We start from the raw sequence: 115,343 nt of genomic DNA on the forward strand, positions 1-115,343 counted from the left end.
GTTTGGTTGCTATTTGCCGTGAGATTTCCAAAATCTTATTTTGCAACTCTTTTTCTACGTAAGTATCAATGGAGAAATCATCTATATTTAAGGCTAATTCAACAAGGTGATCTTCTATTGTACTTAATTTTAAGTGCCTTATTTTTGCAATCATATCAAGTGAATACCCTTGATTTAATAATTTCTGTGTTTTCCTAGCGGAAAGGGTTAAATCATCTTCTTCCATTAAATCGTGGATTAGTAATGGTAAGATTTTTAACTGATGACCATCTTCTTTGATTTTTTGAATTAAATAATGAAGTGTATTTGTAAACTCGATTTGGTAATCATGGAAATTTAAATTCAACTGTTTCCCTACTTGAAGAGGGGTCAATCCAATTTGTTGAAAACCTGTTAACTGAAATACGACAAGGGAGGGGTCAACTTCTTTTCCCGCATCCAAACAATCATTAAGCTCTGAATAAACGGTGGTCCCTACTTCCATCCTAGGCAAGGGGATATCTTTTAGTATCGATTTTAACCAACTATGTACCTCTTTGTTTTTTTGGATGGGTATATACCTTGTCTCTCCGAACATTAAATTGGATACTACCTGAACAAATAATGACAGCCTTTCCCAAAATAAGGATGCAATTTGATGATAGTTCCAGCCATCAATATACTTGGGGAGTTGTTTTTTTTCTAGGAGTTTCTGTCCAAGGGGCGTTAGATTAAATCGTTGTTCACCATTATTTTCTATCCACCTATTGTTGATCATCGATTGGATTATTTCTTCAAATGAGTTCCTTGATAATTGTTCGTATATTCCAAAAAAACTTTTCAAGGAAAATAAATGGGCATCTTGGATGGTTTGTGATGACTTCTTTCCATTTAAAAGGTGGTAGACCGAATAAATGGTCCGTTCCCTGTTTAATTGTTTGATACTATAAAGAATGATGGATTCAATCTGCAGCATAGGAACCTCCCACCACTAACTTCGCACGTATTCGACAAAATAATCATTTTTCCTCTATATTCTACCATGAAACAAAGAATCCTGTTGCCCATAAATGTGGAAAATTTAGAAAATCACCTATATAATCTAAAGTAGTAAGGGCATTTTTCTATTGAAAAGTTGTCGATACAGTTTTACAATAGATATGAGTTATCCGTTTTCATATTGATGATGGAAATGAGTATTATTTTTTCAATTTACTGGGAGGTTTTTTTCATGGCAAAGTATACAATTGTTGATAAGGAAACATGCATCGCATGTGGAGCTTGCGGCGCAGCAGCACCAGATATCTATGATTACGATGATGAAGGTATCGCATTCGTAACACTTGATGATAATGAAGGAATTGTTGAAATTCCTGATGTATTAATCGACGATATGATGGATGCTTTTGAGGGCTGTCCTACTGATTCCATTAAAGTAGCAGACGAAGCTTTTGATGGCAATCCAACGAAATTTGAATAATATTTAGGATAATATTTAAGCTACTGCCTCTCTCCTTTATCGGTGAGGGGTTTTTTATTTTAATAACAAAATAGCAGGAAGGATAATCTCCCCCCTGCTGCTCTACAATTATACGCTTTTAATAGTTGTAAATTTATTGATCCATGCCTGCATCCGAATAAATAGAAGCATAAAGATAACAGACATCATGACACCTTTTAAAATGTTAAATGGCAAGATAGCTGGCACGACCAAATTTCGCATATCTGGGAAACCCATAAGAACGGTATAAGCTGGTAAAATAAAGAAATAATTTAAGATACTCATCATAACCGCCATGATAGCCGTTCCGGAGATTAATGCTAGTGTCATACCCTTTCTAGTTTTGAGTCTATTATATACAAAATATGTCGGCAGGATAAACACAATTCCAGCAACAAAATTGGCTATATGGCCCACAGGAATTCCTGTTTGGCTACCTGTTGCAATATAATTAAGAACATTTTTAAAAAACTCAACTAAGATTCCTGCAACTGGTCCAAAAATCAAAGTGGCAATTAATGCAGGGATGTCGCTGAAATCGACAAACAAGAAATTTGGGAATAGCGGCAATGGAAAGTTTAGTAGCATTAGCAGATAAGCGATACTACTCAGCATCCCAATCGACACATAGGCCTTTACATTCATTTTCCTCTTTTTCTTCATCTTCTTCATCTTCCTCTCTCCTTTTTTGATCCATCGCGTTTAGGAAGAGAGGTTCAGCAAACAGTCGAGCCCCATTTAAATAAAAACTCCCTCAACAATGTTTGCTTGAGGGAGTTCACAAAGGCACGCTTAATAAACGTTCATTACATGTATAATTTTTGAACGTCTGCAGAACCTCCATCTTCTCCCATCCAGACTATACTGTCGGCTTTGGAATCGCACCAAATCCTGCCTAATACGGCTCGCGGGCTAATGAGTTTTACTCAAATACCGCCGATCGGGAATTTCACCCTGCCCCGAAGATAGATCGATATTTAGTTACAATTTTAATTATACTTTAGAAGCTATTTTTTGTTAAGTAAAAGGTTTCCACTTTAACGAGTTTGTCACTGTTTTTCCCATTTCAACAACAAAGCCTGCACACAAAAGTCTACAGGCTTTGTTATTGAAAACTAATTTACATTTAATATTTGCTTAGGTTTAATCAAATCCGTGGAAAGATGGTTTAGCTCTTTAATTCGTGTCACAGTGATGTTTCTTTTTTTCGAAATAGAATATAATGTATCACCTTGTTTGACTATATATTGTTTATTTTTCACTTTTATCTTATCCTCATTTTGGGGTTTAATATGTAAACTCGCCTCTAATACATCGTCATTACTAGCAGCGATACCTCCCGTTACGGTCTCCCCTGGGTCAGCTTTTCCTAATATTTTTTCTGGATCCATGGCAAATTTCTTATCATATCTCCATTCTTCCTGATGAGTTTCAAAATGAAGATGGGTCCCTGTAGCTTGTCCTGTTTTCCCCATTTTCCCTATTATTGCCCCTTGTTTAATCTTTTGACCTACAAATACGTTTCGCTTGTTTAAGTGTGCGTAGACCGTCACAAAATGACTTGGATGTTTTATAAACACCACATTTCCATATGTATTAGAGTAATAGGATTTCACCACCTGTCCTTCAGCAACGGCTAGGACAGGTGTATTTAATTTTCCAGCAATATCAATACCTTTATGTTTGCCCATCCTTGTCCCGTATGTATCAGAAATTATCCCATCCGCTGGCCATATCCATCCATCCCTTACCTCTTTGTCAACCTTCATACTTGCTTCGGAATGTTTTCCACCTAAAAATAACAAACTGACACATAGCGCCATAATTAGGGCAATAAAAACCCTTTTTATGTAATCTCGCATTTCCTTTTGTCAACCTCCTTAGTTCTTTCCTCCTCCACACCATATGTTTTTTCCTGCACATTTAGAACATATTCAGTAGCGGAGGAGTGATTAGGCATACTTGTTATAATTTGGAGACATTAGTTATTTTATTCATAATTAAAAAAATCAACCTTAATCGGTTGATTGAAAATAATTATTGCATCGTCCGTAAGTTGGGTGCCCTCGGGACTTTGTTCTCTTTTGATAAGTCAAATGGTCCAATGTTTTTTACTGGCGAATTCGTAATCATGACTTTTTCTAAACCAAACTCTTTAGCTGTCAATAACAGTGACTCATAAGCATTTATTGTTGTTTGGTCATCTTGAATGCTCGCATCCTCATTCATTGTAACAAGTAATGTTTTTTTATTAATAGATACTTCATTTATCGGCAATGCTGGTAAAAGCGAACTTTTTAACCCTAGTAACGGCTGATCCTTCTTCATAGACTCTAAGGCCGTCTTAATATCTTTATACTTTTCTATGGAGGGGACCAGGTATGGGATTTCATTACCTTCGGAATAGTAAAAAAAGAAGGCATGATTTTTTTGTTGCTGAATTTTTAATTCTTTCTGATGCCCATAATTTCCTAATTCAATTCCTGGTTTTCCATTTGTTGTGAACTTTATTCTTTTTAGATTGCTGTTTGAAGATATATCCTTTTGTAATACATTAATAAAATTTGTTTCTGTCGCTGATCCTTGTCCATACTGATGGTTTGCTGGTAAATCAACCAAAACAACTTTATTTTTCTTATCAAGTTTCAATGTAGCATTAAGAGGATAGAATTCACTTAATCCCCATTCCTGCTCCTTTAAATTCACCATATTTTCACCAAATAACCTAAGCCATGTTTTATTGTTTGTCTCTTTAACTACCGTTGAAACTGGTACAAGAATTTGTGCTTGCTGGTCAGGTATCCAATAGGTTATTACTTTTCCCTTACCCACTTCTTCATCATAGATAGCCGTTTTCAAAGTTTCAATTTTTTCCGTAGCAGCAAATGTTCTTGCTTTTGAACTTGCACTATCCTTTTGCATGGCAAGGGTTGAATTCTTATCTGTAGTCTGCATGTCTTGTTCGACTGAGGATTTTTCTTGTTTTTCATTATCTCCTGATAAATCGGTCCCGACCATTAATTTAGGAACTAAGATAAAGAATATAAATAATGCAGCTACCGTAGCGAGCCCAGGTACCAGCCATTGTTTTATTTTTGATTTTCGTAAAGTAAGATTTTGAAATATGTCACGAGGATTGCGATCATCTTGTATTTTAGGCATTTGCCTTAATAATTCTTCGAGCTGCTTATCGCTCCACTCTGACTTTCTCACTCGCTGATCCCTCCTTTTCATAAGACAATTCCATATATTTCTTCAAAACCTTTAAAGAACGGTGTTGTGTAGTTTTTACCTTACTTTCAGTCCATCCTAAAGCCTGGGCTGTTTCAGCAATTGATAAATCTTGGATATAACGTAGAATAATCACGGCACGTTGATCAAATGTGCAATATTCCAAGCAGTTATATACCCATCTGATTTCTTCCTTTTGCATTGCAATTTCTTCTGGAATTGGATATACGTCTCTCAATTGGTCAGTTGACCAATCGAATTTTTCGAGTAATCTTTCTTTCCATCCTTTTTGTTTTCGGAAAAAGTCAATGGCTACATTTCTTGCGATCGAAAATAACCATGTTTTCTCACTGCTCTTCCCTTCAAAACGACGATAGGATTTAAACACCCTTATATAGACCTCTTGGACAAGATCCTCGGCTTGTTCTTTGTTTCTAACCATATAAAATAGAAATTGAAAAACGTCATGATGATATTTTTGATAAAGTTCATCGAAAACGGAGTCCATCAATTCCCCTCCCCGTTCATAATATTAGTCGAATTATATGTATAAAAGTTTCACCTTATAAATATAGACTGTTTTGTGACAAAAAGAAAGGTATTATTTGGAATTCAATTCCCAAAAAATATGATAAAAAACTCATCCCGGTAATGGATGAGTTTTGAAATGTATCTAGCTCCAGCGCCTAGGGGCTCGAGGTCATAAGCCCCTAGACAAGTCGCTCTCGCTTTTAATTGTTTCTCATGAATCAAGAACAATCGGCAAAAAACTTGTTCATTTTACTATTTTCGAGGCAATAAGAAGGAAAATGTCGTCCCTTGATCGAGTTTACTCTGAACAGAAATATGTCCATGATGTGCATCAATAATATTTTTAGCTATGGCCAGTCCAAGACCTGTTCCAGCTCTGCCTCTTGTTCGCGCTTTATCTGCTTTATAAAACCGCTCAAAGACAAATGGTAAGTCTTCTTCAGGAATACCAGAGCCAGAGTCTCTCACTCGAATCATGATCCCCGTGTCTTCTGATGTCACACTTAATTTAACTGAGCCGCCTTTAGGCGTATGTCTAATAGCATTATCTATTAAATTCGTAAGTACCTGTTCAATACGATCAGGATCAAAGGAAATTGAAGTGATTCCATTTTCAATTTCTGCATATAATTGAATTTCATTATCTTTAGCTAATCCTTGAAACTTATGGATAATACGATTAATAAATGATGATATATTCATTTCCTCTTTTGTTAACTGGAGATGACCTGCTTCCATTCGGGCCAAATCCAGTAATTCATTAACAAGTCGGCCCATTCGCAAGGATTCATCATAGATGACCTTTGCCATTTCCTTTTTCTCTTCCTGGGATTCAGCAATATCGTCTACAATTGCTTCACTATAACCTTGTAACATGGAAATAGGCGTACGTAGCTCATGTGAAACATTGGCAATAAAGTCTTTTCTCATTTTATCTAACTGTCGTTCTTCCGTCATATCCCGCAAAACAGCAACCGCACCGCGAATAAACCGGTTACTATATAACGGACTAACTAAAATAACCCAGTGCCTGCCTTGAAATGAAATCTCGCCAATTTGTTCCGCTTCCGTATCAACAGCTTGCTGAAAAAGATCCATAACTTCTGGTGGTATAGCTTCGGAATCAGAACTAAATGCCCCCATTTCATAATACCAATACTGAAGAAAACGATCTGCTGGTGGATTGGTAATTAGAATCGTGCCATCCCGATTAAAAGTTATAACCCCATCAGCCATACTGCTTAAAATACTAGAAAGCTGCTCTTTTTCTTGGCTAAGTGCACTCATATTAAATTTCAATTGCCTTCCCATCTGATTAAACGCAGTTGCCAGTTCACCAATTTCATCGTGAGTAAGGATAGGAACTTTCGTATCGAATTTCCCCCTTGCCACCTCAAATGCCGCTTCTTTCATCTTTCTTAACGGAGCGGTAATTCTTGTGGATAAAAAGAAGGCAAATATAGTCGTAAGGATAATAGCGACACCCGCAACAAGGAGAATAAATTTAGTTGTTTCATGGGTAGTCTCTTGCATGACTTCCAATGATTGATAAATGAAAACTGCACTATGCTCTTCTCCAGGAAGGTGCAAAGGTACACCAATAATCGTATACTTAGCACCTTTTTCTTCATCATTAAACGCAAGAGTGGAGATCTTTTCCACTGTAATGTCTTGATTAAATACTTTTGATAAATTTGGATCATTTTTAATATCTGTCAATGATAGCCTTTTTGTATTTTCCGTGTTTGGAGAGTAATAGATTTCATCGTCATTTTTTATGACCACAACATTATTCACTTTATCGATAATTTCCCAGGATATCTCTAAGCCAAGTGGAAAATTATCATCTGGATGTTTTTGTATAACGTTTGCAATTTTTTTAGCTGTATTGGTTAAATCATTCTTCATCTCATCAGCATTGTAGTTTTGGAAAAATTCGAGAAGCATGATTGTCAAGATGAATAGTACAAATGATACTAATAAAAGAATCGTTAACCAAAGCTTTCCTACAACACTTCTTAAAAAGGTCATTCATTAATAACCTCAAATTTATATCCTACACCCCAAACTGTAACAATCATTCTTGCAGCTTGTTCGGAAACCTTGTTTAATTTTTCACGGAGACGCTTTACATGCGTATCAACTGTTCGTAAATCTCCAAAAAATTCATAATGCCAAACTTCTTTAAGTAACTGTTCGCGATCAAAAACTTTATCCGGTGCTTTCGACAAGAAATAAAGTAACTCATATTCTTTTGGAGTTAAACTAACTTCTTTACCATCAGCCATTACTCTGTGTGCATCATTATCAATTGTTAAATGTGGAAATACAATTACGTCTTTAGTTGTTGTTTCCGTTTGCAGGTAACTAGTTTGTGATGATCTCCTTAACAATGCTTTGACTCGTAAGACCACTTCCCGAGGGCTGAATGGTTTGACAATATAATCGTCTGTACCCACTTCAAAGCCTTGAACACGATTAATTTCTTCACCTTTAGCGGTAAGCATGATTACCGGTGTTGCCTTTTTTTCTCTTAATTCACGACAAACTTCAATTCCATCCTTGCCAGGCATCATTAGGTCAAGGAGAATGGCATCGTAATCATTAGCAAACGCTTTTTCTAATGCTTCATTTCCATCTTCAGCTTCATCAATTGTATAATCTTCACGCTCTAAATACATTTTTAATAAACGACGAATTCTTTCCTCATCATCTACAACTAAAATTTTCACGTCTTTATCCATTATTAATCCCCCCATGGAGTTTATTTTACAAAATGGTATTGTTTTATGCTATATATTCCTGCTAATTCCCCATTTAAATTGTGACAATATTTTGACAAACCCTAAAACATTTGAGTTTTAAAAAGGCCCTCACTTTTTTAAAAGTGAAGGCTATAAAATTTATTTATTTAAGAACCCGCATAGGAATGAAGTCCTGCAATGACAAGGTTAACTGCAACAAGGTTAAACATAATGATTACAAAGCCAATTACAGCTAGCCATGCGGATTTTTCGCCATGCCATCCTTTTGACAGTCGTAGATGTAAAAATGCTGCGTAGAACAAAAAAGTAATTAATGCCCAAACTTCTTTTGGATCCCAGCCCCAAAATCTTGACCAAGCCATTTGTGCCCATATCATGGCAAAAATGAGTGCTCCAAGAGTAAAAACCGGGAAACCAATTAATACAGACCGATAACTAATCTCATCAACAAAGTCTAGTTTAATGTTTTTAACAATCGGTTTAAGGGCTGCAGCAATACGCTTTCTTAAGATCAGCCTAATTAAGCCGTAAATAACGAGACCTGCCATCAATGACCAAATGACAGTATTTAATTTTTTGGCATTGATGAAGGCTGGTACCTCAAACAAAGGCTTGAATCGGTCTTTAGTTAGTAGTTCCCCTTCATGAGGTCCAGAAATGGCAGGCATTGTAAATTCAACAACTGCTGCATTATCGTGTTTATCAATCCAATTAAATTTTTCATGATAACCTAACCCTGAAAAAATCGAAGATACAGCAACAAAACCGAGAACGGCAACTAAAGCAAACATCACCGTTTCAAGCCAAAAAGTTCGTTTGCTGGATTTTGTTTGATCAATTGCCTTTACGAGATAAATAAGACCAGCCGCGAAGCTAATCGCTAGAATAGCTTCCCCTATCGCCGCTGTAGTTACATGAATATGGAGCCAATAACTTTGTAATGCGGGTATTAATGGGGTAATATCCTTTGGAAACATACTAGCGTAAGCAATTACTAATATGGCAACTGGCATTGTAAATAATCCTAGTAAGGTCGTCCTATAAATAAAATAAATAACAATAAATGCACCTACAAGAGCCATTCCAAAGAATGTCGTGAACTCAAACATGTTACTTACTGGAGCGTGTCCTGCTGCAATCCATCTAGTAATAAAGTAACCTAACTGCGATATAAAACCAACAATCGTTAATAAGACAGCGATTTTTCCCCAGCTATTGGTACCTTGCTTTTCATTACCTGCCTTTTTTGATTTAATTGACCCTCCAAAAAATAAGGTTGCAATTAAATATAGAACAAACGAAATAAATAATAAATTACTACTTATTGTTGCCAACTAGACTCCCCCCTTATCCATTTCTTCAATTTGCGCTTGATCGATTGGCATTGCAAGATTCGTTTCTGCCAATACGCCCTCAATTTCTCTTCTTAAACCATACCAATTTTTGTTTGTATGTGCCGCAATCCAAACTTGACCGTTTTTGTTTTGAATCCAAATACGGCGATGGTTCCAATAAGCACCTTGAATAACACCAATCATAAAGATGATTCCACCTAATATTATCGCCCATAATGTTGAATCCTTACGAACAATAAACCCTGAAACATTTGTCGTTTCAATTCCTTTAAAAGACATCTTATATTGATTATCACCAAATGGTTCAATCGTTTGCTTAATGGCTACAAAACTCGTTTCCCCTTTTGGCTTTTCAGGAGAGACCATCCGAAAAACAAAAGCTGGGTTATTTGGTACACGTGATTTGGTTGTTGGCTCGCCATTATCCGCAAATTCAAAATCAGGAAAATAGTTAAGAATTTCAACCGAATAACCGTTTCCAAGGTCATACTTCATCTTTGGTTCTCGGAGGTCTATTGTCAGTTCTCCAGTTGATTTATTTGTCTGTTTATTTGTCAGAGCAAATGACATCTTACTTAACTCATTCCTGAAAGAAGACTGAAATACCGAATAGCCTTCATATTGCAGCGGTAAATTGACTCGAACCTTATAATCTTTGATCTTCTTAAGCGTCGGTTTCTCACCAGGGAGGTTTTGTCCAACACGCTTATATAAAACAACGTTGGATTGATAATTTTTTACAACCTCACCCGCTTTTTCAATGGCCTTTTCAAAGGTTTTATCTTTGTTTTTGTCGTAATGCTCCAGAATGAACTTGTTATTTTGAAGATAGAACTGTCCATCCGTCTCTGGAACAACAGCTGTTTCGCCTTCCCGTACCCAAAGGTCCTCATTTACGTACATCCCAGGAATGAAACGCAGCATTCCACCAAATAAGAAAATAATTAAACCTACATGGTTTACGTATGGACCCCAGCGAGCAAAGCGGCCCTTTTCTGCTAAAATATCACCATTTTCTTCGCGAATATGGTATCGTCGTTTCTGCAGGTGTTTCTTAATAGTTGCAAAATCACTTTCACTTGCTATTTCGTTCACACCGAAAACACGCTGACGTTTTAAAAAGCCTTCGTGTCTAGTTACTCTTTGAGCCTTAAGGGCCTTATATAAAGGCACAACTCGATCAAGACTGCAAATTACAAGCGAGATACCAATCATCGCAATCAAGATTAAGTACCACCAGGAACCATATAAGTTATTAAATCCTAATTGGTAATATAATTTACCAAACCAGCCGTATTCTTGCTCGTAGTATACATCTGCAGGTAAGTTGATATACATTTCTTGCGGCAAAATGGTACCAAGTGATGATGCAATTAAGGTAATAATAATCAGCCAAACTCCAACTTTTACTGATGAAAAAAAGTTCCATATTTTATCAATAATCGTTTTATTGTATGTTTGTGAACGGCGTGCACTTCCTTCATAGCGCATATCAATAAGCTGTTCAGAGTTAGTTTGATTGATCAGCTCTTTACCACATGCTTCACATAAAACTGTTCCATGGGGATTTACATGTCCACATTCACATTTAACATCTTTCATTGAAAAAACTCCCTACAACCTTAAGGTTTAATTTTCTCCATAAACTCCCTTACTTTTTCTTCTGTAAGTTCACCCGTATAATATTCTACGACCTTGCCATTCTTATCAATTAAAAATGTAGCTGGAAGCGGATCAATTCCATAAGTATTCATGACTTCTTTATCTGTATCAATCATTATCGGAAAATCCAGTTTTAGACGTTCTGCAAATTGATTAACTGCGAGTTCAGATTCTTGAATATCTACTGTCAAGACTTGCACGCCTTTGTCCTTATACTGATGGTACTGATTATTAATATAAGGCATTTCCTTTTTACAAGGCGGACACCATGTTCCCCAGAAATTCAGGAATACCCCTTGTCCCTTGTAATCTGATAACTGATGTTTGTTTCCTTGCATATCGACCAATGCAAAATCAGGAGCCTGCGCTCCAACCGCTACTTTTTGTTTGGTATCTTTTGTAAAATTAGCATAAAGCGTATAAACAACGGCAGAACCTAGTAAAAGTAAGATGATTGATCTTATAACTAATCGCCGTTTTTTCATATATAACCCTCCAATAAATCACCTGACACAGTTTGTCTAAATTATAGCATTTTCCAACTTAATCACAGTGTTAATGCAGAACATAAATTGTGACGGTTTTATGAATTTTTTTTGGTCGACCCCATTCCGATTGCCCTAAGTTGCTTCACTTCATGTGGAGTCAGTTCTCTTGCATCACCTGTTCTTAAACCATTAAGTGTTAAGAATCCATATCGTTCACGCTTCAATTTCACCACTTCATGGCCAATTGCTTCAAACATCCTTCTAACCTGACGATTTCTACCTTCATGGATGGTTATTTCAACGATTGCGGTTTGCTTTTTATTATCTGCTGTTATTAATTTCACTCTTGCAGGGGCTGTTTTTCCATCTTCTAAACGGATTCCTCGTTCTAGTTTCCTCAGATTTTCTTTTAATGGAATTCCTTTTATTTTTGCAACATAAACTTTATCAATTTCATTTTTTGGATGCATGAGTAAATTGGCAAATTCTCCATCATTTGTTAACACTAATAAACCTGATGTATCGTAATCAAGTCGACCTACTGGATAAATCCTTTCCTTTAAATGTGGAAAGAAATCGGTAACTACTTTTCTGCCCTTTTCATCATTAACACTGGATATAACACCTCTTGGTTTATATAAAAGGAAATAAACTGGTTCTTCCTTCTCAATCTGTATTTCATTGACTTCTACCCTATCAGACGGTGACACCTTCAGACCAAGTTCAGTAACAACCTTTCCATTAACCTTTACTCGCCCTTCTTTTATTAATTCTTCAGATTTTCTTCTAGAAGCAATGCCCGCTCGAGCAATTACTTTTTGTAATCTTTCCATTATTCCACCTCGAATTTATCTATATAAAAAAGATAAGATACCAGCATATTGCTATTGTTTAATTTGAGCAATCGATCACATTGCATGCTCGTGAATCGAAAACAGGAACCTATCCTTATGAATTATGACACAATTCCTTTACTTTTCAAAGTAACGGATGTAAATAGCGGAAAAAATAAAAGAGCATGTTCAAAAGAACATGCTACAGTCAATTTTTTGTTATTTTGTTCCAAAAATAAAAGCAACTACTGCAATGGCGGCGATAATGCCGACAATGTCAGCAAGGAGACCTACTTTTAGAGCATCCCCCATCTTTTTAATGCCGACTGCCCCAAAATAGACAGTTAAAACATAAAAGGTCGTGTCTGTGCTCCCTTGCAAAACAGATGCTAATCGGCCAATAAACGAATCGGGGCCATAAACAGCAATTAAATCACTTGTCATCCCGAGTGCAGCGTTTCCAGAAATCGGTCGAATGATTAATAATGGAACAATTTCAGCAGGCACCCCTATTGTTTTCATGAATGGTCGAATCCAATTCATTAGAGCATCTAAGGCACCCGATGCCCGGAAGATGGATATAGCCACGAGCATACCGACTAGGAAAGGAATAATAGATACGGCGATTTTAATGCCTTCCTTTCCCCCTTCAACAAAACTTTCATAGGTTGGGACTCTTTTAATCGTACCATATAATAGAATAAACCCAATGAGTAAAGGAATAAAAGTTAACGATATTACTGAAACCAGCTCCATGTTTTCTTCATCCTTTTCTGTTTCTGCGATAATAGAAATAACGGTCAATTAAGATCGCACCTAATGCCGAGATTATGGTCGCGATGATTGTTGGAATAACAATCTCTGTAGGTGATGCAGAATGATAATTCATTCTTATCGCAATGACAGTTGTTGGAATAATCGTAATGCTTGCAGTATTAATGGCTAAAAAGGTGACCATGGATCTGCTAGCTGAATCCTTTCCTCCATTTAACTTTTTCAGTTCCTCCATCGCCTTAATACCAAGAGGAGTCGCCGCATTTCCTAAACCAAACATGTTAGAAATCATATTCGATAATATATACCCCATTGCAGGGTGGCTTACAGGCACATCAGGAAATAGTCGTTTAACCAGTGGGCGAAATAGTCTCGAAAGACGTTCTAGCAGGCCAGACTCCTCAGCAATTCGCATCATTCCAAGCCAAAAAACAAGGACACTAATAAGCCCAATACAAAGTGTCACCGCTTCTTTCGCCCCATCAAATATGGCTTTGTTGACTTCCGCCATTGTTCCATTGATTAGGGCAAAAACAAAACCGACGATTGTCATAAACACCCAGATATAATTAACCATTGTCCTTCACACCAATGAAGATAAGAAAAATTTTCTTTACGAAATCAAACAATCCTTCTTTCTTTTCAGGTACGTTTTGATAGTAAATGGGGGTTTCCTGGACAACTCGCCCGTCTAAATAAACTGCTGCCTTACCCACGATTTCCTCATTTTTTTTATCTTCATCGAATTTTCGAGTGGGTTTGTTCAACTTATATTTAATAGAAAACAAGTCCATTTCCTCACTTGTTACCGGATAAACAATAGTTTTTTTAACATATAAATGATTTTTATAATATTTATTTTTAATACCATCAATTTTTCCCTCATGTAATACCTCAGCCATATCAAACCCTTTAAAACCACTTTCATACATGGTAATATGGTCATTCCAATCGTCTGGGTCATTCAAGGTGACTGCAATTAAATTCATATCTCCCTTGGTTGCAGTAGTAACCAGTGTTCGCTTAGCAAGTTTGGTGTAACCTGTTTTTCCACCAGTGGTATATTTATATTTTGTAAGCAAGCGGTTTTTATTTTTCCAAACACGGTCCCAATCCTCTGTAGGATTTTGTGCTCTATAAACCTTGGTTCCAGAGATTTTTTTAAATGTCTTATCCTGCATGGCATAACGCATTAACACAGCCATATCGTAAGCTGTGGAATAGTGGTCTTTATGATCATCCAGGCCATGAGGATTAGAAAAATGGGTATTTAACATCCCAATTTCTTTTGCCTTTTGATTCATTAAGTAGGCAAATCCTTCTACACTTCCCCCAACATATTCAGCGATGGCTACAGCCGTGTCATTACCAGACCTGAGCATCAATCCATAAACTAAATCCTTAAGCTTAATTTTTTCACCAGGTTTTAAATAAACAGAGGATCCTTCCGCACGAGTTGCTTGTTCACTTACTTTTACATATTCATTCATTTTCCCTGATTCAATTGCTAGTTTCGCAGTCATTATTTTGGTAATACTTGCGATTCTTCTTTTTGTGTGGGCATCTTTCTCATAAAGAATACGCCCTGATTTCTGCTCTATCAAAACAGCACTTGCTGCATTTACGGTAACAGAAGCTTCCACCTTTTGAGGAATGTTAGCAATGAATATTGAGACTATGAGAGAAAAAATAACTAGTTTCCAAATCATTCTCATTAGATTAACCTCGTCCCCTTGTAAAGTTATCGACTATAGAGCGCCAAAGCGCATTTGCTTTTCGTTTTTCTTGTACAAGTTTATGCAGGACAAGACTCGTTATGACAGTTTACAGAAGAAAAACGAAAGCAGACGACAATTTGCCGTCTGCTTCCGCTAGGATAAGTAATCATTCTTATATTCCGAAAACTGTCTAGCTACAGCGACCAGCGACTAGTGTACTTCGCTCTCTTCCCTACGATAAGTCAACATCGAATCGCTCCGCTCTCCGTGTTTCCTTTATCTCAGTCAGAGCGCTCCAGTCCATACGTCGCTAAACGGTCGCTTCCGCTTTTCTTTTAAAACGCAGGCCATTTAATGTCCGATGCTTTTTCAAAGCGCATTTCTACATCATGCCAATTGACTATATTCCACCAATTGTCTACATATTCAGGCTTTTTGTTCTTGTACTGAAGATAATAAGCATGCTCCCAAACATCTAATACTAACAGTGGAATGGTATCCCATTGAGTCAATAGCATATGTCGTTCAGATTGTAGGACCTCCAAATGCCTTGCCCGTGGCGACCAAACCAATAGAGCCCAACCTACGCCCTCTACTTGTTTCGCCGCTTCAGAAAATTGTTTCTTAAAAGCCGATATACTTCCAAAGTATTTTTCTATTTCCCTTTTTAACAGACCTTGCGGATTTCCTCCTCCATTAGGGCTCATGTTTTTCCAAAAAATCGTATGAAGGTAATGCCCTGAGCCGTGAAAGGCAAGTTCTCTGGACCAATGTTTAATTAAGGAAAAATCATTCGTTTCTCTTGCTTTTTTTAGATTAAGTTCTGCTTTATTTAATCCATCTACATAGGACTGGTGGTGTTTATCGTGATGAAGCCTCATGATTTCCTCTGAAATATACGGTTCCAAAGCATTATAGGGATAAGGTAGATCAGGAAGTGTATGCCCCCCTGGAGGAAGCTCTTTTACTGCCACCGATGTGACACCGCTTGCTTGTTTTCTATTAAAATAATTTTCCATTTGCAAATGGATATATTCAGCCTTTGCTTGTAGTGTTAGTAGTTCCTCATTGGATAACTGCCTTTTTGTACTTTCAATTAACTCAGTAAAATTATCCAGTTGTTCCCACAATTCAGAGTTACCCCCCTCCTTTTCCGTTTGAAGAAACTGCTTCATTTGCTCATTCCATTCAAACAATTCGTTAACATATTGACTAAACTTATTATCCATACAATCCCTCATCCCCTACTTGTGTTGATAAGTAATCTATCTAAATGGTATGAGTGAGACGGTTTAATAAGAACAAAATAAAGGCCGCCCTTATTAGGACAGCCTTTAACAGAAATTCTTATTTGGATTGGATCATTTTTGTTCTGTAATCTGTTTCATAATACTCAAGTTCTTCCCTAATTCTTTGAAAGTCACCTTCTAAACTTTTAACCAACTGAATGATAGGGTCTGATACAGTGCGGTAAAACTTAATCGAATTCCTTCCAGTGTAAGCTGACCTGCTGTCTTCATACCAAGCATCATTCTTCGGGGAGAAAAACTCTTCAATACATTGGTGATATATTTTATAAAGTGTTTTTTCCGCGGCTGCTTTTTGAAAAGGGCTGCCCTGCAAAATAACGGAGCATGCATCTAACCCTTCTTCACTATAAACAATTATTTTCCGTAAATTTGCAAAGATCAATTTATTATAGGTTCGATCTTCTTCATTTTCTAAGTTTAGTTGTGAAATAGTTGCTTCATTTAAAAAATTCTCTAATGTTGAAATTGACTTTCCTAGAAAACTCTTTACTTCATTTAATTGTGTTTTTACCAATGTATTACCCATTGTTTACCCCCTAGTTTTTTACTTCGGTAAGAATACTTATTGTGGCTGCATAATGAATTCAAGCGGAGAACGAAGCTCATATTCTTTCTTTTGATTTAAAGAAAGAAAGATTTCAGGTAATTTATTATAATTGATATCTTGAAAATAAGAAGCAAATTCTTGCTTAGAATTAATATAAATACGTTTCCGACTCCTCAGACCTGGATTTTTCAAGAGACAGACAAGCGCTACAATATCTTTAAAGGCAACTTCCTGATCTTGCTTAACAAAAATTGGGTCTTGCTCGTATGGTGTGAATTCATGGCGAATTTCATCAAAGTATCTTACATATAGAACATGAAGGGTTTTTTCCTCTCCATCTTCATAAAAAGTAATGATACTTCGATTGAAAAAGTCCTCAGAAGTATTTGATTTTTCTTTTTCCAATTCAAACCCTTTACACTCTTTAATTAACAAATTAATTCCACTCCTTGGCCAATGAAAATATGGAAAATAAATCAGTCCAACTCATTGAGAAAGAATTTAATAAACTTAGCTATATTTTATCATAAATTCAAATAAGTATTTGAAAATTAAGAATTAATCGTCTCATTAAATTTCTCAAAAAATAGATCGGCTTCTTCCTGAATAAATTCCTCTTCTGCCTTTTCAGGAAGCTGAGGAAGTTCTTCAATACTTTTGAGCCCAAAGTAATCAAGAAACTCTTTTGTCGTCCCGTATAAAATAGCCCTTCCTGTCCCTTCCGCACGACCAACCTCTTTGATTAACACTTTTGCCATCAGGGTATGCAAAGGTCTTTCTGTTTTGACACCACGAATTTCCTCGATTTCAGCCCGAGTTATTGGCTGTTTATAGGCAATAATCGCTAATGTTTCTAATGCTGCTTGTGACAATGTAGAGGTATGAGGGGAATCCACTAGCTTTTTTAAATACACAGCATTTTCTTTCTTTGTAGCAAGCTGATATGTTCCGGCAAGTTGGACAATCATAATTCCCCTATTGGGATCACCATCATATTCTTTTTTTAGATCCGCAATGATGTCATTGGCTTTTAGTTCACTAACTTCAAGGACCTCTGCAAGTTGTTTCAGTGAAAGTCCTTCATCTCCAGCAGCAAACAAAAGGCTTTCTAGAATACTGTTCCAATTAATGATGTCCAATCATTTCTGCCCCTTTCTTTACAGCTTCAACATAAATATCTCCAAAGTTCTCTTGTTGCTGTGCATCTATCTCTTTTCTTTTAATTAGTTCCAGAACTGCCAAAAAAGTTACCACGATGTGGTCCTTCGTAGGATAAGGAAATAAATCATTAAAGTTTTTCCGTCCTTTAAGCTGTTTTAATTCAACCATAATTTCTGTCATTCTTTTATCAATCGATATTTCTTGTCGTGCAATCTTCGTTGCCATCGGGCGTTGAAGCTTCTTCCGCCTCATTAATTTTTGAAACGCTGCCAGCATATCATATAAAGAAACATTTAGCTCTGTTTTTTCAGGCTGGCTTTCCTTCGTAAACTCGGAGAGATCACTTGGTGGCTTTGTATACATGAGCCCACGTTCCACTTCCATGGATTTTAAGTCATGGGCCGCTTCTTTATACTTTCGATATTCTATCAGGCGCTCAACAAGTTCATCTCTCGGATCTTCTTCATATAACATGTCGGGATCCTCTTGACCCTGAACCTCCTCATGTTTGGGTAAAAGCATTTTACTCTTGATTACGAGTAATGTCGCAGCCATCACCAAAAACTCGCTTGCGACATCTAACTTAAGCTCATTCATGGTCTTTATATACATTAAGTATTGCTCAGTTATTTGGGCAACTGGAATATCATATATATCAATCTCCAGCCCATTAATTAAATGGAGCAACAAATCTAACGGTCCTTCAAATGCATCAATTTTCACTTGATATGGCATTGTACTTCACCAAAATTCTTTAAAAATAAGTTGTTGATTATTCCCTTCGACTATTAATAGTATAGAGGATTAAATAAGGTTATCCAATAGAAAAATCAACTTGGCGTGGGAATATTATCAAATCATGATGTTTGCCCATAACAATGGACAAATCTCCTACATATGATGACAAAGAAAAGAACAAAACATCTTTTAGGAGGTAATGAATATGTCTGATGGATTTGGATCCGGATTTGCGTTAATTGTAGTTCTATTTATCTTGTTAATTATCGTTGGTGCTTCCTGGATTTATTAATTAATCTTGGAAGGCTAAAGGAACTACCTCAAAACCGGTTTCCTAAGGCAGCCATTTTTAGTCAGAACTACTGGCCCCGTCATCCTTGACGGGTTTTTTTATTTACAGGTTACTTAGGTTATTAAGGAATCATTCAACTGTGATAAACTATACCTACATATTTAGTAAGGGGGGAATTGCTTGTACCCGAGCGAGTATATCCAATTTTTAGCCCATTTCCATGGCGACCGTGATTATTTTGAATGCCACGAACTTCTTGAAGACTATTGGAAAAAGACGGATCCAAGAAATAAAGATTCCATTTGGGTTGGTTTAATTTTATTATCCGTGTCTGCTTATCATCATCGTCGTAATAATTTTAGCGGTGCCTTACGAACCTTATTAAAGGCAAGTAAGATTTTTGAATTCCAACCAGATTCTTTGGCTAAACTTGGTATAAATAATATAGAGTTTTTCCAATTATTAAATGAGCAAGTATCCACCCTTCAAAAAGGGGAATCTTATCGAAGCTTTTCCCTGCCAATCTGTGACAAAGCCTTAGCTGAATTGGCAAAAAAGGCATGTGAACAAAAAGGGTTTATGTGGGGAAAAGAAAGTGATTTAACAGATAAACTGCTTATCGACCGTCATAAATTACGTGACAGAACCAGCATAATTGAAGAAAGAAAGCAGTCATTAAAGACGCGAAAAGGCAGCGAATAATTATTATTCACTGCCTTTTTGAATGTAAATCTAGCAAAAATCACATTTTTCGATAAAAGCGGCTGTATTTTCATTAGCAGTAATTTCTTTTTCAGCATACATTTCTTTTAGAGCTTTAACCATTTTTTTACCGATTCCCTGATGCCGATGGGAAGGGTTAACGGAGATATGCAAGATTTCTAAAGAATTGGTATCATTGTGTTTCAAGACACCCAACAGCCCAATGATATCTTCTTCTTTCCAAAGAAATAACTGCCATTGTTCTTCGGTTTCATATTCCTTCATCGTATGCTGCAGCTTTTTTAAATCTTTTTCGCTGGGCATAAAAGACAATAATCCCATGGCTATTTTTTCAAAAGCTTTCTTATAACGAATTAACATTTAGATCCCTCATTATATTAAATAAACCGACTAACTAGATGGTTTAACAATAGTATATTTTTACCAAGTAACTCAATATTAAAACATTATTCATTATATGTAGTGAAAGTTATTATGTTTCATTAATCCCCATGATACATAATTAATAGACATTCATCAATCAAAATTATTATTAGTGTTTCGGTCCGATAAAAATCCAGTAGATAACTCCCCATAAAACGGAGACAGCGATAAGAATACTAAATATAACCCAGTTGCTTCTCTTCATTAAACAGTTTCCTCCAAAAGTAATTTGAAGATGTCTTACTGTCCTACATTCTACACTAAATTACAAGAATAAGCTATTCTACCCACATATTTTGCATTTTTCCGAACAAGATTTATTTTCTATGAAACTTCAAGCTTAATATTTACGTTATAATTATTGAATTCGGTTATATTAATAACAGAATCACAAGTCACAACTTTTCTTGATTACCTGTAGAATTCCGAGGAGGAAACTATGAAAAAAATTCTTATTTACTTCATGTTAGCATTTTTAATTTTCATCCCAGTTCGCACCTTTGCTGATGTAGTTGAAGGTGACATGATTGTTACACTAGGAGAAAATTTAACTGAAGATCAGAAGACGTCACTATTGAGAGAAATGGGTGCCCCTGATGATGTTCAAATCGTTACAGTTTCAAACGCGGAGGAGCACCAATATTTAGGAAAATATGTATCAAAACAGCTAATCGGCACAAAAGCCATTTCATCTTCTGCGATAACCATCCAACCTAAAGGTGCTGGTATCACTGTTGAAACGAAGAATATTAATTGGGTTACGGACGAGATGTACGTCAATGCCTTGATTACGGCAGGGGTTAAAGATGCAAAAATTTATATTACAGCCCCGATTACTGTCTCAGGAACTGCTGCCTTAACAGGAATAATTAAAGCCTACGAGATATCTGCTGATAAAACCATTCCAGAAGAAGTGAAGCAGGCTGCAAACCAAGAAATGGTCGAAACAGCGAAACTAGGTGAATCCATAGGTGATCAGAATGCGGCCGCTTTAATTGCTAAAGTGAAAGAAGAAATTGCTAAAAACAAACCACAAAATGATCAAGAATTACGAAATATTATCGAACAAGCGGCAAATGATTTAAATGTAAAGCTTACTGATGAGGAAATGCAACGGTTAATGGACTTTTTTAACAAACTAAAGGATTTAAACATTGACTGGAACCAAGTTAGCGATCAACTTGACAAGGCAAAAGATCGTATTTCTAAATTTCTAGAATCGGAAGAAGGGCAAGGCTTTTTAGAAAAAGTAAAGCAATTTTTTGCCTGGCTAATTGATACGATTAAATCAATATTTTCATAAAAAAAGCTGCCGCAAAAATTCTGCGGCAGCTTTTTTATTTTAATGGTAAATCATGTTGAATTAAATCCTTATACGTCTCTCTTTTTACTACAAGAGTTGCACTTCCATTTTCTACAAAAACAACAGCTGGCCGTGGGATGCGGTTATAGTTATTTGACATGGAATAGCCATAAGCACCCGTGCAAAAAACGGCAAGAATATCTTCTTCCCCTGCCTCTGGTAACGGTAAATCCCAAATCAACATATCACCTGATTCACAGCATTTCCCAGCAATGGATACCGTTTCTTTCGGATTCGTTAATGGCTTATTCGCAAGAACAGCTTCATATTTCGCCTGATAAAGGGCAGGTCGAATATTATCACTCATACCACCATCTACTGCTAGATACTTTCTAACACCAGGAACTTCTTTGGATGAACCCACTTTATAAAGGGTAATTCCAGCATCGCCGACAAGCGAACGGCCTGGCTCGATCCAAATCTCTGGCATTTTTAAAGAGTAGCTATCCGTTAATTTTTTTACTTCACGAATAATTTCACTCACATATTGAGAAGGTAGGATTGGTTCGTCCTCTTTTGTATAACGGATTCCAAAGCCTCCGCCCAAATTTAATACTTTTGCTTCAAAGGAAAGCTCCTTTTTCCAAGCTTCCATCTTTTCAACTATCTTTTTGGCTGCTAATAAAAATCCAGTGGTTTCAAAAATTTGCGATCCAATATGACAATGGAGTCCAAGCACTTCAAAATTTTCGTTTTGCAAAGCCTGTTTTAATGCCTGTTCCGCTTGTCCATTTTGTAGATCAAACCCAAATTTTGAATCCTCTTGCCCAGTTAAAATGTAATCATGTGTATGTGCTTCGATACCTGGAGTAACTCGCAGCAGGATGTTAACATGGGCATTTTTCCCCTTTGAAATGGTTTTCAAAAGGTCCAATTCAAAAAAATTATCCACAACAATGCAGCCAATTTCATGCTCCAATGCCATTTCTAATTCTTCTCTGCTTTTATTGTTTCCATGAAAATGAATTCGGTCGACAGGGAACCCTGCAGCAATAGCAGTATATAATTCACCGCCCGAAACTACATCAAGTGACAACCCCTCTTCCTCAGCGAGCTGAATCATTGCAATGGTTGAAAAGGCTTTACTAGCATAGGCAACCTGCGCCTTGATTTCTTGTTCATCAAATGCCTGTTTAAAAGACCGTGCCCTATCGCGCATTAACGCTACATCATATACATAAAGGGGAGTTCCAAATTCCTTCGTCAACTCAACAGAATCGACTCCACCAATTTCTAAATGACCGTTCTTGTTTACACCTGTTGTCCCGTAAAAATACATACCCTTCCCTCTCCCCCAAACACTTACTATAGTTTATGCGGACAATCATAAAAGATAATAATAAATAGACAGAATCTCCAAAAGATACTGCCTATTTTTCATTCTTTATCCCTTTATTTAATTAAAAACACTTTAGCATATCTGCTAAAAAAGTGCAATTATTTCTCGTTAGCTTTCGGCGGCTGCCGGTATCGGTTCCTAGGATGGACAATACTTGGTCTGAGAATGGACCCAGGTATTGCTCTGCGCACAATGATTTGTAAAAATCCTTTTGGTTCAAAAGGAAGGAATGGCCAAAGGTATGGTGTATTAAGGGCCCGCATTTTAACAAGGAAAAGAAAGAATACTGTCGCCCCAATGACAAATCCAGGAAGATGAAATAACGATACCAGAATTAACAGTGTCAATCGACCAATTTTGTTTGCTACACTTAATTCATAACTAGGAGTTGTAAAAGAGCCTATCCCTGCAACAGCTACATATAAGATTACCTCCGGAACAAACAGGCCAACGCTAATTGCTATCTGTCCAATTAATACGGCTGCAATTAAACCCATTGCTGTCGAAAGCGGCGTAGGTGTATGAATGGCCGCCAATCGTAAAAACTCAATCCCAAAATCAGCCAAAAATATTTGAACAATAATTGGAATATTGGTCTGTTCATTTGGTCCAATAAATGAGAGTTTTTCAGGTAATAAGGAAGGTTCTAATACAAATAACATCCATAATGGAAGTAGCATAATTGATGTTATAACACCTAAAAACCGTGTCCAGCGTACGAACGTTCCCATCGCAGGAGATTCACGAAACTCTTCTGCATGCTGTAAATGATGAAAAAAAGTCGTAGGAGTGATTATAACACTTGGGGAGGTGTCAACATAAATAACAACATGTCCTTCGAGAAGATGAGTTGCAGCAATATCAGCACGCTCCGTATATCTTACCAGCGGAAATGGATTCCATCCCTGTTTCAGGATGAATTCTTCAATTGTTTTATCGGCCATCGGAATACCATCTGTTTTAATCCCTTGAATTTCTTTACGGATAACATTTACCATATCTGGATCTGCAACATCTTCTAAATAACCTAAAGCTACATCTGTCTTTGACCGTTCTCCTACCTTTAGCATTTCAAAGCGCAGACGTTCATCTCGAATTCTCCGTCTTGTTAATGCTGTATTCAAAATAATATTTTCAACAAATCCATCCCGGGAACCTCTAACTACCTTTTCTGTATCAGGTTCTTGAGGCTGCCTTCCTGGATAGCTTCTTACATCAATGATAAAAGCTGTGTTTTGCCCTTCCATGACAACAGCAATTAATCCGGACAAAACCTTATCGACAATGAGATCAAGTGTGGTAACTCGGTCAACCGATTGATTAACTAGTCTATTTTCAACAACCTTAAAGAGATCGGTTGATAATTTTTCATGGTCATTGATTTCAACTAATTCTTCGATTATTTCAATAATGAAGCGAGTATCACACAAACCATTTACATAGTAGATATGTACATCTTTTTTGAGGATTTTTAATTTCCTGATGCCAAAATCAAAGCTTTTCCCAAGACCAACCCGCTGTTTCATATAATTTTCTATTTCAGTTACAGATTCCGGGACAGGCCATTTTTGTTCATTACTTCTTGACATGGAAGCCACTCCTTTCAAGTATAAGCTCCACTGCTTTTTTCGTTATCGGGGAACCATTTTTGTAGGAATCATGTCTGGACATCTTGCCAATATCGCCAATTCCTACGATGATTGGTACCTCTAATTCATCAAGGCAGTATACTGTATCACCATTTATTCTCCCGACTTCAAGCTCAGCTATACCAAATTTATCTACTCCATATGGAGTTAAATTTCCATCTCGATCGATACTTACATCTACCCTTGACCATTCTTCATGCCTTGACTTTGCGGCAACGGCTATGATGCCTAAGACTTCAATTTCTTCATGTCGAGCGACATATTTCAAAGCGTTCTCACCAGCACCTTCACCAACTATGCCACTATCATCAAACATCACTAATACAGGATCGTGAGGGGTTTTTTTTATTAATTGGATGATTTTTTCACCAGTTAATGTCGACGGATTCCCTTGGGAACTCGAAATACATCTGCCGCCTATTTCTCTAGCAACATGCTCCACAGCTCTCTTTGCATATTCATCACCGTCAGTAATTAAAATAACACGCCTCCGAATGCTCATTGTGTGATGTCCTTTCTTTGCGCAAGTTCTAGACTTTTTTTCAAAAAGTTCTAATGGTGAACAAAATAAACCCATTGAAAGATAGAACCAAAAATTTTCCCTAATACGATTGCCATTATTAATATGACAATCTCACCATCCAATCGGACTCTTTTCGCAAGAATAGGCAGAACGTTTAATACCTCAGTGAGGGCTGCAGCTAACATGCCATAAAAAATTCCACCTGTCATTCCTAAAATAATTAATGGAAAGGACGGAATATGTAAAACAGGATCTCTAAGACTCGCTCCTACCCCGGTGAGTGCCCCTAGAACCACTGCCCATTCATAGTGCTGAATCATTTTCATTGTTTTGCTAAGTTGCGTCAACCTAGGGATGATCCCTAATACCGTTAGAAAGGCCACAAAACCAGAACCCACTGCTAGTCCACTTGCTAATCCTAAAAAAAGGATAGCTATTATTTTAATCATCACTGATTTTTTTCATACTTTCTTTATTTTCATGGATAATTACGTAATTATCTAAATCCATTTGATAATTAAACATTTCTACCTCTAGTGGACTGGGTTCATCATTTATACGTTTCTTAAAAAAATGATTAAAAAAAAGAATCATTCCCATGCCTAACCCAATTGAATAGGGAATTTGGAACAGTAATGGTTTTGTTTCTTTTTTTCCAGTAATGATCGTATATAATTTTTCTTGTACACTTTTCATACTTACATCATCATGAAAATTCATAATCGCCATGGCTGAACCAAAAAATAAGAGAAACCATATTAAAAGGAAAAAAGGAAGGGAAACTCCCTTTTTCTTATAAGTGACTTCAATAATGGTTTGGGCTGGGCCAATCGTTTGAACTTCCATTTCTCCAAATTCGCTTTTAATTAAGTGGATTACTTTCATAACATCTATGATGACTATATTCTGGTCTGTATCTGTTAATTGGTGTATCATCATAGTTTGTAACGGTGAAAGAACTTCATCTGGGGCAATGACTTGGGCAATATCTTTTAACAATACTTTTTCTTCAGGCGGAGCCTGGACACGATTCCGCATGCGGATGTATATTGTTTCTTCCAAAACATTCACTTCCCACACAATGATTTCCTGTATAAATAGTATGAGTAATAAGTACTTTTTTCATTAAAGCCAAAAAATACCATGAAATTCGAAACAAAAAACCGTATGGATCACAGATCCATACGGCCTTTCATTTGCTGCAATATTTTTTTCTCAAGTCTTGATACTTGGACTTGGGATATACCAAGCCTAAGAGCAACTTCGGATTGTGTTTGGTCCTTATAATACCTTAAATAGACTATGAGTCGTTCACGCTCATCTAATTCTCGGATGGCTTCCTTTAGTGCTATTTTATCAAACCATTTTCCCTCATTGCCATCGTCAATTTGGTCAAGTAATGTAATAGGATCTCCATCATTTTCATATACAGTTTCATGAATAGAAGAAGGTGTTCTGCTAGCTTCTTGAGCGAGTATGACATCCTCTGGTGTGAGTTCAAGATGTGCTGATATCTCGTTAACGGTTGGTATTCTGCCAAGCGTCTTCGATAATTCGTCTTTAGCTTTTCGAATTTTGTTTCCCATTTCTTTCAATGACCGGCTAACCTTAACGGTTCCATCATCACGGATAAATCGCTGGATTTCACCAATAATCATCGGGACTGCATACGTCGAAAACTTTACATCGTAGGAAAGGTCAAATTTATCCACCGATTTTAATAACCCAATACATCCAATTTGGAAAAGGTCATCAGGGTCATACCCTCGATTAAGAAACCGTTGGACAACAGACCAAACAAGACGCATATTTTTTTCAACGATTAAATCCCTTGATTCTTGGTCCCCATCTTGGCTCTTTTTGATGAGCTCTTTTACTTCATTGTCCTTTAAATATGTTTGACCTTTATCATTCTTAACCTCCACATCCATCGGCAAGTCTCCTTAATTGCAAAGCATTTTGCGATTTTGTAAATGCTTTCGTAATCTAACTTCGGTTCCTCGACCTGGCTGTGAATGAACCTCTACCTCATCCATGAAATTCTCCATGATAGTAAAACCCATACCGGAACGCTCTAAGTCCGGTTTTGTTGTAAATAATGGCTGACGAGCTTCTTCCACATCTACAATTCCCAATCCAACATCTTTAATTGATAGATCAATTAAACTATCTTCGATGATTACTTGAATATAAACAATTCCATTCGGATCATTTTCATAACCATGAATAATCGCATTGGTCACTGCTTCTGATACTACTGTTTTTATTTCTGTCAATTCATCCATATTAGGGTCTAACTGGGCAATAAATGCTGCCACGGTTACTCGAGCAAATGACTCATTTTGACTTAATGCACTGAATTGAAGATTCATTTCATTCTTCACTCAGGCCACCCCCAATCTTTGCAATGCAAATTCTTCTGTCGGTTCCATTTTTATAATCTTAAATAAACCTGACATATCGAATAATCTTTGTATCGCGGGGGAAATTGCACATACCACCATTTCACCGTGGACTTGTTTAATTTGTTTGTATCTGCCTAATATTACGCCTAAACCTGAACTGTCCATAAAAGCTAGATGTTCCAGATTTAAGACGATATGACGAATTTCATTTTTTTCAATAACGGTTATCGCTTTTTCGCGAAGCTCATCCGCGGTGTGATGGTCTAGTTCACCGCTTAAACGAATACATAGAACATCATGTTTTGTTTCCATATCAATATTAAGACTCACTATTCCGTCCTCCTTAATCTGGTATAGTGAGACAATTCTCTATCGGCGTATTAATATCCTTCTGCAAATACAAAACTAGTCGTATTTCGCTAAAAGAAGTGGTGTATCTAGAAGATTCGACACATTGAAAAGCGGAAGCGCCCGTTTAGTGAAGTCCACTAGTCAGTGGGCGCTGGAGCTAGACAAAAAGAGGAAACGTCCGTTATTTACCGGCCTTTGTAAACATTCCAAATGAACGTTTATAAAGGGTCCACCATCCTGCTTCTTTTACACTTTCACGTGCTAATAAAGGACTTTCTACAAAGACTTTTCCATCTTTGATTAATTTAATAGTTCCTATTTTGTCGCCTTTATTAATCGGCGCTTTCAAATTTTTATTAATAGTTATCTTTTGTTTGACATTCTCAGTTTTTTCACCTTTTTTCGTAAGCAAAGAAATCGGCTCGCTTGTAACCGCTTCGATAGACTTTACCTGTCCTTTACTTATTCTTGCTTTTGCTAGTGTCTGAGCGCGTTTATACATCGGATGTGTTTGGTATTGATTAAAAGCATAATTAAGCATTTTTGTTACTTGGGCATTTCTTTCCTTTGAAGTAGGTGCTCCGAACACAACAGCAATGACACGCATCCCATTCTTTTGGGCTGTTGCTGTTAAGCAGTACTTTGCTTCCGCTGTAAAGCCGGTTTTTAATCCATCCACACCAGGGTAAAATCTCACTAATTTATTGGTGTTAACAAGCCAGAATTTTTTGTCTGTATTTTCACGAAGATACGCTTCGTACATACCTGTAAATTTCGTAATGTCTTCATATTTTAATAGTTCTTTCGCCATAATAGCCATATCACTTGCAGTGCTGAAATGACCACTAACAGGAAGTCCCGTTGTATTTTTAAAGAAAGTATGTTTTAAACCTAGTTCTTTAACTTTATCATTCATCATGTCAACAAATGCTTCTTCTGAGCCGGCAATCCTTTCGGCCATAGCAACAGAAGCATCATTCCCTGATCCAATCGCAATTCCTCTTAACATTTCCTTGGTGGTCATTTCTTCTCCAGGTTCAAGAAAAATTTGTGAACCACCCATCGAGGCAGCATACTCACTTGCACGGATTTTTTCATTCCAAGTGAGTTTTCCTTGATCAATTGCTTCCATAATTAAAAGCATTGTCATAATCTTGGTCATACTTGCTGGTGGTAACTCTTCATTACTGTTTTTGTCATATAGGACTTTTCCAGTATCACGTTCAATTAAAATAGCGGATTTCACATTGTCGACGATATCAGAATTCTTCTTTTCTTCAGCAGCAAATGCTGATGAACTCCATAAACTTGTAAGTAAAAAAATTGTCACTATCAAAGAGACAAATCGTTTCATTCGCATAACCCTCCATTCTTTATAGCATCCATTTTTTCCAAAATTAATAACTTTATACAGGTATTTCCTCCTGAACAAAATAAAAATAGGGTGTCAGGCACCATGTGAATTTTTCACATGGTGCCTGACACCCTTTAGCATTACTTTATTCGGTTATTTCTCCATGAATGAGGATGGGTGCGTCTATTTTTGTTGCCGAAATTTTAATGTTGTTGTACAGTCTTGTTTTTACTTCTTCTACATTTTCGAAATTGCTGTAAATCGTTACTAAGGATTCACCTTTGCTGACTTGGTCACCGATTTTCTTTCTTAAGACAAGCCCCACTGCTAAATCAATGACTGATTCCTTTGTTGCTCTTCCTGCTCCAAGGATCATTGCCGCTGTACCAACTTCATCTGCAACAATTTCAGATACATAGCCATCCTCTTTAGCCTCAAGTTCAATGATATATTTTGCTTGCGGCATTTTCGAAGGATCATCGACAATTGACGCATCTCCACCTTGAGAACTTAAAAATACTTTTAATTTTTCAAGCGCTGAACCGTCTTTAATTACACCCTCAAGCTTGGTACGTGCTTCTGCTAATGAGTCAGCCTTTTCTGCTAAATAAACCATATGGCTGCCTAGAGTTAAACAAAGTTCCGTTAAATCTTCTGGACCTTCACCTTTTAATGTATCAATTGCTTCTTTTACTTCAAGGGCATTCCCAATCGCAAAACCAAGCGGTTGACTCATGTCAGAAATAACAGCCATTGTTCTTCTGCCCACATTATTTCCAATCCGTACCATTGCTTTTGCAAGTTCGCGGGAATCATCAAGTGTCTTCATAAATGCACCTGCACCGGTTTTCACATCAAGAACAATAGCATCAGCACCAGCTGCAATCTTTTTACTCATGATTGAACTTGCGATTAGTGGAATACTATCCACTGTTGCTGTCACATCTCTCAAGGCATAAAGCTTTTTATCTGCAGGAGTTAAATTTCCACTTTGTCCAATTACAGCGATCTTGTTTTTATTTACAAGGTCAATAAATTCTTCATTCTCAATCTCAACATGGAAGCCTTTTACCGCTTCTAATTTATCAATTGTACCTCCAGTATGACCTAAGCCTCGCCCTGACATCTTTGCAACAGGGACATCAAGTGCAGCAACAAGTGGCCCTAATACTAGAGTTGTTGTGTCACCTACACCGCCGGTAGAATGTTTGTCAACTTTAATTCCTTCAATTTGCGATAAATCAATTTGGTCACCTGATTCAACCATTGCCATGGTTAAATCGGCTCTTTCCTGCTCAGTCATGCCTTTAAAAAAGATAGCCATCGTTAAGGCGCTAACTTGATAATCTGGGATCGATCCATCGGTATAACCATTTATAATGAATGTAATTTCATCTTTTGTTAATTCCTGTCCATCTCTTTTTTTCTCTATTAAGTCTACCATTCTCATCATAATCACCACTTTACGAAAATTTCCTACATCAGAATTTATTTTTTTCCACTTTACTAACTGTCTAGCTTCCGCTTTTCTTATTTAGCGATTGTTTTTACTATTTCTTTTATATATTGAAGGAAGTCAGCTTTTACTCTTTCGGTTGTTTCAATAACTTCATCATGGGTAAGTGGTTGGTCAAGAATACCTGCTGCCATGTTCGAAATGCATGAAATACCAAGAACCTTCATTCCACTGTGACGGGCAACGATTACCTCGGGGACTGTAGACATTCCGACCGCATCTCCGCCCATTGCTCGAACCATCCGTATTTCAGCAGGTGTTTCATAAACTGGCCCAGGATTTCCGAAATAGACTCCTTCCTTAACATTGATGTTTAAGCGACTGGCAATTTCCCTTGCAGCAGCTCGTAATTCTTTCGTATACGCTTCTGACATATCAGGGAAACGTACACCAAGCTTGGAATCATTTGGTCCGATTAACGGATTTGTGCCCATATTATTAATATGATCTGAAATGATCATTAAATCGCCTGCAGAGAAGCTCTCATTAACTCCGCCTGCAGCATTGGTCACGATTAACATGTCAACGCCCAACTCTTTCATGACGCGTACAGGGAAGGTTACCTTTTCCATACTATATCCTTCATAGAAATGGAAACGTCCTTGCATGGCAACAACTTCTACACCACTTAATAATCCAAACACCAGTTGACCAGCATGGCCTTCAACAGTAGAAATAGGGAAGTCTGGAATCTCGTTGTAAGGAATTTTTACTGGGTTCGCAATTTCATCCGCTAGTACTCCTAGCCCAGAACCTAAAATTAGTCCTATTTTAGGTGTATTTGCATATTTCTGTTTTAAAAAACTTGAAGCATTTTGAATTTTTTCCGTGTTCATTCTTAATCCCCCTTGTTATTTCAATTCATTTAAAAAGCTTTTTCCATAGTTAGGTAATTTAACATTGAAGTTTTCTGCAACGGTTGCACCTAGGTCAGCAAAAGTCTCTCGTAGTGGGAGTTCTTTCCCTTCGCTCATGCTCTTTGAATAAACTAATAAAGGTACATATTCACGTGTATGATCCGTACCTGGTGCTACTGGGTCATTTCCGTGGTCGGCTGTAATCATTAGTAAATCGTCTTCTCTCAATTTAGCAAACACTTCAGGGAGTCGAGCATCGTACTCTTCCAATGCTTTTCCATAGCCTTCAGGATCACGGCGGTGTCCATATAATGCATCAAAATCAACCAGATTTACGAAACTAATTCCTGTGAAATCCATATCTAAGGTTTCCACTAGCTTATCCATTCCATCCATATTAGACACTGTTCTCAAGGATTGAGTTACGCCTTCTCCATCATAAATATCGGATATTTTCCCGATCGCAATGACATCGAAGCCACCATCTTTTAATTCACTCATAACCGTCCGGTCAAATGGTTTAAGTGCGTAATCGTGTCGGTTCGAAGTACGTTTAAAGTCCCCTGGTTCACCTAAGAATGGGCGGGCAATGACACGCCCAACCATATACTTTTCATCAAGCGTTAATTCACGGGCGATTTTACAAATTTTGTACAGCTCTTCAAGTGAAATGATTTCTTCATGCGCTGCAATTTGAAGAACCGAGTCAGCAGAAGTATAGACAATCAATGCCCCAGTCTTCATATGCTCTTCGCCCAACTCTACGAGAATTTCTGTTCCGCTTGCAGGCTTATTTCCAATAATTTTCCGACCTGTGCGCTTTTCTAATTCCGAAAGAAGCTCCTCAGGAAATCCGTCTGGGAATACCCGGAATGGGGTTTGAATATTTAAACCCATAATTTCCCAATGTCCTGTCATGGTATCTTTACCGTTTGAGGCCTCCATCATTTTAGTATAAAAAGCTAACGGTTTATCTGCTTTTTCTATCCCTTTTACTTCACGGATATTACTTAATCCCAACTTGCCCATATTTGGCATGTTTAGACCGTTCATTCTTTCCGCAATATGACCAAAAGTATCTGCACCTTTGTCACCAAACTTCTCTGCATCTGGTGCTTCCCCAATCCCGACCGAATCCATAACGATAATAAAAATACGCTTATATGTATTTGCAGCCATTCAATTCTTCCTCCTTCTTCACTAGAAAACGTTTGCAAATATGAAAATCATACAAATATGTTGCCCTCATTATATAGGTTTATGAAAACTAATATAAATCTATTCGTCAGAAGTCTGACATCTCTATTGTACTAAATGTTTCAGAAATTACAAGAAAAAAAGCCACCAAAATTCAGGCAGCTTTGTGACAATTATATGTTTTTTTATACTTTGATTCTATTAAGCTCGTGGATGAAATTTACTATATACATCTTTTAACTTTGTTTTTGTTACCTGAGTATATATCTGTGTTGTTGAGATATCTGCATGACCTAACATTTCTTGGACTGCTCGTAAATCAGCCCCGTTTTCTAACAAATGCGTTGCAAATGAATGTCGAAGGGTATGTGGTGTAAGCTCCTTATCTATACCGGCTTCTTTCGTAAGCTTTTTCAAAATTTTCCAAAATCCTTGGCGAGTCAACCGTTTCCCCTGATGGTTTAAAAACAAAGCCTGTTCCTGATGTTTTGTGGAAACAAAACGGGGTCTTCCTTCTTCTAGATACTGCTTTATCGCAACAGAGGCTGCACGTCCAATTGGAATGATTCTTTCTTTATTCCCGATGCAGCGAACAAATCCCATCGATAATTGCACATTATCAATCTCAAGACCTATTAGTTCACTAACACGGATACCGGTCGCATATAGCAGTTCAAGCATCGCCTTGTCCCTAATTCCAAAATGATCATGTGGCTTTGGTGCGTCCAATAGAACTTCTACTTCCTTCAAACTCAATACATTGGGAAGTGACCTTTCATGCCTTGGTGTTTCAATTTGAACGGAAGGATCTTGGTCAGTTTCCTTTGCCCTTAATAAAAATTGATGAAATGCCCGTACGGAAGCGATGTGTCTTGCCAAGGTTTTCTGTGATTTCCCTTGTTCTTTTAAAAATTTTAAAAAATGAACGATATGTACACGTTGTACATCATTTAAAGAATGGATAGATTCCACATTAATCAAATAATGAAGATAGCTTTTTAAATCCCGCTCATACGCCATAATTGTGTTATTGGATAAACCTTTTTCAACGATTAAGTATTGCATAAAATTCTTTAATTGCTCGTCCATCGCATTTACTCCCCATTTAAATAAAACAACATCAGCCGATCTAACAAGGAAGAATTATCCTCATTTACTGCGTTGGAAACCTTGAGCGCAGCCCCTTCCGGTTCATCATAGCGATGATAATTTTGGTATTCTTCATTTACCAACATGATACCATAATAAAAAAGAATCGTGCATCCTGTGAATATAATAAAAACTTTTAACGTTTTTAGTGCTGCTTTAATAAATAAGATCATCCTGCTTCCCCCAATTTCCAATCGTCTAGTAAAATGTATGCCAAAATGGACGATTTTTATACCTAGTCATTGGTAATAAAGGAGAAGCTCTAAATAAATGTAACTTAACTAAGGCTGTTTTTAAAGATGGTCGCTATTTAGCCCGCAGCCCGAATACACTTCGCTTTCCGCGGGTGAGCTGTGAGCCTCCTCGCTCGTACCTCGCTGTGGGGTCTCACCCTGCTCACTTTTCCCGCAGGAGTCTTCGTGTATTCGGGCTGCTCAGTACTTCTACCATGTTTTTCATCTTATTTCAAGAACAACAAACTTTTAGAAAACACCCAAGTAAAAGAAAAAAAGCCCATTTCACGGAGCTTCTTTTGGTTAGTCTTCTTTTTCTTTTTCTTTTTCTTCGTCTTTCTCTTTATCCTGGCATCGGTAACAGATCCCATGAAAAGTAAGGCGATGGTCTTTTATTTTAAAATTCCATTTATGTTCTACAACTGCTTCCACATCTTCAAGTAAATCCTCTTGAATTTCATCAACGGCACCGCATTCAATACAAACAAGATGGTGATGAAAATGTGCTGCACCTTCCTGCCTGAGGTCATAACGGGAAACCCCATCCCCAAAATTTATTTTATCAACAATTTTTAATTCCGTTAATAATTCCAACGTTCGATAAACGGTTGCTAAACCAATTTCAGGCGATTTTTCTTTTACGAGGAGGTATACATCTTCTGCACTTAAATGATCCTCTTCATTTTCTAATAAAACTCGAACGGTTGCCTCACGCTGAGGTGTTAGTTTATAACTTGCTGAATGCAACTGTTTTTTTATTCTCTCAATTCTAGTTTCCATCCTGAAGTCCCTCCCTCGCCACTGTTAATTCTCATTATAACAGATGGCAATTGAGAATCAAAATAAAATTATTATAAATAACAATAAACCAATAATAATAACTAATATTATATAGTAATTATTTTAAACTCGTTGAACTTATGATGGTTTTCATTAACCATGGTGAAAGATACGCTTCGATGCCGGATGCTGCCGATATAAATAACACGGCAATAATCAACGCGACAATGTATCTCTTAAAAAAAGGTAAGATTGGCTGGGCATATTTTTTCATAAACTGTTTTTTTATCATTCGGAGTGAGAAAATTACTGATAATGCTGCCATCAGTATGAAGACAGGAATGATAATCAAATTCTGGGGTAAAATTGATACAAAGGCAAGCATAAACCCCTGCCAGCCCATTTGGCTGACAAGAAAACCAACGGTAAACCCTACCACCATTCCTTTAATAAATAATAGAATGAGAATGACCGGGAGACCGATAATTGAAATACCAAGGATCCACATGAGCCCTATAAACTTACTATTATGGAATAAGCTTTGTAAGAATAAATTATTGTCCTCAGCATCTTTCCCACTCGAGACTTGTCCAAAAAATTGTGATAAATAGTAGAATAAATCTTCTTTCTGGATAATGCTCATACTGTTTACGACAATTGCCCCGAAGATTACTCCCATTAAAAATAAGACGACAATAAACAAAAAAATTGAGGAATGCTCACGGAAATAACTAGCGGCATCGGACTGGTACAATCGTTTTTTCATTTGCGTATCCTCCTACTATTCTCAGTTCAGTTAATACATTGTATGCCAGTCTAGTATTTCTATGCTCAAAATTTAATAGATTACATTTTTCTCGACCACAATTCTGTTAAAAAGGTCAGGTATGATGGATTTTTCAAACTGGAGTCGTTGGACATGGTTATTGACGACTGGTACTGTCAAAAAAGTGTGGGGATGGTCGCCAATAAGGGTTATTGACGACCGGTACTGTCAAAAATGTGTAGAGATGGTCGCCAATAGGGGCTATTGACGACCGGTACTGTCAAAAATGTGTAGGGATGGTCGTCAATAGGGGCTATTGACGACCGGTACTGTCAAAAATGTGTAGGGATGGTCGTCAATAGAGCGTATTGACGACCGGTACTGTTAAAAAAGTGTAGAGATGGTCGCCAATAGGGGCTATTGACGACCGGTACTGTCAAAAAAATTTAGATACGGTAGTCAATACGGGATATCTTTTTTAATCTGAAATTTTTCCGTATTTCCCACCGCCGCCGGCTGCTAGATTTACTTTACCCTCTCTAGCTTTCAGGATCAGGTCGGCGATTTTTGTTGGGACAACCTCTTTCAAACCTTCATATGGAACATCATGCAAAATCGCCATTTCACTGCCAAAGTGATCGACCAACTTCTCAAGTAAACGAGGCCCTAAGCCAGGGATAAACTCTAACGGAACTTGGTGGATATATGGCGGACGGTCTTTTGGGCTTTGCTCGGCTGTTTTCAGCTCAAGGATCCTGTCCGCTACACCTTTAATAATCTTTGTGTTTCCACATAGGGTGCATATTTGATCGTCGTTGGCTGCAGGATTAAGGCATTCTGCACAAACTGTTTTATGATATTTACCAAGTAATGGATCAAGACCATAATTTGCGATAATTCTCCGTCCCTCTTCCTTCTTTAGGGCCTTTTTCAACTCTAAAAATGTTGGTTCCTTCATCGTGATGACTTGGTATTCTCGGGCAATTTTTGCAAGCGAATGGGCATCAGAATTCGTCACAAAGGTATAATCATGTAATTCCTTGATTTGGTCCGCCATATAAGTATCTGAGCTTAATCCAAGTTCAATCGCATCAATCAATTCTGGGTCTAATACTTCAGTTAATGAACGATTGACACCTTTCCCATACAAGCTTTTAAAAGGCGTGAATACATGGGCAGGAATGAAGATTCCCCCAAACTCTTTAACCTTCTTTTGTAAAGTTAGGCCCGAGGCATAAATCCTTTGTGAGCTTAGTTGAATATTTTTTAAGTGGCCCGACAGCCACGAGGAGAACTCCCTCATGATGGAAAGATTAGGAAAATACGTAAGCAAATGGATTGGGCCATTACATTGCTGATCGTAAATCTCTAATTCTGAACCAGGAATAACGGTTAAATCACCAAATACCAAGCCCCCCTCTGGATGTTCCACAATATCTCCACTTTGAATAAGACTTTCCATTTCAAGGATGACTTCAGGTGAATGACTATCTATGATTCCCACCATATTAAGCCCCTTCTCATGTCGAGCATGTTCAATGATATTCGTAAACGTTAGTGACTTGGCCCCAGTGATTTTTACCGGCTTTCCTGTCCAGGTCCGGCCAATATGAATATGTAAATCTACATAGTAGCGATTCATTTATTTTTCAACGCCTCTTGTAACTGTAAATACTGCACTGCAAAAATCGTTTTAGCATCATAAATCTTTTGCTCTTTCACATATTGAACAGCTTCTTCAAGCGTTAATTCCTCAAGATTCACAAACTCGTCTTCATCGAGTGCGGCTGCATTTTCTTTTTTAGTTAACCCTGTTGCTACATAAACATGAACGATTTCATCGGCAAATCCCGGGGAAGTATAAAATGAGGTAAGCCATTCTAGGCTATCGCACTCATATCCCGTCTCTTCTTCAAGTTCACGGCGTGCACAAAGCGCAGGTTCTTCTCCTTTTTCCAGCTTTCCGGCGGGGATTTCAACAATTGTGCGTTCCAGTGCTTTCCTGTATTGCTCGACCATAACGACTTTCTTGTCGTCAGTAATCGCTAAAATAGCGACAGCCCCGGGATGCTTAATGATCTCCCGTTTGGATTGTTTCCCGTTTGGAAGTTCGACATCCTGTAAATGAAGACTGATTACTTTTCCTGTGAAAATTTCTTCGCTCTGGAGCGTTTTTTCTTCGAGATTGCTCATAAGGGTCACTCCTGTTCTATTCCTATAATCTGCTCATACATTTTAGCATACTTTAATTGGAGGGGTATGGGATGAAGGTGTATGTTCACGAAAAGGGAATCCTTCTTGTTGGAAAAGGATGGGAAATAGTTCAGAAACTAAAAGAATATAACAAAGATCATCTCACCGTTTCCGACTGGGTTGAAAAGGTCAATCAAAAATAAAGCCTTTCAATTGTAGTCTGTCCTTTTCTTTATTAAAATTATAGAAAAAGGACGGGTGATATTTTGAAAAAGAGAAGACTAGGAAATTCAGATTTATATGTAACGGAATTAGGGCTTGGTTGTATGTCAATTGGAACCGAGGAGAAAACAGCTAGAAAAATTATTGAAGCCTCACTTGAGGAAGGAATCAATTATTTTGATACGGCAGATTTATATGATTTTGGTGAAAACGAAAGAATTGTTGGCACAGCATTAAAGGATATACGTGAAAATGTGATTATTGCCACCAAAGTTGGGAACCGCTGGAGTCAAGATAAGAAAGGATGGTCATGGGACCCGTCGAAGTCATATATAAAGGAAGAGGTCAAACAAAGTCTTAAACGACTGGGTACAGACTATATCGATCTCTATCAGCTGCATGGCGGTACAACCAATGATCCAATTGAAGAAACCATTGAGGCGTTTGAAGAATTAAAAGCGGAAGGCTTTATTCGCTATTACGGTATTTCATCGATTCGCCCGAATGTCATTAGGGAATACGTTAAAAAGTCTAGTATTGTATCTGTAATGATGCAATATAGTATTTTAGACCGCCGCCCTGAAGAAGAAGCACTACCGCTTTTGCAAGAACATCGCGTTAGTGTTGTGACCCGCGGACCGCTCGCAAAAGGGCTTTTAAGTGATAAAATGCTGAAGAAGGTAACGGATAAGGGTTATCAAGACTACAGTTTAAATGAGTTGAATGAAGTCTTGCCAGTATTAAAGGAAAAGGTAGCAGCCTCACGCTCCTTTACCCAGATAGCCCTTCAGTATAATCTCGCAAACCCTGCTGTTGCCTCTGTTGTAGCCGGGGCAAGCAGTCCAGAGCAAATTAGGAATAATGCGAAAGCCGTCAGAAATCAGCCATTGTCTGATGCAGAAGTTTCAATCATTAAAGTATTAACGAAGGCCAACACCTATCAAGAGCACCGATAATAGTTACCAAAAAAGGAGAGCCCATTCTGCTCTCCTTTTGTTATTTTTACCCTTCGTACCGACATTATTTAAATTCCTTCCAGTTCATGCCGTTCTCATTTAATAGTTCTTCAAAAGATTTGTTTTTTTCTTTTAATCTTCTTTCTTCCCGCTTTCTTTGCTCTTCTTCCTCTTTTCTTCTTTCTTCTGCTGCTTTGAGCTGTTCCTTTTGTTCTTTTAATTGTTTAAATAAATGGGGATTAATCATATCGCCAAGCGTTACCGCTGAATCATCCTTTTTGGGTTTCGATTGAGTTTTTTGTCTGTTTTGCTTTTTCATTCAAAACGCCTCCGTAGTTAAAATTTCATTTTTATTATACCATGTCATCAATAATGCCCACAGAAAAAAGCAGGCTATCTGATTCTGTCAGCCTGCTCTTCATGCGATTTTAATAAGCTTCAATTTTTACGTTTTCATCCACAGATAGTATGGCTTCCGTAGAATTGACAACTTCCTCGATTGTAAATCCTTTTGCTAATTCCACAAGCTTTAGTCCATTGTCTGTTACATCCATGACAGCACGTTCGGTAATAATCCGATTGACTACCCCTTTACCTGTTAAAGGCAGCGTGCATTGTTTCAATATTTTTGATTCACCTTTTTTATTGACATGCTCCATGATCACAATTATTTTCTGAGCACCATGAACAAGATCCATCGCGCCACCCATGCCTTTAATCATCTTCCCTGGAATCATCCAATTCGCTAAATCGCCAGTTTCGGATACTTCCATCCCACCAAGGATTGCCAAATTTACATGTCCGCCCCGAATCATCGCAAACGATTCGGCGCTATCGAAATAGGCTGCACCACTAATCGCCGTAACGGTCTCTTTACCAGCATTGATTAAATCGGGGTCCACCTCATCCACACTAGGATAGGGCCCGATGCCAAGAAGACCATTTTCAGATTGCAAGACAACTTGTTTATTAGCTGACATATAATTCGCAACGAGGGTTGGCATACCTATTCCTAGGTTTACATAAAAACCGTTTTCTATTTCTTTCTCTGCCCTGATTGCAATTCTCTCTCTGACAGAGAGTATTTCATTCGTCATTTTTCTCTCTCCCTTCCCCCAAACTATTTTTTCACAGTTAATCTCTCAATTCGTTTTTCCTGCGTTCCTTCTATCATTGTTTGCACGTAGATACTTGGGGTATGAATAAAATTAGCATTCAATTCGCCGATTTCATAAAGTGTCTCCACTTCAGCAATTGTCACTTTTCCAGCCGCCGCAATCATTGGATTAAAGTTTCGTGCCGTCTTGTGGTAAACAAGATTTCCCATCTTATCACCCTTCCACGCCCTCACCAGACTAAAATCGGCAGTTAGTGCCTCTTCCAGCAGGTATTCTCTTCCGTTAAAAATCTTTGTTTCTTTCCCTTCAGCAATCGGTGTTCCTACTCCAGCAGGTGTATAAAATGCAGGAATCCCAGCTCCCCCAGCCCTGATTTTTTCAGCGAGTGTGCCTTGAGGCGTCAATTCCACTTCAAGTTCCCCAGTTAATACCTGTCTCTCAAACTCTTTATTCTCACCGACATAGGATCCAATCATCTTTTTGATTTGTTTATTATTTAATAAAAGTCCTAAACCCCATTCATCAATCCCGCAGTTATTTGAAATAACAGTTAAATCCTTCACGCCTTTTTCAGCTAAGGCAAGAATCAGATTCTCCGGTATTCCGCACAACCCAAATCCACCAACCATTAAGGTAGCCCCATCATGTATTCCGGAAACTGCTTCCTGGAAGGATGTACAAATTTTCTTCATATCGTTTACACCCCTTAAATTAATGATTCTTATGCTAGTTCAACGATTGTAGCGACCCCTTGCCCTCCGCCAATACAAAGAGTTGCCAAACCAGTCTTCGCATTTCTTCGTTTCATTTCATGAATTAGCGTAACCAAGATTCTCGCTCCACTTGCCCCGATTGGATGGCCAAGAGCAATGGCTCCTCCATTTACGTTTAAAATGTCTTTATTAAACTGAAGCTCCCGGCCTACTGCTAGTGATTGCGCCGCAAAAGCCTCATTTGCTTCTATCAAGTTAACATCTTCCATAGAAACGGATGCCTTTTCTAGTACTTTTCTTACTGCTGGGACGGGGCCGATCCCCATAATACTTGGATCAACACCTGCATTAGCATTCGCCTTTATCGTCACTAAAGGTGTAAGTCCTAGTTCCTCTGCCTTTTTCTTACTCATAACGACAACTGCGGCTGCGCCATCATTAATTCCAGAAGCATTTCCTGCTGTCACACTGCCATCTCTTTTAAAGGCAGGGCGCAGTCCAGCCAATTTTTCCACCGTGGTTCCTTTTTTCGGATACTCATCTGTAGCAAAGATTAACGGGTCACCTTTCCGTTGTGGAATAACCACTGGGACAATTTCATCTTTAAATCTTCCTGTTTCAATGGCATTGACTGCCTTCTCCTGACTCCAAGCGGAGAATTCATCCTGCTCTTCTCTTGTAATCGAGTATTTGCTTGCCAAGTTTTCTGCCGTAATCCCCATATGATAGTCGTTAAACACACAAGTGAGGCCGTCAAATGTTAACGTATCAACTAATTTCTGATCCCCCATTTTAAAACCATCGCGGGCATTCTTTAACAGGAAAGGTGCTTGGCTCATATTTTCCATTCCGCCAGCAACGACTATTTCTGCATCCCCAGCCAATATAGCCTGGGTCGCTAAGTGGACTGCCTTTAAACCGGAACCACAAACTTTATTAATCGTCATCGCGGAAACGCTTTCAGGAATTCCCGCATTAATGGCTGCCTGCCTTGCCGGATTTTGGCCCAGTCCTGCTTGGAGGACATTCCCCATAATAACCTCATCGATTTGATCCGGATTTACCCCTGCCCCTTCAAGGGCCCCTTTGATAACTGTCGCTCCTAATTCAGGTGCAGATACATTTTTTAAGGTCCCATTAAAATTTCCAAGGGCCGTACGAACTGCACTGACAATGACTACTTCCGTTTGACTCATTTTTGTTTCTCTCCTTCACCTTTTTTCCTTTACTATTTCTATTAAAATGCAGAAAATCCTCTTATTTTGTCAAAATTTCTATTATTCTTGCTTTTTTTAAATTAACGCTACTACAATGAAAGTATGATTATTGGAGGTGGAAAATGAATGCTAAATTTACCTAAAAAGGTCACCATTATCGAGGTCGGCCCTCGTGATGGACTGCAAAATGAAAAGTTATTTGTACCAACTGCTATTAAAAAACAATTTATCGGAGCATTAAGGAAAGCTGGTTTTCTGGAAATGGAACTCACATCGTTTGTGTCACCGAAATGGGTGCCTCAAATGAGCGATGCCGCTGAAATCGTAGCTGACTGCCTTGAGGCTGATGCCAGAAATATCGTTCTAGCTCCGAACCGTAAAGGGATTGACAGGGTATATTCCACCGATTGTCAAGCTGTTGCTGTGTTCGTTGGCGTAAGCAATAGCTTTAATCTTAAAAATATTAATAAAACAACAAAGGATAGTATGGCGGAACTTGCACCGATCATCTATGAATTAAAAGAGAAGAATTATTTTGTCCGGGCCTGCATTTCTACAGCTTTTTATTGTCCATATGAAGGAAAAATCGATGAGAGTGCTACGATAAATCTTTGCCGGGAATTTGTTGACGCCGGTGTCGATGAATTAAGCGTTGCCGATACGATCGGGATGGCAACCCCAGACGAAAGCTTTTCCTTATTTTCGAAGTTGAAAAATCTTTTTCCTAATACATTCTTAACCGCTCATTTTCATGACACCCGAAAGCTCGCCCTTGCAAACATTTTAGCTTCTCTCCAGGCAGGAATCGATCGGTTTGATACGTCAGCCGGCGGCTTGGGCGGCTGTCCCTTTGCACCTGGTGCTTCTGGAAATGTAGCCACAGAGGACGTGGTTTATATGCTTGAACGGATGGGAATTGATACTGGGGTTGATTTGGACAAACTAATCGATGCGATTGAAGTCGTTCGTCCTCATCTTTCCAGGAAAATTGAAAGCGGATACTATCGCCTTCATGCCCAAACTGTCTAAATTTACTTTCTGTGAATAATCAGTCTTCTACTAATGCATCTTATTAATTGAGACTAGCTTGAAGGGAGACTGATTATTTTGAGCCAAAAACGTGACAAAGGTTCTAGTCAAAAGGGAAAAAACTATGCAGACACAGCTGGTGGAGGACAGCGGATCATGGCCGCTGAAGAAATCGAAAAAGCAACCCACCCTACCAAAAGACAAAACGCACAGCAATGAATAAAATTGTAAACTCGGAAGCCGCTCATTGGTATCAGCGGCTTTTTCTATGCTAGAATAAAACTGTTAATTTATGGGCGCTGGGTGTAAATTTTTCATATGTTATATAAAATGCTACGGGAGGTGCCATAGTGAGGAAGGCATTTCGAACCTTGTTTGTCGTGTTGTTTTTCTGGTTATCTCTTGGTTTGTATTTTACAAACCGTCTCATGTATATGAAAAAGAAAGATGAAGAATTAATTTTAAGACGGGAAAAGGAGGCTGGCAGGTATAATCCCGAGGAGTTTGAGTCCTTGCCGAAGCGGGAGATTGATATTCCTTCCCCTTTTGGTTATATGATTAAAGCCCTTCTTGTTGAACCGCATCAGACCAATCGTTATATCATTATTTCTCATGGTGTAACCGAAACGAAAATTAATTCGATTAAATATGCGAATCTGTTTTTAACACGCGGGTTTAATACGTTAATTTATGACCATCGCCGCCACGGGGAATCTGGCGGAAAAACCACAAGTTTTGGTCATTATGAAAAATTTGATTTAAAAACAGTCGTCGATTGGCTCAAAAAAGAAAAAGGACCTCAGCTTGAACTTGGGATTCACGGTGAATCGATGGGGGCTGCTACCATGCTTCTTTATGCTGGTCTTCTTGAAGACGGTGCTGATTTTTATATTGCTGATTGTCCATTTTCGGATTTTAAGGAGCAGCTTGCTTATCTAATCAAAAGGGATTTTAAGCTTGTCCCAAGTCTTTTACTGCCACTTGGTGATGCCCTTTTACGCCTGCGGGATAAATATTCGATTCGAAATGTATCTCCGATTTCGGTTATTGAAAATATCAAACATCCGATTTTGTTTATTCACAGTCAAAAGGATGATTTTATTCTCCCGACAATGACAAAGGATTTATTTGAGCAAAAAAAGGGGCCTAAAATGCTTTTTTTGGCCGCTAATGGCCGCCATGCCCAGTCATTTAATGAAAACCGCGCGGATTATGAACGAGTGATTGATGAATTTTTACAAAAGTATGTTGACCATCCGTTGCCAAGCTAAAAACAGACTGTCCAAAATGGATCAGTCTGTTTTTTCTTTGATGATTAAACTCATATGGCCATTTAGGATTTGCTGTGGACTTTTTAGTTGAAAGCAATTTGCCGATGGGGAAAAATCAATTTTCATTTGCTCATCGAAAAAAACAGTTTTTGATTTTTCTACATAAATCGTTCTATCATTTGTCTCAATCGCGATATCATTAGTTTCTACTTCCGGTATAAACCACAAAACTACTACCCCGTTTACGGCACACCCACAGCCGTCTGTATCGTACTTTAGCTTTAAGTAGCCTTCTCGGCCATTAATTCTCTCATTTATTTTTTCAGCTGCCGCTGTAGTTATATTGATCTCCAAGTTTATCGCTCCCCTCTTTTTAGCATATGGTGATTGTACCATATGTTTGGTGAAGTTGTTTCTTCTTTGCTTATGGATTTAGTTGCTTTTTCCTCATCTTCCATTTAATCTCATTATTAGAAATTAAAAAAAGGGGTGCTTTTCATGTCAAAAATACAAATCAAAGTAAACGATAACGGGTCACTGAGAATTACAGGTGATGTGGAATTGTTAGATGGCGAAGGCAATGTCTATACAACAAAGCCGTCCTTTTCCCTCTGCCGCTGTGGTTTATCCAATAACAAACCATTTTGCGACGGCTCGCATAAAGGAAAATTCGAATCCCAGGTTCGGGCTCCAAAAGAAGAATAAGCATAGAAAGAGCGGCTTCGCAATATGAAGCCGCTCTTTCTTATGCTTCTGTCATCCGGATGTCAGCAATGGCATCAATCGGAATCCGGTGCACTTCTTCAAAGCGGTCTATCACATGAAGCCGTTGGGTCAGTTCGTCCCAGTAATGGATTTTGCCAATCACGATTTCATAGTTCTGATTTCGATAATGGGTGATCGTCACGTACTGATCATATTCAATTGCTTCGGACAAGATCTCGTTCATGCGTTCCAGCTGCTGTTCATCCATTTCTCGTTTCTGTTCATACCGATCTTCCTTCACCCAATCTCTGAGCAATTTCACATGCTCAGGAAGCATCATTGACGTCCATTTGATCCTTCCGCGATCGCGAATCATATGCTTCTCCTTCTTTCGGTCTTAACTCAGTTTCAGTATTAATATTTGACTACTGTCTAGCTCCAGCGCCCAGCGGCTAGTGTACTTCGCACTTCTCCCTACGATAAGTCAACATCGAATCGCTAACGCTCTCCGTGTTTCCTTTATCTCAGTCGAAGTGCTCCACAAGGAACGCTTCGGCAGCATAAGCATCGCACGAAGGAAAAAGCGTTAGCTTTTTCGAGGAGTCCATACGCCGCTAAACGGGCGCCTCCGCTTTTCTTATTACCTTTTATGTCCTCCAACTAACGTGGCCCGATGCTTTGCTGTTCCAGCAGCTGTATAAGAAACAGCACGCAGCAAGGAACCGGAACCAAAGCGTTTACGGACAGTATCCACCACATAGCCAAGCTCACGCCTCTTATAGGCACCCATGTCGAAAAGATCGAGCTGAAGCTCACGGTCATCAACAATGTTGCTAATGGCAATCGAAATCTGCCGTACCGTCTTTCCAGTGTAATGTTCATGAAATAATTCAAGACAAACACAATAAAGCTCCATCGTCACATTCGTTGGCTGCCCAATCGTTCTGGAGCGATGAAAACCGCCGCCAAATTCGTCCTGGCTGTAGCCAACTCCGAGACTAATGGTTCTCCCTGCCTTTCGATGCGTCCGTGCCCGCCTTGCTACCTCCTCACACATTTCTAAAATGACCGTCTTAATTTCCTTTTCCTCCTTATAGTCCCTTAAAAGAATTTGACTTTTTCCAAAGCTAATCTGCCCTTGGATAAGTGGTGCGCCCAATTCAGAAAGATCGACACCCCAGGCATGATAATAAAGCTGATTCCCCATGATGCCGAATTTCTTTTCTAACTTTTCTAAATCATAGCGAGCTAGTTGACCTACAGTAAAAATGCCCATCCCATTTAATGTTTTTTCAACACGCCTGCCGATCCCCCACATTTCCCTGAGCGGTGACACCTTCCAAAGTTTTGTCTGAACATCTTCATACGTCCACTCGGCCACTCCTCGTTTCTTGGCATCAAGGTCAAGGCAGAGCTTCGCCAGTAACATGTTCGGACCTATTCCAACAGCACATGGCAGCTGAAATTCCCGCTCAATATCATCCTTTATTTTTTGGGCAATCGTATGGGCATCCCCCCATAAACGAATGGCACCATCCACTTTAATAAAGCTTTCATCAACGCTATAGACATGAATCGCTTCTTTTGGAACATAGCGATTAAATACACGCGAAATTTCGGTGGCAATTCGCAAATACGTTGCCATTTTAGGCTCAACAATTTGAATCCTAGGGTCTTTGGGAATCTCAAACATCCGGGAACCCGTTTTGATACCAAATTCTTTTTTCATCCGCGGCGACGCAGCAAGAACAATACTTCCCTGCCGCTCTTTTTGACCGACCACAGCTAAATAACACTCCAAAGGGTCAAGACCATACATGACAGCCGAACAGCTGGCATAGAAGCTCTTCATGTCCACACATAAAATTTTATTTTGCGGCAGTGCGCTGTAATCCACCATGACGTATCCCCCACAATTTTAATATCGAACATAAGTTCCTTTTTATTATATTCACTATCATAAGCGAATATGCGTTCGCATTCAATGGAAACTTTTTGACAGGTTTCAATATGGAGATTGGACGGAAAAACGATATAATGAGGAAGAGAGGTGCGTTCGTATGGAGAAAAAACTGATAAAAAAAATGATTTTAAACTGTTTTAAACAGTATTACGAAGCAGAATCAATGCCTATTAGTGATAAAGACTTGGAGGAGTTGACAATACGGATTTTTCAACTAAAAGAGGAAGAACCTACAGCGAATTTATTCGAGGTTGTGAATGACGCGGTGTATGAATTTTTAACTGGGTAGATAAGTATCTGAAGTTTGCGATGATTTCCAATTAATATCCAGCAAATGTCGTAAGTTTCGTAAAATGTGTAGTAAATGTCCATAATTATGTAGTAAGTTCCAATAAATATGTAGTAATTCTCAGTAATTATGTAGTAAGTTCCAATAAATATAAGAATCTAAAAAAAGCCCCTGAAACAGAGGCCTCCTCATAACGTCTATTTCTGATTAAAAGCACGTCTGCCAATTCGCTCGAACAGCCGGGGGAAGAGTACGTACACAACACTGCCCATATTCATCCAACGCGGCAAATTAATCTCCCTTGTTTTCGTCAGCATGCTGTCGACGACCTTCTGGGCAACATACTCGGGCTTAAGCATAAATCTCTGCACATTTTTAACATACGTACCTTTTTCGTCGGCTATATTAAAAAAATTGGTAGCGATTGGTCCAGGATTCACTGAGGTTACAAGGACATTAAAATCTGCTAACTCCATTCGCAGTGAGTTCGTGTAACCAAGAACGGCATGCTTTGAGGCTGAATAGACACTTGATTTTGGAGTGGCAATTTTCCCAGCCTGTGAGGCAATATTAATAATATGGCCAAAACGTCTTTCACGCATTTTCGGGAGCACCATGCTTGTGCAGGCCATGAGCCCCACCACATTCACATCAAACATGCCCTTAATTTCATCCAATGTCGCCAAGTGGGCTTCACGAAAAACTCCAAAGCCGGCATTATTGACTAGAATATCAATAGCTCCTATTGTATCGAAAACCCGTTGGAAAACTGTCTGCACCTGATCTGTATCCGACACATCCAGTTGAAAAACATCCACTTTAACCTGATGCTTTTGCTGTAGTTCTGTTTGCAGCTGCTCGAGTTTACCAATATTTCGGGCTAATAGCACAAGATTGGCCCCGTTTGATGCACAAAGCTTGGCGATTTCCGCCCCGATTCCTCCCGATGCACCTGTAATCACGATATTTCTACCTTTTAATTGTTCCCTAACCATTATTACACCTCATCTGAGTTGATCAAACGCTAAAGCTTAGCTTGATAAAGCACGGGATTTGTACCCTTACTAATAATCTCTCCGATAGATGATAAATAGTCAAGTTGTGCGACAGTTTCTGAAATGGTCAACATCAGTTCACGCTGATAAACAGACGGAAACAGACGTTTACAAATTTCAAAGACGGTAAGCTCTTCTTCTTTTAACCAGCTATGAACCGTCATAGCCCGCTCATGTTGGCGCTTCAATCGTTTATCTACCAACTCTGCTAACTTGTAAACTTCCTCACCATGCCCTGTGTAGACACATTGAATTGGATAGGAAAGTAGTTTCTTCATAGAGTCATTGTGCTGAAGTTGAGGCTGCGGTCTTTCCGTTTCGCCAGGGGCTGGCGGTTCAAGCAAAGGATTCGGGGAAATATGAGCTAAAATTAAATCTCCCCCAATTAAAATTCCATCCTTTTCCCTGTAAAGGGCAATGTGGCTTTGGGCATGACCCGGTGTTTCAATTACGTCAAACTCATTTAAACCAAGAGGTCTCATCCCCTCAACAAGATGTCCGGTCAACGAGCGGTTACAAGAATACTTCATTGTTTTTCTTAACTTAGAAAGCAACGAAAAATATTCCTCAGGGAGGCCGAACTTTAAAAAATGGACACGAAAAAATTCTTCTTGTTCTTGAAAAAATTCTTCTGTTGGATGAATCCATCGTTCATTCAGATAATGACCATATACTTCTAAGGAATCAGGAAAAAAATCAAGCATCCCAACATGATCGGGGTGATGATGAGTTAGAATTACCTGCTCGATATCAGCAGGGCTTAAGCCTAAATCCCCCATTTGCTCCTTAAGTGACATCCATGACTGTTCCGTTTTTACGCCAGCATCAACAAGCGTTAATCGCTCGCCTTTGATCAAATAGACATTGACATCCCCGACCGGGAAAGGAGTCGGCACCGTAATTTTTGCTATTCCGTCTTTCCATTTTGTCATTATGAAATCCCCTTATCACTATTGTCGAATAAAGAATCCAATGATATAGATATGAACATTATGTGACATTTATTATTTAAATAAAGTGTAGCGACTTTTTAACCAATTGTCATTATTTCTGCATAATTTTTTAGAAAAAATAAAAAATTCACTTAATTTATCTATTGACAGATAGGTTGTTTATCTTGCATAATCTAGTAAAATTTGATTCGTTAAAGCGATGAATAAGGCCAGTAAATGAGAAATGGCGAAAGAGAGTGAAGTTCGAAGGCTGAAAGACTTCACCGCCCTCTTAATCATTGAACCTACCTTAGGAGCACTTAGGAAAACCTAACGCATATCCGGCGTTATCGGAGTCGAGTGAACCCTTCTTGATTTGAAAGCGAGGGTAAATGAAGGTGGTACCGCGGAAGCTAAACTTTCGTCCTTTATGGATGAAGGTTTTTTTGTTTTTTTCGGTAAAATGAAGGAGGAATATTCATGAATAAAATTGCAATTATTGGTGCAGGTTCAATGGCTGAAGCATTCATTTCAGGAATTCTTGAAAATGGTTTGATAGATAAAAAAAATATATGGATCACAAACCATTCGAATCAAGAAAGATTAACTAATTTAGAAACTCGTTATGGAATTCGAACCACTTATCATTTGCATGAGCTGTTTGATCAAGCAGACATAGTAATGTTAGCAATGAAACCAAAGGACGTCGCAACTGCCATTCAAGCAATCCGCGAACACTTAACTGAGCAAATGCTTGTCGTCTCTGTCTTAGCGGGTGTATCCATGGAAACGATTGAATCGTTGGCAAGAATACCACTTGCGATTGTACGGTCAATGCCAAATACCTCGGCTGCTGTTGGAAAATCAGCCACCGCTGTAGCCGCGAATCATCGTGTTACCCAGCAGCAATTAGAAACAACTAAGAACCTTTTTGGTACAGTTGGCTTGGCTTCTTTTGTAGAAGAAGATCAGTTAGATGCGGTTACGGGACTTTCTGGGAGCGGGCCCGCGTATATTTATTATCTAATTGAAGCAATGGAGAAAAGTGCAATGGAAGTAGGTCTTGAAAAAGAAATGGCCAGTGAATTAATTGTGCAAACACTTCTTGGTGCAGCAGAAATGGTGAAAAACTCAAGTAAGTCCTCTACCCAGCTTCGCAAAGAAGTAACAAGCCCTGGGGGAACAACAGAGGCTGGTATTAGGGTGCTTGAGGAACATGGGGTCCAAGAAGCATTCATTTCTTGTATCAAAGCAGCAACAGCCCAATCAAAAAGGATGGGGGCTGAATTAAGTTCCAAGCTACAAACTGCGGACCAACCTCTCTAAATTGGATTTTTGCCCTTATTGCATTAAACTAGTTAAAAAAGCTAGGGAAGTGTCGGGCATGCTAACGATCTTATTTTCTTTAGGTATTCTAGTCTGGATTACTTTTCTTTTAGACGGACTGATTGGTTTACGAAAAATAGATCCATTAGAAAAGGAAGACGACTTAGAGCTTGGATCGCTGTTATCTGTAGTGGTTGCTGCACGTAATGAAGAAAAGCAAATTGCTGCAAGTATCCTCAGCCAGTTGGACCAAACCTACAAAAATGTGGAATGGATTCTTGTCAATGATAGGTCAACTGACACAACCGGAAACATCATGGAAGAATTAACAAAAAAAGACCCGCGTATAAACGTCATCCATATTGACAAGTTACCTGAGGGCTGGCTTGGGAAGAATAATGCCTTATACATGGGTGCACTTCAGGCTTCAGGTAAATGGCTATTATTTACCGATGCTGACGTGAAATTTGAAAAACATGCCTTTGCAAAAGCGCTCCATTATTTTGAAAGGAACGACTTAGATCACCTTACTGCAGCGCCAAACTTAAGCGCTAACCGGTTTTGGTTAAAATCTTTTGTCGCCTTTTTCTTGTTTGGTTTTTCTTATTTTAAACGTCCGTGGTTAGCCAATCATCCAAAATCAAAAATTGGAACAGGGATTGGTGCATTTAACCTTGTGTTAAATGAGGCCTATAAAGCTTTTGGAACTCACGAAAAGGTTAAAATGCGCCCGGACGATGACTTGCAGCTTGGGATGAAAATGAAAAAAGCTGGCTTTAAGCAAAAAATTGTGACTGCATTACATCTAATCGAAGTGGAATGGTATGGAAGTTTAAAAGAGGCTTTAGTCGGCCTAGAGAAAAATACATTTGCCGGATTACACTATCGAATCAGTATGGTGATTTTTGCGATCCTCGGGGTTTTTATCACCAACGTCCTGCCCTTTGTGACGATTTTTTCTGGAAACAAGACGGTTGCCCTATTATCCTTCGGAAATATAGTGCTATGCGGTGTTCTTTATGTAATCGTCATAAAAAAACTAACCTTATTCTCCCCGCTCATGTTTTTAGTTTTTCCAATCACTGCCTTGCTGTTTATTTATTCGATTATTCGTGCGAGCCTACTAACCTTTAAGCGCGGAGGTATTGTTTGGCGGGGAACAACCTATCGGTTAAGCGAACTCCGAGAAAAAGATTAGAAGCTTGATTTTTTCATTAAAATGATCCATTTGCTATACTAAAAAGGGATCTTATATTGAATTTAGGAGGCTTCTGAAAATGGCGGTAAAACTGTTTTCCCCCTTCACAATAAAGGGAGTTACACTCAAAAATCGGATTGTGATGTCTCCGATGTGCATGTATTCGAGCCATAACCAGGATGGCCATGTACAAAACTGGCATCGCACCCACTATGCAAGCAGAGCAGTTGGCCAGGTTGGGTTGATTATTGTTGAAGCAACTGCCGTTTCACCACAAGGCAGGATTTCTCCACAAGATTTAGGTATCTGGAGCGATGAACATGTAGAGGGCTTTAATGAGCTTGTCGGTCTGATGAAAGAGCACGGTGCGAAAACAGGTATTCAACTCGCCCATGCCGGCAGAAAAGCCGTTTTAGAAGGTGAGATTCTTGCCCCATCTGCACTAGCTTTTAATGATAAAATGAAAACACCAAAGGAAATGTCAAAAACAGATATCAAAGAAACAGTTGCTGCATTTAAAAAAAGTGCGGAGCGTGCAGTAAAGGCTGGTTTTGATGTGATTGAAATCCATGGTGCTCATGGCTATCTAATAAATGAATTCCTTTCACCACTTTCCAATAAAAGAGCCGATGAATACGGTGGTTCAGCTGAAAACCGTTACAGATTCCTCCGAGAAGTGATTGATGCCGTGAAAACCGTTTGGAACGGTCCATTATTTGTAAGAGTTTCTGCTCATGATTACCACGAAGAAGGGTTAACACCAAAAGATTACATAACCTTTAGTCAATGGATGAAGGAACAAGGTGTCGATTTAATTGATGTTAGTTCAGGTGCGGTGATCCCGGCCCATATTCGCGTTTATCCCGGCTACCAGGTAAAATACTCCGAAACGATTAAAAATGGTGCTGACATGTCAACAGGTGCAGTAGGATTAATCACCTCAGGGATTCAAGCGGAGGAAATATTACAAAATGACCGAGCAGATTTAGTCTTCTTAGCTCGTGAATTGCTTCGCGATCCATATTGGCCTCGTACTGCAGCAAAGGAGCTTGACGTTACGATTGAGGGACCAAAACAATACGAGCGCGGTTGGGTTTAGAAAAGCGCAAGCGCCCGTTTAGCGGCGTATGGACTGGAGCACTTTGACTGAGATAAAGGAAACACGGAGAGCGTTAGCGTATTCGTGCTTGACTTATCGTAGGGAAAAGGGCGAAGTACACTAGCCGCTGGGCGCTGGAGCTAGACAGTTATCTAAGTTCAAAATTTTATACTTTATTATTTTATCAAAAAAGAGGGTGTCAATTAGACATCCTCTCTTTTTGTTTATCTATAATTATCAAATTCCCTGTTAGTTATGAAGCGGAATATTAATTTCTTTAAAATCCTCGGCAATATCCGTATTAGGAAATACTTCCTTTGCCTCTTCCACTAATTCTAGCCAGGCCTTTCGATCATAACGAGAACTGATGTGAGTTAGACACAACAGCTTACAACCAGCCTTCTTTGCAACATCTGCAGCTTGATGGGTGGTTGAATGAAAATAGTCGTGGGCAAGTCTTTCTTCATTTGCAGAAAAAGTCGCTTCATGGACCAAAAGATCTGCATTTTTAGCCAATGAAATCGCATTTTCACAGTAGCGAGTGTCACCCAAAATCGTGACAATTCTCCCCTTTTGTTCCGGACCAAGAAACTCATTTGGATCAATTGTCCTGCCATCATCAAGAGTTACTGCTTCCCCATTTTTAATTTTTTTAAAAATCGGACCCGGCTGTACGCCCGCTTCCTTCAACTTATCAGCAAGCAAAGTTCCAGGCCTATCCTTTTCGACAATTCGATAGCCATAGGCAGGTATACCGTGGTCGAGCCTAAGCGTTTCCACCGTAAACTGGTCATCTTCAAAAATAATCCCCTCTTCAATCTCGATTACAACCAGAGGGTATTTCAAATAGGTCTGGCTTAATGATAGGCTGACATGAATATAATCTTTAATCCCTTTGGGCCCAAAAACCGTTACCTCTGATTCCCCGCCTTGAAAAGAACGGCTTGATAACAATCCAGGCAAACCATAGATATGGTCACCGTGAAGGTGCGTAATAAAAATTTTTTCAATTCGCCGTGGCTTTATCGATGTATGTAAAATTTGATGTTGGGTAGCCTCACCGGCATCAAATAACCAAACAGCCCCCCGCTCCTCAAGCAATTTCAGTGCGATTGACGTCACATTGCGGAGTTTTGCCGGCATTCCTGCCCCTGTTCCTAGGAAAAATATGTCCACAAATAAAGCTCCTCTCAAATTCCGTTCCTTTTATTCAATATTGATAATAATAGCATAAACAAAAAGCAATTTCTTCTCAAAGGACAGCTATTTATTTAGTGAATATCAGGGATTATTATGTGAAAAATAAAAGAAATTACCGACTTGCATTGTATTATTTTTGCGAAGTTTAATGGAATGAGATAAAATCAAACAATATGAACATAAGATGATTAGGCATTTTTACATAAACAGAAAAGAGGTATTTACTTTGGAGCAAACTGGAAACATGACTTCATTAATTATGATTTTTGGTGCGACTGGTGATTTAGCAAAACGGAAGTTGTTTCCTTCCCTTTACCGGTTATTTGAAAAAGGTAAATTAACTAAATTTGCGGTGATTGGGGTTGCAAGAAGATCCCTTGCCAACGATGAATTTCAACATTCAGTCAAAGACTCGGTACTATCAGCACTAGGAAATAAAGACAAGATTGATGACTTTATCTCTCATTTTTACTATCAATCGCATGATGTTGCTGATTCCAATTCTTACGCTTTATTAAAAAATTTAGCGGATGAGATTGATCAAAACTATCAATTAGAAGGCAATCGTATCTTTTACCTTGCCATGGCACCTGAATTTTTTGGAACCATTGCTTTGCATTTAAAATCAGACAAACTTACAGACGTAAAAGGTTATAAACGCCTTGTAATTGAGAAGCCATTTGGACATGACTTAGCATCCGCAATCGAGCTGAATAAACAAATTAGAAGTGCCTTTAAAGAGAAAGAAGTTTATCGAATTGATCACTATTTAGGCAAAGAAATGGTGAGGAACATCGAGGTAATTCGATTCGCCAATGCTATTTTTGAGCCTCTATGGAATAACCGATATATTTCAAATATTCAAATCACCTCTAGTGAAGTACTCGGGGTTGAAGAACGCGGACGTTATTATGAAACAAGCGGCGCCCTTAGAGATATGCTGCAAAACCATATGATGCAAATGGTGGCATTACTTGCGATGGAACCACCGATCAACCTCTCTACCGATGAAATTCGTTCTGAAAAAGTCCGTGTGTTTCGTGCGCTTCGAACAGTTGAGGGTGAACAAGTCAATGATTATTTTGTTCGTGGTCAATACGGTGAAGGTACAGTTGAGGATGTCCAAGTTCCTGCTTATCGTGATGAACCGATGGTTGACAATGAATCGAACACAGAAACCTTTGTTGCGGGTAAAATTATGATTGATAATTTCCGCTGGGCTGGTGTTCCTTTCTACATCCGAACTGGAAAAAGAATGTCAACAAAATCAACAAAAATTGTGATTCAATTTAAAGATATTCCGATGAATTTATATTATCAAACGGAAAAAATGTTAAATCCAAACCTCCTAGTGATCCATATTCAACCAGAGGAAGGCATCACTCTGCACCTAAACGCTAAGAAAGCAGGCGGTCACTTAGATGCACAGGAAGTAAAACTAAGCTTTGCTAATACAGGAATCCATGCAATGAATACTCCTGAAGGCTATGAGAAACTTCTGTACGATTGCATGAGAGGCGATGCCACGAATTTTACACATTGGGATGAAGTTGCCTATTCATGGAGTTTTGTTGATAAAATTTCTGCGGTATGGGAAAGCACCAAGGCAGAAAAATTCCCTAATTATCAATCTGGAACAATGGGTCCCAAAGAGGCGGATGAGCTCTTAGAAAAAGATGGCTACTTCTGGTGGCCGGTTACTGATTTAGAAGTAGATATGTGTAAATAAGAAAGCATAAGCCCCCACATCAAAAAAACACCACTTTGTTATAACAGCAAAGTGGTGTTTTTTAGTCTGGGTCATTTTTTTTATTGGGAAATGATTGGAGAAAATCTTTATTAAAGCTCGTTCCAGTTCCAATATTATGGGAAGAGTCATTTTGATGCGATCCCGCATTTTCAATAATTTTTTTTCCGTATTTTTCACGAAGGCTAGATAGTGTATTAAGTAAGGGTTCTTTTTTTGCATCCTTTTCATAGGAAAATAAATCTAACTGTTTATAGGCATGGTCATGATCAACTAAATCATTTCCTGTGATTCCTAACAGTCGAACAGCGTCTCCATTCCAAGCTTTTAGAAAAATCTGCTGAGCAAAGGAAGAAATATTATCTTTATGATTAGTTGGGTTGGGAAGTTTTTTACTTCTGGTTATCGTTCTACGATCCTTATAACGGATTGTTATCCCAAGTGTTCCTGCAAGGACCTTCTTTCGCTTCAGCCTTACTGAAACCGTTTCTGCTAATGACGTTAGCACAAGAAAAAGTTCATGCTGATTACTAATGTCCCGAGGAAGGGTTGTAGAATTGCCGATACTCTTAAATTCCTCAATCGATTCCGGGTCAACAGGTCGATGATCAATTCCATTTGCTCTTTCTTTTAATCGAATTCCATTAATTCCAAGCAGTGTTTTCAGTTGAATCTCATTGCCTTTAGCTAAATCACCAATTGTATGAATCCCAATCGTCTGTAACTTTTCCGCTGTTTTATTTCCAACACCATGCATTTCGTTCGTATTCAAAGGCCAAAGAATGTTTGAGATATCACGTTTTCGAAGAATGGTAATCCCCATTGGCTTTTTCATATCAGAAGCGGTTTTCGCTAAAAATTTATTAGGAGCTATCCCAATACTGCAAGGGATATCTAGTTGTTCTAATATCCTTTTTTGAATACTTTCAGCGATTTCTATCGGACTGCCGTATTCGAAACTTTCCGTTATATCTAGGTATCCCTCGTCAATCGAAACGGGCTCTACCAGTTCTGTATAGTGCCTGAGAATTTCGAACATTCCAATGGAAACGGTACGATAACGCTCAAAATTCGGTTTCATAACGATTAACTGCGGACAAAGTTTTCTCGCTTCCCAAAGCGGCATCGTTGTTTTCACACCAAATTTTCTTGCTTCGTAATTGCAGGTAATAATGATGCCTCTACGCTCCTCCACATTTCCAGCAATCGCGAGCGGTTTCCCCTTAAGATTGGGATCATAGGCCATTTCAACAGATGCATAGAAGCTATTCATATCTACATGTAAAATGACTTTGCCATTTTTAGGGTACATTTCCTTCATGCCGGCACTTCCTTAACACATTTTCTTCCCTAAGTATATTAGAAAATTCGCTGACTGGCGAGCCCCTAAGGGCGAAGACAGAGGCGTAGTTGCACTTATGCGAAAGGAAAGTTATACTTTCCTTTCGGCGCAAAAAGGAGAACCCACGGTTAGGTCCTCCTTTCAAATAGATTATTGATTAGCTACTTCATCAATAATCGCAAGTGTCATTTCGGCAAGCTTATACAATTCTTCAACTGGCATGCGTTCATTGGTTGTATGAATTTCTTCATAGCCTACAGCAAGATTAACAGTTGGAATGTTAAACCCAGCAAATACGTTGGCATCACTGCCGCCGCCGCTATGCTGAAGTTCACAACTACGACCAATTTTTGCAGCTGCCTTACGTGCGACTTCCACAACATGATCGCCTTCACCAAATTTAAAGCCTGGATACATGATTTCCACATTTACTTCAGCCCTGCCGCCCATTTCTGCTGCAACTGTTTCAAAGGCTTCCTTCATTTTGCTTACCTGAGCTTGCATTTTTTCAGGGATAAGTGAACGTGCCTCAGCTAAAATATCAACACGGTCACAAACGATGTTGGTTGCCTGGCCTCCTTCAAAGCGGCCAATGTTAGCAGTGGTTTCGTGATCAATTCTTCCTAACGGCATTCTCGCAATCGACTTTGCTGCAATCGTAATTGCGGAAACCCCTTTTTCAGGTGCAACACCAGCATGAGCTGTTTTACCGTAAATAACAGTTTTTATCTTTGCTTGTGTTGGGGCAGCTACAATTACGTTACCAACTAAACCATCGCTGTCCAGCGCATAACCGAATTTTGCTTTCATCAGTGAAGAATCAAGGGCCTTTGCACCGACAAGACCGGATTCTTCCCCAACGGTAATGACAAATTGAATCAAGCCATGCAGTAGGTTTTGTTCTTTTAATTGACGAATGGTCTCAAGCATAACTGAAATACCCGTTTTATCATCGGCACCTAAAATAGTTGTGCCATCCGTAACAACATAACCGTCTTTAATCGACGGTTTTACACCTTTAGCTGGTGTAACAGTATCCATATGACAAGTAAAATAAATCGGGTCAACTCCCTCTTTAGTTGCCGCGAGTGTGCAAACGAGGTTGCCCGCACCATGTCCTGTTACAGCTGTTGTATCATCTTCAAAAACTTCGAGGCCCAGCTCCATAAATTTTTGTTTTAATACCTTTGCAATTTCTGTCTCAAATTTTGTTTCTGAGTCAATTTGCACCAGTTCTAAAAATTCCTTCAAAAGACGTTCCTGATTAACCATGTTATTGACCCCTCCAATTATGTACTCACTTTTGTTCAGCACCAGTGCCAAGGCGCTTTCACTTTTCCTATTTTAGTATACCTTTAAATAAAAGTATCATCAAATGATAGGGAGTACACCCAAACCACGTTAAAGAGGGATGTTCCCGTGCTTTTTAAATGGCCTTGATTCTTTTTTGTTTCTAAGCATTTCTAAACCTTGCACAATTTTCATTCTGGTTTCTCGTGGATCGATGACATCATCAACCATACCTCGGCTCGCCGCCACATAAGGATTGGCAAACTTTTCACGGTATTCATCGATTTTTTGCTGTCTTGTCAGTTCAGGATTCTCACTATTATTAATTTCTTTTGCAAAAATGATATTAGCCGCCCCTTGTGGCCCCATAACAGCGATTTCGGCATTCGGCCAGGCAAATACTAAATCAGCACCAATTGATTTACTATTTAACGCCACATAGGCACCACCATAGGCTTTTCTTAAAATAACCGTTAACTTCGGAACGGTCGCTTCGGAGTAGGCAAATAAGATCTTGGCCCCGTGGCGAATAATTCCACCGTGTTCCTGCTTGACTCCTGGGAAGAAGCCTGTCACATCCTCGAAGGTGATGATTGGGACATTAAAAGAATCACAGGTTCGGATAAATCGAGCAGCTTTATCCGAAGAATCAATATCCAAACCGCCAGCCATCACCTTGGGTTGATTACAGACAAGACCCACAGATTCACCTTTGATTCGAGCAAACCCAACGACAATATTTTTAGCAAAATCCTTTTGTACTTCCATGAAGCTGTTCTCGTCAACCACTTGCTCAATTACTTTTCGAACATCATACGGACGTACCGTATCAAAAGGAATCACATCCATTAAATCAGGACGATAATCTTCGTCCTCCTGTACCTCAAATCTCGGAGCTTTCTCTTCATTATTTTGAGGAAGGTAACTCAGAAGCCTGCGGACGTTTTCTAACACCTCTTCTTCCGAATCGGCATGAAAATGGGCGTTCCCACTAATGGAACTATGGACATTTGCACCGCCTAATTCCTCTGCTGAAATCTTCTCTCCTGTTACCGTTTCAATGACTTTAGGTCCCGTAATAAACATTTGACTCGTCTTTTCCACCATAAATACAAAATCAGTAATGGCTGGTGAATAAACGGCACCGCCCGCACACGGACCCATAATTACCGATATTTGCGGAATGACACCGGAATAAATAGCATTTCGATAGAAAATATGTCCGTAGCCATCTAAGGATACAACACCTTCTTGAATACGTGCCCCGCCAGAATCATTTAAACCGACAAAAGGGGCCCCATTTTTCGCCGCTAAATCCATCACATTCGCAATCTTCTTGGCATGCATTTCCCCTAATGCACCGCCAAAAACCGTAAAATCTTGTGAGAAAAGATAAATGGGGCGGCCGTTCACTTTCCCATAACCAGTTACCACCCCGTCTCCTGGACCCTTTTGTTCATCTAGACCAAAATCATTGGTACGGTGCTCAATGAAAGGATTTAATTCAAAAAACGTTCCTTTGTCTACTAAAAGATCAATTCTTTCTCTAGCAGTCAGCTTTCCTTTTGCATGTTGTTTCTCAATTCTCTCATCGCCGCCACCCATCTCGACTTCCCGGCGTTTATCATACAATTCATTTATTTTTTCATAGATATCTATCATTTTACCCCTTCATCCCCTTCTTCTCACAAAGCTCAAATAAAACCCCAGATGCCGATTTGGGATGCATAAAGGCAATGTTTGCTCCTCCAGCACCAGGTCTTGGCTGCTCGTCAATCATCTGTATCCCTTTTTCTCTCATTTCACTTATTCTAGCTTCTATCGATTCGACCCCCAGGGCAACATGGTGGATTCCTTCACCGCGTTTTTCGATAAATTTAGCAATTGCACTTTCTTCCGATGTCGGCTCAAGCAGTTCAAGCTTTGTACTACCTGCCTGTAAAAATGCAACTCTTACCCTTTGAGTATCAACCTCTTCGATTCCTAGCAAAGACAGATTTAACACATCCGTATAAAAAGGAAGCGTTTTCTCAAGAGACTTTACAGCAATTCCAATATGGTCGACCTTCTTAATCATAATTACCCCTCTGTTCTAAATATTAAAATTTATTCGACAATATTCTTATTCGATAAAAAATTCATAAATCCTTCCTAAATTACTTAGTTGTTCCGTTGTTCATTTTTCTATTTCCTTGTACAATATAAATAAAGCTGCAAAATGTTAAAGGAGGTACCCACTTTGAAAAGCAAGAAAACGAGAAAAATCATTGTTTATTTGATGTTATTTGCTATGCTGGCCTCAACTCTCCTAATAGGAATAGGTACATTTCTATCTTAAAAAATATATATGAAAAGGGACTGTTCAAACGAACAGTCCCTTTTCTATTTGATTGCGCCATAATCTCTAGCAAGTGTCTCATATGACTTTTTTGAAGAAATAACTAATACTTTTGTTCCTAATGGAATGAACGGAAAAAGTGAGGTAACCACTTCATTTTGAGTGCGGATACAGCCTTGCGAGACATATTTTCCGATTGATGCAGGCTGATTCGTTCCATGGATGCCATAGGTTCTGCCATCTGTTCCCTTTGCATCAAAGCCAATCCATCTCGCTCCTAGTGGATTCTTGGGATCTCCTCCAGCGATATCCCCTTTCCGAAAGTAAGGTTCCTTAGCCTTTACCGTAATCGTAAAAAGACCTTCTGGCGTTAACTCTTGTGTTTTTCCGGTCCCCACACTTACAACGGTTTGGACTTTGTTTTCATTAATAAATGCCATTTCATTTTTACTTTTATTCACTATAACAAATGGGTCACCCGGCATAGGGTTGGGCCCCAACGGCCAAAGGGGTGAAATGAAAAAAGCAATCAGGATTGGCGATAAGATTTTTATCAAAGCAGTCACCTGCCTTTTTTTTCCTAGTTTGCTTCAATCTTTTTCTGTTCATTCATTTTTGAAGAAGATTTTATTTCCCGATAAGAACTTTTAATGATGAGATATTCATTCATTTCATTTACTAGTTGAAGTAAAGCTGCCCTCGTTTCAAATTCTTCTCTTGTCTTTGGGAGCTCCATTTCCTCAAATTCCTTTTTCATTTCTCTTAATTTTTCAAGATAAATATAAGCTGTATTTCCAGGATGGACATTTTCAGAAAGTTCTTCCAGAAACTCAGCTACCATATGTCCTTGCTTTACAGTCCGGGTAATGGAGGTGACTATTGGTAAGACACGTTCGATAATTTCAAATTGCTTTTGTCTCATTTTAAAATAATGAAAAAATATATTCTCATCTCGTAAAAAATGATTTTCTACATCCTGAAGGGCTAGTGCGATCGCTTCATCAAGTAAACGAGCACCAACCGTAATCTCTTTTCCATCCCAATTACTATCCCCAGTCCGTAAATAACGTACCATTTCAACGAAGATGATTTTAAAATTCTCCTCAATTTCATTTTGATAATCCTTTAGTTTTTTATCGACGCTTGGCATATAAAGATTAATGAGTAGTGCTACCCCAATTCCAATAGTAATTACCCCAAGCTCATTTAAAAAAATGGCCATAGTTATTTTTTTGGCCATATAAATATGTAAAATAATAACACTGCTTGTTACAATGCCGTCAGGCGCCTTTAACATTACAATCGTCGGAATAAAGAAAAATAACATAATTCCAATTACAATCGGATGGTAAGAGATTCCCTCAAAAAATAACGCGGAAAAAGGCATCGCTAATACACAGGCTAAAAATCGATCCAAGGCTGTACGGAGCGATCTTCGCTTCGTAACCTGAATACATAAAATGGTTAAGATCCCCGCGGAGGCGAAATTTTCCAGTCCTACCTGCTGTGCAAGTAAAATCGAAATGGCGGTTCCTACTGCTGTTTTAATTGTTCTGTAGCCGATGCGAAATTTCATTATGATCTCCTCAAAATAAAAAAAATAAAAGATGATCGATTAGACCATCTTTAGCATATCCCTATTAGAGCATTTTTTGCAAGAAATCTTGTGCCCGCTGGCTCTTTGGATTAGTAAAAAATTCTTCAGGTGGGGCATCTTCAACTAGCACTCCCCCATCAAGGAATAGGACCCTGTCTGCTACTTCTCTAGCAAAACCCATTTCATGTGTTACGATCGCCATGGTCATTCCTGTATGGGCAAGAGATTTCATAACCTCTAACACTTCTTTTACCATTTCCGGGTCAAGTGCGGACGTTGGTTCATCGAAAAGCATGACTTCCGGCTGCATTGCTAATGCTCGTGCAATCGCGACCCGCTGCTTTTGACCTCCAGATAACCTTGTCGGATATTCACCAGCCTTTTCAGTTAGTCCTACTTGTTCTAACAAATCGAAGGCAACCTTTTCTGCTTGATCCTTTGATAATCCTTTTACTTTCATAGGAGCATAGGTGAGGTTTTGTAAAACGGTTTTATGTGGAAATAAATGAAAGTGTTGAAAGACCATTCCCACGTTTTGGCGGACCTTCATGATATTTGTTTTTTTATCAGTAACCTCATGATTTCCTACCCAAATTCTTCCGCTTGTTGCGCTTTCGAGTACGTTCATGCAACGCAGGAAGGTTGACTTCCCTGAGCCTGAAGGTCCAATAATGGCCACAACTTCTCCAGCCTGTATGTTGGTTGAGATCCCTTTTAAAACTTCAAGCTTTCCATAATTCTTATACAAACTTTCTACCTTAATCACTGCGTCTCATTCTCCTTTCAAGCGCTTTTCCAAAGAAGGTTAGGGTGATAACCATCAGGTAATAAATTAACCCGGCAATTAATAGAGGTTCGAAAAAGGAGTAATTTTCTGCCCCCACTTGGTAAGAACGGCGCATAATATCCATTACACCTATTGTTGTAACAATCGCAGATTCCTTCGTAAGTGTGATAAATTCATTCATTAAGGCAGGGAGGATATTCTTCAGTGCTTGTGGAAGAATGATGTCCCACATCATTTTTCCGTATGGAACTCCTAATGCCAATGCTGCTTCCTGCTGCCCCTTATCAACAGCAAGAATTCCTGCCCGGATAATCTCTGAAATATATGCCCCTGAATTAAGAGCAAACGATAAAATCGCGGCTGTATAAGGCTCAATTTGATAACCGATAACCTGCGGCGATCCAAAATAAATCAGCATTAACTGCAAAACGAGTGGTGTTCCCCGAAAAATCGAAGTATACGCGTCAGCAAGCCAGTTAAGAATTTTAATCGAACTAATTTTAAATAAAGATAATATAATTCCTAAAGCAAACCCCAATATGCCAGCTAAAATTACAATTTGAAGGGTAACTAAAATACCTTTTAAAATATATGGCATGGAGGGAATGAATTGTGTAAAATTCAAGTTCATTCATTATCCTTCCTCTCTATAAGAATAAAAATCTTAGAGACGTTCAAAAGTGAACGTCTCTAGGTAATGTAGAATTACTTTTCTCCACCGAACCATTTAACAATCAATTTTTGTAATTCACCGTTTTCTTTCATATTTTTTAATTCATTGTTGAATTTTTCCGTTAAATCACTGTTTTTAGGAAATGCGATAGCGGAACCTGCTTCTTCTGGATCGTCACTAAGAGTAAATCCTGTAAAGTCCTGTTCTTTCTCAAAATACCCCTTTGCTACTGTATCTTCAATAATAGCTGCGTCAAAACGTCCTGATTTAATTTCTTGAATAAGGTCTGGGATACGGTTACGGTTTTCAATTTTAATAGGAACCTGCTTATTAATCTCTTGTGCTTTTCCTTCTTGAATAGAACCAAGTTGTACTCCAACTGTTTTACCCTTTAAATCCTCAATTGTTTCAATTCCGCTGTCCTTCTTAGAAACAATCATGTGCTGAGCGGTATAATAAATATCACTAAAATCAACATTTTTCTTTCTTTTTTCAGTAGGTGTCATTCCTGCTAACACAAAGTCGGCCTGTCCTGATTTAAGCGATTGAACCAAACCTCCAAAATCCATATCCTTTACTTGAACTTTATAGCCAAGCTTAGCAGCGATTGCTTTTGCCAAATCAACGTCAAATCCGATAATTTCATCACTTTTCTTTGTTTCAACATATTCAAATGGCGGATAGTCAGCAGAGGTCGCCATTGTTAATACTTTCTTATCTGCCGTTTTGTCTTCATTTGCTCCGTCCTTATTATTCTGTCCGCAAGCAGCTAAAACTACTAATGTTAAAATCATGGTAAAAAATAAAACTGTTTTTTTCATGATGTATCCTCCTATGATAAATAATATCTGCTTATTCTGATTTGAATTTTTATTCAACAAAACGAATATTAACACATAGATTTTGATTTGAAAAGATACTTTTCTAATATAAAAATATTCGAAAGATTCTGGACTTTAATATATTAAGATAATATTTAAAGCACATTAAAAAGCACCTCTTTGAGAGAGATGCTTTTAGAAATCATGTTAGCTTCTAACGGAGTGTCTAAATTCATTTTTCATTTTTTCCAATACTTCTTTATTGGTAATTAAATCAAAACCAGTTAAGGCAAGAGCCAATGCTCCTCTAGATAGAATCTGATGGGAGTTATCAGTAATTGTTAAATCAGCAAATTCCCTTGTATGGGCAATTAATCCAGGCGAATCAAGACCAATATAAGGATGAATGGCTGGGACAACATGGCTCACATTCCCCATATCAATCGAACCATATGAATTTTTTGATTTGTGAACTTGCTTAACACCTGTTGATAAGAGATTTGCTGTAAATACCTGCGACAGTGTATGATTGGTTACCATATTATCATAGCTTAATTCATAATTTTCAATATGAACCTCTGCTCCTGTCATGGAGGATGCCCCTTTTGCAATGCTGATTACCTTTTGAACAACCTCGTTTAAATAGCTGCGATCCTTGGCTCGAACATAAAACTGAGCCACCGCTTTATCAGGAACGATATTTGCTGCAACTCCACCTTCTTTAATAATCCCGTGGATTCTAACATCAGAAGTCACATGCTGACGAAGGGCATTGATTCCATTAAATAATTGTATGACAGCATCCAGTGCATTAATTCCCATCTCTGGCGAAGCTGCTGCATGACTTGTCCTGCCTCGGAAGTCAAACTGAATCGCATCCATTGCTAAAGATTCACCACTTTCATAGGATTCGTCTCCTGGATGTAAAATCATTGCCGCATCTATATCATCAAAGATACCTTGTTCTGACATCGGCACTTTTGCACCGTTTGTTTCTTCAGCAGGCGTTCCTAAGACAACAACACGGCCGCCAATTTCATCTACCACTTTACTTAAAGTCACTCCAGCCCCTGCACTCATCGTCCCTATCATATTATGTCCGCACCCATGCCCAACCTCAGGTAACGCATCGAATTCGGATAAATAAGCAATCGTGGGGCCATCCTTCTTACTGTCATACACCGCTCTAAAGGCTGTAGGCCGTCCAACGATTCCCTTTTCAACAACAAAATTATGTTCTTCAAGGAACTCTATTAACCGTTTACTAGATTCATATTCTTGATCCCCTAATTCAGGGTGATGGTACAACGTATCACTAATTTCCCATAATCTATTTTGAATGGTTTCTAAATAATTTTTTAATAAATCCTTCATGATGATTACTCCCCTGCATTATGATTAAAGTTACGAAATAATTAATAAATATACATTAAAAATACCATTTCTACAAGAAAAAAGCCAAATCTATTTATGATTTGGCTTTTTTCTTATTCATTTATTATACTTCTTCGCAATATTCATCAAATTCTTTTTGAAGTTTTGAAACTACAGTTGCTGGATCATATCCTTCAATTTGATGTCTTTCGACCATTGATATAATCTTACCGTCCTTTAATAGGGCAAATGACGGTGAGGATGGCGGATAGCCAGTAAAATAACTTCTTGCCTTTTCAGTTGCTTCCTTATCCTGCCCAGCAAAAACAGTGACTAGGTGATCTGGGCGCTTATCATAATGAAGGGCATGTGCAGCTGCAGGGCGGGCAACGCCACCAGCACATCCGCAGACAGAATTAATCATGACTAAAGTAGTCCCTTTTTGTTCAAGGGCTTCTGAAACATCCTCAGGTGTTTTCAGTTCTTTATATCCAGCAGACACGATTTCTTGACGGGCCTGATTTACAACATCATTCATAAAGAAATTAAAATCCATACTCATTAAATTCACTCCTTTGATTTATGCCGATATCTACATATTAACAGTTAAAATATGTTTTTTTCAAATGTAGCAACTTATTTCTTTCGAAGAATTTAATGGCTGTTTCACTTTTCTATCTTAAATAGATCTGAAATAATGCATTAACTGCAGCAGCTACCGTCTTTTCACCTGCAATTACTTCATTTTCTAAATTAGGGAGGGCATCTTTCACACCATTATGATGAAAAAAATGAAATTGGAGCTGGTCGTTAATTAGCGAATAGAGCCATTCCTTCGCTTGGGCCTTCCTTCTTTCAATAAGCACACCTGATGTTTTTCCCAATTGTTCAAAGGATTGAATGACCTTCCAAATATCGCTTATCCCCTCTTTTGTCAAGGAAGAACATGTATAGGCTTTTGCAGCCCAGCCTTTTGTGGCCGGATTCAGAAAGTGAAGGATACGGTTATACTCTTTTCTAGTCTGCTCAGCGATCTGCTTGTTCGCTCCATCTGCTTTATGAACAAGTACGGCATCTGCCAATTCCATAATCCCTTTTTTCATCCCTTGTAATTCATCACCTGCACCGGTAAGAACGAGCAGCATGAAAAAGTCTACCATCTCTCTGATAATGACTTCACTTTGCCCAACACCTACTGTTTCGATTAAGATGACATCAAAACCTGCTGCCTCACAAATTATCATAGCTTCCCTTGTTTTCCGATGAACACCGCCTAGTTTTCCTGCGGTTGGGGAAGGGCGGATAAAGGCTCGAGGGTTCCTTGATAATTGCTCCATTCTGGTTTTGTCACCAAGAATACTGCCACCGCTGATGCTTGAGCTTGGATCAATGGCTAATACTGCCACACGGTAGCCTAAGCTGCAAAGGTACGTACCAAAAGTCTCTATAAATGTACTTTTTCCTGCACCGGGAACTCCTGTTATGCCAATACGGATGGAATTCCCACTTTTAGGAAGAAGTTGTTGCAGCAGCTGTTGTGCTTTTTGAAAATGCTGTTCGGCATTGCTTTCAACAAGGGTAATAGCCCGAGCTAAAAGACTCCTATCGCCTCTTATAACTCCTTCATAAAGCTCTTCTACCGTCGGTTCAGAGTTCCTTCGCTTTTGAAAGCGGATATTAGATTGGATAGATACCGTTTGGCCATCAAGCTCCTGACCTTTTCTTATCACGCTTGAACATTTATCTGGTTGGTTCGGATCGTTCCATTCCGGCTTTTGATCAGGAGTCATTATGGGGCCACTTCCTCATAACCTAGTTTGCTATAAATCTCCTTGACTACTTTCCCCGCCGCGACTGGAATAATCGTCCCCGGCCCAAAGATGGCTGAAGCACCGTGATCATATAAAAATTGATAATCCTGCGCTGGGATAACGCCGCCAATAACCACCAGAATATCATCTCTGCCAAGCTTTTTTAATTCCTCCACCAATTGCGGAAGAAGCGTTTTATGACCTGCAGCAAGCGAACTTATTCCAATAACATGAACATCATTTTCAACAGCTTGCAGCGCAGTTTCTTCAGGAGTTTGAAATAATGGTCCAATATCCACATCAAATCCAAGGTCAGCGAAGGCTGTAGCAATCACTTTGGCACCTCGGTCATGACCATCCTGACCCATTTTCGCAATCAGTATTCTTGGTCTTCTACCTTCATTTTCAAGGAATTCGTCGGTCATTTTTTTTACTTCGGAAATTTCTTCTTCATTGCTAAATGCAGTGCTATATACACCACTAATCGAGCGGATCACGGCCTTATGTCTGCTCGCCACATACTCAATTGCATCGGAAATTTCTCCAAGTGTGGCTCTTGCCCTTGCCGCTTGGACAGCCAATTCTAGTAAGTTATGTTCACCAGTTTCTGCTGCCTTCGTCAATGCAATTAACGACTCTTTGACTTGCTTTTCATCGCGGCTGGCTTTTATTTCATTTAATTTTTCGATTTGTTTTAAACGAACTGCTGTATTATCAATATCTAAGATGTCAATCGCTTCTTCCTTTTCTAATCGATAGCGATTTACACCGATAATCGTTTCCTTACCAGAATCAATTTGTGCTTGTCTTCTGGCAGCTGCTTCTTCAATTCTCATCTTTGGGAGGCCTGTTTCGATCGCACTTGCCATTCCACCGAGATTTTCAATTTCTTCGATATGTGTCCAAGCCCTTTTAACCAATTCATCTGTTAATTTCTCAACGTAGTAAGAGCCTGCCCACGGATCTATAACATTGGTAATCCCTGTTTCCTCTTGTAAAAACAATTGCGTGTTACGAGCAATCCGGGCAGAAAAATCTGTGGGCAACGCTATGGCTTCATCCAGAGCATTTGTGTGCAGGGATTGGGTATGTCCCATTGCCGCAGCATGCGCTTCTATCAGTGTACGTGTAACATTATTAAACGGATCTTGCTCCGTCAAACTCCAGCCAGAAGTTTGCGAATGGGTACGTAACGCTAATGATTTTTCGTTGTTTGGAGAGAAGGATTTCATCATTTTTGCCCAAATCAACCTAGCAGCACGCATTTTTGCTACTTCCATGAAATAATTCATCCCAATTGCCCAGAAAAAAGATAATCTTGGAGCAAAGGAGTCAATTTCAATTCCTGCCTTAAGTCCTGTCCGAACGTATTCCAAACCATCCGCTAGGGTGTATGCCAGTTCTAAATCGGCTGGTGCCCCCGCTTCTTGCATATGATAACCGGAAATACTAATACTATTAAACTTAGGCATGTGTTTGGACGTATATTCAAATATATCCGCGATTATTTTCATAGACATTTCGGGTGGATAAATATACGTATTACGGACCATATATTCTTTTAAAATATCATTTTGAATCGTACCAGCCAATTTCTCCTGACTTACCCCTTGCTCTTCGGCGGTCACGATGAAAAAAGCAAGAATCGGCAGAACAGCCCCGTTCATGGTCATTGATACGGACATTTGGTCTAATGGGATCCCGTCAAACAGCGTCTTCATATCAAGGATAGAATCTATCGCCACCCCTGCTTTACCGACGTCTCCGACCACTCGGGGATGATCGGAGTCATAGCCCCGGTGAGTGGCTAAATCAAAAGCAACCGATAATCCCTTTTGTCCCATCGCTAGATTTCGTCGATAAAAGGCATTGCTTTCCTCAGCAGTTGAAAAACCTGCATATTGTCTTACAGTCCATGGGCGATTAACATACATCGTTGGATACGGTCCTCTTGTATACGGAGGGAGCCCAGGAAGATCATCAAGATGCGGAAGGTCTTTACGATCATCTTTGGTATAGAGCGGTTTTAAACTGATTTGTTCATTCGTCTCAAACAAAAGATCATCAAATGCACTATTTATTTCTTCGTCAACCTTTTGCTCCCACTCTTCCTTTGTCACAAATTTTTGTTCGTCAAATAAGGATATATTTTGAAAATCAGGCTTTTGTTTCTTCAACCTTACTCACCTCCAACTCGCTAAGAATTAACAACAGCGTTTCATAGCAATTGCTTTTCATATGGATAAACTGCTTAATGCCTTCATCCATCCACAGGCCCTGTTTTTCTTTTTCTGGCAGTCCTGCTAAGTAAAAAGTCCGCTCAGGGAATTCAGTTTTTAAGACATTTAAGATGTCATGTCCAATTATTTCATATTGATCATTCGTTCCGCATAAGCAATAGTGCATTGCAGGATGTTCTAAAACGAATTGTCTGGCATTCTCTACAGATATAATAGGATTACTTTCAACCGCTTTTAAACCTCCGGCTGCAAGAAACCCCTTCATAAAGTCAAGCCTTGCTTTATGCTGCTTTAACCCACCGAGACAAATCATACCTACAAAGGGCTTAGCTCCTAATTTCCCTTCGAGATCTACTGCCTTTTTTCGTAATTCTTCGAATGGTTCTGCCAACCTATGGTCTGGAATAGCCTCTATTTTTATTAACAGGTTTTTCCCATTTGCAAAATATGAATTTTTCTCTGGCGCTTTTTTATATGTAACCTTTTCATCCAGATTTGCGTAGACATTTGTACCAACAATACTTTTCTTCCTTGTTTGAATATCATGAATCTTTTTTTCATAGACAGCAGCTATTTCCTGCTGAAGCCAATTGGATTTTAAAGTTTCAAGAATACCGCCATTTGCTTCAATTTGCTGAAAAAATCCCCATGCTTTTTCAGCAAGTTCATTCGTTAGATGTTCTACATACCAAGAACCGCCAGCAGGATCAATGACTTTTTTCAGATGTGCTTCTTCCTTTAAAAGCAATTGAGTATTTCTAGCAATTCTTTCCGAAAACGAAGTGACACCTGTGAGATCATCGAAAGGACTCACATGTAAGTACTGAATGCCCCCAACCACGGCCGCAAAAGCTTCATTTCCAGCCCGGAGGAGGTTAACATACGGGTCATGTAAAGTCTTTGTGATAGTAGAAGTTTCAACAGCAATATTCATCCTGGACTTATCTTCATTAGCTCCATAAACACTGCTCACACGGCTCCATAGGACTCGGGCAGCGCGAAGCTTTGCGATTTCCATGAAAAAATTGCTGCCAATCGAGAATTGAAAAATTATCTTTGCAAAAATTTCGTCTAGTTCCAATCCGGCTTCCTGAAGCTTTTCAAGATAAAATATCCCTTCTGCAATGGCGATACCAAGTTCTTGAACAGCGTTTGCCCCGCCATTATGATATGAAACAGTATCTATTAAAATCGTACGCAGGTTGGGAAACGTTTCGGTAGAGTTCCTAATGTTTTTAACCCAATCTTCTATAAATTCTTCAGAAATATCTCCTGCTTTAGCAAAAATAGCAACAGGGTCTGCACCAATGTATCCACTGATTTTGTCACAAGTCCCAACTTGTTCCAGCTCTTTTTCTAATAGAGCAAGAAAAGCAATTTGTGAATCCTTTGCATTGATGGAAAAAGGATATTGACTAGATGATTCTGCTAATCCTTTCACTAGATTTGCATCTAGCAAATCTTTTGAGACATGAAATGAAATGGCTGTTTGCCCTTTTTCAAAAGAATGATGGAGTTTCTCTTTCAATTCCTCAGCTGTTTGGTAGAATAATCGTTGAGCAATCTTCCAATCATTAGTGACATAACCTAATGGGAAAATGCCTCTTCTAAAATCTGAACCCCCTGGATAATCGGGTATGATCTGCTCATCATGTTGCGAATAAAGCGGTTTCAAAACTATGTTTTCATATGTAGTAGTTTGTAAGGATTCAACCGTTTTTCCTTTTAAGGATTGTTCCGCTTTTACTTTCCATTCTTCTGTGGATACAGAAGGAAAAGATTGCTTCTTTAAATTTTTCAAAACTCTCGTTCCCTCCCTGCTAAAATTGAAATAAAATTCAAAAAATTGTTCTCAGTACTATTTTATGGCACAAACACGATTCAAGCAATTAAAATCAAACAACCGCTGCCATGATTGGAAGCGGTTGTTTTGTTTTAATAAATCGAAGTCGTTGATTTTGAAGTATTTTCAAGAATTTCCTTCACACGTTGTAAGAACCGTCCGCAAACGAGTCCGTCTAATACTCTGTGATCGAGTGACATACATAAATTAACGATATCACGAACAGCAATCATTCCATTATTCATGACGACTGGACGTTTGACGATAGACTCAACTTGAAGGATGGCCGCTTGTGGATAATTAATAATACCCATAGATTGAATAGAACCAAAAGAACCCGTGTTGTTTACAGTAAAGGTTCCACCTTGCATATCTTCAGATCTTAGTTTACCTGTTCTCACTTTGACAGCAAGTTCAGATATTTCACGCGCAATCCCCTTAATTGTTTTTTCATCTGCCTGTTTAATGACAGGAACATAAAGGGCGTCATCCGTTGCCACCGCAATCGAAATATTGATATCTTTCTTTTGAATGATTTTATCTCCTGCCCACATAGAATTGATTTGTGGGAATTCTTTTAAAGCTTGTGCAACAGCTTTCACAAAGAATGCAAAGAAGGTTAAATTAAAGCCTTCTTTTTTCTTAAACTCATCTTTAATGGAGTTACGGTACTCCACCAAATTAGTTGCATCCACTTCAATCATTGTCCAAGCATGCGGTGCTTCGTGTTTACTTCGCAGCATGTTCGCCGCAATCGCTTTGCGGATGCCTGTGACTGGAATTTCAATATCGCCAACGGCAACTGGGATATTCACAGCTTGAACAGGTGGTGTTTGCGTAGAAACAGGCTGTATCGCTTCCTGCTTTGTTTCTTTGACAACAGCAGACTCATTTTTAGCTTCTACCTTTTGTCCTGCAACCGGAATATTACCTGATTCAATTAATTTTAAAAGATCTTTTCTTGTAATCCGTCCACCTGCACCAGTGCCTGACACCTTGGTTAAATCGATGCCATGTTCTTGAGAAATTTTTAGGACCGCAGGTGAGTAACGGGCTTTGTTGCCTTGGTCAACTGCTTCAACATTTTCTGCACTATTTGTTTCAGTGCTGGAGCTTGGCTCAATTGATGCTTCAGGAGCATCTTGAGTTGTTCCACCTTCCAACTCGATTGTACAAATTTTCTCCCCAACTGCTAAGGTATCTCCTTCTTCAGCAATTAGTTCCTTTATTACACCTGAAAAGGAGGATGGAATTTCTGCATTTACCTTATCTGTCATAACTTCTGCCAGGGGGTCGTATTTATTTACTTTATCTCCTACAGATACAAGCCATTTACTTATCGTACCCTCGGTTACACTTTCCCCTAACTGAGGCATTTTGATTTGTTCAATTACCACTTTTACACACTCCTATTGTCCAGCTCTGGCGTTACCCCTTTTAGTCGCCACGGCTTTTCATTTTAGTACTCAGCTAGTACGCGCATTGCTTTTTCAACCTTGTCAGGATTCACCATAAAGAATTTTTCCATAGTTGGAGAATACGGCATGGCAGGTACATCCGGTCCAGCTAGTCGCATAATTGGTGCATCTAATTCGAATAAGCAATTTTCTGCAATGATTGCAGCGACTTCACCAATAATACTGCCTTCTTTTGTATCCTCCGTAACAAGAAGGACCTTACCAGTTTTCGAAGCAGCCTCAATGATTGCTTCTTTATCAAGAGGATAAACAGTTCTTAAATCAAGAATATGAGCGGAGAAACCATCTTTCGCTAATTTTTCCGCTGCTTGAAGGGCAAAATGGACACATAGACCATAAGTAATTACAGTAATATCTTCTCCTTCGCGTTTTACATCAGCTTTACCGATCGGCAGGGTGTAATCATCTGTTGGGACCTCACCCTTAATTAAACGATATGCCCGCTTATGCTCGAAAAATAATACTGGATCATTATCACGGACGGCCGCCTTTAATAACCCCTTCGCATCATATGGTGTGGATGGCATAACAATTTTCAATCCAGGCTGATTTGCAAATACTGCTTCAACAGATTGGGAATGATAAAGTGCACCATGAACACCACCACCGTATGGAGCACGAATAACCATCGGGCAGCTCCAATCATTATTAGACCGATAGCGGATTTTAGCTGCTTCTGAAATAATTTGATTGACTGCCGGCATGATAAAATCGGCAAATTGCATTTCAGCAATTGGTCGCATGCCATACATCGCCGCTCCAATTCCTACCCCAGCAATGGCTGATTCAGCAAGTGGTGTATCAATAACTCGTTCTTCCCCAAATTGTTCATATAATCCTTGGGTTGCTTTGAATACGCCGCCCTTTAAACCAACATCTTCACCAAGGACAAATACCTTTGAATCTCTTTCCATTTCTTCTCGCATTGCCATTGTGATTGCATCAATATATGAAATTATCGCCATGTTTCATCCCCCTTACAAGTCCGCATAAACATATTTCAGCGCATCTTCAGGTGCAGAATACGGTGCATTTTCTGCATAGTCTGTCGCCTCATTGACAAGCTTCATTACACGGTCATTTATTTCTTTTTCTAACTCATCATTCATGACCCCTGTTTCCTTTAAATAAGCCCCAAAGGTAATGATTGGATCTTGCGTTTTTGCCTCAGCAACCTCATCTGGGGCACGGTAGGAACGGTCGTCATCATCAGAAGAGTGTGGAGTCAGACGGTAAGAAATGGTTTCAATCAAGGTTGGACCTTCACCAAGCCGGCCGCGGTCCGCTGCTTCTTTCACTGCTTTATAAACCTCTAATGGATCGTTTCCATCAACAGTGAAGCCTGGCATACCATAACCAATCGCACGGTCTGAAACCTTTTCACACGCTAATTGTTTTTCGATTGGAACCGAAATCGCATATTTGTTATTTTCACACATAAAAATAACAGGAAGTTTATGTACACCTGCAAAATTGGCACCTTCATGAAAATCACCTTGGTTAGAAGAACCCTCCCCAAAAGTTACAAAAGTCACGAGGTCTTGTCTCTCCATCTTACCCGCAAGAGCAATTCCAACTGCGTGGGGAACTTGAGTTGTTACTGGCGAAGAGCCTGTAACAATCCGATTTTTCTTTTGTCCAAAGTGCCCAGGCATTTGTCGACTACCTGAATTGGGATCTTCTGCTTTCGCAAAACCTGAAAGCATCAGTTCCTTTGGAGTCATACCAAACGTTAAGACTACACCCATATCGCGATAATAGGGAAGAACATAATCTTTTTCTCGATCAAGCGCAAATGCTGCACCTACTTGTGCTGCTTCCTGACCTTGACAAGAAATAACGAATGGAATTTTACCGGCACGGTTTAATAACCACATCCGTTCATCAATACGGCGGGCTAATAGCATAGTTTCGTACATTTCCAATACTTTTTCGTCGCTTAAACCTAAAGCATCATGACGCTTTTCTGTCATCTATTTCTTACCTCCTATTTTTCGTTTGAAAAATCACTTAAGAATGGATTGCTTTCCCATCTACTGCAAGCGCAGCTTCACCAATAGCTTCTGACAAAGTCGGGTGTGGATGAATCGTATGGGCAATTTCCCAAGGTGTAGCATCCAATACCATTGCGAGCCCAGCCTCCGTAATCATGTCAGTTACATGCGGACCAATCATATGTACCCCTAGAATATCATTTGTCTCTTCATCCGCAACAATTTTTACAAATCCATCAGATTCTCCAAAAACAAGTGCTTTCCCAATCGCACGAAAAGAAAACTTACCCGTTTTTACTTTATGACCTTTTTCTATAGCTTGGTCTTCTGTTATTCCTACACTAGAAACCTCTGGATTACTATAGATACATCTAGAAACCAAATGATACTGAAGTGGAGAAGGGTCCTTTCCTGCAATATGCTCGACAGCGATGATCCCTTCATGTGAAGCAACATGTGCAAGTTGTAATCCACCAATCACATCACCAATCGCATATATATGTGATTCTTTGGTTTGAAAGAATTCATTGGTTACAATAAAGCCCTTCTCTACATTTATTTCTGTATTCTCTATCCCAATTCCTTCTGTATTTGCTTGTCGTCCTACAGAAACAAGAATTTTTTCAGCTTTAAATTCTTTTAGCGTACCCTTTACTTCTGCAGAAATTGCTACTCCATTGTCCTTAACAAGCGTTTCTGGGAGGACTTTAGCACTTGTTACCAGTTTAATTCCTTTTTTCTTCATTAATCGCTGCATTTCTTTTGAGATTTCTTTATCTTCCGTCGGAATAATTCGATCAGCATACTCAATGACCGTTACATCCACCCCAAAATCTTTAAGCATTGAAGCCCATTCTATTCCAATTACGCCTCCACCAACAATAATAATTGAACTAGGAAGTGACTCTAATTGCAATGCTTCATCAGAAGACATTACATATTCCCGATCAATTTCAAGTCCCGGAAGTGTCCGTGGTCTGGAACCTGTTGCAATAATCACATTTTTGGGAAGCAGCATTTCGTTGTCTTCTCCGTTATTCATTTCAACAGAAATAGTTCCCGGCATCGGAGAAAAAATAGATGGTCCCAAGATTCTGCCTAATCCTTCATAGACATCAATTTTTCCTTGTTTCATTAAATGCTCAACACCTTTATGGAGCTGATCAATTATTTTATTTTTCCTGCCTTGCACTAAGCTAAAATCAACCGATACATCACTTGTAATAACACCAAAATCTTCACTATGTTTGGTTGTTGCATACACTTCTGCACTTCTAAGAAGTGCCTTGCTCGGAATACACCCTTTATGCAGACATGTCCCACCAAGTTTTCCTTTTTCTACAATCGCTGTTTTTAAACCAAGCTGAGAGGCCCTAATTGCTGCTACGTAGCCGCCGGTTCCTCCGCCTAGAACAACTAAATCATATTCTTGTGCCACTGTTTTTCCTCCCCATAACCTTAAATTTTTGCTGTTTTAAAATTCCCTGGATAAATTTTTTCCTCCTCTTCGCCTCTTAAGACTCGTAGGGCTCCTTCAACTAGTGCTTGAAGTTCATTTTCGCCAGGATGAACAATAACATCAGCAATCCAATTAATTCTATCTGTGATCGATTTAACAAATCCTTTCCCGTAGGCAAGGCCCCCAGTCAAAACGATCGCATCCACTTTTCCAAAGAGAACAGCACTAGCAGCCCCAATTTCTTTAGCCACTTGATAAGCCATTGCATCATAAATTAGCTTTGCTTCTTTATCACCTGCTGCAATTCTTTGCTCTACTTTTACTGCATCATTGGTACCTAGATACCCTACAAGGCCACCTTGACCAACAAGCATTTTCATAATTTCTTCTCGATAATATTCACCAGAATAACAGAGTGCTACTAAATCCCCTACAGGCACTGTTCCGGCCCGTTCTGGGCTAAATGGTCCATCACCATGAAGACCATTGTTGACGTCAATAACCTTACCTTGCTTATGGACACCCACCGTAATTCCACCACCCATATGGGTAACAATTAAATTTAAGTCAGTGTATTTTTTCCCTAATTCCTTTGCAATTCTTCGTGCAACGGCTTTCTGATTTAAGGCATGAAAGATACTTTTCCGCTCAATTAAGGAAAATCCAGAAATTCTTGCAAGTGGTTCAAGCTCATCAACAACAACGGGATCAACGATAAATGAAGGAATATTTAAACCAGCAGCAATTTCGTAGGCAATAATTCCTCCAAGATTTGATGCATGCTGTCCAGCATAACCTGACCGCAAATCCTTTAACATCACATCATTAACCGCATAGGTTCCCCCTTCAATCGGTCGCAGCAATCCCCCGCGTCCACATACAGCCGACAGTTTGGAAATATTTATTCCTTCATTATCCAGTGTTTCCAAAATTGTTGTTTTTCTAAATTCATATTGATCAATAATATTTGCAAAAGAGTTGATCATCTCTGATTCATGACGAATCGTTTTTTCAAAAATAGAAATATCATTATCGAAAACTCCGATCTTCGTGGATGTTGAGCCTGGGTTGATGACGAGAATCCGATATTCATTATCTTGCAACGTTTTGACCTCCAATTTGGTTTTCTTAATGATTGAAGTCGAGTGGTATTTAAATTACCATAATTGTCCGATGAAAGGCAAAGACGCTGAATTCCCATTCAGCGCTTTGCAGATATTAATCTGTAAATTCAAATTAGATAACTGTCTAGCTCCAGCGCCTAGGGGCTCGGGGGCATAAGCCCCTGTGCAAGGCGCTTCCGCTTTTCTAGATTACCTTGAAATTCTATGACTAAGAATATGATGGTCATTTTGGAGGAATTGACTTCTTGAGTTACGAATTCTTGCAATTCTTTCTTCTGCCATCCGGTCTGCTGCCACATAAGTTGGAATGCCATCACGTTTTGAAATTCCAATAATTTTTTCGATTGTTGTATATAGCTGTTCAACCTTTTTCATTGCTCGCTCTTGGTTGTAACCATATAATTCATCAGCTACATTAATTACGCCACCAGCATTAATTACATAATCCGGAGCATATACAATACCCATTTCGTGAATGATATCGCCGTGACGAGTATCCTTTAATTGGTTGTTAGCTGAACCAGCAATAACTTTTGCTTTTAACTGTGGAATGGTTTCATCATTAATGGTTGCACCAAGTGCACATGGAGCATAGATATCACATTCCACACCATAAATTTCATCTGGGTCTACTGCAAGGGCACCAAATTCTTCTACCGCACGGTTCACAGCCTCTTTATTAATGTCAGTAACAATGAGCTGCGCCCCTTCTTCATGCAAATATTGGCAAAGAGTATAAGCTACATTACCAACACCTTGAACAGCAACCACTTTTCCTTCTAGGGAATCTGAACCAAACGCCTCTTTTGCTGCAGCTTTCATGCCACGGTATACACCAAAAGCTGTGACTGGAGATGGGTTACCAGATGAACCAAACGCTGGTGAGATTCCAGTTACGAAATCTGTCTCTTCATGAATTAAATCCATGTCATCAACGGTTGTACCAACATCTTCTGCTGTAATATATCTACCGTTTAATCCTTGGATGTAACGGCCAAAGGCACGAAACATGGCTTCATTTTTATCTTTTCTTGGATCACCGATGATAACGGTTTTACCGCCGCCAAGATTTAACCCTGCTGCAGCATTCTTATAAGTCATTCCTTTTGCAAGGCGTAGAGCATCTTCAATGGCTGCTTCTTCAGAAGCATACGTCCACATACGTGTTCCACCCAAGGCTGGCCCTAAAGTTGTATCATGAATAGCAATAATCGCTTTTAATCCAGATTGTTTATCCTGACAGAATACCACTTGCTCATAATCGTATTGTTCTAAGTACTTGAAAATTTCCATGTGAAATTCCTCCTCTATGATTGAATATTTATTTTGATGTAGCACAGCATAACGCTAATGCAAGAGAATAAAGCTTACTTTCAGCAGAATCTGATCTAGATGTTAAGACAATTGGTACTTTCGCCCCAGCAATAACAGCACCAACTTTCGCATTTGCGAAATAAATTAATGATTTATATAATACATTGCCAACTTCGATCGTTGGTACTAATAAAATATCTGCATTCCCCGCTACTTCACTAGTAATCCCTTTATGTTCTGCAGCAAGTGTAGAAACCGCATTATCTAATCCTAACGGTCCATCTACAATACAACCCGATATTTGACCTCTTTTATTCATTACTGTCAATGCTGCTGCATCTAAAGTAGCCTGCATAGTTGGATTCACTACTTCTACAGCAGCAACTGGCGCTACTTTTGGGATTTCTATTCCAATAGACTTCGCAATGGAAACTGCATTTTTAATTATTTGTGCTTTCTGTTCCAAATCGGGAGCAATATTCATTGCAGCGTCTGTAATAATCATAAAACGATTAAAGCCAGGAATTTCAAATGCAGCAATATGGGATAAGACATTTCCTGTTCTAAGGCCATACTCCTTATTCAAGACTGCTTTTAAGAAAATATTTGTTGGGATATTGCCTTTCATCAGCACATTTGCTTCTTTATTAAAAACTGCCTTTACCGCTAATTCTGCCGCAGCAGCATTAGAATTAGCATGAACAACTTTTAAACAACCTTCGCTGATGTTTTGGCGTTTTTTTTCTTCAATTATGACTTTGATCTTTTCTTCGTCACCATATAGTATAAACTTTGCAAGTTTTTGGTCTAATGCTGCTATAACAGCTTCAATGACTTCTAAATCCTCCGCCGCAGCAACTGCAACGATATTTGTCCTTACTTGGGCTGCTTTGTCAATTAGTGAATCAAGCAACAAGTTGTCATCAACCCTTTCTCCTCTTACTGCAACTCCCATAATATAATATGCAATTTCCGTGCCAAATCTTTTTTCATGAAAACGCTTTATTCCCTACAACTAAGTGTGCATTTTTTTTCGTAGTATGAAATTTATTGCATGCTATTTTTTTCAATCCTATATTTTTCTACTTTATAATATAAATTCCTTACTGACAATCCGAGCGTTTTCGCAGTCAATGTCTTATTTCCATTTAAACGAAGGAGCGTCTGCTTAATAATTTTAGCCTCAAATTCATCCATCAAATCTGATAAAGTACGATCTATTACCACGGAATCATTACTATTGATATAAGAAGGTTCTTTTGTGTTTTTTTTATTTTTTAATTCTGGCAAGTGCTGTACATCAATAAACTGCTCATTATAGTTCATAAAAATTATCGCTCTGCCTAGAATATTTTCTAATTCTCTAACGTTTCCTGGCCAGTCATAGTCGATTAATTGCTGCAATGCTGCTGGAGTAATTCCTTCTACATTCCGTCCATAGTCCAGACTTATTTTTTGAATAAGCCTTTCATTTAAGAGTGGGATTTCTTCTTTTCGTTTCCTTAACGGAGGGATATGGATTGGCATCCGATTTAAACGATAATATAAGTCTTCCCGAAAGGAGCCTTTAGCAATACCCTTTTCTAAATTGACATTAGTTGCGGCAATAATCCTCACATTAATGGATATAGGTTTTGTCCCACCAACACGGATGATTTCTTTTTCTTGTAGTACCCTGAGCAACTTTGCCTGAGTATTCACTGGAAGTTCACCAATTTCATCAAGAAAAATACTGCCATTATTGGCTTCTTCGAAAAAACCTCTTTTTCCACCTCTTACCGCACCTGAAAAAGCCCCTTCTTCATAACCAAATAATTCACTTTCCAACAATGTTTCCGAAATAGCTGCGCAATTAACTCGAATAAATTTGTTATATTTTCGATCACTTGCATTATGTATAGCATGGGCAAACAATTCCTTACCTGTTCCTGATTCACCACGAAGGAGAACCGTTGCAGGAGTTTTTGCCCCTAATTTTGCTTGTTCAACCGCTAGCATCATTTCATCTGATTGACCAATTATATCCTCAAACGTATATTTCGCTTCAAGTTTCCGGATAAGTTGGCGTGCACGGTTCAATTCTCTATTAAGTGATTTTATCTCGGACATATCGTGGATAACACCAACACTGCCTTTTAATTTCCCTTTTACAATTATCGGTGCAACATTAACAATTACTTCCCTTTTGTTGGGGCCCACCCTCATTGGCACCCCGCGAACAGCTCTTCTCGTTTGCAGCACTTTCATGTGCATGCTTTCCCCTTCTGATATATCGGCAGTGGCTGGTTGGCCAATTACTTGATCCTGAGTAAGACCCGTAATCCGTGAGTATGCAGGATTAATTAGTATTCCCCTGCCATTTTCATCCACAACAGAAATGGCATCATCACTTGAATGAATAATGGCTTGAAGCATGGTTTGAATTTCTCTTAAATCTGTAAGTTCCTCTGCAAGATTAACTACTTCAGTAATGTCCTTGAAAACAGCAAACGCACCAATCAAGGTTCCATTTTCCTCAATAATAGGAATACGCGTTGTAATTATTTTTCGATCATTTTCTAAAATCATTTCTTGGTTTGCTTCAATTCTTCGTGATTCCAAGATGAAAGGTAACCGACTAGTTGGAATAACATCAACGACATATTTTCCAATAGCCTGTTCTTTCTTTACCCCAATAATTTCTTGTGCTCGTTTGTTAAATAAAATGACCTTTCCACACTTATCAATAACAACCATACCGTCATTTGTGGCATTAAAGATTAGTTCCTGTTGGTAGGATTCATTCTTGTGCTTTTCAATAAGTTCTTCTTTTTCTTCCATAATCTTTGCAACTAGAAAGGCAACACTTCCTGGAATCAAAACGGTATTTTGATTTTTAGCTTTTCTTAATTCCTGGAAGACTGTATCATTTCCAGTTACTTCAATAATAATATCAATCTTATCAACTAAGTATGGATGCCAGTCTGTCCCTGTTTTAATTCCTTCTTCACGAGCTAATAAAACACCTGGTGCATCTAAATTTCGATCAATAACAGCACATACTTTTAACACTTCTGATTCTTTTAAAATTTTTAAGATTGCTGTACCACCTTTTCCTGCACCAACAATCATAACGTTTTGCATTTTAATACTCCTTAAAAGAAAATTTTTTCATTATCACTTAAGAAAAACACGCAACTTTTTTCATACCTATTTTATATCCAATCACAATCATTGACAAATTTTATCTATGTAATAATATTTTTCTTGAGATATAATCAAAATAAGACTTTTCACTTTGCTAAATTTGATATTGGAAGGATTAATTTATGAAGCGAATTATTGCCCTAATTATTGTATTAATTCCTGGTGTACTTGCTGCTATTGGCATTAAATTAATGCGTGATATGTTATTCGGGATTGTACAAGCACCATTCCCTAATCTATTACTTCAGTTTCTAACTGGATTAGTCTTTTTTGTCGGCGGTCTAGGATTTGTCGCTGGATTTATCTTTCATCGCGACCGAAAAAGAAGCAAGGTTCAAAAAAGATTTAACAAATCAAAATAAAAAGAGGCCTCTAAGGTCTCTTTTCATATTGTTTCCGTATTTTTAACGCCTTTGCTGGGTCGTCAGTAATAAGTGCCGTGCATTTTATATTAAAAAGACGCTGCAGATCCACTTCTTTATTTACAGTATAGGGTCTTACTGCGATACCATTTTCAATGGTTCTTTTGATAATTTCATCAGATATAGCCGAAAATTTAGGATGTATACCTTTCGCTCCTATCGATTGGGAATAGACCCATGGCATATAGATTCCTTCAAGGAAAAGTGGAGCTGTTTCTATTTCTGGGGCTAAACTGTAACTATATACAATACTGTAATGGTTAAACGAAGAAATAATAATTCTATCCACTAACTGATATTGGTGAATAAGCTGTATGATTTTTTCTTCCATTCCTTTATAGGGAATGAGTCCATTTTTTAGTTCAATATTGCATAATAATTTATTTGTGCTGAGCCATTCAAACACTTCAGATAATGCTGGTATAGGCTCCATTTTGCTGCTTTTTTTGTTAGCATTTAATTTTCGGAGATCTTTATATAACAAATTTTTTACAAACCCTGTCCCGTTTGTTGTTCGATCGACTTTTTCATCATGGATGACAACTATTTCTCTGTCTTTGGTTAATTGGACATCCAATTCTAATCCGTCAGCTCCGGCTTTTTCTGCTTCGATAAAGGCTCTTAATGTATTTTCGGCAAATGAAGCGGAATAACCACGATGTGCAAAAATCTGAGTCATATATTCACTTCCCAACTTAAAAATAGGAGGATTACCAAATGAAACCATTACAGTTATCACCTGAAACGGCCATAAAGCTTTCCCAAAAGTTAAATGTGCCGATAGAACAGCTTATGCATATGCCTCAACATATTCTTATTCAAAAACTAATGGAATTGGAAAATGAAAAAGAAAAATAAATCATCAAAAAACTAATATAATGTACAGAAAAAGCCTTCATTCTTTCGATGAAGGCTTTCTTTCATTATTATTCTTTTCAAGAAGCCTTATGCTCCAGACGAAGCTTATCGGCCACCATTGCGATAAATTCGGAATTTGTCGGCTTCGCCTTTGACATGCTCACGGTATATCCAAACAAAGAGGAAATGGAATCAATGTTTCCTCTACTCCAAGCAACTTCAATAGCATGACGGATCGCCCGTTCAACACGGCTTGCAGTTGTATTATATTTTTTAGCGATATCTGGATATAAAACTTTGGTAATTGATCCTAAAAGTTCGATATCATTATAAACCATTGATATGGCTTCACGTAGATATAAATACCCTTTAATATGGGCAGGAACGCCAATTTCATGGATTATACTTGTAATACTTGCATCCAAATTCTTAGGTTTTTGTTCTGTTTGAGAACGGTACGTAGTTGATGTGGATTTTCGTGTAAACGAATTGGCATTACCACTAACCTGCCGAATGTGATTTCCTAAATTCTCCATATCAAATGGTTTCAAAATAAAATATGATGCGCCAAGCTCAACCGCTTTTTTTGTCACATCTTCTTGACCAAACGCTGTTAACATAATAACGTTTGGGAGTACACCCTTTTTAAGATCACGGAGGCGCTCAAGGACAGCTAGCCCGTCTAGATGGGGCATGATAATATCCAAAACTAGAACGTCAGGGTCTGTATGAGATAACATTTCTAAACATTCTTGACCATTATGAGCAACCCCTGCTACTTCCATATCATCTTGGGACGAAATAAAGTCCTCTAATAATCCTACCAGTTCCCGATTGTCATCAACGACACAAACTTTAATTTTCTTCACTTCCAGTTCCTCCTCAGGTTCTTTTCATAAGCTCTATTTTAACTTATATACTAATCAGTTGTATTCTCTTATTAATTCTATTCTAAATTAGAAATTCGACAATGCAACAAAAATTCCTCTCATTTTTTTAATATTTCTTAAAATAGTGATAAAATCTTATCTTTTCTTTGTTTTTCTCGTCCTTTCGACGTAAACCGCGCTTTTTCTAATATTTGGTAAATTTTTGTCGAAAAGTTTTAAGTAAAAAAGCAAAATAGGGATATTTCCTATTTTGCTCCCACGTATTTTAACTGGCTTTATTTTTTGGCATTTCATATATGTTAATTCCAGCTTCATTTAACATCCATTCTATGTGTACACCGTACCCTGAGGTTGGATCATTAACAAAGACATGTGTAACTGCTCCAATTAGCTTTCCATCTTGAATAATTGGGCTCCCGCTCATCCCTTGAACAATTCCTCCCGTTTTTTTAAGGAGTTTAGGGTCGGTTACTTTTATTACCATGCCTTTGGTCGCTGGAAACTTTTGCGGAATTGTGCTGACAATTTCAATATCAAATTCTTCTACTCGGTCATTATCTACAACCGTTAAAATTTTTGCAGGTCCTTCTTTAACCTGATGTGATAAGGCTATCGGCAGTGGTTTATCCATAACACCATTTTTTAAATCTTTTACCATTTCACCAAAAATTCCAAATGGGCTATTCTTTTGGATATTTCCAACAATTTCACGATCCGATGAGAAACGTGCAAGCTTTTCACCTGGGTCTCCGTTACTCCCTTTTTCAATGGAAGTTACTGTTGAACGGACAATTTGTCCATCTTCAACAACTATGGGTTGTTTTGTATCCATGTCTGATATTACATGCCCTAGGGCACCGTATTTCTTAGATTGTGGGTGGACAAATGTCATTGTCCCAATTCCTGCTGCTGAATCTCTAATATATAAACCGAGCTTATAGATGTTTTCTCCCTTGTCTTTTAATGGAGTAAGTTTTGTCGTAAATTTTCCACTTTCCCGACTAATCACCATATCGAGCGCTTTTCCTTCTTGTCCTGCAGTTTGCACATATGGTGCTACATCTGTCATTTTTTCTATTTTATTTCCATTTATTTCTGTAATGATATCCCCAATTTTTATTCCTGCAATTTCACCAGGAGACTTTTTCCCGGAAATAGTATTGATCAAATGGTGGCCCACAACCAATACACCTACAGTATTTAACTTCACCCCGATTGACTGTCCGCCTGGTATAACTCTAAAATCCTTTAATACACGTACATCCACCTTTTTTATAGGAATCCCCGCATACTCTAACAGCATTTCATTTTTTCCATTTTTAGATGCCGTCATTGAAACTGAATGTTTTCCTTGATCAAGTGTGATATTCGAATTTTGAGAAACCAAAGAGGCTGATACCGGTACAGCCTTTTGAAATGTATAGTCTTGTCCTTCAAAAACCGTAATAGACTTGGGTATCGCGAGATATTGCTGTATAGGCTGAAAAAAAATAAGGCTAATTAATGAAACAAGGAGAATTCCACCAATAATCTTTCTAATTAGTTCTAACTTCAAAATTTTTCACTCTCCTCGCTTCTTTTCATTACTTTAAATGGCTACATCTTTAATTTTGCCTCCTTGACAATCATTTATAACTTGGTTCAACATAAAAAAGCTACCCAAAATGGATAGCATTACATTTTTTATTAAAAATATAGTAATTTTAGCTTTTTTGAATGGAAAAAAGGTCTAAAACCAATGTTTAATGTCGGGTCAAAGCGCCACTTCCATTTTTCTTATTCTCTGCAGCTAAAAATAATAATTCTTCTGCATGTTTTTTAGTAAGGTCAGTTATCTCAGTCCCAGAGATCATGCGTCCAATTTCATTAATTTTATCTTCAAACTGTAAAGGAGTGACAGATGTCTTGGTTCTTCCGCCTTTTATTACTTTGGCAATAAACAAATGTGTATCGGCCATAGCAGCTACCTGAGGCAAATGGGAAATACATAGTACCTGTGATTGGCTAGCCACCTTATATATTTTCTCTGCAATAGACTGAGCAACTCTGCCGCTTACACCTGTATCTACTTCATCGAAAATAATCGAGGTTACTCCTTGATGCTTAGAGAAAATGCTTTTTAAGGCAAGCATAATACGTGACAATTCCCCTCCAGAGGCAACTTTGGATAAAGGCTTCAATGGCTCTCCAGGATTTGTCGAGATATAAAACTCGACATGATCCACACCGTTTTTAGTAAACTGCATTGTATCTGATTCAAAACGAATTTCAAAAACAGTCTTTGCCATATACAATTCTTTTAGTTCTTTATGTATTAACTTTGTAAGTTTATCTGCCCATTTCAGACGAGTTTCCGTTAACTGCTTTGCTTCAAGGATTAAGTCTTTCTTAATTGAGGCTAATTCTTTTTCTAATTCGCTTATATGGGTTTCTTTATTTTGCAACGTTTCAATTTCTTCTTCAATTTTTACGGCATACTCTAATATTTCATTGATTGTTTTGCCATATTTTCGTTTAAGTCGATTAATTTCATTTAAACGATCCTCAATATCATGTAATCGCTGCGGGTCGAACTCTAAGGCATCTAAATCATTTCTTAAGGACCGGGCTGCATCCTCTAATTGGTAGTAACTATTTGAAACTGCTTCATAAACGTCCTTATAGGCGTTATCTATAGCAGCGGCATCTTCAAGATGCCCCATAACCATACTAATCCAATCTAGCCCTTTCTGTTCCCCTTGCAAGGCAGTATGACTCGATTGAAGAGCTTCAAACACTCTTTCAAAATTATTTAGTCTTCTTTTTTCCTCAAAAAGTTCTTCATCTTCATTAATTTTTAAATTTGCAGTTTGAATTTCATCCAATTGGAATTGAATGAGATCGAGCCTGTGAGCAGTTTGCTGGTCATTTTCACTTAATGCTTTTAACTTCTGTAACGTTTGCTCATAACGACGAAATACTTGCTGGTACTCACCTTGAGTGGGAAAAATATCGTCAGCACCAAATTGATCAAGCAATGCTAAGTGTCTCGACTCATCCATTAACTCTTGATGCTCATGTTGGCCATGAATATCAACGAGCGTGGACCCTATTTCCCTAAGTGTGGAAATCGTGACAAGCTTACCATTCACACGGCAAATACTTTTACCGGATTGGGAGATATCTCGTCTTAAGATGACCATTCCTTCCTCAATCTCAATACCAAATTCTAAAGCTTTAGCAATAACAGGATGTTTACTATCATCTAACTGGAAAAGCCCTTCAATTTCTGCACGTTCCTCTCCATGCCGTACAAATTCTGCAGACCCTCTGCTACCAACTAATAAATGAATAGCATCTATAATGATCGATTTTCCTGCACCAGTTTCTCCCGTTAATACCGTAAGTCCCTTTGTAAAAGTTACAGACAAGGATTCGATAATAGCGAAATTCTTAATAGATAATTCTGCTAACAAGGAACATTCCCCCAATTAAAGCATATCTAGGAACCGGTTTGTGATGACCTCAGTATCTTCCGGAGTTCGACAAATAATTAACATGGTATCATCACCGCAGATGGTTCCTAATATTTCTTCCCAATCCAAATTATCGATTAATGCGCCAATTGCCATTGCATTACCTGGTAAGCACTTCATAACAAGCAAATGTCCAGCTGCATCAATTCGAACGAACGCATCAATTAATGATCTTTTTAATTTTTGTAATGGATTAAACCTTTGGTCTGCAGGCAGACTGTATTTATAACGTCCATCACTTAAGGGAACTTTAACAAGATGTAATTCTTTAATATCCCTTGAAACCGTAGCTTGCGTTATATTATAGCCCGCATTCTTTAGTTCATCCACTAAATCATCTTGTGTCTCTATATCATTATTGGCAATGATTTCTCTTATTTTAATATGACGTTGGCCTTTATTCATTGTCTCACCTCATAATCTTTAAAAACGATTTTAATCAAAGTATTATCGTACTAACATGTTCTTCTACCCATATGTTAGCCGATTTTAATAAACTTGTACATTTTTTCTTATATTAAAGAATGGATTTTCTTTAGATGAAAAAATAAGAAAAGGATAAGCATCTGCCTATCCTTCTGAATTTTGTTTTGTTTTAAATTCCAAATGGGATGCTTTTACAACTTCAAGTGGGGTAACAGGTAATTGAATGACTCCTGTTTCCCGTTCACCTTCCCATTTTAAATGGAGCAAGTATTCAATATTCCCATCACCACCAGTGATTGGTGAAAAGGATAAATCTTTTATCGTATAACCTTGTTGCAGTGCAAAATTAATGATTTTATCAATTACTTGTAGATGTACCTTCTCATCACGAACAATCCCCTTTTTACCAACCTGTTCCCGTCCCGCTTCAAATTGCGGCTTCACCAGGGCAACAACGTCACTTCCAGAGACTAAAAGTGTTTTTAAGACAGGCAATATCAAAGTTAACGAAATAAAGGATACATCAATTGTTGCAAAATTTGGCATTTCTCCAATTAAATCAGCAGGTGTAACATAGCGGAAATTTGTTCTTTCCATCACTACCACTCGTTCATCCTGTCTAAGTTTCCAGGCAAGCTGATTATAACCTACATCCAAAGCATAGGACATCTTTGCTCCATTTTGCAGTGCACAATCTGTAAAACCACCAGTTGAAGATCCAATGTCTAGCAGCACTTTATTTGAAACACTTACATCAAATACTTTTAGGGCCTTTTCAAGCTTTAATCCCCCACGGCTTACATACGGAAGGACCTTCCCTTTTATACTAAGTGGAATGTCCACTTTGACTTTCTCGCCAGGTTTATCCAAACGCTCTTCGTTGGAATAAACAAGACCTGCCATAATTGAACGTTTTGCTTTTTCTCTTGTTTCGATTAAACCTCTTTCAACTAGTAAAACATCTAACCGTTCTTTATTTTTCATTTTCTAAGCCCTTTGTTGTTTTTTTCTAGCTAGAATAGAAACCCTTTTAATTACTTCTTCGGTAGTGAAACCAATCTCTTCAAGAAGGGAGTTGACATCACCATGTTCAATAAATTTATCCGGGATTCCAATTCTGTCAATGTGTGAATGATAAAAGCCTTGGTTATGCGCGAACTCAAGAACTGCACTTCCGAAACCGCCTTGTAAAACCGCCTCTTCAATGGTGAGGATTGGCATATTCTTCGAAAGTAGATTCGTAAGCATTTCTTCATCCAAGGGCTTGATAAAACGGGCATTCACAACCTTAACGGATATTCCCTTTTTCTCAAGTACATCAGCAGCTTCTAGGGCCATTGGAATAGTTGTACCAAAGGTTAAGATTGCCGCATCATCACCTTCTTTAAGAACTTCCCATGTACCTATTGGAATTGTTTGAAGTTCTTTATCCATTGGAACTCCAATTCCATTTCCACGCGGGAATCTCATGGCAATCGGACCGTCATCATATTTCATTGCGGTGTAAACCATATGCTGTCCTTCATTTTCATCCTTTGGCATCATTAATACAATATTAGGGACATGTCTTAAAAAAGCAATATCAAATACACCTTGATGGGTCTCACCGTCAGCCCCAACCAATCCAGCTCGGTCAATCCCAATAAAGACATTTAAATTTTGCCTGCAAATGTCATGAACAACTTGGTCATACGCACGTTGTAAAAAGGTTGAGTATATAGCAAGGAACGGTTTCATGTTTTGTGTAGCTAAACCTGCAGCTACCGTAGCAGCGTGTTGTTCTGCAATCCCTACATCATACATCCGCTCTGGGAATTCACTAGCAAACCCTTCAAGTTTAGAACCAACCGGCATAGCTGGTGTTATCGCAACAATCCGGTCATCGGTTCGGGCAAGCTTTCGAACAGTTTCACTAACTAGACTGCTCCATGCAGGGGGTGGAGTTTTTGCCGGCTTAACGAAGGCACCTGTGTCCATTTTATATGGACCTGTGCCATGCCATGTGCCTTTTTTGTCACTTTCAGCCGGTTGATAACCTTTTCCCTTTTTAGTAATTATATGAAGAAGGATTGGGCCCTCTGTCTTTTTCGCATAGCTGAAATTTTCAAATAACGCTTCAAAGTTATGTCCATCAATTGGACCAAGATAGGTAAAACCTAATTCCTCAAAAAACATCCCGGAAACAAATAAATATTTAAGGCTGTCTTTCACTCTTTCAGCAGTTGCAGCAAGTTTCCCCCCAACTGCAGGTACTTTTTTCAAAAGTACTTCTAGTTCATCTTTTACCCATTGATACTTTCCAGCTGTCCGTAGTTGGCCAAGGATATTATGAACTGCACCAACATTAGGGGCGATTGACATTTCGTTGTCATTTAAGATAACAATCATGTCTTTTTTCTCATGTCCAATATGATTTAATGCTTCCAATGCCATACCACCCGTTAAGGCTCCATCACCGATAACTGGAATAACAAAAGATTTTTCCTTCTTTAGATCTCTAGCTATAGCCATTCCCATCGCCGCAGAAAGAGATGTGGAGCTGTGACCAGTTTCCCATACATCGTGCTCACTCTCAGACCGTTTTGGGAATCCACATAAGCCTTTATATTGACGCAAAGTATCAAATTCACACGCTCTGCCAGTTAGAATCTTATGAACATAGGACTGATGGCCAACATCCCAGATAATTTTATCTGTGGGGCTGTTGAAACATTTATGTAAAGCAATGGTTAATTCAACTACACCCAAATTCGGTCCAATATGGCCTCCAGTAACAGACAGCTTTTCAATCAAAAATTTGCGGATATCTTGACTTAAAGCCTCCAATTCGGTATTAGACAGGCCTTTTAAAAAGGCTGGGTCTTTTATTGATAATAGATCCATTTTTGGACCACTCACTTTCATACTATTATGCATTCTCATTTTAGTTTCTGTGTTATATTACACATCCAAAATTTTATTAAAAAATAGCCGCTAACACTTGAGTGATAACGGCATTTACAACGTTTTCTACAATGAAACCAATTATAACACACTTGTTTCAATGCCTCAAATACCGTTTTCTAATGGTCTCTTGAAGCGACTAAATCCGTTATTTCCATCAAAAGGTTCGTATTCAATCCTGTCATGCCTAGATATTCCTTCGAGAGGTTTATTTGTTTATGCAATACTGCAATAGCCCCTTCTAAAGATAACAGCTGGGGGTACGTACTTTTTTGATTGGTGGTATCACTGCCAACAGGCTTCCCGATTAATTGTTGATTTCCAACCAAATCAAGAATATCATCTTGAATTTGAAATGCGAGACCTAAGTGATGGGCGAATGATGAGAGGTTTTCTAATTGGTAATGACTTGCACCTGCCAAAATAGCTCCCGCTAATACACTGAACCTAAGTAATTTCCCTGTTTTATGGATATGTATATACTCAAGCTCTTCTAGGGATAAGGATTTTCCTTCTCCTTCCATATCAGCAACTTGACCTCCAACCATCCCTTCTGTTCCTGCAGCCCTTGCTAATTCAATAACTAATTTTAGCTTAGTGGCATCTGACGCAAATTCAGGAGAAATGTTCCCCATTACCTCAAAGCTGTATGTTAATAAGGCATCCCCTGCTAATATGGCAACGGCATCACCAAAAACTTTATGATTTGTCGGTTTTCCCCTTCTTAGATCATCATTATCCATGCTGGGTAAATCATCATGTATAAGGGAATAAGTATGAATCATCTCAATAGCCGAAGCAGCTAGAAGCCCTTCCCGAGGGTCTATCCCAAATGCGTCCAAAGTAGCGAATAGTAAGAGTGGGCGTATACGTTTTCCGCCTGCTTCAAGGGAATAGATCATCGATTCCTTAATGATTGGAGGGGCATCAAGCTTATTAACCAGCGTCCGAAGCTCTGATTCAAGCAGAAGTTTATGTTCTTGTGCAAATGCATCTAGTAACCCGGTTCCCAAGTATTATTCCTCCTCGTCAATTGTAAAACTCTCCGTCCGGCCGTCCTCTGTTATAATTTGTGTTAATTGGTCTTCTACACTTTTCAATTTATCATGGCAAAGTTTGGATAATTCCATACCTTCCTTATAGAAAAGGATTGCTTCTTCTAAAGGTACGTCGCCTTCTTCAAGCTTATCCACAATTTGTTCTAATTTAGTCATAGCATCTTCAAAGGATAATTTTTTTTCAGTCATCACGTTTTTCGCTCTCCTTAATATTCTCAACTTTACAGAATAAGCTTCCATCTGTTAATTGAATCTGAACTTGCTCGTTTATGTTAACTTGATTAATACTTTTAACCAGCTGATTCTCTTCCGAATACGCTAAACTGTACCCACGTTCCATAATTTTTAATGGGCTCAACGCCCCTAAGGTTGAAAGAATCCGTTCAAAATCAGTTTGTTTCTTAGAAAGTACTTGGAGCATGGATCGTTTCATATTTTTATGTGTAAGATCTAAACGCTTATTTGCTTCAAGTAATGACTGACTCGGATGGTTTCTCTGTAAGCGTTTATAAAGAATTTCGTGTTGCCCCTTTTTAATTATGGACAACCTTGAAGCTCCGCGGACAAGCATTTCCGTTAGTTTATCAACCTGTTCGAGTTTTTGTTCATATAGTCGATGGGGATAACGGAAGGCATAAGATTTCTGAACACGACTTAACCGTTCTTTTTCTAACTGAAATTTCCCTTTCATTGTACGGAGAAGGCGAGTTTGACGCTGCAATACTCGTTCCATTAACTCATCTATATGTGGAACGGCGAGTTCAGCTGCACCTGTTGGAGTCGGAGCACGTAAATCGGCGACAAAGTCCGCAATCGTAAAATCCGTTTCATGTCCAACAGCTGAAATGATGGGAATATCAGAGGAAAATATTGTGCGTGCAACGAGTTCTTCATTGAAAGCCCATAACTCCTCTATTGAACCCCCGCCGCGTCCAACGATTAGCACATCTATTCCATTCATACTATTAGCTTTAGATATTGCCTTAGCTATCGAAGGGGCGGCATTTTCGCCCTGAACGAGAGCAGGAAATACAAGAATATTCGCGATGGGGTAACGCCTTTTAATGGTTGTAATGACATCCCGAATGGCTGCACCTGTAGGTGAGGTAATTACACCAATGGTTCTGGGATACAATGGAATCGATTTTTTTGTTTCAATCGCAAATAATCCTTCTAATTCCAGTCTTTGTTTAAGCTGTTCGTAAGCTAAAAACAATTCCCCGATCCCATCTGGAAGCATTTCTTTTATATAAATCTGATATTGACCACTTGGTTCATATACCGAAATTTCTCCTTTGACAATGACCTTCATGCCGTTTTCTGGCGTGAATTTCATTGTCCTTGAATGGCTCGAAAACATTACGGCTAGAATTCGGGCTTTTTCATCTTTTAAGGTAAAATACATATGTCCGCTCGAATGCTGTTTGAAATTTGAAATTTCACCTCTTACATGAACATCTCGTAAATGTGGGTCTGCATCAAATTTTCTTTTTATGTATTTGGTTAGAGCATTCACAGTTAAATATCTTTGTTCCTGCATATGTAACTCCTTTATATACCCTATAAATTAAAAACAAATACTTCAATTAGCGAAAAACAGTCCTTATCTTAATTACAGATAAGGACAATTTCCCCGTTTAATTGCGGTCAAGGCTTTCTGATGCTGATTTTAGGGTATTATACATTAGCATCGTAATTGTCATTGGACCAACACCCTTTGGAACAGGTGTAATGTATCCGGCTTTTTCAGACACCTCAGCAAAATCAACATCACCACAAAGCTTTCCGGCTTCATTCCGGTTAATTCCGACGTCAATAACGACAGCACCGTCTTTTACATGCTCGGCTTTAATAAAGTTCGGAATCCCAACTGCAGCAATCAGAATATCGGCTTTATTGGTATGTAATTTAATATCTTTGGTTTTTGAGTGACAGTACGTTACAGTTGCATCCTTATTGAGAAATAATTGTCCGACCGGCTTGCCCACAATATTACTTCTCCCAACTACAACAACATGCTTCCCTGCGATTGAAATACCTGTTTCTTCTAGTAACACCATAATTCCGTATGGAGTACATGGAAGAAAGGCATTTTGGCCTGTCATCATCCTGCCGATATTAATTGGGTGAAATCCATCAACATCCTTTAAAGGGGAGATCGATTCAATTACTTTTTTCTCGTCAATGTGTTTAGGAATTGGTAATTGTACAAGAATACCATGTATATTCGTATCCATATTTAATTCTGCAATTTTTGACAGTAGTTCCTCTTCTGAAATCTCCTCTGGCAATTCAATTAAAACAGAATTCATCCCAAGTTCTTTGCAAGCTTTTTCCTTGTTTGTTACATATGTCCGAGATGCATCGTTATTACCGACTAGAATTACAGCAAGTCCGGGAGTTACCCCAAGTTTTTTAAGCCTGCTAACTTCTTCTCCAATTTCCATTCTTTTCTTTTCGCCAATTTCTTTTCCATTAATAATAGTAGCTGTCATTTTCTCTCCACCCTTTGCTCTCGATAGTTCACAATCAATTAATTGTTAAGAAGCTTTTGTTTTACCTTTGAAAGGACACCATTTATAAACTTACTTGATTGGTCATCACCATATATTTTTGCTATTTCGATTGCTTCATCTAAAATAACATTTTCTGGAACTTCATTTCGGAAGAATTTCATTTCATATGCTGCTATTCTTAATAAGTTTCTGTCAACCGTTGCCAACCGATCAATCGACCATTTTTCAAGATTTTCACTGATTAAATTGTCAATTTCGGCTTTTTGTTCGACTACTCCTAGAACGAGTCTAGTAAGATACTCGTCACCTGACTCTCCTTCCAAAACATGGTCAATCGCTGCTTGAGGCTCTGTGTTGCTTATATCAATTTGAAAAAGTGCCTGTAACGCCTTTTCCCTTGCTGTTCTTCTTTTCATTATACCTTTAACTCCTTTAGAGATATTAATTAAATTTTGTCTATTTTTCATAATAAGTCATTGAATAGGTTTCACATTAACGATAATAGCATAACTAAATATGATTCGCACTCTAACCTTGTTATTTTTCCAATATGTAAGCACTTTTATTTAAATCAATATTTCAGAAATAGAAAAACCAAAGGAAAAAGATCCTTTGGTTTCCAAATTTTATACTTCCGCGTCAACGATTTCTGGTTCATTCTTATGGTTTTCAAATTGTATGCCTACCACATGAATGTTAACTTCTTCAGCATCTAAAGCAGTCATATTCAGCAATGCTTGTCGAATATTATCTTGCACCTTACTAGCAACGGATGGAATGGATACCCCAAACTTCATCATACAATAAACGTCAACTTTTATTCCTGACTCAGTTAATTCCACTTTAACGCCCTTACCATGGTTTTTCTTCCCTAAACGTTCTACCACACCTGTTGCGAAATTCCCACGCATCGAAGCTACACCTTCTACCTCAGAAGCAGCAATACCTGCAATAACTTCAATCACTTCAGGAGCAATTTCAATTTTTCCGTGTCCGCTATTGCCTTGTTCCATTTCCAAGACATTAAACTCACTCATTAATAACACCTCCAAATATTAATTAGACTTCATCACATCATGCAATTCTAGGAATTTTGTGTTAAATCCGCCTTCTACAAACTTTTCATGATCTAGAAGTTTTAAATGGAATGGAATGGTTGTATGAATACCTTCTACAACAAATTCACTTAATGCTCGTTTCATCCTTGAGATTGCTTCTTCCCTGCTTGCGCCATATGCTATAACTTTCGCAATCATGGAATCGTAATATGGCGGAATCGTATACCCTGGGTATGCTGCTGAATCAACACGTACACCAAATCCACCAGGTGGAAGGTACATGTTGATTTTCCCTGCAGACGGGAGAAAATTCTTTTCCGGGTTTTCAGCATTAATCCGACACTCGATTGCCCACCCTGTGAAAGTTACATCCTTTTGATTTACCTTTAATTTTTCACCAGAAGCTACTCTGATTTGTTCTTTAATGAGATCTATTCCAGTGACCATTTCTGTTACAGGATGTTCTACCTGGATCCGCGTGTTCATTTCCATAAAATAAAATTTCCGATTGCGGTAGTCATATATAAATTCTACAGTGCCGGCACCTGAATAATCAACTGCTTTAGCAGCTTTTACAGCCGCGCTACCCATTTCTTCCCGTATTTCTCCATCTAATGCTGGTGATGGCGTTTCTTCAAGAAGCTTTTGAAGTCTTCGTTGGATTGTACAGTCTCTTTCTCCTAAATGAATGGTGTTACCATAGGAGTCAGCAAGGACTTGTATTTCAACATGACGAAAATCCTCAATGTATTTTTCAATGTATACACCAGGATTTCCAAAGGCTGTCATCGCTTCTTGCTGAGTGATACTTATGCCTTTAATTAATTCCTGTTCGTTTTTGGCAACACGAATTCCTTTGCCTCCACCGCCAGCAGTGGCTTTAATAATAACGGGATATTGAATCTTTTTCACAAGTTCAAGAGCTTCATCGATATCGTTTATAATCCCAGTTGAACCTGGGACAATTGGAACACCGGCTTCCCGCATTGTTTCTCTTGCGATATCCTTGGTACCCATTTTCGTAATCGCTTCTGGGCTTGGACCAACGAATGTAATATTGCATTCCCGGCAAAGTTCTGCGAAATCTGCATTTTCAGCTAAGAACCCATAACCTGGGTGAATGGCGTCACATGCTGTTAACTTCGCCACACTAATTAGATTTGTAACGTTTAAATAACTGTCTTTTGATGAAGTAGGTCCTATGCAATAAGCTTCGTCTGCCAGTTGAACGTGCAATGCTTCTCTATCAGCTTCAGAGTAGACGGCAACCGATTCAATTCCCATTTCCCGGCATGCACGAATAATTCTAACTGCAATTTCCCCTCTGTTTGCAATTAACAGTTTTTTTATCATCCTGTTATCGCTCCTTATTCAGGCTTTACTAAAAATAAAGGCTGTCCGTATTCTACTAATTGACCATTTTTAGCAAGTATCTCAACAATTTCTCCGTCAATTTCTGCTTCAATCTCGTTAAATAATTTCATGGCTTCTACAATGCACACAATTGAATCTTTTGTTACACTCGAACCCTGTTTAACATAGGAGTCAGCGTCTGGAGTAGGTGAAGCATAGAAAGTTCCAACCATAGGAGAAACAATTTTGTGAAGATTTGTTGTATCAGCTTGCTTGATTGTTTCTTGCTGTTGAACTTCATGAACTGCAACGGTTGGTGCTGTTGCCGCTACAACTTGTGGTACTGGTGTTGATACGACTTTATTTTCTTGTGGAACAGCACTTACTTGTGAAACATATGTAGCCGAAACATTTTTTTTCATTTTAATTTTTGAACCATCGTTTTCATATACAAATTCATCAATACTTGATTGATCCACCAATTTTATTAATTCGCGAATTTCTTGTACTTTTAACATTGAGTACACCCCTCATACAACAAAATTATGACTAACTACTATAACTATACGATAATATCTAGTAAAAGTTCAATGATGTATATTTTAACCCTTGAAATTTTCACCCACTGTCTTATACCCTTATCATAATATTTTTACTAACAAAAGGGAATTTTGGACAGATTATCTCTCACAACATATCATTTTACCCTATTTGGTGGTAATCAATCAAAAAAGGAAAGTCAGTGACTTTCCTTTTTTAATCGATTTATTTCGTTGGCTGGAATTCTACTGCTACATAATTGGTTTCACCGATTTCTTTTTTCACTTGTAAGATGATTTTATTGGCCTCAGTTGCAGAAGGCTTCTTCTTAGATTTAACTGTGACTCTTACTTCCTCCCCATCGGCTCTTACTAATGCATCCTCATACCCCATAGTTTTAATTAGGGTTTCAAGTATTTCTTCTTTTTGGGCTGTTTGATTCAATTTATCCATCTGATCCTTTACTTTGCTTCGTTCTACTGCTGGAAGATCTGTCGAGGCAAGTTCAGTTGTTAAGTCTTCTTGCTGTTGGCTCCTTAGGTCATCTAGTTTCATACGAAGTTCTTCAAACTCTTGATCACCCGCTACGGTTGATACAATTGTTTTATCATCCTTAGCTTCAGTTTTTGTTGTTGTTTTTGTTGTTGTTTTTCCTTTATTTTGTTCCTTCGCATCTTGCTGAATAGCTGCAAGATCATTACTCTTTTGCTCCGGTGAAGTAATGTAATAAACAGATAAAACCACAACTAAACTTAGCATCGTTAACAACCACACTGTTTGTTTTTTCAATAGCATATTAAAACACCCCTTTTATTTTTTAGGCATAACTGCAACACGATGGCTTGGTACATCTAAAGCGCGTGTAACTGCTTCAACGATCAACTTTTTCACTTGAATATTATCTGCGCCTTTCGCTACGACTAGGACACCTCTAATTTCAGGTTTTTTCGTTTCTACCACAATTGGAACCTCTTTTTCACCATCACGGATGATTACTAACTGCTCATCTGTTGAGGCCTCTTGAACTTTACGTTCTCCGCCTTCTCGATCTGTTTCTTCTGTTATTTGTGATTTAGAAACCCTATTTTTTTCTAGAACCTTCTTATCAGTGGAATCTATGTTGACGACCACGGTAACATCGTTCACCCCTAACATTTGCTGGAGGGCTTTCTTAAGTTGACTTTCATATTTTTCTTCATATTCGGAAACTGCCTTATTACCTGATCCCTTGTTTAGACCAAATGCAGGTACATCCTCAGCATCAACCTTATCACTAGCTGTTACTGGGATATCTGCTGTACTCGGAGTTTTCTTAAAGAGAATATTGCCAACTAGCATAAATGCTGCACCAATGCATAAAACCACTATCATATATTGGTATTTTCCTGTCTTCTTTTCAGAATTTCCTTCGATTTTCAGCACCTTTTTAAACCATGAAAATGGTCCCTGGTTCTTGTTATCCATTTTTTTTATTTATCCCCCCTTCAATCGAAACTTCAACTGTCTTTTCAGTTACATTCCATTTTTGCGAAAGAAAAGCGGCTATTTTTTCTGTTTCTTCTGTTGAGCTTTTAGATGGAAGAGGTGTTTCTGTGTTAATTTCTACTTGTTTAATTGCTTCGACTGTCTTCACTTCATTTTCTGGTTGTTTCAGAAGAACCATAACCTTTTGGAGGTTGTCTGGGAATGCTTGGTCGCTTTCTTCATTTGTAGCTATATCAATTTTAGCGATCTCCAATCCGTATTGTTCCATCAACTCCTCTTTCACGTCCTTTTCCAGTCGGACAGCCATTTCTTCTAAAATATATGCATGTTGTGAGGCTTGTATTTCTTTTTTCTTCAAATCTATTGAATTTTTCATATTTTTTTCTCCAGGAGCTTGAAATGAAGGGATGGATCCAAGTGCTGTTTCAAAATCCTTGGAGATCAATTTAAAGATTGGGGTCAGAATAATGGCAATTAAGAGGAGTCCCGTAACCATTTTCGTATACTTTTGCATACTTGAGTTTGGAAGGAGCATATCAATTACCGTTGCCAATAAGATAAAGAGTATTATATTCGTTACCCACTCTATTAAAAAATCCATTTTAATCCCCCCTATCTGATCATCATCGTCAGATTTCCAGCTGCCACAATGACTGTTATACATAAAAAGAACATGAGTGATACAATACCCAGTGCAGCGAAAACATAAATGACACTCTTACTAATAATATCCAAACAGGTAATGATAGGTCCTCCACCTAGCGGCTGTAAAATTGCAGCAGCGAATTTATAGATAAAGGCAATCATTAATATTTTAATTGCAGGAAAAGCTACGATGATAAGTAAAATTCCCACCCCAGCAATGCCTACAGTATTTTTTAATAAGACTGACGCACTTACGACGGTATCGGTAGCATCTGTAAACATCCTGCCGATTACCGGTATAAAGTTTCCTGTCACAAACTTCGCTGTCCTGATTGTTACCCCGTCTGAGACAGCTGCCGAGGCACCCTGTACAGAAATAACACCAAGGAATACCGTTAAGAAGAGTCCCATTAACCCTATGCTCCAATTTCTTAGCAAAGCAGCTAATTGTGACACCTTATACTGTTCTGACATTGTACTTACAATACTCAACAGGGTTGCAAGAAAAAGAAGTGGCAGAATAATATATTGCATAAATAAACCGCTCATATTCATTAAAAATAAGATTACCGGATGAAAGAAAGCTGCCGAAATCAAGCCTCCAGATGCGGCAATTAAGGCAAGTAAAAGGGGAACAAGAGCTAGCACAAAGGAGATCATCGATCCGATTGCCTCATTTGTATAACTGATTGCGATATGAAAACTATTTAATGCAATAATCACTAACACCATATAGACGATCGAATAAGCAACTTTACTAATGGCGCTTTTCTCAAATGCATTTTGCATGGACTGAAGGAACATGCTAAAAATGGTTAACATAATCAATGACCCTAGTAATTTTCCGTTAGCTACAAACTCTTGAAAGGCAAATTTGACTACTCCCATTCCCCATTGTTTTAAAGAAAATTTTTTCTCACCACTGATAAAGTCATACAAACTACCCTTCTGACTTTCTGGAAGGAATCCACCGTATTTATAGCTGATATCCTCCCAAAATTGTTTAAGTTCTGTGATATCGAGAGATTTAAGCTGTTCATCAACTAACTCCTGAGGGGAAAGCGGGTTTGATTGGTCTTTGCCCTCTTCAGCAGCTTGTACACCTGTAATTGATAAAAAAAAGAATACAAGAATGATAATAGGAATAAACTGCCATCGCTGCTTCAACTTTTTCTACACCTCTTTTTCAGGTATGTCATTAACTCGGTATAAGCTTGATAATAGTTTCAATTAAAACAGTTAGTATCGGGATCGCCATTGCAAGAATAATAATTTTTCCCGCTAATTCAATTTTAGAGGAGAGTGCTCCCTGACCGGCATCCTTGGTAATCTGTGCAGCAAATTCAGCGATATACGCAATTCCAATGATTTTTAAAATCGTTTCAATATAAACCATATTCACTTTTGCATTCACTGCCAATTTTTCTAGCATATGAATGATTTCATAAATTTTATCAATTAAAAAAAGAAAAATGACACAGCCTACAAAAACGATTAAGAGAAAAGCGATATTGGGTTTTTGTTCTTTAACAATTAAAGCGAGAAAAGTTGCTACGAGTGCTATGCCGACTATTTTTATGATTTCAATCTTAGGGCACCTCCTTTTATTGAAATAAAAATACAGATTTAATTTTTTGAAAGAGATCATCCACAATTGAGGCTACCTGAAATAATATATAAATGAACCCAAATAACGTGACCCACTGGGCGTATTCTTTTTTCCCCACTTGGTCCAAAACCGTATGCAAAAAGGCTACCACGATTCCTACACCGGCAATTTTAAATATGATATCCACTTCTAAGCCCATTGCTTTTCCCCCTAAAATAATAAAATAATCAGCAACAATCCTGACAAGAATCCCAGGCTCTTTACCATTTTTTCGTATGTTGCTTGCGCTTGGATTGCGTCTGCCTCTTCCCTTTCAAGATGAGTCAGTGTCAGCATAATATGTTTCTGTTGGGACATACGGTCATGTCGACCCAGGGTTTCCCCAAATTGCTTCATTATTTCAAATTCTCCCTGCTTTAATGCCGTAGAACTCCAGATATCTCTTAAACTTGTTTCCCAAGCTTCTTTAACCGTTGTCTCGGTGTCCGTTAATTTCTTGGAAAAGGCTTCAAAAAATGTTGATAGCGGTTTTGATAACTGTTCTGCTAACCTTCTTGCTGCCTCATGTAAAGGGGTATGCCCGTACATAATTTCTGCTTCAAGTGATTGAAGTGCAGACCTTAATGCTCTAAGCTGTCTTGGACGTTCACTAAAGCGTCTGGAAATCTCAAATCCGATCCACGTTGTTGCGACAATGATGAAAACAGCACCTACTAGCTTAATCATTTATGTCACTCTCACTTTTTGATTCATTTCTTTACCATTAGCATCTAATATATGTGTAATTGTTCCAGGGCCTGAGGACCTGCTTAGGACAATAAAGCGCTGAAAGATTTTTTGTTCAAGAATATTTCGAAGCGAAGGCCTGTTCTTTACTTCCTCAATACTTGTCCCATGTGTAGACATCATCAACGTGATTCCAGCATGAACAGCCTCCTGGATGGCTTCGCTATCTTCTTTCCGTCCAATCTCATCAACCACCAAAATTTCAGGACTCATTGAACGGATCATCATCATCATTCCTTCAGCTTTCGGACAGGCATCTAATACATCCAAGCGGTCTCCAAAGGTTAGTTGCGGTATCCCATTAACGCAACCGGCAATTTCACTGCGTTCATCAACAATTCCCACCTTACTTGCCTGTATTCCACTCGTTCCGTAGCCTGAGGAAGCAATTCTTGCTATATCACGTAGTAATGTGGTTTTTCCGGTTTGCGGCGGACCAATCACCATCGTGTGCCTCCAGCTGCCTTGAAAGATATATGGTATAAGCGGTTCTGCTATTCCCACCTTTTCTCTAGCAATTCGGATATTAAAAGAGGAAATATCTCTAATCGCTTTCACCTTACCACCCTCAAGGATTACTTTGCCTGCAAGCCCGATCCGATGTCCTCCAGCAACAGTTATAAATCCTTGTTTAAGCTCCTCTTCAAGGGTATAGATGGAGAAATGACTAATTTTATTCATAAGATGAAACGCATCTTCAGGCTGGATAATATATGATAAAAATCTAGGTGTACCCTTCATTGTCATTTCAATTGGTCGATTGATACGAATACGAATTTCTTCTAATTCTTCTTTTTGATTCGGAGGGATTTTGCTGATTAGGTCGGCTATTTTTTTAGGTAAAAAGTTTAGGATCGTTTCCACGTGTGCAACCTCCTCAAATTTGCCTTTCTCATTATTTAAAATGTATGCCTGCTTGGTCACATTATGACTTTCAAATCTGTCATTTCTTCTCAATTTTCGATTATATTACTAGAACAAAGTTTAATAAGTTAAGAGGGATAGATTAAGTTTCGGAACGTTTCTAAATGTGAATCGTATTTTATAGGAAGGAATAACCATGAAGGAGGAGATAACACGTGTACAATTATAATTACCCTTCACTTCCCCGAAATGGACAGCATCACAAAGATCACTTAATTAAAGTTTCAGGGGAAGGGGAAATGGCAGTACAGCCTGACTCGGCTTCGGTAAACTTAGGGATTATTACAGAAAGTAAGCAATTAATCACGGCCCAGCAACAGAACTCCCTTGAAGTGACTAAGGTAATTGACTCGCTTATTTCGTTAGGAATAAACAAAAATCAGATCCAAACTTTCGATTATCGCATAGAACCCGATTATGATTATGATCAAGGGAAACAAATATTTCGAGGGTATAAAATAACTCATATTTTGAAGGTGAAGATAGAGGATTTGTCAATAATTGGAAAAGTCGTTGATACAGCAGTTCAAAATGGAGTAAACTATGTTTCTAATGTTCAGTTTACAGCAAAAAACAAGGAATCTTTTTATAAGCAGGTGTTAGTTCTTGCTGTAAATAATGCCATTGAAAAAGCTAAAACCATTGCAGGCACTATAAATGTAACGTTATTACCTACACCGATATTAGTCGTTGAAGGTGGAAGTACGGTCCAGCCTGTATTTAATCAGCCTGGGGCTTTCGTGAAAGGGATAGCTTCCACACAAATAGAACCAGGACAAATAATTATCAAAGCAGAAGTAATGGCAGAATTTAAATTTACCCCTTCATATTAAGACTTTTTGTCAGCATGTTGATTGGAGCAGTATCAAAATGCTAGTTTAACAGATCCATAAAAAAGGATTGAACCAGTTTTATAGTTCAATCCTTTTTTATGGTTTATTTGTCATATTTCTTTGCCCAATTATATAATTGCATTTCTGAAACCGGACCATTAAAATGCACTCTAATGACTCCTTGTTTATCAATCACAAAGGTTTCAGGCTGTCCTGTAACATTATACATTTTTGAAACCTTTGCATTATAATCGAATAAATAATTCATTCCCGCTTTATTTTTCTCCGTTACCTTATTAATCTTATCCATTGTCTCGCCGCGATTGATCATAAGAAAATTATATTTATCACCATATTCTTTTTGAAAAGATTCTAGTTCTGGTAACTCTTCTTTACAAGGAGCACACCATGAGGCAAAGTAATTCAAGATGACAACCTCACCTTTAAAATCCGTGAGTATGGTAATACTTCCATCTAGATTTGGCAGTGAAAAATTATATGCTTTATCACCAACATCTGTATGTTTGCCTTTGGTAACTAAACTATAACCAAAGAATCCAAACATACCGACAATAAGAATCAATACGAGTAATTTGATGACCCGCTTGTTCATCGTATTCCTCCTGACACCAGTAAAGTTCTATACAAAAGGCCTGCTATTTCTACACAGGCCCAATTATCAATACTAGTTATTTTTCTAGTTGTTTTAAGAATTCAATTTCTTTCTTGAGTTTTGTATGTCTCTTACCAAGTATTAACATATATGAAAAAATAACAACCCAAGCAACAGAATAGGCACCATACATAAATTCAAAACCCATGATAAATTCCTCCTATTTTTCCAAGTCTTCTCTTAATTTTTCTTTATACCGCTCTACTTTAATTTTCATCTTTTCAAAAGATACACCTTTATGAAGCAGGTAAGAATAAAGAATCGTAAATGCCGCGAGTGAAACAAACAGGGCAACTAACATAGTACCTTCAATTCCTCCACCTTTTTGGGAAGGCCCTTCACCAAACACTATTGGATGAAACTTGGTTTGCCACCAGCGAATTGCAAAAAATACAATTGGAACATCAGCAAACCCGATAATTCCAAACACAGCAGCTAATCGAGCTTTTTTATCCCAAACACCATCCATTTGTCGAATCATAATGTAAGCAATATAGATAAAGAATAGAATTAACGTTGTAATTAACCGCGGTTCCCATACCCACCATGTATTCCATGAAGATTTCGCCCAGATCGGACCCGTTGTTAACACGATGATTGTAAACACAACACCAATTTCAGCAGAAATATAGGCATAAGTATCAAATAGTCTTTTCCGCTTGATTAAAAACAAAATACTAAATACAAATGTTACAAAAAACGCCATGAAAGCCAGCCATGCAGAGCTAACATGAAAATAAAAGATCTTTTGGGCCGCTCCCATCGTTACTTCCTCAGCAGCAAAGATAAAAATAAAATACAGGGCAACCAACATGGATATAACTGTGGCACCAAACAAAATCTTTGACAGATCTAAGCTTTTTTTAACAGTTACTTGCGATCCAGGAAGCACTGCTTTCTCTCGTTCGAGATTCATACTCATCACTTAAACCTCCAGCACATAATCTATTAATAAAAAACAAACAACAAAAAAGATAACATCGTACGCTGTGACCAACTGGATCCAAGCTATTGCACTTGAAAATTTCTCCATATTGGTTAGGATGATTCTTGTTGCTTGAACAACACCGATTAAGATTGGCGTTGTTATCGGAAAAAGCAATAGTGGTAACAGCATTTCACTGCTTTTAGAATTAGCTGCCAATGCAGCAAGAAATGTACCAATCGCAATAAATCCAAAACTGCCTAAGAATACAACTAAGATAAAATATGGAATACTTCCATAGAATTTGAAATCAAACAATAAGAACAAAAACGGGATCGAAACGAGTTCTACGATCAACATCATTATGAAGTTGGCTAAGAACTTTCCTAAATATATACTGGCTGCCTCCATTGGTGCTACTAATAATCCTTGCATCGAATCATTCCGCTGCTCTGAAATAAACGACCTGTTAAGACCTAAGATTCCCGCAAAGACAATAATGACCCAAATGACCCCAGGAATGACTGCTTTTGTTGTATTGTTGGCTGGGTCAAAGGCAAAGCTAAAAACCACAATGACAAGTCCCGCAAAAATAATTTGTGTAACCATAATTTGCTTGGTTTTTAACTCGGAATATAAATCCTTTTTAGCTAGTAAGAGGGCTGTTCGAAAAAGGTTCATGATACTCCCTCCACTAATAATTCATATTTTTCAGATACATATCCTAAGTCTTGATTTTCAATTCTAAAATCATCGATAATCTTTCCATTTTTAATAATGATAATTCTGTCGCAGAATTCAGCAGCTTGCTTAAAATCATGAGTTACCATCAAGGTAGTGGTCCCCTTTGCTTTCATGGAAAGGATAACGTTATTTAAAATTCCGATAGCTCCTTGGTCCAACCCTGTATGCGGTTCGTCCAATAGGAGAATTTCAGGTTCATGAACAATAGCCCGTGCGATAGCAATCCTTTGAATCATGCCTCGAGAAAAGTTTTTTACAGGTTCATTCAAAAAGAATGATAATCCTACCTCTTTGACAAGCTCTGTTGCACGTTGTTCAACATTTTTAACACCATATATATTTCCGAAGAAGACAATATTTTCTAAAGGTGTGTAATGATCATAAAGTAAACTGGAATGGGGTAAATAACCCAATATTTTTTTTATTTGAATATGATTTTTTTTCAAATCCATATCATTAACCTTTATCAGACCTGATGTAGGTTTTATTAAGGTGGCGAGCATTTTAAGCAGCGTACTTTTACCTGCACCATTTGGTCCTAGGATGGCAACTGTTTCACCTTTTTTGATTGAGAGGTCTACTCCACGTAAGATAAGTTTATTATCAGCTTGCTTCGTTAGTTTCTTTATTTCTATCATTTGCAGTCTCTCCCATCCCAGCAGCTACTCAACGAACTTACGCAGATTTAATTTTACTTGGACAAGATGCTGTTTATAAGCTTCAATTTTTGCATGATATTCATCCTCTGAAAGCTTCCCATCACCGAAGGATTCTTCCAATTCAATGATCTTATCCATTATTGCTTTTTGCTTTGTCATTAACAGTTTAAATGCCTTCTCTTCCTTATCTGCTCCTAGGCGTTCGTCTTCTAATTTTGCTTTCCTTCTAAAATAGATATAATAGGAGATTCCTGCAATTAAAATCGACACCAAAATAATCATAAAGACGTGTGGGTTAAAGCGATGTAATGGCGACTGTGCCCAAATTCTTAGATGTCCAGGATTATGGAAAGCAGGCGCTGTGTGTGTGACCGAACTTTTATTCTCACTTTCACTAGTTGCTTCCGCTTTTTTGGTCTCATCTGCTGGTGGCTGTATATCTTTGTTATAAACTAGAGTAAACGCTTGGTTAGCTTTAAGCCCTTCAATACTGTATCCAAAGTAATTTTGGTCATCAAATTTGAAGCTGCCTTGACTTGTCGCCTCAGCACCCTTTACTTCAATACTTCCCCTTCCTTCTGGAACGAGAATCTGCATCATTTGTACGGGATAGTCAGATTTCAAAATAATTTCTTTCCCTTTTGCCATCCTATAACTGTACGGCAATACCATTGTTTGATTTCCAGGAATTGGAGTTGTTGTAATAAAACCTTTGTCTACCTCTTTAAAGGCAATTTGATTGTCTAAAAAGTTAAGGTCCGCTGCTCCTTCAGGAAGGGTTACTTTTAAAACAGCTTCATTTTTTCCGTCACCTTTATATTCTTCAGATGCGGTATTTGTATAGTTAACCATATTCATCATATTCGCCCCGCCGTCTTCAGCAGGACTGATCACGATATAATGCATATCAATCGAAACCTTTGAATCCGATGCAGCTAATCCATGGAAGGGGATTAACAGCATCAGACCGAGGAAGAAAACGGTGATTTTTTTGATCACTTTCCTTCCCCCTTTTTGTTCTTATATGTCTTCATTTGAGCTTCAATTTCTTTCTCCACTTCATCCATTAAATCTTTATCAATGTTCGTTTGCATAATTTCTTCTTCTTCCTTCATAATACTGGCAACTTCTAATTCATATTGTTTCTTCAAATGTTTATAATCAGCATGTGAGATTTTATCCATCTTATACTCAAATTCTATTTCATTAAGAGTTGTCAATAGTGCTTCCTTGGTCGCACTGATATCCTTTCCTTTTGATGAAACCTGTAAATAAGTATCCCACTTAAATAAAGGTGATAAGATTAGAAATAGACAAGCAAGCGCTAAAATGGTGGTAAAAATCATCGAAATGACTGTGATATCTTGCATATTGTTCACATCCTAAAGATACTTTTTGCGTTCTTCATCAATCATGGAGGAAAGGATTTCTCCTTCAACTTCATCAGCGGTGCTCTCGTATTCTGCTATATATTCATCTGTTCCTTTTTTCTTAACCCATTTACGGATTATGAAAAACACTGCAATTCCAGCTGCCCCTAAGACAACAAAAGGAAGGACCCATGCAGTTAGACTAAAACCACTTTTCTCGGGTGAGGTTAATATCTCTTCACCATAAATATTGACATAATATTCACGAATTTTATCCTTATCCCAGCCCTTATTCATCATCTCAACTAAGTCTGCTTTAAACTCAGTAGTTAGATTACATGTATTGGGATCACATTCATAATGATCCTGCCCACAGCCACATGTACATGCGAATTGCTGAGCAACTGCTTTGAATTCTGCCGATTTATAGTCAATTTGTTTTGCTGCTTCCACACGAAGGAATGAACCTTGAAAGATGAACGAGATAATGAGAAGCCCTATATATATCTTATTTTTCATATTAAGACACCTCTTTGCGAACTCCTGTGTATCTCGGAGTGACATTTCCATATTTTCCATTCCAGACGGCGAACAGGGCACCAATAACAATCATGAAGGAACCAATCCATAACCAATTCATCATTGGATTTACCTTTACAACAAATGTAGCTTTTCCATCATCTTCCCATGCACTTAATACAATATATAAGTCTTCTTTAAGAGAGGAAATAATTGCAACTTCGGAAGAAGGCTGCTCCCAATTACCGTAAAATACCTTTTCAGGCTGAAATGTGCCGAGCTTTTTACCATTTCTAAAAACTGTTACATCAGCATAAACGATGTCATTGATTCCTTCTTTTTTCTGGTCAAGTCGATCATAGTTGATTCGATAATCTTGTAGTTCAATCGACTTTCCTAAATCGACTGTTTTCATGGTTTGTAAATCATAATTCTGTGAACCAATTATGCCCATCGTTATAAAGGCAATCCCAAGATGAACGATATATCCTCCGTACCTGCGTCGATTTCGAATCATTAGCCGATACAGTGCAACGAGTGGAGATTCCTTCGTCATCTTCCTTCTAGCTTTAACACCTCTATAAAACTCTAAGAAATGTGTGATTAATAATAGAACGATAACCCCATAACCAATAACGGCCCAAGCCTTTTGAATTCCTAATACTACCATTAAGATCATGGCTAGAATCGCAAGGATTGCTGGGATCATAAAGTTTTTCCTAAGATTTTTCACAGTAGATTTTTGCCAAGCAAGCATTGGACAAACCGCCATAACAAACATCATCGATAATAGAATTGGTGCTTCTACTTTATTAAAGAATGGCAGACCAACCGTTACTTTTGTTCCACGAATAGCTTCGGACACTAGTGGGAAAATCGTTCCCCAGAATACGGCAAAGGCTGCTCCAACTAGTAGAAGATTATTAATTAAGAAACTGCTTTCTTTAGAAACAAAGGAATTAAATTCTCCTGCACTACGTTTAAGCAAGTTGTATCGACTCATTAATACATAAAGTGCTCCAATGACCGCCACTCCCATAAAGATTAAGAAGTATAATCCTAGGTTTGAATTCGCAAAGGCATGAACAGATGTCAGTACCCCGCTACGAACAAGGAATGTACCAAATAAAGTAAGTGCATAGGAAACTATGATTAAACTGATGTTCCATATTTTCAACATGTTTTTTCGTTCTTGTATCATAACGGAGTGCAAGAATGCAGTCGCCGTTAACCAAGGCATAAAAGATGCATTTTCAACTGGATCCCATGCCCAGTAGCCGCCCCATCCGAGCTCAACATAAGCCCATTGTCCTCCGAAAATATTACCAAGACTTAAAAATAGCCAAGCAATAATCGTCCATCGCCTTGTCATTTTAATCCAGAAATCATCAACGTTTTTCAGGATCAGTGCTGCCATTGCAAAAGCAAATGGAATGGCAAGACCAACATATCCCAGGTATAGTGTGACTGGATGAATAATCATGCCAGGGTTTTGCAGCATTGGATTTAAACCTTTTCCCTCAATTGGAATCTCACCTAATAGAATGAAAGGTTTCGCTACAAATCCAAGAATGAAGAAGAAGAAAACAGCATTTGCCAGTAAGATGGCAGAAATGTAAGGAACCATTGGGTTTCCTTTTAACTTCCGTGAAAAGGCAATCATACAGGTATAAAGAGTTAGGAAAAATGTCCACAATAACAACGAACCTGCATTACCAGCCCATAGTGCGGTAAGCTTATAGATAATTGGAAGTTCACTGCTAGTGTAATCACGAACATATTCATATTGAAATTGAGACATTGCCAAAAGGTAGAAAAGTGATAGCATTGCAAGTGATGAACAAACCAGTAAGGCAATTAAACCGCCTTTTCCACTGTTTACGAACTTTTGATTTTTCGTGCTAATTCCCAACGTAATAATAAGAAGAGAATAGATCGCTATGGCTAAGCCTATATAAATTGTCGCGTTGGCAAATAAATACATTTCGTCACCTTCTTAAGTTCGCCTGTTATTTTTCTTCCGGTGTTTTATTTAACTTATCTTTATGTGTTTCTGGATCGTAATCTTTGATATCTTTTCCTTCATATTTAGATGGGCATCTTGTTTTAACTGTCTCTGCAACAAATGTGTTCTTTTTTGTTGGCGCGCCTTGGAGGATAGTGATGACACCTTCTGAGAAGTTATCCGGTTTTGTACCGTGGTGAACGACATGCATAACGTTACCGTCGTTATCTTTCACATCAAACTTTAACTCAATTTTTTTCGCATCCCATTTAATGGAATCTTCGATTAAAAGACCTTCAACCGTAACAAAATCATCTTTATGTTGTTCTTGAGTAGCCAAAAGCTCTTTCATTGTCAATTCAACACCACTTGATCCAGGTGTTGCTGCCATCAGAAGGAAAACAATAGCACCAGCAATAATAAACCCACCAAGCATAACAATAGTATTTTTTTTCATTCTTACCACCTCATTAGATTAATTTTTTCATTTCTTCTTCGTACATTTCTTGATCAATCTTTCCTGTTAACAGTTTTTTGCGTAATTCTTTCTTCTCTTCTGAATTTGCTATTTTGTTGTCTTTTTTTGCCGTATGAGATGGTTTCTGTGGTTGTTTTTTTGTTTTTTTGGTAACCTTAGCTGCTGAGTGGGAATTTCCTTTTAAGCCTAGAAAAACAAAGAGTCCAGCAATAATAAGCGCTATTCCAATAATCAATGCGCCAACTAGTCCGATGATTGGACGTTTTGATGGTGCAGTTGTTCCACCTGTTTTGTCCACTTGATCCGTTGCACTTACACCACTATGGTTTTCATCATTTGGCGGCTGCTGTTTATTAATAGCTTCCATCGTAGATTCAGTACCATCTTTCTTATATGAGAAGGAATATTTCAAGCCAGCGTCCGCCTTTACCTTTTCGTATTGGTAGTAATAGAGCTCTTCTCCGTATTCATTTTTGGAATTGTTCTCTGTCTTTGGTTCAATTTTTATTTCTTTAGCATCCATTGGAGCATAAAAGATAACATCTAAAAGATCGATATCAGCTTTGTTTTTAAGTTCATATGTAAAGGTCTTGGTGTCCTTGACGACTATAGATTTTGTATAGTACTCAATGACAAATTCATAGGTTTCATTATTCTTAATCGCCTTGGCTGGCTTCCAAGTAATGATTCCGTTTTCTTTATCGACATCATAGGGTCGCTGTACTTCAGGCTTATCTTTTTCTGGGAATTCTGCTACCAAGACGGCTTCAAAACCTTTTTCCTTTGCTGGAACGGGGATCTCAATCTTTCCATCATAATCCTGGCCACTTTTATTGGTAATTGTTCCGTACTGACCAACTAGTAGGGACGGAACCTCTCTTGACCAACCTTCGGGATAATCAAACTCAGGCATTACCTGAACCTGCATTTCCTTAAAAGGAAATTTTTCTGCCTGAAAGGCTGTTTCAGCACTAGCCTTCGGGATGCTGAAATTCGTTAAAAATGATGCGATTACGAATAATGCCAACCACTTATTTTTAAGCATCTTAATCCTCCTTGACTTGAAAAACTAATCAATAAAAATTACTAATTTTTACTATAGTCCTCTTTGAAATAAATATAATATTTATCAACACTTATTTGTTAAAGCACTCTTGAACATTTTGTTAAAGGATTAAAATCGTTGCGTTTTCGTCAAAAAACCACCACACAATGTTCACATTTAACAAAAAAAAGACCTGAATCCACTTGTTAGATTCAGGTCTTTATTACTGTATTTCATTTATTTATTCTCAAAGGATCGGATATAGGTAACAATATCAGTAATATCCTTTTCTTTGAGTTGACGTGCTCCTTCAAGACCCTTTAAAGATGGACCCATTCGCGTATCTTCACGACCATAAGCTGCATCAATCCAAATCTGCTTATCAGTGCTGTATTTCAAATATTGTTGGTTAGAAATAGCCGTTCCCATTTTATCCTTACCAACACCTGCTTCACCATGACAGTTTAGGCAATATAAATTATATTGTGCCTTTCCACGATCTGAATCACCAGAAATCGTGGCAGGAACATCAAATTCTATTTCCTCTGTTTGCCAGTCTCTTATAAATGCAACAAGATTTTTTAAATCTTTATCTGACATGCGTGGACCATAGGCAGGCATAACAGTGCCTTCTCTTCCATACTTCACATAATGATATAGATCTTTATCCGATACGCTGCTTAAAAAATTCTGGCTATTTAAAGCTGTGCCAGTTTTTGAGCCTTCTCCCTTTCCTGTCTCACCGTGACAAAAAATACAATTTTTTTTGTATATTTTCTCACCTGCAGCAATAGCCTCTGATTTCTCGCTCTCAAATATGTTGCTATTACTTATGCAGACAATAATTCCAATAATAATCAAAATGTAAAATCCGATTAGTATTTTCTTCATGGGTTTCCCCTTACTTAGGTGCAGGTGTTGGAGTTAGCTCCCCAATATCTTCGTATTTTCTTGTTATTAAATCATAAATTTTCGCAGGGCTTTTTCCGTTAAGATGCATATCTACCGCCTCCCGGGCGATATTGACACAAGTGTCTCAGGCTATACCATGCGAATCCCATTCTTCTACAGCATTTTCTGGCCCCATACCTTTGATAAAGCAATCAAGGTTACTTTTATGACCATCATTTACACATCCACAATAGCAAGGCACTTGGGCTACCACTTCTGGATAGGTTGCTGCCATAACATATGTTTCTTGAATTTTTTCTGATGTATTTAGAACAAAATCAGGTAATGGCGTATGTTTTTTATCAAGTTTCCAAGTCTCATCACTGAGTTTGGAACTACAGCCAGCTGCCACAATGGCAAACAAAATACCAAGGAACAAAAGAGATGTAATTCGTTTCATTTTCTGTTGCACCCCTTCCCTATAATTTTTTGTACTACTTCAGTTTAGCAAAAAGATATTAGTCAAAAAGTAACTAAATCTTACTATTTCGTGAAGTTTTTAAGCAAATTAAAGGAAAGACCACTGTAAAATCACGTTTTGATTTCCAGTGGTCTACCGTCAATCCATCCTAAGTTTAATAGGAGAGAGTTGAATTACATATTCATCATCTCATGGTCAGAACTGGAACCAGTACCGAGGCTAGGATCGATCATACCAAAAATCATTGCGATGTGTGCAACTACTAGAAAAATACTAACAAAGATGGCATGAATTTTTAATCTTTCCTCCTCGGTTTTATTTCTAAAAATAATACCTAAATCAAGTAGTGCCATGCCAAGAAACGGAATAATTCCAAGCAAATAAAAAGTAACAGCTACAAAGTCTATCCAACCTTTCCACTCTCCGTTAACAGTTAAGGGAATATATGCAGTTTTCATCAGGTATATAAATATACCTGTAAAATAAAAGCCAGCAAAAATACCTGTTACTTTATTCAATTTTTTTAGGGCGCCATCTAATTTTCTTGTAAATAAAATGGCTATTTCTGAAATTGCAAGGATTTCCGCACAGATTACCGGGACCGCCATAAAAATCAACAAATTCCAAGGCTGATTGTCTGCTAGTAACCCCATATAATGCGTCATATTCATGATTATCTTCTCCTTTATTTTTTCTACACTTTTAATGTAGTGAAAAAGTGTGCAGAAACTTAGGAGAAATTATGGATAATTTGTTAAAAAAAAGCCTTAATCCGACAATTTTCGGACTAAGGCTTATATAATGGTTATGCACGTGAAACGTATGAACCATCAGTTGTATTAATAATTAACTTATCACCTTGATTGATAAAGAAAGGTACTTGAACATTTAGTCCAGTTTCTAGGGTAGCAGACTTAGTACCGCCAGAAGATGTATCACCTTTAATACCTGGTTCTGTCTCAGCTACTTCTAAAATAACGTTGTTTGGTAATTCCACCCCTAGGGTTTCATAGTTAAACATCATAATGTGTACTTCCATGTTTTCTTTCAAGAACTTTAATTCATACTCAATGTTTGAAGCTGGCAGTTCTACCTGTTCGTATGATTCCATATCCATAAACACATGATTATCACCGCTTGCGTACAAATATTGCATTTTACGATTATCAATTTGTGCTTTCTCTACTTTTTCACCCGCACGAAATGTTTTTTCTTGAATTGCTCCATTCCGTAGGTTACGCAGCTTGGAACGAACAAACGCTGCTCCTTTACCTG

127 protein-coding genes, 1 riboswitch and 1 other annotated feature (2 of these 129 cut by a window edge) are annotated in these 115,343 nt (G+C 38.3%); of the genes, 19 read left to right on the forward strand and 108 right to left on the reverse strand.

The genetic code is table 11. From position 1 onward, the window contains the following. Positions 1-955 carry the 5' portion of a YpbB family protein gene (locus ACJ004_RS13815; RefSeq protein WP_410893621.1) on the reverse strand. The gene continues 83 nt to the left of window position 1, outside the view, so 955 of the gene's 1,038 nt are visible here — the first part of the coding sequence; it begins with the start codon at positions 953-955; the stop codon falls past the left edge of the window. Positions 956-1,210: 255 nt separating this feature from the next. On the opposite strand from ACJ004_RS13815, the gene ACJ004_RS13820 reads away from it, so the two are divergent. Continuing rightward, positions 1,211-1,459, forward strand: a complete 249-nt coding sequence (locus ACJ004_RS13820) for a ferredoxin (protein WP_024030326.1) — start codon at positions 1,211-1,213, stop codon at positions 1,457-1,459. Positions 1,460-1,567: 108 nt separating this feature from the next. On the opposite strand, the gene ACJ004_RS13825 is transcribed toward ACJ004_RS13820, so the two are convergent. The 18 genes from ACJ004_RS13825 to ACJ004_RS13910 form a co-directional block, all read right to left on the reverse strand. Further along, positions 1,568-2,152: an ECF transporter S component gene (locus tag ACJ004_RS13825; protein ID WP_410893622.1), complete on the reverse strand. Its 585-nt coding sequence runs from the start codon at positions 2,150-2,152 to the stop codon at positions 1,568-1,570. Between the two features lie 166 nt (positions 2,153-2,318). After that, a riboswitch (FMN riboswitch) is annotated at positions 2,319-2,451 on the reverse strand. Positions 2,452-2,595: 144 nt separating this feature from the next. Continuing rightward, positions 2,596-3,342, reverse strand: coding sequence for a peptidoglycan DD-metalloendopeptidase family protein (locus ACJ004_RS13830; protein WP_410893623.1), 747 nt, complete (start codon positions 3,340-3,342; stop codon positions 2,596-2,598). A gap of 175 nt (positions 3,343-3,517) precedes the next feature. Next, the gene (locus tag ACJ004_RS13835; protein ID WP_410893624.1) at positions 3,518-4,693 is read right to left on the reverse strand and encodes a hypothetical protein; all 1,176 of its coding nucleotides are present in this window, start codon (positions 4,691-4,693) and stop codon (positions 3,518-3,520) included. Beyond that, a complete protein-coding gene (gene sigX / locus ACJ004_RS13840; protein WP_410893625.1) occupies positions 4,668-5,219 on the reverse strand; it encodes an RNA polymerase sigma factor SigX in 552 nt (183 codons plus the stop codon). The genes ACJ004_RS13835 and sigX overlap by 26 nt, the downstream gene beginning before the upstream one ends. A gap of 275 nt (positions 5,220-5,494) precedes the next feature. Further along, complete coding sequence (locus tag ACJ004_RS13845; protein ID WP_410893626.1) at positions 5,495-7,273, reverse strand: ATP-binding protein; 1,779 nt, start codon at positions 7,271-7,273, stop codon at positions 5,495-5,497. Continuing rightward, positions 7,270-7,986, reverse strand: a complete 717-nt coding sequence (locus tag ACJ004_RS13850) for a response regulator transcription factor (RefSeq protein WP_410893627.1) — start codon at positions 7,984-7,986, stop codon at positions 7,270-7,272. Before ACJ004_RS13850 ends, ACJ004_RS13845 begins: the two co-directional genes overlap by 4 nt. 167 nt (positions 7,987-8,153) lie before the next feature. Then, the gene (ccsB, locus tag ACJ004_RS13855) at positions 8,154-9,341 is read right to left on the reverse strand and encodes a c-type cytochrome biogenesis protein CcsB (protein ID WP_410893628.1); all 1,188 of its coding nucleotides are present in this window, start codon (positions 9,339-9,341) and stop codon (positions 8,154-8,156) included. Beyond that, complete coding sequence (resB, locus tag ACJ004_RS13860) at positions 9,342-10,964, reverse strand: cytochrome c biogenesis protein ResB (protein ID WP_410893629.1); 1,623 nt, start codon at positions 10,962-10,964, stop codon at positions 9,342-9,344. A gap of 20 nt (positions 10,965-10,984) precedes the next feature. After that, on the reverse strand, positions 10,985-11,509 hold the full coding sequence (gene resA, locus ACJ004_RS13865) for a thiol-disulfide oxidoreductase ResA (RefSeq protein WP_410893630.1): 525 nt from the start codon (positions 11,507-11,509) through the stop codon (positions 10,985-10,987). Positions 11,510-11,607: 98 nt separating this feature from the next. Next, positions 11,608-12,345, reverse strand: a complete 738-nt coding sequence (gene rluB / locus ACJ004_RS13870; protein WP_410893631.1) for a 23S rRNA pseudouridine(2605) synthase RluB — start codon at positions 12,343-12,345, stop codon at positions 11,608-11,610. Between the two features lie 219 nt (positions 12,346-12,564). Next, the gene (locus ACJ004_RS13875) at positions 12,565-13,101 is read right to left on the reverse strand and encodes a spore maturation protein (protein ID WP_410893930.1); all 537 of its coding nucleotides are present in this window, start codon (positions 13,099-13,101) and stop codon (positions 12,565-12,567) included. Positions 13,102-13,108: 7 nt separating this feature from the next. Then, entirely contained in the window at positions 13,109-13,696 is a 588-nt protein-coding gene (locus ACJ004_RS13880) for a nucleoside recognition domain-containing protein (protein ID WP_410893632.1), read from the reverse strand. Continuing rightward, on the reverse strand, positions 13,689-14,834 hold the full coding sequence (locus ACJ004_RS13885) for a D-alanyl-D-alanine carboxypeptidase family protein (protein WP_410893633.1): 1,146 nt from the start codon (positions 14,832-14,834) through the stop codon (positions 13,689-13,691). Before ACJ004_RS13885 ends, ACJ004_RS13880 begins: the two co-directional genes overlap by 8 nt. Positions 14,835-15,172: 338 nt before the next feature. Then, positions 15,173-16,066: a superoxide dismutase gene (locus ACJ004_RS13890; RefSeq protein ID WP_410893634.1), complete on the reverse strand. Its 894-nt coding sequence runs from the start codon at positions 16,064-16,066 to the stop codon at positions 15,173-15,175. Between the two features lie 118 nt (positions 16,067-16,184). Next, positions 16,185-16,673, reverse strand: coding sequence for a YpuI family protein (locus tag ACJ004_RS13895; RefSeq protein WP_410893635.1), 489 nt, complete (start codon positions 16,671-16,673; stop codon positions 16,185-16,187). 36 nt (positions 16,674-16,709) lie between these two features. Then, positions 16,710-17,129 carry a hypothetical protein gene (locus ACJ004_RS13900; protein ID WP_410893636.1) on the reverse strand — a complete coding sequence of 140 codons (420 nt, stop codon included), beginning with the start codon at positions 17,127-17,129 and terminating at the stop codon, positions 16,710-16,712. Positions 17,130-17,245: 116 nt separating this feature from the next. After that, positions 17,246-17,833, reverse strand: a complete 588-nt coding sequence (scpB, locus tag ACJ004_RS13905) for an SMC-Scp complex subunit ScpB (protein WP_410893637.1) — start codon at positions 17,831-17,833, stop codon at positions 17,246-17,248. Beyond that, positions 17,820-18,590 carry a segregation/condensation protein A gene (locus ACJ004_RS13910; protein WP_410893638.1) on the reverse strand — a complete coding sequence of 257 codons (771 nt, stop codon included), beginning with the start codon at positions 18,588-18,590 and terminating at the stop codon, positions 17,820-17,822. Before ACJ004_RS13910 ends, scpB begins: the two co-directional genes overlap by 14 nt. Before the next feature lie 208 nt (positions 18,591-18,798). Between ACJ004_RS13910 and ACJ004_RS13915 the strand changes: the two genes are divergently transcribed. Together ACJ004_RS13915 and ACJ004_RS13920 are read left to right on the forward strand one after the other, a co-directional pair. Then, positions 18,799-18,885, forward strand: coding sequence for a YjcZ family sporulation protein (locus ACJ004_RS13915; protein WP_283879564.1), 87 nt, complete (start codon positions 18,799-18,801; stop codon positions 18,883-18,885). A gap of 180 nt (positions 18,886-19,065) precedes the next feature. After that, positions 19,066-19,587 carry a DUF309 domain-containing protein gene (locus ACJ004_RS13920; protein WP_410893639.1) on the forward strand — a complete coding sequence of 174 codons (522 nt, stop codon included), beginning with the start codon at positions 19,066-19,068 and terminating at the stop codon, positions 19,585-19,587. A gap of 30 nt (positions 19,588-19,617) precedes the next feature. Here ACJ004_RS13920 and ACJ004_RS13925 read toward each other — a convergent pair whose 3' ends face one another. Continuing rightward, the gene (locus ACJ004_RS13925; protein WP_410893640.1) at positions 19,618-19,968 is read right to left on the reverse strand and encodes a GNAT family N-acetyltransferase; all 351 of its coding nucleotides are present in this window, start codon (positions 19,966-19,968) and stop codon (positions 19,618-19,620) included. Between the two features lie 502 nt (positions 19,969-20,470). Between ACJ004_RS13925 and ACJ004_RS13930 the strand changes: the two genes are divergently transcribed. After that, a complete protein-coding gene (locus ACJ004_RS13930) occupies positions 20,471-21,334 on the forward strand; it encodes a DUF1002 domain-containing protein (protein WP_410893641.1) in 864 nt (287 codons plus the stop codon). A 34-nt stretch (positions 21,335-21,368) separates the two neighbouring features. Here the strand turns inward: ACJ004_RS13930 and lysA are convergent, their stop codons facing one another. From lysA to ACJ004_RS14020, 18 genes are all read right to left on the reverse strand, one after another. Continuing rightward, positions 21,369-22,673 (reverse strand): diaminopimelate decarboxylase, encoded by a 1,305-nt coding sequence (gene lysA, locus ACJ004_RS13935; RefSeq protein ID WP_410893642.1) that lies wholly within the window; start codon positions 22,671-22,673, stop codon positions 21,369-21,371. 158 nt (positions 22,674-22,831) lie between these two features. Next, a complete protein-coding gene (locus ACJ004_RS13940) occupies positions 22,832-24,322 on the reverse strand; it encodes a spore germination protein (RefSeq protein ID WP_410893643.1) in 1,491 nt (496 codons plus the stop codon). Continuing rightward, positions 24,309-24,884, reverse strand: a complete 576-nt coding sequence (spoVAEA, locus tag ACJ004_RS13945; protein ID WP_410893644.1) for a stage V sporulation protein SpoVABEA — start codon at positions 24,882-24,884, stop codon at positions 24,309-24,311. The genes ACJ004_RS13940 and spoVAEA overlap by 14 nt, the downstream gene beginning before the upstream one ends. Positions 24,885-24,934: 50 nt before the next feature. After that, positions 24,935-25,354 carry a stage V sporulation protein AB gene (locus ACJ004_RS13950; protein WP_410893645.1) on the reverse strand — a complete coding sequence of 140 codons (420 nt, stop codon included), beginning with the start codon at positions 25,352-25,354 and terminating at the stop codon, positions 24,935-24,937. Then, positions 25,347-25,967 (reverse strand): stage V sporulation protein AA, encoded by a 621-nt coding sequence (locus ACJ004_RS13955; protein ID WP_410893646.1) that lies wholly within the window; start codon positions 25,965-25,967, stop codon positions 25,347-25,349. Before ACJ004_RS13955 ends, ACJ004_RS13950 begins: the two co-directional genes overlap by 8 nt. 110 nt (positions 25,968-26,077) lie before the next feature. Beyond that, positions 26,078-26,836, reverse strand: a complete 759-nt coding sequence (gene sigF, locus ACJ004_RS13960; RefSeq protein WP_410893647.1) for an RNA polymerase sporulation sigma factor SigF — start codon at positions 26,834-26,836, stop codon at positions 26,078-26,080. A 12-nt stretch (positions 26,837-26,848) separates the two neighbouring features. Continuing rightward, positions 26,849-27,289: an anti-sigma F factor gene (spoIIAB, locus tag ACJ004_RS13965; protein ID WP_410893648.1), complete on the reverse strand. Its 441-nt coding sequence runs from the start codon at positions 27,287-27,289 to the stop codon at positions 26,849-26,851. Next, positions 27,290-27,640 (reverse strand): anti-sigma F factor antagonist, encoded by a 351-nt coding sequence (gene spoIIAA / locus ACJ004_RS13970; RefSeq protein WP_026563990.1) that lies wholly within the window; start codon positions 27,638-27,640, stop codon positions 27,290-27,292. A gap of 202 nt (positions 27,641-27,842) precedes the next feature. Next, positions 27,843-29,015 carry a D-alanyl-D-alanine carboxypeptidase family protein gene (locus tag ACJ004_RS13975; protein ID WP_410893649.1) on the reverse strand — a complete coding sequence of 391 codons (1,173 nt, stop codon included), beginning with the start codon at positions 29,013-29,015 and terminating at the stop codon, positions 27,843-27,845. A gap of 145 nt (positions 29,016-29,160) precedes the next feature. Further along, entirely contained in the window at positions 29,161-30,465 is a 1,305-nt protein-coding gene (locus ACJ004_RS13980; protein ID WP_410893650.1) for a pyrimidine-nucleoside phosphorylase, read from the reverse strand. 80 nt (positions 30,466-30,545) lie between these two features. Then, a complete protein-coding gene (locus tag ACJ004_RS13985) occupies positions 30,546-31,367 on the reverse strand; it encodes a purine-nucleoside phosphorylase (protein ID WP_410893651.1) in 822 nt (273 codons plus the stop codon). A gap of 15 nt (positions 31,368-31,382) precedes the next feature. Beyond that, positions 31,383-32,567: a phosphopentomutase gene (deoB, locus tag ACJ004_RS13990; RefSeq protein WP_410893652.1), complete on the reverse strand. Its 1,185-nt coding sequence runs from the start codon at positions 32,565-32,567 to the stop codon at positions 31,383-31,385. 219 nt (positions 32,568-32,786) lie between these two features. Beyond that, positions 32,787-33,674 (reverse strand): site-specific tyrosine recombinase XerD, encoded by an 888-nt coding sequence (xerD, locus tag ACJ004_RS13995; RefSeq protein WP_410893653.1) that lies wholly within the window; start codon positions 33,672-33,674, stop codon positions 32,787-32,789. 5 nt (positions 33,675-33,679) lie between these two features. Continuing rightward, positions 33,680-33,907 carry a YqzK family protein gene (locus tag ACJ004_RS14000; RefSeq protein ID WP_410893654.1) on the reverse strand — a complete coding sequence of 76 codons (228 nt, stop codon included), beginning with the start codon at positions 33,905-33,907 and terminating at the stop codon, positions 33,680-33,682. A 363-nt stretch (positions 33,908-34,270) separates the two neighbouring features. Beyond that, positions 34,271-34,747 carry a ferric iron uptake transcriptional regulator gene (gene fur, locus ACJ004_RS14005; protein WP_410893655.1) on the reverse strand — a complete coding sequence of 159 codons (477 nt, stop codon included), beginning with the start codon at positions 34,745-34,747 and terminating at the stop codon, positions 34,271-34,273. 118 nt (positions 34,748-34,865) lie between these two features. Then, on the reverse strand, positions 34,866-35,513 hold the full coding sequence (gene spoIIM, locus ACJ004_RS14010; RefSeq protein ID WP_410893657.1) for a stage II sporulation protein M: 648 nt from the start codon (positions 35,511-35,513) through the stop codon (positions 34,866-34,868). 478 nt (positions 35,514-35,991) lie between these two features. Next, positions 35,992-37,155 carry an endonuclease Q family protein gene (locus tag ACJ004_RS14015; RefSeq protein WP_410893658.1) on the reverse strand — a complete coding sequence of 388 codons (1,164 nt, stop codon included), beginning with the start codon at positions 37,153-37,155 and terminating at the stop codon, positions 35,992-35,994. Beyond that, positions 37,152-37,706, reverse strand: coding sequence for an NUDIX hydrolase (locus ACJ004_RS14020; RefSeq protein WP_410893659.1), 555 nt, complete (start codon positions 37,704-37,706; stop codon positions 37,152-37,154). Before ACJ004_RS14020 ends, ACJ004_RS14015 begins: the two co-directional genes overlap by 4 nt. 71 nt (positions 37,707-37,777) lie before the next feature. On the opposite strand from ACJ004_RS14020, the gene mciZ reads away from it, so the two are divergent. Together mciZ and ACJ004_RS14030 are read left to right on the forward strand one after the other, a co-directional pair. Beyond that, a complete protein-coding gene (gene mciZ, locus ACJ004_RS14025; protein WP_410893660.1) occupies positions 37,778-37,909 on the forward strand; it encodes a Z-ring formation inhibitor MciZ in 132 nt (43 codons plus the stop codon). Between the two features lie 63 nt (positions 37,910-37,972). Further along, the gene (locus ACJ004_RS14030; RefSeq protein ID WP_410893662.1) at positions 37,973-38,884 is read left to right on the forward strand and encodes an aldo/keto reductase; all 912 of its coding nucleotides are present in this window, start codon (positions 37,973-37,975) and stop codon (positions 38,882-38,884) included. Between the two features lie 64 nt (positions 38,885-38,948). Here the strand turns inward: ACJ004_RS14030 and ACJ004_RS14035 are convergent, their stop codons facing one another. From ACJ004_RS14035 to ACJ004_RS14050, 4 genes are all read right to left on the reverse strand, one after another. Then, positions 38,949-39,203: a YqkE family protein gene (locus ACJ004_RS14035; protein ID WP_410893663.1), complete on the reverse strand. Its 255-nt coding sequence runs from the start codon at positions 39,201-39,203 to the stop codon at positions 38,949-38,951. A 109-nt stretch (positions 39,204-39,312) separates the two neighbouring features. Continuing rightward, complete coding sequence (locus ACJ004_RS14040) at positions 39,313-39,981, reverse strand: 3-oxoacid CoA-transferase subunit B (protein ID WP_410893664.1); 669 nt, start codon at positions 39,979-39,981, stop codon at positions 39,313-39,315. A gap of 23 nt (positions 39,982-40,004) precedes the next feature. Continuing rightward, entirely contained in the window at positions 40,005-40,694 is a 690-nt protein-coding gene (locus ACJ004_RS14045) for a CoA transferase subunit A (protein ID WP_410893665.1), read from the reverse strand. Positions 40,695-40,723: 29 nt separating this feature from the next. Beyond that, positions 40,724-41,911 carry an acetyl-CoA C-acetyltransferase gene (locus ACJ004_RS14050; RefSeq protein ID WP_410893666.1) on the reverse strand — a complete coding sequence of 396 codons (1,188 nt, stop codon included), beginning with the start codon at positions 41,909-41,911 and terminating at the stop codon, positions 40,724-40,726. Positions 41,912-42,058: 147 nt separating this feature from the next. Between ACJ004_RS14050 and ACJ004_RS14055 the strand changes: the two genes are divergently transcribed. The 3 genes from ACJ004_RS14055 (at position 42,059) to ACJ004_RS14065 (ending at position 44,232) form a co-directional block, all read left to right on the forward strand. Next, positions 42,059-42,961: a hydroxymethylglutaryl-CoA lyase gene (locus tag ACJ004_RS14055; protein ID WP_410893667.1), complete on the forward strand. Its 903-nt coding sequence runs from the start codon at positions 42,059-42,061 to the stop codon at positions 42,959-42,961. A gap of 78 nt (positions 42,962-43,039) precedes the next feature. Next, positions 43,040-43,180 (forward strand): hypothetical protein, encoded by a 141-nt coding sequence (locus ACJ004_RS14060; RefSeq protein ID WP_410893668.1) that lies wholly within the window; start codon positions 43,040-43,042, stop codon positions 43,178-43,180. A gap of 131 nt (positions 43,181-43,311) precedes the next feature. Beyond that, positions 43,312-44,232 carry an alpha/beta hydrolase gene (locus ACJ004_RS14065; protein ID WP_410893669.1) on the forward strand — a complete coding sequence of 307 codons (921 nt, stop codon included), beginning with the start codon at positions 43,312-43,314 and terminating at the stop codon, positions 44,230-44,232. Between the two features lie 21 nt (positions 44,233-44,253). Here the strand turns inward: ACJ004_RS14065 and ACJ004_RS14070 are convergent, their stop codons facing one another. Then, on the reverse strand, positions 44,254-44,586 hold the full coding sequence (locus tag ACJ004_RS14070) for an iron-sulfur cluster biosynthesis family protein (RefSeq protein WP_410893670.1): 333 nt from the start codon (positions 44,584-44,586) through the stop codon (positions 44,254-44,256). Positions 44,587-44,730: 144 nt separating this feature from the next. On the opposite strand from ACJ004_RS14070, the gene ACJ004_RS14075 reads away from it, so the two are divergent. Continuing rightward, positions 44,731-44,937, forward strand: a complete 207-nt coding sequence (locus ACJ004_RS14075; RefSeq protein WP_410893671.1) for a CDGSH iron-sulfur domain-containing protein — start codon at positions 44,731-44,733, stop codon at positions 44,935-44,937. A gap of 40 nt (positions 44,938-44,977) precedes the next feature. Here ACJ004_RS14075 and ACJ004_RS14080 read toward each other — a convergent pair whose 3' ends face one another. Both ACJ004_RS14080 and ACJ004_RS14085 read right to left on the reverse strand, forming a co-directional pair. After that, positions 44,978-45,313: a YolD-like family protein gene (locus ACJ004_RS14080; protein ID WP_410893672.1), complete on the reverse strand. Its 336-nt coding sequence runs from the start codon at positions 45,311-45,313 to the stop codon at positions 44,978-44,980. 264 nt (positions 45,314-45,577) lie between these two features. Beyond that, complete coding sequence (locus ACJ004_RS14085) at positions 45,578-46,837, reverse strand: Y-family DNA polymerase (RefSeq protein WP_410893673.1); 1,260 nt, start codon at positions 46,835-46,837, stop codon at positions 45,578-45,580. A 160-nt stretch (positions 46,838-46,997) separates the two neighbouring features. Between ACJ004_RS14085 and ACJ004_RS14090 the strand changes: the two genes are divergently transcribed. Next, positions 46,998-47,189, forward strand: a complete 192-nt coding sequence (locus ACJ004_RS14090; RefSeq protein ID WP_410893674.1) for a YqzH family protein — start codon at positions 46,998-47,000, stop codon at positions 47,187-47,189. A gap of 197 nt (positions 47,190-47,386) precedes the next feature. Here the strand turns inward: ACJ004_RS14090 and ACJ004_RS14095 are convergent, their stop codons facing one another. Further along, positions 47,387-48,184: an SDR family NAD(P)-dependent oxidoreductase gene (locus ACJ004_RS14095; protein ID WP_410893675.1), complete on the reverse strand. Its 798-nt coding sequence runs from the start codon at positions 48,182-48,184 to the stop codon at positions 47,387-47,389. Between the two features lie 29 nt (positions 48,185-48,213). Then, the gene (locus ACJ004_RS14100; protein WP_410893676.1) at positions 48,214-49,176 is read right to left on the reverse strand and encodes an MBL fold metallo-hydrolase; all 963 of its coding nucleotides are present in this window, start codon (positions 49,174-49,176) and stop codon (positions 48,214-48,216) included. Positions 49,177-49,387: 211 nt separating this feature from the next. After that, positions 49,388-49,608 (forward strand) — a binding site (T-box leader). A gap of 48 nt (positions 49,609-49,656) precedes the next feature. Here ACJ004_RS14100 and proC point away from each other — a divergent pair. The 3 genes from proC (at position 49,657) to namA (ending at position 52,799) form a co-directional block, all read left to right on the forward strand. Next, entirely contained in the window at positions 49,657-50,502 is an 846-nt protein-coding gene (gene proC, locus ACJ004_RS14105) for a pyrroline-5-carboxylate reductase (protein WP_410893677.1), read from the forward strand. 58 nt (positions 50,503-50,560) lie between these two features. Beyond that, positions 50,561-51,700 (forward strand): glycosyltransferase family 2 protein, encoded by a 1,140-nt coding sequence (locus tag ACJ004_RS14110; RefSeq protein WP_410893678.1) that lies wholly within the window; start codon positions 50,561-50,563, stop codon positions 51,698-51,700. Between the two features lie 79 nt (positions 51,701-51,779). Continuing rightward, complete coding sequence (gene namA / locus ACJ004_RS14115; protein WP_410893680.1) at positions 51,780-52,799, forward strand: NADPH dehydrogenase NamA; 1,020 nt, start codon at positions 51,780-51,782, stop codon at positions 52,797-52,799. A gap of 249 nt (positions 52,800-53,048) precedes the next feature. Here the strand turns inward: namA and rnz are convergent, their stop codons facing one another. Then, a complete protein-coding gene (gene rnz / locus ACJ004_RS14120) occupies positions 53,049-53,975 on the reverse strand; it encodes a ribonuclease Z (RefSeq protein ID WP_410893682.1) in 927 nt (308 codons plus the stop codon). A gap of 283 nt (positions 53,976-54,258) precedes the next feature. Here rnz and zwf point away from each other — a divergent pair, with 283 nt between their 5' ends. Further along, on the forward strand, positions 54,259-55,728 hold the full coding sequence (gene zwf / locus ACJ004_RS14125; protein ID WP_410893932.1) for a glucose-6-phosphate dehydrogenase: 1,470 nt from the start codon (positions 54,259-54,261) through the stop codon (positions 55,726-55,728). Between the two features lie 61 nt (positions 55,729-55,789). Here the strand turns inward: zwf and ACJ004_RS14130 are convergent, their stop codons facing one another. From ACJ004_RS14130 to mce, 4 genes are all read right to left on the reverse strand, one after another. Then, positions 55,790-57,067 (reverse strand): DNA polymerase IV, encoded by a 1,278-nt coding sequence (locus ACJ004_RS14130; RefSeq protein WP_410893684.1) that lies wholly within the window; start codon positions 57,065-57,067, stop codon positions 55,790-55,792. Positions 57,068-57,238: 171 nt separating this feature from the next. Next, positions 57,239-58,360 carry a tripeptidase T gene (locus ACJ004_RS14135; protein ID WP_410893685.1) on the reverse strand — a complete coding sequence of 374 codons (1,122 nt, stop codon included), beginning with the start codon at positions 58,358-58,360 and terminating at the stop codon, positions 57,239-57,241. Between the two features lie 129 nt (positions 58,361-58,489). Further along, positions 58,490-60,040, reverse strand: coding sequence for an acyl-CoA carboxylase subunit beta (locus ACJ004_RS14140; protein WP_410893687.1), 1,551 nt, complete (start codon positions 60,038-60,040; stop codon positions 58,490-58,492). Position 60,041: 1 nt separating this feature from the next. Then, positions 60,042-60,455 (reverse strand): methylmalonyl-CoA epimerase, encoded by a 414-nt coding sequence (gene mce / locus ACJ004_RS14145; RefSeq protein WP_410893689.1) that lies wholly within the window; start codon positions 60,453-60,455, stop codon positions 60,042-60,044. 141 nt (positions 60,456-60,596) lie between these two features. Here mce and prli42 point away from each other — a divergent pair, with 141 nt between their 5' ends. Next, positions 60,597-60,716: a stressosome-associated protein Prli42 gene (prli42, locus tag ACJ004_RS14150; RefSeq protein WP_410893691.1), complete on the forward strand. Its 120-nt coding sequence runs from the start codon at positions 60,597-60,599 to the stop codon at positions 60,714-60,716. A gap of 44 nt (positions 60,717-60,760) precedes the next feature. Here prli42 and ACJ004_RS14155 read toward each other — a convergent pair whose 3' ends face one another. From ACJ004_RS14155 to ACJ004_RS14240, 18 genes are all read right to left on the reverse strand, one after another. Then, a complete protein-coding gene (locus tag ACJ004_RS14155) occupies positions 60,761-61,273 on the reverse strand; it encodes a L,D-transpeptidase (RefSeq protein ID WP_410893693.1) in 513 nt (170 codons plus the stop codon). 23 nt (positions 61,274-61,296) lie between these two features. Further along, complete coding sequence (locus ACJ004_RS14160) at positions 61,297-62,292, reverse strand: aromatic acid exporter family protein (protein ID WP_410893695.1); 996 nt, start codon at positions 62,290-62,292, stop codon at positions 61,297-61,299. A gap of 64 nt (positions 62,293-62,356) precedes the next feature. Then, entirely contained in the window at positions 62,357-63,079 is a 723-nt protein-coding gene (locus ACJ004_RS14165; RefSeq protein WP_410893697.1) for an amino acid ABC transporter ATP-binding protein, read from the reverse strand. After that, entirely contained in the window at positions 63,072-63,731 is a 660-nt protein-coding gene (locus ACJ004_RS14170; protein ID WP_410893699.1) for an amino acid ABC transporter permease, read from the reverse strand. Before ACJ004_RS14170 ends, ACJ004_RS14165 begins: the two co-directional genes overlap by 8 nt. Before the next feature lie 74 nt (positions 63,732-63,805). Beyond that, positions 63,806-64,594, reverse strand: coding sequence for a transporter substrate-binding domain-containing protein (locus tag ACJ004_RS14175; RefSeq protein ID WP_410893700.1), 789 nt, complete (start codon positions 64,592-64,594; stop codon positions 63,806-63,808). A 207-nt stretch (positions 64,595-64,801) separates the two neighbouring features. Continuing rightward, positions 64,802-65,968: a M20 family metallopeptidase gene (locus tag ACJ004_RS14180; RefSeq protein WP_410893701.1), complete on the reverse strand. Its 1,167-nt coding sequence runs from the start codon at positions 65,966-65,968 to the stop codon at positions 64,802-64,804. Between the two features lie 124 nt (positions 65,969-66,092). After that, on the reverse strand, positions 66,093-66,530 hold the full coding sequence (locus tag ACJ004_RS14185; protein ID WP_410893702.1) for a BrxA/BrxB family bacilliredoxin: 438 nt from the start codon (positions 66,528-66,530) through the stop codon (positions 66,093-66,095). A 112-nt stretch (positions 66,531-66,642) separates the two neighbouring features. After that, the gene (meaB, locus tag ACJ004_RS14190; protein ID WP_410893704.1) at positions 66,643-67,758 is read right to left on the reverse strand and encodes a methylmalonyl Co-A mutase-associated GTPase MeaB; all 1,116 of its coding nucleotides are present in this window, start codon (positions 67,756-67,758) and stop codon (positions 66,643-66,645) included. Continuing rightward, positions 67,758-69,956 carry a methylmalonyl-CoA mutase gene (scpA, locus tag ACJ004_RS14195; protein WP_410893706.1) on the reverse strand — a complete coding sequence of 733 codons (2,199 nt, stop codon included), beginning with the start codon at positions 69,954-69,956 and terminating at the stop codon, positions 67,758-67,760. Before scpA ends, meaB begins: the two co-directional genes overlap by 1 nt. Further along, positions 69,937-71,820, reverse strand: coding sequence for a methylmalonyl-CoA mutase subunit beta (locus ACJ004_RS14200; RefSeq protein ID WP_410893707.1), 1,884 nt, complete (start codon positions 71,818-71,820; stop codon positions 69,937-69,939). Before ACJ004_RS14200 ends, scpA begins: the two co-directional genes overlap by 20 nt. Before the next feature lie 134 nt (positions 71,821-71,954). Beyond that, positions 71,955-73,259, reverse strand: a complete 1,305-nt coding sequence (locus ACJ004_RS14205) for a dihydrolipoamide acetyltransferase family protein (protein ID WP_410893709.1) — start codon at positions 73,257-73,259, stop codon at positions 71,955-71,957. A gap of 62 nt (positions 73,260-73,321) precedes the next feature. Next, a complete protein-coding gene (locus tag ACJ004_RS14210) occupies positions 73,322-74,305 on the reverse strand; it encodes an alpha-ketoacid dehydrogenase subunit beta (RefSeq protein ID WP_410893711.1) in 984 nt (327 codons plus the stop codon). A gap of 12 nt (positions 74,306-74,317) precedes the next feature. Continuing rightward, a complete protein-coding gene (locus tag ACJ004_RS14215) occupies positions 74,318-75,313 on the reverse strand; it encodes a thiamine pyrophosphate-dependent dehydrogenase E1 component subunit alpha (protein WP_410893713.1) in 996 nt (331 codons plus the stop codon). A 37-nt stretch (positions 75,314-75,350) separates the two neighbouring features. Beyond that, the gene (gene lpdA, locus ACJ004_RS14220; protein WP_410893714.1) at positions 75,351-76,772 is read right to left on the reverse strand and encodes a dihydrolipoyl dehydrogenase; all 1,422 of its coding nucleotides are present in this window, start codon (positions 76,770-76,772) and stop codon (positions 75,351-75,353) included. Positions 76,773-76,792: 20 nt separating this feature from the next. After that, positions 76,793-77,896, reverse strand: coding sequence for a butyrate kinase (gene buk / locus ACJ004_RS14225; protein WP_410893715.1), 1,104 nt, complete (start codon positions 77,894-77,896; stop codon positions 76,793-76,795). Positions 77,897-78,106: 210 nt separating this feature from the next. Then, positions 78,107-79,210 (reverse strand): branched-chain amino acid dehydrogenase, encoded by a 1,104-nt coding sequence (bcd, locus tag ACJ004_RS14230; RefSeq protein WP_410893716.1) that lies wholly within the window; start codon positions 79,208-79,210, stop codon positions 78,107-78,109. A 28-nt stretch (positions 79,211-79,238) separates the two neighbouring features. Next, positions 79,239-80,147 carry a phosphate butyryltransferase gene (gene yqiS / locus ACJ004_RS14235; protein ID WP_410893718.1) on the reverse strand — a complete coding sequence of 303 codons (909 nt, stop codon included), beginning with the start codon at positions 80,145-80,147 and terminating at the stop codon, positions 79,239-79,241. A gap of 131 nt (positions 80,148-80,278) precedes the next feature. Beyond that, on the reverse strand, positions 80,279-82,354 hold the full coding sequence (locus tag ACJ004_RS14240; protein ID WP_410893719.1) for a sigma 54-interacting transcriptional regulator: 2,076 nt from the start codon (positions 82,352-82,354) through the stop codon (positions 80,279-80,281). Positions 82,355-82,539: 185 nt separating this feature from the next. Between ACJ004_RS14240 and ACJ004_RS14245 the strand changes: the two genes are divergently transcribed. Further along, positions 82,540-82,779, forward strand: a complete 240-nt coding sequence (locus tag ACJ004_RS14245) for a DUF2627 domain-containing protein (protein ID WP_410893721.1) — start codon at positions 82,540-82,542, stop codon at positions 82,777-82,779. Between the two features lie 10 nt (positions 82,780-82,789). Here ACJ004_RS14245 and ACJ004_RS14250 read toward each other — a convergent pair whose 3' ends face one another. After that, a complete protein-coding gene (locus ACJ004_RS14250; protein WP_410893722.1) occupies positions 82,790-83,518 on the reverse strand; it encodes a glycerophosphodiester phosphodiesterase in 729 nt (242 codons plus the stop codon). Positions 83,519-83,556: 38 nt separating this feature from the next. On the opposite strand from ACJ004_RS14250, the gene ACJ004_RS14255 reads away from it, so the two are divergent. Further along, positions 83,557-83,697: a YycC family protein gene (locus tag ACJ004_RS14255; protein ID WP_410893723.1), complete on the forward strand. Its 141-nt coding sequence runs from the start codon at positions 83,557-83,559 to the stop codon at positions 83,695-83,697. 77 nt (positions 83,698-83,774) lie between these two features. On the opposite strand, the gene spo0A is transcribed toward ACJ004_RS14255, so the two are convergent. From spo0A to spoIIIAA, 22 genes are all read right to left on the reverse strand, one after another. Next, positions 83,775-84,566: a sporulation transcription factor Spo0A gene (gene spo0A, locus ACJ004_RS14260; RefSeq protein ID WP_410893724.1), complete on the reverse strand. Its 792-nt coding sequence runs from the start codon at positions 84,564-84,566 to the stop codon at positions 83,775-83,777. 286 nt (positions 84,567-84,852) lie between these two features. Beyond that, on the reverse strand, positions 84,853-86,142 hold the full coding sequence (spoIVB, locus tag ACJ004_RS14265; RefSeq protein ID WP_410893725.1) for a SpoIVB peptidase: 1,290 nt from the start codon (positions 86,140-86,142) through the stop codon (positions 84,853-84,855). A gap of 187 nt (positions 86,143-86,329) precedes the next feature. Beyond that, on the reverse strand, positions 86,330-88,042 hold the full coding sequence (gene recN, locus ACJ004_RS14270; protein ID WP_410893726.1) for a DNA repair protein RecN: 1,713 nt from the start codon (positions 88,040-88,042) through the stop codon (positions 86,330-86,332). A 15-nt stretch (positions 88,043-88,057) separates the two neighbouring features. Further along, the gene (ahrC, locus tag ACJ004_RS14275) at positions 88,058-88,507 is read right to left on the reverse strand and encodes a transcriptional regulator AhrC/ArgR (protein ID WP_410893727.1); all 450 of its coding nucleotides are present in this window, start codon (positions 88,505-88,507) and stop codon (positions 88,058-88,060) included. A 165-nt stretch (positions 88,508-88,672) separates the two neighbouring features. Then, a complete protein-coding gene (locus ACJ004_RS14280) occupies positions 88,673-89,512 on the reverse strand; it encodes a TlyA family RNA methyltransferase (protein WP_410893728.1) in 840 nt (279 codons plus the stop codon). Between the two features lie 3 nt (positions 89,513-89,515). Beyond that, the gene (gene dxs, locus ACJ004_RS14285; RefSeq protein ID WP_410893729.1) at positions 89,516-91,411 is read right to left on the reverse strand and encodes a 1-deoxy-D-xylulose-5-phosphate synthase; all 1,896 of its coding nucleotides are present in this window, start codon (positions 91,409-91,411) and stop codon (positions 89,516-89,518) included. A 179-nt stretch (positions 91,412-91,590) separates the two neighbouring features. Then, positions 91,591-92,484 (reverse strand): polyprenyl synthetase family protein, encoded by an 894-nt coding sequence (locus ACJ004_RS14290; RefSeq protein WP_410893730.1) that lies wholly within the window; start codon positions 92,482-92,484, stop codon positions 91,591-91,593. Positions 92,485-92,487: 3 nt separating this feature from the next. Beyond that, positions 92,488-92,718, reverse strand: coding sequence for an exodeoxyribonuclease VII small subunit (locus tag ACJ004_RS14295; protein WP_410893934.1), 231 nt, complete (start codon positions 92,716-92,718; stop codon positions 92,488-92,490). Further along, on the reverse strand, positions 92,711-94,069 hold the full coding sequence (gene xseA / locus ACJ004_RS14300; RefSeq protein WP_410893731.1) for an exodeoxyribonuclease VII large subunit: 1,359 nt from the start codon (positions 94,067-94,069) through the stop codon (positions 92,711-92,713). The genes ACJ004_RS14295 and xseA overlap by 8 nt, the downstream gene beginning before the upstream one ends. A gap of 97 nt (positions 94,070-94,166) precedes the next feature. After that, positions 94,167-95,024, reverse strand: a complete 858-nt coding sequence (folD, locus tag ACJ004_RS14305; protein ID WP_410893732.1) for a bifunctional methylenetetrahydrofolate dehydrogenase/methenyltetrahydrofolate cyclohydrolase FolD — start codon at positions 95,022-95,024, stop codon at positions 94,167-94,169. A gap of 38 nt (positions 95,025-95,062) precedes the next feature. After that, positions 95,063-95,461, reverse strand: a complete 399-nt coding sequence (gene nusB, locus ACJ004_RS14310) for a transcription antitermination factor NusB (protein ID WP_410893733.1) — start codon at positions 95,459-95,461, stop codon at positions 95,063-95,065. A gap of 210 nt (positions 95,462-95,671) precedes the next feature. Beyond that, positions 95,672-96,082 carry an Asp23/Gls24 family envelope stress response protein gene (locus ACJ004_RS14315; protein WP_410893734.1) on the reverse strand — a complete coding sequence of 137 codons (411 nt, stop codon included), beginning with the start codon at positions 96,080-96,082 and terminating at the stop codon, positions 95,672-95,674. Positions 96,083-96,100: 18 nt separating this feature from the next. Continuing rightward, on the reverse strand, positions 96,101-97,456 hold the full coding sequence (accC, locus tag ACJ004_RS14320; protein ID WP_410893735.1) for an acetyl-CoA carboxylase biotin carboxylase subunit: 1,356 nt from the start codon (positions 97,454-97,456) through the stop codon (positions 96,101-96,103). Between the two features lie 14 nt (positions 97,457-97,470). Further along, the gene (gene accB, locus ACJ004_RS14325) at positions 97,471-97,974 is read right to left on the reverse strand and encodes an acetyl-CoA carboxylase biotin carboxyl carrier protein (protein ID WP_410893736.1); all 504 of its coding nucleotides are present in this window, start codon (positions 97,972-97,974) and stop codon (positions 97,471-97,473) included. 247 nt (positions 97,975-98,221) lie between these two features. Beyond that, positions 98,222-98,791 (reverse strand): SpoIIIAH-like family protein, encoded by a 570-nt coding sequence (locus ACJ004_RS14330; RefSeq protein ID WP_410893737.1) that lies wholly within the window; start codon positions 98,789-98,791, stop codon positions 98,222-98,224. 15 nt (positions 98,792-98,806) lie between these two features. Further along, positions 98,807-99,460, reverse strand: a complete 654-nt coding sequence (spoIIIAG, locus tag ACJ004_RS14335; RefSeq protein ID WP_410893738.1) for a stage III sporulation protein AG — start codon at positions 99,458-99,460, stop codon at positions 98,807-98,809. Then, positions 99,453-100,082, reverse strand: coding sequence for a stage III sporulation protein AF (gene spoIIIAF, locus ACJ004_RS14340; protein WP_410893739.1), 630 nt, complete (start codon positions 100,080-100,082; stop codon positions 99,453-99,455). The genes spoIIIAG and spoIIIAF overlap by 8 nt, the downstream gene beginning before the upstream one ends. A gap of 11 nt (positions 100,083-100,093) precedes the next feature. After that, entirely contained in the window at positions 100,094-101,293 is a 1,200-nt protein-coding gene (spoIIIAE, locus tag ACJ004_RS14345) for a stage III sporulation protein AE (RefSeq protein ID WP_410893740.1), read from the reverse strand. A 31-nt stretch (positions 101,294-101,324) separates the two neighbouring features. Next, positions 101,325-101,774 carry a stage III sporulation protein AD gene (spoIIIAD, locus tag ACJ004_RS14350; RefSeq protein ID WP_410893741.1) on the reverse strand — a complete coding sequence of 150 codons (450 nt, stop codon included), beginning with the start codon at positions 101,772-101,774 and terminating at the stop codon, positions 101,325-101,327. Continuing rightward, complete coding sequence (spoIIIAC, locus tag ACJ004_RS14355) at positions 101,731-101,934, reverse strand: stage III sporulation protein AC (RefSeq protein ID WP_007084610.1); 204 nt, start codon at positions 101,932-101,934, stop codon at positions 101,731-101,733. Before spoIIIAC ends, spoIIIAD begins: the two co-directional genes overlap by 44 nt. A gap of 11 nt (positions 101,935-101,945) precedes the next feature. Beyond that, positions 101,946-102,461, reverse strand: a complete 516-nt coding sequence (spoIIIAB, locus tag ACJ004_RS14360) for a stage III sporulation protein SpoIIIAB (RefSeq protein ID WP_410893742.1) — start codon at positions 102,459-102,461, stop codon at positions 101,946-101,948. Next, positions 102,462-103,385, reverse strand: a complete 924-nt coding sequence (gene spoIIIAA / locus ACJ004_RS14365; protein WP_410893743.1) for a stage III sporulation protein AA — start codon at positions 103,383-103,385, stop codon at positions 102,462-102,464. Between the two features lie 215 nt (positions 103,386-103,600). On the opposite strand from spoIIIAA, the gene ACJ004_RS14370 reads away from it, so the two are divergent. Next, positions 103,601-104,278, forward strand: coding sequence for an SIMPL domain-containing protein (locus tag ACJ004_RS14370; RefSeq protein WP_410893744.1), 678 nt, complete (start codon positions 103,601-103,603; stop codon positions 104,276-104,278). A 103-nt stretch (positions 104,279-104,381) separates the two neighbouring features. Here ACJ004_RS14370 and ACJ004_RS14375 read toward each other — a convergent pair whose 3' ends face one another. The 15 genes from ACJ004_RS14375 to efp all read right to left on the reverse strand — a co-directional run. After that, positions 104,382-104,891, reverse strand: coding sequence for a TlpA family protein disulfide reductase (locus tag ACJ004_RS14375; protein ID WP_410893745.1), 510 nt, complete (start codon positions 104,889-104,891; stop codon positions 104,382-104,384). Positions 104,892-104,967: 76 nt separating this feature from the next. Further along, on the reverse strand, positions 104,968-105,099 hold the full coding sequence (locus ACJ004_RS14380) for a CcmD family protein (protein WP_081825327.1): 132 nt from the start codon (positions 105,097-105,099) through the stop codon (positions 104,968-104,970). A 12-nt stretch (positions 105,100-105,111) separates the two neighbouring features. Next, entirely contained in the window at positions 105,112-105,873 is a 762-nt protein-coding gene (locus ACJ004_RS14385) for a cytochrome c biogenesis protein (RefSeq protein ID WP_410893746.1), read from the reverse strand. 3 nt (positions 105,874-105,876) lie between these two features. Beyond that, positions 105,877-106,557 carry a heme exporter protein CcmB gene (locus tag ACJ004_RS14390; RefSeq protein ID WP_410893747.1) on the reverse strand — a complete coding sequence of 227 codons (681 nt, stop codon included), beginning with the start codon at positions 106,555-106,557 and terminating at the stop codon, positions 105,877-105,879. Further along, positions 106,554-107,258 (reverse strand): ABC transporter ATP-binding protein, encoded by a 705-nt coding sequence (locus tag ACJ004_RS14395; RefSeq protein WP_410893748.1) that lies wholly within the window; start codon positions 107,256-107,258, stop codon positions 106,554-106,556. Before ACJ004_RS14395 ends, ACJ004_RS14390 begins: the two co-directional genes overlap by 4 nt. A gap of 24 nt (positions 107,259-107,282) precedes the next feature. After that, a complete protein-coding gene (locus tag ACJ004_RS14400; RefSeq protein ID WP_410893749.1) occupies positions 107,283-108,278 on the reverse strand; it encodes a hypothetical protein in 996 nt (331 codons plus the stop codon). Then, entirely contained in the window at positions 108,275-108,649 is a 375-nt protein-coding gene (locus tag ACJ004_RS14405; protein ID WP_410893750.1) for a hypothetical protein, read from the reverse strand. Before ACJ004_RS14405 ends, ACJ004_RS14400 begins: the two co-directional genes overlap by 4 nt. 12 nt (positions 108,650-108,661) lie before the next feature. Continuing rightward, the gene (locus ACJ004_RS14410; RefSeq protein ID WP_410893751.1) at positions 108,662-109,168 is read right to left on the reverse strand and encodes a cytochrome c-type biogenesis protein; all 507 of its coding nucleotides are present in this window, start codon (positions 109,166-109,168) and stop codon (positions 108,662-108,664) included. A 1-nt stretch (position 109,169) separates the two neighbouring features. Next, complete coding sequence (locus ACJ004_RS14415) at positions 109,170-111,152, reverse strand: heme lyase CcmF/NrfE family subunit (RefSeq protein WP_410893752.1); 1,983 nt, start codon at positions 111,150-111,152, stop codon at positions 109,170-109,172. 25 nt (positions 111,153-111,177) lie between these two features. Continuing rightward, positions 111,178-111,630 carry a cytochrome c maturation protein CcmE gene (locus ACJ004_RS14420; protein ID WP_410893754.1) on the reverse strand — a complete coding sequence of 151 codons (453 nt, stop codon included), beginning with the start codon at positions 111,628-111,630 and terminating at the stop codon, positions 111,178-111,180. Positions 111,631-111,643: 13 nt separating this feature from the next. Then, positions 111,644-112,696, reverse strand: coding sequence for a hypothetical protein (locus ACJ004_RS14425; protein ID WP_410893755.1), 1,053 nt, complete (start codon positions 112,694-112,696; stop codon positions 111,644-111,646). A 237-nt stretch (positions 112,697-112,933) separates the two neighbouring features. Next, positions 112,934-113,587 (reverse strand): c-type cytochrome, encoded by a 654-nt coding sequence (locus ACJ004_RS14430; RefSeq protein ID WP_410893757.1) that lies wholly within the window; start codon positions 113,585-113,587, stop codon positions 112,934-112,936. Between the two features lie 10 nt (positions 113,588-113,597). Further along, a complete protein-coding gene (locus ACJ004_RS14435; protein ID WP_410893758.1) occupies positions 113,598-114,047 on the reverse strand; it encodes a PCYCGC motif-containing (lipo)protein in 450 nt (149 codons plus the stop codon). 194 nt (positions 114,048-114,241) lie between these two features. Beyond that, positions 114,242-114,739 carry a DUF6803 family protein gene (locus ACJ004_RS14440; protein WP_410893759.1) on the reverse strand — a complete coding sequence of 166 codons (498 nt, stop codon included), beginning with the start codon at positions 114,737-114,739 and terminating at the stop codon, positions 114,242-114,244. Between the two features lie 134 nt (positions 114,740-114,873). Next, positions 114,874-115,343: the 3' portion of an elongation factor P gene (gene efp, locus ACJ004_RS14445; RefSeq protein WP_335698119.1), read on the reverse strand. 88 nt of this gene lie beyond the right edge of the window; only the last 470 of its 558 coding nucleotides appear in the window; the start codon falls outside the window, past its right edge — the gene reads right to left on this strand; its stop codon occupies positions 114,874-114,876.

This window comes from Neobacillus sp. 204 (genome assembly GCF_046562815.1).
Lineage (GTDB): Bacteria > Bacillota > Bacilli > Bacillales > Cytobacillaceae > Neobacillus.

Excerpts from the sequence above, each read along its gene's own strand:
- ACJ004_RS14240 (WP_410893719.1), bottom strand. The coding sequence starts at position 82,354 with ATGCAAAACGTTATGATTGTTGGTGCAGGAAAAGGTGGTACAGCAATC.
- spoIIIAD (WP_410893741.1), bottom strand. The coding sequence starts at position 101,774 with ATGATCTCTTTCAAAAAATTAAATCTGTATTTTTATTTCAATAAAAGG.
- ACJ004_RS14100 (WP_410893676.1), bottom strand. The coding sequence starts at position 49,176 with ATGACAAAATGGAAAGACGGAATAGCAAAAATTACGGTGCCGACTCCT.
- meaB (WP_410893704.1), bottom strand. The coding sequence starts at position 67,758 with ATGACTCCTGATCAAAAGCCGGAATGGAACGATCCGAACCAACCAGAT.
- ACJ004_RS13980 (WP_410893650.1), bottom strand. The coding sequence starts at position 30,465 with ATGAGAATGGTAGACTTAATAGAGAAAAAAAGAGATGGACAGGAATTA.
- ACJ004_RS14110 (WP_410893678.1), top strand. The coding sequence starts at position 50,561 with ATGCTAACGATCTTATTTTCTTTAGGTATTCTAGTCTGGATTACTTTT.
- nusB (WP_410893733.1), bottom strand. The coding sequence starts at position 95,461 with ATGAAAAGAAGAACAGCAAGGGAAAAGGCGTTACAGGCACTTTTTCAA.
- ACJ004_RS13925 (WP_410893640.1), bottom strand. The coding sequence starts at position 19,968 with ATGTTAATTCGTTATAAGAAAGCTTTTGAAAAAATAGCCATGGGATTA.
- ACJ004_RS13915 (WP_283879564.1), top strand. The coding sequence starts at position 18,799 with ATGTCTGATGGATTTGGATCCGGATTTGCGTTAATTGTAGTTCTATTT.
- ACJ004_RS13875 (WP_410893930.1), bottom strand. The coding sequence starts at position 13,101 with ATGGAGCTGGTTTCAGTAATATCGTTAACTTTTATTCCTTTACTCATT.
- ACJ004_RS14140 (WP_410893687.1), bottom strand. The coding sequence starts at position 60,040 with ATGATAGATATCTATGAAAAAATAAATGAATTGTATGATAAACGCCGG.
- spoIIM (WP_410893657.1), bottom strand. The coding sequence starts at position 35,513 with ATGAAAAAACGATTGTACCAGTCCGATGCCGCTAGTTATTTCCGTGAG.
- ACJ004_RS14135 (WP_410893685.1), bottom strand. The coding sequence starts at position 58,360 with ATGGTTAATCAGGAACGTCTTTTGAAGGAATTTTTAGAACTGGTGCAA.
- ACJ004_RS13975 (WP_410893649.1), bottom strand. The coding sequence starts at position 29,015 with ATGAAACGATTTGTCTCTTTGATAGTGACAATTTTTTTACTTACAAGT.
- dxs (WP_410893729.1), bottom strand. The coding sequence starts at position 91,411 with ATGGATCTATTATCAATAAAAGACCCAGCCTTTTTAAAAGGCCTGTCT.
- ACJ004_RS14015 (WP_410893658.1), bottom strand. The coding sequence starts at position 37,155 with ATGAATCGCTACTATGTAGATTTACATATTCATATTGGCCGGACCTGG.
- ACJ004_RS14170 (WP_410893699.1), bottom strand. The coding sequence starts at position 63,731 with ATGAACTTGAATTTTACACAATTCATTCCCTCCATGCCATATATTTTA.
- ACJ004_RS14440 (WP_410893759.1), bottom strand. The coding sequence starts at position 114,739 with ATGAATATGACGCATTATATGGGGTTACTAGCAGACAATCAGCCTTGG.
- ACJ004_RS14050 (WP_410893666.1), bottom strand. The coding sequence starts at position 41,911 with ATGAGTCAAACGGAAGTAGTCATTGTCAGTGCAGTTCGTACGGCCCTT.
- rluB (WP_410893631.1), bottom strand. The coding sequence starts at position 12,345 with ATGGAAAGATTACAAAAAGTAATTGCTCGAGCGGGCATTGCTTCTAGA.
- ACJ004_RS14420 (WP_410893754.1), bottom strand. The coding sequence starts at position 111,630 with ATGAAAAAAAATACTATTGTTATGCTTGGTGGGTTTATTATTGCTGGT.
- ACJ004_RS14055 (WP_410893667.1), top strand. The coding sequence starts at position 42,059 with ATGCTAAATTTACCTAAAAAGGTCACCATTATCGAGGTCGGCCCTCGT.
- sigF (WP_410893647.1), bottom strand. The coding sequence starts at position 26,836 with ATGGATGTGGAGGTTAAGAATGATAAAGGTCAAACATATTTAAAGGAC.
- ACJ004_RS14395 (WP_410893748.1), bottom strand. The coding sequence starts at position 107,258 with ATGATAGAAATAAAGAAACTAACGAAGCAAGCTGATAATAAACTTATC.
- ACJ004_RS13880 (WP_410893632.1), bottom strand. The coding sequence starts at position 13,696 with ATGGTTAATTATATCTGGGTGTTTATGACAATCGTCGGTTTTGTTTTT.
- folD (WP_410893732.1), bottom strand. The coding sequence starts at position 95,024 with ATGACAGCTACTATTATTAATGGAAAAGAAATTGGCGAAAAGAAAAGA.
- ACJ004_RS14160 (WP_410893695.1), bottom strand. The coding sequence starts at position 62,292 with ATGAAATTTCGCATCGGCTACAGAACAATTAAAACAGCAGTAGGAACC.
- spoVAEA (WP_410893644.1), bottom strand. The coding sequence starts at position 24,884 with ATGAGCATTCGGAGGCGTGTTATTTTAATTACTGACGGTGATGAATAT.
- ACJ004_RS14415 (WP_410893752.1), bottom strand. The coding sequence starts at position 111,152 with ATGTATTTATTTGCCAACGCGACAATTTATATAGGCTTAGCCATAGCG.
- ACJ004_RS13845 (WP_410893626.1), bottom strand. The coding sequence starts at position 7,273 with ATGACCTTTTTAAGAAGTGTTGTAGGAAAGCTTTGGTTAACGATTCTT.
- ACJ004_RS14215 (WP_410893713.1), bottom strand. The coding sequence starts at position 75,313 with ATGACAGAAAAGCGTCATGATGCTTTAGGTTTAAGCGACGAAAAAGTA.
- ACJ004_RS14390 (WP_410893747.1), bottom strand. The coding sequence starts at position 106,557 with ATGAACCTTTTTCGAACAGCCCTCTTACTAGCTAAAAAGGATTTATAT.
- xerD (WP_410893653.1), bottom strand. The coding sequence starts at position 33,674 with ATGGACGAGCAATTAAAGAATTTTATGCAATACTTAATCGTTGAAAAA.
- ACJ004_RS14040 (WP_410893664.1), bottom strand. The coding sequence starts at position 39,981 with ATGACGAATGAAATACTCTCTGTCAGAGAGAGAATTGCAATCAGGGCA.
- spoIIIAF (WP_410893739.1), bottom strand. The coding sequence starts at position 100,082 with ATGGATTTTTTAATAGAGTGGGTAACGAATATAATACTCTTTATCTTA.
- resA (WP_410893630.1), bottom strand. The coding sequence starts at position 11,509 with ATGAAAAAACGGCGATTAGTTATAAGATCAATCATCTTACTTTTACTA.
- ACJ004_RS14375 (WP_410893745.1), bottom strand. The coding sequence starts at position 104,891 with ATGAACAAGCGGGTCATCAAATTACTCGTATTGATTCTTATTGTCGGT.
- ACJ004_RS14245 (WP_410893721.1), top strand. The coding sequence starts at position 82,540 with ATGAAGCGAATTATTGCCCTAATTATTGTATTAATTCCTGGTGTACTT.
- ahrC (WP_410893727.1), bottom strand. The coding sequence starts at position 88,507 with ATGAATAAAGGCCAACGTCATATTAAAATAAGAGAAATCATTGCCAAT.
- ACJ004_RS14295 (WP_410893934.1), bottom strand. The coding sequence starts at position 92,718 with ATGACTGAAAAAAAATTATCCTTTGAAGATGCTATGACTAAATTAGAA.
- ACJ004_RS13985 (WP_410893651.1), bottom strand. The coding sequence starts at position 31,367 with ATGAACACGGAAAAAATTCAAAATGCTTCAAGTTTTTTAAAACAGAAA.
- ACJ004_RS14410 (WP_410893751.1), bottom strand. The coding sequence starts at position 109,168 with ATGAAAAATAAGATATATATAGGGCTTCTCATTATCTCGTTCATCTTT.
- namA (WP_410893680.1), top strand. The coding sequence starts at position 51,780 with ATGGCGGTAAAACTGTTTTCCCCCTTCACAATAAAGGGAGTTACACTC.
- bcd (WP_410893716.1), bottom strand. The coding sequence starts at position 79,210 with ATGGAAATTTTCAAGTACTTAGAACAATACGATTATGAGCAAGTGGTA.
- accC (WP_410893735.1), bottom strand. The coding sequence starts at position 97,456 with ATGATAAAAAAACTGTTAATTGCAAACAGAGGGGAAATTGCAGTTAGA.
- ACJ004_RS14425 (WP_410893755.1), bottom strand. The coding sequence starts at position 112,696 with ATGCTTAAAAATAAGTGGTTGGCATTATTCGTAATCGCATCATTTTTA.
- ACJ004_RS14035 (WP_410893663.1), bottom strand. The coding sequence starts at position 39,203 with ATGAAAAAGCAAAACAGACAAAAAACTCAATCGAAACCCAAAAAGGAT.
- ACJ004_RS13895 (WP_410893635.1), bottom strand. The coding sequence starts at position 16,673 with ATGGGTAATACATTGGTAAAAACACAATTAAATGAAGTAAAGAGTTTT.
- spoIIIAG (WP_410893738.1), bottom strand. The coding sequence starts at position 99,460 with ATGGATAACAAGAACCAGGGACCATTTTCATGGTTTAAAAAGGTGCTG.
- resB (WP_410893629.1), bottom strand. The coding sequence starts at position 10,964 with ATGAAAGATGTTAAATGTGAATGTGGACATGTAAATCCCCATGGAACA.
- ACJ004_RS14385 (WP_410893746.1), bottom strand. The coding sequence starts at position 105,873 with ATGAGTATGAATCTCGAACGAGAGAAAGCAGTGCTTCCTGGATCGCAA.
- ACJ004_RS14405 (WP_410893750.1), bottom strand. The coding sequence starts at position 108,649 with ATGCAAGATATCACAGTCATTTCGATGATTTTTACCACCATTTTAGCG.
- ACJ004_RS13910 (WP_410893638.1), bottom strand. The coding sequence starts at position 18,590 with ATGCCATATCAAGTGAAAATTGATGCATTTGAAGGACCGTTAGATTTG.
- ACJ004_RS14185 (WP_410893702.1), bottom strand. The coding sequence starts at position 66,530 with ATGAGTATGGATTTTAATTTCTTTATGAATGATGTTGTAAATCAGGCC.
- prli42 (WP_410893691.1), top strand. The coding sequence starts at position 60,597 with ATGTTAAAGGAGGTACCCACTTTGAAAAGCAAGAAAACGAGAAAAATC.
- mciZ (WP_410893660.1), top strand. The coding sequence starts at position 37,778 with ATGAAGGTGTATGTTCACGAAAAGGGAATCCTTCTTGTTGGAAAAGGA.
- fur (WP_410893655.1), bottom strand. The coding sequence starts at position 34,747 with ATGGAAACTAGAATTGAGAGAATAAAAAAACAGTTGCATTCAGCAAGT.
- ACJ004_RS13890 (WP_410893634.1), bottom strand. The coding sequence starts at position 16,066 with ATGGATAATAAGTTTAGTCAATATGTTAACGAATTGTTTGAATGGAAT.
- ACJ004_RS14210 (WP_410893711.1), bottom strand. The coding sequence starts at position 74,305 with ATGGCGATAATTTCATATATTGATGCAATCACAATGGCAATGCGAGAA.
- ACJ004_RS13930 (WP_410893641.1), top strand. The coding sequence starts at position 20,471 with ATGAAAAAAATTCTTATTTACTTCATGTTAGCATTTTTAATTTTCATC.
- ACJ004_RS14380 (WP_081825327.1), bottom strand. The coding sequence starts at position 105,099 with ATGGGTTTTGAATTTATGTATGGTGCCTATTCTGTTGCTTGGGTTGTT.
- spoIIIAB (WP_410893742.1), bottom strand. The coding sequence starts at position 102,461 with ATGATTAAGCTAGTAGGTGCTGTTTTCATCATTGTCGCAACAACGTGG.
- xseA (WP_410893731.1), bottom strand. The coding sequence starts at position 94,069 with ATGCAGGAACAAAGATATTTAACTGTGAATGCTCTAACCAAATACATA.
- spoIIIAC (WP_007084610.1), bottom strand. The coding sequence starts at position 101,934 with ATGGGCTTAGAAGTGGATATCATATTTAAAATTGCCGGTGTAGGAATC.
- ACJ004_RS13850 (WP_410893627.1), bottom strand. The coding sequence starts at position 7,986 with ATGGATAAAGACGTGAAAATTTTAGTTGTAGATGATGAGGAAAGAATT.
- ACJ004_RS14250 (WP_410893722.1), bottom strand. The coding sequence starts at position 83,518 with ATGACTCAGATTTTTGCACATCGTGGTTATTCCGCTTCATTTGCCGAA.
- ACJ004_RS14095 (WP_410893675.1), bottom strand. The coding sequence starts at position 48,184 with ATGGTTAGGGAACAATTAAAAGGTAGAAATATCGTGATTACAGGTGCA.
- ACJ004_RS13885 (WP_410893633.1), bottom strand. The coding sequence starts at position 14,834 with ATGAGAATGATTTGGAAACTAGTTATTTTTTCTCTCATAGTCTCAATA.
- zwf (WP_410893932.1), top strand. The coding sequence starts at position 54,259 with ATGATTTTTGGTGCGACTGGTGATTTAGCAAAACGGAAGTTGTTTCCT.
- ACJ004_RS13825 (WP_410893622.1), bottom strand. The coding sequence starts at position 2,152 with ATGAAGAAGATGAAGAAAAAGAGGAAAATGAATGTAAAGGCCTATGTG.
- ACJ004_RS14045 (WP_410893665.1), bottom strand. The coding sequence starts at position 40,694 with ATGAAGAAAATTTGTACATCCTTCCAGGAAGCAGTTTCCGGAATACAT.
- ACJ004_RS14130 (WP_410893684.1), bottom strand. The coding sequence starts at position 57,067 with ATGAAGGAAATGTACCCTAAAAATGGCAAAGTCATTTTACATGTAGAT.
- deoB (WP_410893652.1), bottom strand. The coding sequence starts at position 32,567 with ATGGCTGCAAATACATATAAGCGTATTTTTATTATCGTTATGGATTCG.
- ACJ004_RS14430 (WP_410893757.1), bottom strand. The coding sequence starts at position 113,587 with ATGAAGAAAATACTAATCGGATTTTACATTTTGATTATTATTGGAATT.
- ACJ004_RS13950 (WP_410893645.1), bottom strand. The coding sequence starts at position 25,354 with ATGATTAAAATAATAGCTATCCTTTTTTTAGGATTAGCAAGTGGACTA.
- mce (WP_410893689.1), bottom strand. The coding sequence starts at position 60,455 with ATGATTAAGAAGGTCGACCATATTGGAATTGCTGTAAAGTCTCTTGAG.
- proC (WP_410893677.1), top strand. The coding sequence starts at position 49,657 with ATGAATAAAATTGCAATTATTGGTGCAGGTTCAATGGCTGAAGCATTC.
- accB (WP_410893736.1), bottom strand. The coding sequence starts at position 97,974 with ATGTTAAAAGTACAAGAAATTCGCGAATTAATAAAATTGGTGGATCAA.
- ACJ004_RS14090 (WP_410893674.1), top strand. The coding sequence starts at position 46,998 with ATGGAGAAAAAACTGATAAAAAAAATGATTTTAAACTGTTTTAAACAG.
- ACJ004_RS14255 (WP_410893723.1), top strand. The coding sequence starts at position 83,557 with ATGAAACCATTACAGTTATCACCTGAAACGGCCATAAAGCTTTCCCAA.
- ACJ004_RS14280 (WP_410893728.1), bottom strand. The coding sequence starts at position 89,512 with ATGAAAAATAAAGAACGGTTAGATGTTTTACTAGTTGAAAGAGGTTTA.
- ACJ004_RS13940 (WP_410893643.1), bottom strand. The coding sequence starts at position 24,322 with ATGTCAAGAAGTAATGAACAAAAATGGCCTGTCCCGGAATCTGTAACT.
- ACJ004_RS14180 (WP_410893701.1), bottom strand. The coding sequence starts at position 65,968 with ATGAAGGATTTATTAAAAAATTATTTAGAAACCATTCAAAATAGATTA.
- sigX (WP_410893625.1), bottom strand. The coding sequence starts at position 5,219 with ATGGACTCCGTTTTCGATGAACTTTATCAAAAATATCATCATGACGTT.
- ACJ004_RS14085 (WP_410893673.1), bottom strand. The coding sequence starts at position 46,837 with ATGGTGGATTACAGCGCACTGCCGCAAAATAAAATTTTATGTGTGGAC.
- ACJ004_RS14000 (WP_410893654.1), bottom strand. The coding sequence starts at position 33,907 with ATGATCTTATTTATTAAAGCAGCACTAAAAACGTTAAAAGTTTTTATT.
- lysA (WP_410893642.1), bottom strand. The coding sequence starts at position 22,673 with ATGTATTTTTACGGGACAACAGGTGTAAACAAGAACGGTCATTTAGAA.
- ACJ004_RS13830 (WP_410893623.1), bottom strand. The coding sequence starts at position 3,342 with ATGCGAGATTACATAAAAAGGGTTTTTATTGCCCTAATTATGGCGCTA.
- ACJ004_RS14175 (WP_410893700.1), bottom strand. The coding sequence starts at position 64,594 with ATGAAAAAAACAGTTTTATTTTTTACCATGATTTTAACATTAGTAGTT.
- ACJ004_RS13820 (WP_024030326.1), top strand. The coding sequence starts at position 1,211 with ATGGCAAAGTATACAATTGTTGATAAGGAAACATGCATCGCATGTGGA.
- ACJ004_RS14080 (WP_410893672.1), bottom strand. The coding sequence starts at position 45,313 with ATGATTCGCGATCGCGGAAGGATCAAATGGACGTCAATGATGCTTCCT.
- ACJ004_RS14020 (WP_410893659.1), bottom strand. The coding sequence starts at position 37,706 with ATGAGCAATCTCGAAGAAAAAACGCTCCAGAGCGAAGAAATTTTCACA.
- ACJ004_RS14075 (WP_410893671.1), top strand. The coding sequence starts at position 44,731 with ATGTCAAAAATACAAATCAAAGTAAACGATAACGGGTCACTGAGAATT.
- ACJ004_RS14330 (WP_410893737.1), bottom strand. The coding sequence starts at position 98,791 with ATGCTATTGAAAAAACAAACAGTGTGGTTGTTAACGATGCTAAGTTTA.
- ACJ004_RS14315 (WP_410893734.1), bottom strand. The coding sequence starts at position 96,082 with ATGAGTGAGTTTAATGTCTTGGAAATGGAACAAGGCAATAGCGGACAC.